Source organism: Nonomuraea mangrovi, assembly GCF_042681425.1.
GTDB classification, from domain to species: domain Bacteria; phylum Actinomycetota; class Actinomycetes; order Streptosporangiales; family Streptosporangiaceae; genus Nonomuraea; species Nonomuraea mangrovi.
Window position 1 is genome coordinate 220541 of the sequence record NZ_JBHUFV010000047.1, and the last position, 112256, is coordinate 332796.

The 112256-nt window shown below is 70.5% G+C and carries 105 protein-coding genes, 3 tRNA genes, 1 pseudogene and 1 riboswitch (2 of these 110 running past the window's edge); of the genes and pseudogenes, 42 read left to right on the forward strand and 67 right to left on the reverse strand.

From position 1 onward, the window contains the following. On the forward strand, positions 1 to 53 hold the final stretch of the coding sequence (locus ACFSKW_RS31115; protein ID WP_379576041.1) for a FecCD family ABC transporter permease. The gene continues 991 nt to the left of window position 1, outside the view; only the last 53 of its 1044 coding nucleotides appear in the window; the start codon falls outside the window, past its left edge; the stop codon is at positions 51 to 53. 50 nt (positions 54 to 103) lie between these two features. Here the strand turns inward: ACFSKW_RS31115 and ACFSKW_RS31120 are convergent. Further along, positions 104 to 1288: pseudogene (locus tag ACFSKW_RS31120) on the reverse strand (RNA-guided endonuclease InsQ/TnpB family protein); the annotation flags it as partial. Between the two features lie 113 nt (positions 1289 to 1401). Here ACFSKW_RS31120 and ACFSKW_RS31125 point away from each other — a divergent pair. Next, a complete protein-coding gene (locus ACFSKW_RS31125) occupies positions 1402 to 2220 on the forward strand; it encodes an ABC transporter ATP-binding protein (RefSeq protein WP_379576042.1) in 819 nt (272 codons plus the stop codon). Here the strand turns inward: ACFSKW_RS31125 and ACFSKW_RS31130 are convergent. The 7 genes from ACFSKW_RS31130 to ACFSKW_RS31160 all read right to left on the reverse strand — a co-directional run bounded on the left by ACFSKW_RS31130 (position 2186) and on the right by ACFSKW_RS31160 (position 12032). After that, the gene (locus ACFSKW_RS31130; protein WP_379576043.1) at positions 2186 to 3385 is read right to left on the reverse strand and encodes an MFS transporter; all 1200 of its coding nucleotides are present in this window, start codon (positions 3383 to 3385) and stop codon (positions 2186 to 2188) included. The genes ACFSKW_RS31125 and ACFSKW_RS31130 overlap by 35 nt on opposite strands. Before the next feature lie 3 nt (positions 3386 to 3388). Then, positions 3389 to 5041, reverse strand: coding sequence for a tetratricopeptide repeat protein (locus tag ACFSKW_RS31135; protein ID WP_379576044.1), 1653 nt, complete (start codon positions 5039 to 5041; stop codon positions 3389 to 3391). Positions 5042 to 5401: 360 nt separating this feature from the next. After that, a complete protein-coding gene (gene ftsY, locus ACFSKW_RS31140) occupies positions 5402 to 6574 on the reverse strand; it encodes a signal recognition particle-docking protein FtsY (RefSeq protein WP_379576045.1) in 1173 nt (390 codons plus the stop codon). A gap of 64 nt (positions 6575 to 6638) precedes the next feature. Next, positions 6639 to 10319: a chromosome segregation protein SMC gene (smc, locus tag ACFSKW_RS31145; protein ID WP_379576046.1), complete on the reverse strand. Its 3681-nt coding sequence runs from the start codon at positions 10317 to 10319 to the stop codon at positions 6639 to 6641. Between the two features lie 177 nt (positions 10320 to 10496). Further along, a complete protein-coding gene (locus ACFSKW_RS31150) occupies positions 10497 to 10691 on the reverse strand; it encodes a hypothetical protein (protein WP_183656443.1) in 195 nt (64 codons plus the stop codon). A gap of 191 nt (positions 10692 to 10882) precedes the next feature. Then, complete coding sequence (locus ACFSKW_RS31155) at positions 10883 to 11161, reverse strand: acylphosphatase (protein WP_379576047.1); 279 nt, start codon at positions 11159 to 11161, stop codon at positions 10883 to 10885. Then, a complete protein-coding gene (locus ACFSKW_RS31160; RefSeq protein WP_379576048.1) occupies positions 11154 to 12032 on the reverse strand; it encodes a LysR family transcriptional regulator in 879 nt (292 codons plus the stop codon). Before ACFSKW_RS31160 ends, ACFSKW_RS31155 begins: the two co-directional genes overlap by 8 nt. Before the next feature lie 79 nt (positions 12033 to 12111). On the opposite strand from ACFSKW_RS31160, the gene ACFSKW_RS31165 reads away from it, so the two are divergent. After that, positions 12112 to 13272, forward strand: coding sequence for an MFS transporter (locus ACFSKW_RS31165; protein WP_379576049.1), 1161 nt, complete (start codon positions 12112 to 12114; stop codon positions 13270 to 13272). On the opposite strand, the gene mutM is transcribed toward ACFSKW_RS31165, so the two are convergent. The 8 genes from mutM to ACFSKW_RS31205 form a co-directional block, all read right to left on the reverse strand. Beyond that, positions 13220 to 14047, reverse strand: coding sequence for a bifunctional DNA-formamidopyrimidine glycosylase/DNA-(apurinic or apyrimidinic site) lyase (gene mutM, locus ACFSKW_RS31170; protein WP_379576050.1), 828 nt, complete (start codon positions 14045 to 14047; stop codon positions 13220 to 13222). The two genes, ACFSKW_RS31165 and mutM, sit on opposite strands and share 53 nt — an antisense overlap. Before the next feature lies 1 nt (position 14048). Beyond that, complete coding sequence (gene rnc / locus ACFSKW_RS31175; protein ID WP_379576328.1) at positions 14049 to 14768, reverse strand: ribonuclease III; 720 nt, start codon at positions 14766 to 14768, stop codon at positions 14049 to 14051. A gap of 254 nt (positions 14769 to 15022) precedes the next feature. Further along, positions 15023 to 15202 carry a 50S ribosomal protein L32 gene (rpmF, locus tag ACFSKW_RS31180; RefSeq protein WP_183656428.1) on the reverse strand — a complete coding sequence of 60 codons (180 nt, stop codon included), beginning with the start codon at positions 15200 to 15202 and terminating at the stop codon, positions 15023 to 15025. Position 15203: 1 nt separating this feature from the next. Continuing rightward, positions 15204 to 15773: a YceD family protein gene (locus tag ACFSKW_RS31185; RefSeq protein ID WP_379576329.1), complete on the reverse strand. Its 570-nt coding sequence runs from the start codon at positions 15771 to 15773 to the stop codon at positions 15204 to 15206. A gap of 53 nt (positions 15774 to 15826) precedes the next feature. After that, positions 15827 to 16303, reverse strand: a complete 477-nt coding sequence (coaD, locus tag ACFSKW_RS31190) for a pantetheine-phosphate adenylyltransferase (protein ID WP_379576051.1) — start codon at positions 16301 to 16303, stop codon at positions 15827 to 15829. Positions 16304 to 16317: 14 nt separating this feature from the next. Next, positions 16318 to 16881: a 16S rRNA (guanine(966)-N(2))-methyltransferase RsmD gene (gene rsmD / locus ACFSKW_RS31195; RefSeq protein WP_379576052.1), complete on the reverse strand. Its 564-nt coding sequence runs from the start codon at positions 16879 to 16881 to the stop codon at positions 16318 to 16320. Between the two features lie 424 nt (positions 16882 to 17305). Beyond that, the gene (gene recG / locus ACFSKW_RS31200) at positions 17306 to 19480 is read right to left on the reverse strand and encodes an ATP-dependent DNA helicase RecG (RefSeq protein WP_379576053.1); all 2175 of its coding nucleotides are present in this window, start codon (positions 19478 to 19480) and stop codon (positions 17306 to 17308) included. Between the two features lie 34 nt (positions 19481 to 19514). Beyond that, a complete protein-coding gene (locus tag ACFSKW_RS31205) occupies positions 19515 to 21071 on the reverse strand; it encodes a DAK2 domain-containing protein (RefSeq protein WP_379576054.1) in 1557 nt (518 codons plus the stop codon). A 194-nt stretch (positions 21072 to 21265) separates the two neighbouring features. On the opposite strand from ACFSKW_RS31205, the gene rpmB reads away from it, so the two are divergent. Then, positions 21266 to 21451 carry a 50S ribosomal protein L28 gene (rpmB, locus tag ACFSKW_RS31210; RefSeq protein WP_354909561.1) on the forward strand — a complete coding sequence of 62 codons (186 nt, stop codon included), beginning with the start codon at positions 21266 to 21268 and terminating at the stop codon, positions 21449 to 21451. Between the two features lie 269 nt (positions 21452 to 21720). On the opposite strand, the gene thiD is transcribed toward rpmB, so the two are convergent. From thiD to ACFSKW_RS31225, 3 genes are all read right to left on the reverse strand, one after another. After that, complete coding sequence (gene thiD, locus ACFSKW_RS31215; protein WP_379576055.1) at positions 21721 to 22509, reverse strand: bifunctional hydroxymethylpyrimidine kinase/phosphomethylpyrimidine kinase; 789 nt, start codon at positions 22507 to 22509, stop codon at positions 21721 to 21723. A 17-nt stretch (positions 22510 to 22526) separates the two neighbouring features. Beyond that, positions 22527 to 24335 (reverse strand): hypothetical protein, encoded by a 1809-nt coding sequence (locus ACFSKW_RS31220; protein WP_379576056.1) that lies wholly within the window; start codon positions 24333 to 24335, stop codon positions 22527 to 22529. Positions 24336 to 24436: 101 nt separating this feature from the next. Continuing rightward, on the reverse strand, positions 24437 to 25405 hold the full coding sequence (locus tag ACFSKW_RS31225) for a thiamine-phosphate kinase (protein WP_379576057.1): 969 nt from the start codon (positions 25403 to 25405) through the stop codon (positions 24437 to 24439). A 122-nt stretch (positions 25406 to 25527) separates the two neighbouring features. On the opposite strand from ACFSKW_RS31225, the gene ACFSKW_RS31230 reads away from it, so the two are divergent. Both ACFSKW_RS31230 and ACFSKW_RS31235 read left to right on the forward strand, forming a co-directional pair. Beyond that, a complete protein-coding gene (locus tag ACFSKW_RS31230; RefSeq protein WP_354909576.1) occupies positions 25528 to 25761 on the forward strand; it encodes an Lrp/AsnC family transcriptional regulator in 234 nt (77 codons plus the stop codon). Continuing rightward, positions 25758 to 26180 (forward strand): DUF3515 family protein, encoded by a 423-nt coding sequence (locus tag ACFSKW_RS31235; RefSeq protein ID WP_379576058.1) that lies wholly within the window; start codon positions 25758 to 25760, stop codon positions 26178 to 26180. Before ACFSKW_RS31230 ends, ACFSKW_RS31235 begins: the two co-directional genes overlap by 4 nt. Positions 26181 to 26241: 61 nt before the next feature. Here the strand turns inward: ACFSKW_RS31235 and ACFSKW_RS31240 are convergent, their stop codons facing one another. Genes ACFSKW_RS31240 through ACFSKW_RS31255 form a run of 4 tightly spaced genes read right to left on the reverse strand, consistent with a single transcriptional unit; the run spans position 26242 to position 30036 of the window. Next, the gene (locus tag ACFSKW_RS31240; RefSeq protein WP_379576059.1) at positions 26242 to 27336 is read right to left on the reverse strand and encodes a D-alanine--D-alanine ligase family protein; all 1095 of its coding nucleotides are present in this window, start codon (positions 27334 to 27336) and stop codon (positions 26242 to 26244) included. Between the two features lie 11 nt (positions 27337 to 27347). Next, entirely contained in the window at positions 27348 to 28289 is a 942-nt protein-coding gene (locus tag ACFSKW_RS31245) for a PLP-dependent transferase (RefSeq protein ID WP_379576060.1), read from the reverse strand. Further along, entirely contained in the window at positions 28286 to 29296 is a 1011-nt protein-coding gene (locus ACFSKW_RS31250; protein WP_379576061.1) for an NAD(P)H-dependent glycerol-3-phosphate dehydrogenase, read from the reverse strand. Before ACFSKW_RS31250 ends, ACFSKW_RS31245 begins: the two co-directional genes overlap by 4 nt. Before the next feature lie 5 nt (positions 29297 to 29301). After that, positions 29302 to 30036 (reverse strand): lysophospholipid acyltransferase family protein, encoded by a 735-nt coding sequence (locus tag ACFSKW_RS31255; RefSeq protein WP_379576062.1) that lies wholly within the window; start codon positions 30034 to 30036, stop codon positions 29302 to 29304. Between the two features lie 56 nt (positions 30037 to 30092). On the opposite strand from ACFSKW_RS31255, the gene cofC reads away from it, so the two are divergent. Further along, complete coding sequence (gene cofC, locus ACFSKW_RS31260; protein WP_379576063.1) at positions 30093 to 30731, forward strand: 2-phospho-L-lactate guanylyltransferase; 639 nt, start codon at positions 30093 to 30095, stop codon at positions 30729 to 30731. On the opposite strand, the gene ACFSKW_RS31265 is transcribed toward cofC, so the two are convergent. Then, positions 30703 to 31935: an MFS transporter gene (locus tag ACFSKW_RS31265; protein ID WP_379576064.1), complete on the reverse strand. Its 1233-nt coding sequence runs from the start codon at positions 31933 to 31935 to the stop codon at positions 30703 to 30705. The two genes, cofC and ACFSKW_RS31265, sit on opposite strands and share 29 nt — an antisense overlap. A gap of 56 nt (positions 31936 to 31991) precedes the next feature. On the opposite strand from ACFSKW_RS31265, the gene ACFSKW_RS31270 reads away from it, so the two are divergent. After that, entirely contained in the window at positions 31992 to 32195 is a 204-nt protein-coding gene (locus ACFSKW_RS31270) for a hypothetical protein (RefSeq protein ID WP_379576065.1), read from the forward strand. 86 nt (positions 32196 to 32281) lie between these two features. Here ACFSKW_RS31270 and ACFSKW_RS31275 read toward each other — a convergent pair whose 3' ends face one another. The 4 genes from ACFSKW_RS31275 to leuC all read right to left on the reverse strand — a co-directional run bounded on the left by ACFSKW_RS31275 (position 32282) and on the right by leuC (position 34988). Continuing rightward, positions 32282 to 32581, reverse strand: a complete 300-nt coding sequence (locus ACFSKW_RS31275; protein ID WP_358126422.1) for an HU family DNA-binding protein — start codon at positions 32579 to 32581, stop codon at positions 32282 to 32284. A 102-nt stretch (positions 32582 to 32683) separates the two neighbouring features. Then, positions 32684 to 32923, reverse strand: a complete 240-nt coding sequence (locus tag ACFSKW_RS31280) for an SCO5555 family protein (RefSeq protein ID WP_379576066.1) — start codon at positions 32921 to 32923, stop codon at positions 32684 to 32686. Continuing rightward, entirely contained in the window at positions 32902 to 33489 is a 588-nt protein-coding gene (gene leuD / locus ACFSKW_RS31285; protein ID WP_379576067.1) for a 3-isopropylmalate dehydratase small subunit, read from the reverse strand. The genes ACFSKW_RS31280 and leuD overlap by 22 nt, the downstream gene beginning before the upstream one ends. A 113-nt stretch (positions 33490 to 33602) precedes the next feature. Beyond that, entirely contained in the window at positions 33603 to 34988 is a 1386-nt protein-coding gene (leuC, locus tag ACFSKW_RS31290; RefSeq protein ID WP_379576068.1) for a 3-isopropylmalate dehydratase large subunit, read from the reverse strand. A 65-nt stretch (positions 34989 to 35053) separates the two neighbouring features. On the opposite strand from leuC, the gene ACFSKW_RS31295 reads away from it, so the two are divergent. From ACFSKW_RS31295 to ACFSKW_RS31305, 3 genes are all read left to right on the forward strand, one after another. After that, the gene (locus ACFSKW_RS31295; RefSeq protein WP_379576069.1) at positions 35054 to 35770 is read left to right on the forward strand and encodes an IclR family transcriptional regulator; all 717 of its coding nucleotides are present in this window, start codon (positions 35054 to 35056) and stop codon (positions 35768 to 35770) included. 191 nt (positions 35771 to 35961) lie between these two features. After that, the gene (locus tag ACFSKW_RS31300) at positions 35962 to 37683 is read left to right on the forward strand and encodes a hypothetical protein (RefSeq protein ID WP_379576070.1); all 1722 of its coding nucleotides are present in this window, start codon (positions 35962 to 35964) and stop codon (positions 37681 to 37683) included. Positions 37684 to 37841: 158 nt separating this feature from the next. Beyond that, positions 37842 to 38354 carry a hypothetical protein gene (locus ACFSKW_RS31305; protein WP_379576071.1) on the forward strand — a complete coding sequence of 171 codons (513 nt, stop codon included), beginning with the start codon at positions 37842 to 37844 and terminating at the stop codon, positions 38352 to 38354. A 70-nt stretch (positions 38355 to 38424) separates the two neighbouring features. Here the strand turns inward: ACFSKW_RS31305 and ACFSKW_RS31310 are convergent, their stop codons facing one another. The 3 genes from ACFSKW_RS31310 to ACFSKW_RS31320 are packed head-to-tail and all read right to left on the reverse strand — an operon-like array spanning position 38425 to position 39760. Further along, positions 38425 to 38787, reverse strand: a complete 363-nt coding sequence (locus tag ACFSKW_RS31310; protein ID WP_379576072.1) for a hypothetical protein — start codon at positions 38785 to 38787, stop codon at positions 38425 to 38427. Continuing rightward, a complete protein-coding gene (locus ACFSKW_RS31315; protein WP_379576073.1) occupies positions 38784 to 39329 on the reverse strand; it encodes a MarR family winged helix-turn-helix transcriptional regulator in 546 nt (181 codons plus the stop codon). Before ACFSKW_RS31315 ends, ACFSKW_RS31310 begins: the two co-directional genes overlap by 4 nt. A gap of 50 nt (positions 39330 to 39379) precedes the next feature. Beyond that, positions 39380 to 39760: a hypothetical protein gene (locus ACFSKW_RS31320; protein ID WP_379576074.1), complete on the reverse strand. Its 381-nt coding sequence runs from the start codon at positions 39758 to 39760 to the stop codon at positions 39380 to 39382. Positions 39761 to 40057: 297 nt separating this feature from the next. Between ACFSKW_RS31320 and ACFSKW_RS31325 the strand changes: the two genes are divergently transcribed. Next, positions 40058 to 41461, forward strand: coding sequence for a serine hydrolase domain-containing protein (locus ACFSKW_RS31325; RefSeq protein ID WP_379576075.1), 1404 nt, complete (start codon positions 40058 to 40060; stop codon positions 41459 to 41461). Here ACFSKW_RS31325 and ACFSKW_RS31330 read toward each other — a convergent pair. The 5 genes from ACFSKW_RS31330 to ACFSKW_RS31350 all read right to left on the reverse strand — a co-directional run bounded on the left by ACFSKW_RS31330 (position 41451) and on the right by ACFSKW_RS31350 (position 43661). Continuing rightward, positions 41451 to 42083 (reverse strand): response regulator transcription factor, encoded by a 633-nt coding sequence (locus ACFSKW_RS31330; RefSeq protein WP_379576076.1) that lies wholly within the window; start codon positions 42081 to 42083, stop codon positions 41451 to 41453. The two genes, ACFSKW_RS31325 and ACFSKW_RS31330, sit on opposite strands and share 11 nt — an antisense overlap. Further along, the gene (locus ACFSKW_RS31335; protein WP_379576077.1) at positions 42074 to 43189 is read right to left on the reverse strand and encodes a sensor histidine kinase; all 1116 of its coding nucleotides are present in this window, start codon (positions 43187 to 43189) and stop codon (positions 42074 to 42076) included. Before ACFSKW_RS31335 ends, ACFSKW_RS31330 begins: the two co-directional genes overlap by 10 nt. A gap of 83 nt (positions 43190 to 43272) precedes the next feature. Further along, a tRNA-Glu gene (locus ACFSKW_RS31340) sits at positions 43273 to 43345 on the reverse strand. Positions 43346 to 43362: 17 nt separating this feature from the next. Then, positions 43363 to 43438, reverse strand: a tRNA-Glu gene (locus ACFSKW_RS31345). A 151-nt stretch (positions 43439 to 43589) separates the two neighbouring features. Continuing rightward, a tRNA-Gln gene (locus ACFSKW_RS31350) sits at positions 43590 to 43661 on the reverse strand. Positions 43662 to 43819: 158 nt separating this feature from the next. Here ACFSKW_RS31350 and ACFSKW_RS31355 point away from each other — a divergent pair. Then, entirely contained in the window at positions 43820 to 45790 is a 1971-nt protein-coding gene (locus ACFSKW_RS31355; protein ID WP_379576078.1) for a M3 family metallopeptidase, read from the forward strand. On the opposite strand, the gene ACFSKW_RS31360 is transcribed toward ACFSKW_RS31355, so the two are convergent. Then, positions 45787 to 46329, reverse strand: a complete 543-nt coding sequence (locus ACFSKW_RS31360; protein WP_379576079.1) for a PadR family transcriptional regulator — start codon at positions 46327 to 46329, stop codon at positions 45787 to 45789. The genes ACFSKW_RS31355 and ACFSKW_RS31360 overlap by 4 nt on opposite strands. A gap of 54 nt (positions 46330 to 46383) precedes the next feature. Between ACFSKW_RS31360 and ACFSKW_RS31365 the strand changes: the two genes are divergently transcribed. Continuing rightward, positions 46384 to 47646, forward strand: coding sequence for an MATE family efflux transporter (locus tag ACFSKW_RS31365; protein WP_379576080.1), 1263 nt, complete (start codon positions 46384 to 46386; stop codon positions 47644 to 47646). Here ACFSKW_RS31365 and gltX read toward each other — a convergent pair. Next, positions 47540 to 48916, reverse strand: coding sequence for a glutamate--tRNA ligase (gltX, locus tag ACFSKW_RS31370; RefSeq protein WP_379576081.1), 1377 nt, complete (start codon positions 48914 to 48916; stop codon positions 47540 to 47542). The two genes, ACFSKW_RS31365 and gltX, sit on opposite strands and share 107 nt — an antisense overlap. Continuing rightward, positions 48909 to 49673 carry a fumarylacetoacetate hydrolase family protein gene (locus ACFSKW_RS31375; protein ID WP_379576082.1) on the reverse strand — a complete coding sequence of 255 codons (765 nt, stop codon included), beginning with the start codon at positions 49671 to 49673 and terminating at the stop codon, positions 48909 to 48911. The genes gltX and ACFSKW_RS31375 overlap by 8 nt, the downstream gene beginning before the upstream one ends. Positions 49674 to 49809: 136 nt before the next feature. Between ACFSKW_RS31375 and ACFSKW_RS31380 the strand changes: the two genes are divergently transcribed. The 6 genes from ACFSKW_RS31380 to ACFSKW_RS31405 are packed head-to-tail and all read left to right on the forward strand — an operon-like array spanning position 49810 to position 52300. Next, positions 49810 to 50286 (forward strand): Asp23/Gls24 family envelope stress response protein, encoded by a 477-nt coding sequence (locus ACFSKW_RS31380; RefSeq protein WP_379576083.1) that lies wholly within the window; start codon positions 49810 to 49812, stop codon positions 50284 to 50286. After that, a complete protein-coding gene (locus ACFSKW_RS31385; RefSeq protein WP_379576084.1) occupies positions 50283 to 50561 on the forward strand; it encodes a hypothetical protein in 279 nt (92 codons plus the stop codon). The genes ACFSKW_RS31380 and ACFSKW_RS31385 overlap by 4 nt, the downstream gene beginning before the upstream one ends. Further along, complete coding sequence (locus tag ACFSKW_RS31390) at positions 50558 to 50746, forward strand: DUF2273 domain-containing protein (protein WP_379576085.1); 189 nt, start codon at positions 50558 to 50560, stop codon at positions 50744 to 50746. Before ACFSKW_RS31385 ends, ACFSKW_RS31390 begins: the two co-directional genes overlap by 4 nt. Then, positions 50743 to 51078 carry an Asp23/Gls24 family envelope stress response protein gene (locus ACFSKW_RS31395; protein ID WP_379576086.1) on the forward strand — a complete coding sequence of 112 codons (336 nt, stop codon included), beginning with the start codon at positions 50743 to 50745 and terminating at the stop codon, positions 51076 to 51078. The genes ACFSKW_RS31390 and ACFSKW_RS31395 overlap by 4 nt, the downstream gene beginning before the upstream one ends. Continuing rightward, on the forward strand, positions 51075 to 51722 hold the full coding sequence (locus ACFSKW_RS31400; protein WP_379576087.1) for a DUF6286 domain-containing protein: 648 nt from the start codon (positions 51075 to 51077) through the stop codon (positions 51720 to 51722). The genes ACFSKW_RS31395 and ACFSKW_RS31400 overlap by 4 nt, the downstream gene beginning before the upstream one ends. Then, positions 51719 to 52300: a hypothetical protein gene (locus ACFSKW_RS31405; RefSeq protein ID WP_379576088.1), complete on the forward strand. Its 582-nt coding sequence runs from the start codon at positions 51719 to 51721 to the stop codon at positions 52298 to 52300. The genes ACFSKW_RS31400 and ACFSKW_RS31405 overlap by 4 nt, the downstream gene beginning before the upstream one ends. A gap of 38 nt (positions 52301 to 52338) precedes the next feature. Here ACFSKW_RS31405 and ACFSKW_RS31410 read toward each other — a convergent pair whose 3' ends face one another. Continuing rightward, positions 52339 to 52542 carry a cold-shock protein gene (locus ACFSKW_RS31410; RefSeq protein ID WP_358126354.1) on the reverse strand — a complete coding sequence of 68 codons (204 nt, stop codon included), beginning with the start codon at positions 52540 to 52542 and terminating at the stop codon, positions 52339 to 52341. Positions 52543 to 52683: 141 nt separating this feature from the next. Between ACFSKW_RS31410 and ACFSKW_RS31415 the strand changes: the two genes are divergently transcribed. Next, positions 52684 to 53067, forward strand: coding sequence for an antibiotic biosynthesis monooxygenase family protein (locus tag ACFSKW_RS31415; RefSeq protein WP_379576089.1), 384 nt, complete (start codon positions 52684 to 52686; stop codon positions 53065 to 53067). On the opposite strand, the gene ACFSKW_RS31420 is transcribed toward ACFSKW_RS31415, so the two are convergent. Further along, on the reverse strand, positions 53064 to 53651 hold the full coding sequence (locus ACFSKW_RS31420) for an HD domain-containing protein (protein ID WP_379576090.1): 588 nt from the start codon (positions 53649 to 53651) through the stop codon (positions 53064 to 53066). The two genes, ACFSKW_RS31415 and ACFSKW_RS31420, sit on opposite strands and share 4 nt — an antisense overlap. A 96-nt stretch (positions 53652 to 53747) precedes the next feature. Between ACFSKW_RS31420 and ACFSKW_RS31425 the strand changes: the two genes are divergently transcribed. After that, entirely contained in the window at positions 53748 to 55379 is a 1632-nt protein-coding gene (locus ACFSKW_RS31425; RefSeq protein WP_379576091.1) for a heparinase II/III domain-containing protein, read from the forward strand. A 173-nt stretch (positions 55380 to 55552) separates the two neighbouring features. Here the strand turns inward: ACFSKW_RS31425 and cimA are convergent, their stop codons facing one another. Continuing rightward, positions 55553 to 57127 carry a citramalate synthase gene (gene cimA / locus ACFSKW_RS31430; protein ID WP_379576092.1) on the reverse strand — a complete coding sequence of 525 codons (1575 nt, stop codon included), beginning with the start codon at positions 57125 to 57127 and terminating at the stop codon, positions 55553 to 55555. Between the two features lie 175 nt (positions 57128 to 57302). Continuing rightward, positions 57303 to 57914 carry a DsbA family protein gene (locus tag ACFSKW_RS31435; protein ID WP_379576093.1) on the reverse strand — a complete coding sequence of 204 codons (612 nt, stop codon included), beginning with the start codon at positions 57912 to 57914 and terminating at the stop codon, positions 57303 to 57305. Positions 57915 to 58021: 107 nt separating this feature from the next. Between ACFSKW_RS31435 and ACFSKW_RS31440 the strand changes: the two genes are divergently transcribed. The 5 genes from ACFSKW_RS31440 (at position 58022) to ACFSKW_RS31460 (ending at position 61697) form a co-directional block, all read left to right on the forward strand. Continuing rightward, positions 58022 to 58666 carry an O-methyltransferase gene (locus ACFSKW_RS31440; RefSeq protein ID WP_379576094.1) on the forward strand — a complete coding sequence of 215 codons (645 nt, stop codon included), beginning with the start codon at positions 58022 to 58024 and terminating at the stop codon, positions 58664 to 58666. Positions 58667 to 58692: 26 nt separating this feature from the next. After that, complete coding sequence (locus ACFSKW_RS31445) at positions 58693 to 59349, forward strand: Uma2 family endonuclease (RefSeq protein ID WP_379576095.1); 657 nt, start codon at positions 58693 to 58695, stop codon at positions 59347 to 59349. Further along, complete coding sequence (locus ACFSKW_RS31450) at positions 59310 to 59891, forward strand: GNAT family N-acetyltransferase (protein WP_379576096.1); 582 nt, start codon at positions 59310 to 59312, stop codon at positions 59889 to 59891. The genes ACFSKW_RS31445 and ACFSKW_RS31450 overlap by 40 nt, the downstream gene beginning before the upstream one ends. Before the next feature lie 125 nt (positions 59892 to 60016). After that, on the forward strand, positions 60017 to 60799 hold the full coding sequence (locus tag ACFSKW_RS31455) for a dienelactone hydrolase family protein (protein ID WP_379576097.1): 783 nt from the start codon (positions 60017 to 60019) through the stop codon (positions 60797 to 60799). A 94-nt stretch (positions 60800 to 60893) separates the two neighbouring features. After that, a complete protein-coding gene (locus tag ACFSKW_RS31460) occupies positions 60894 to 61697 on the forward strand; it encodes an MOSC domain-containing protein (RefSeq protein WP_379576098.1) in 804 nt (267 codons plus the stop codon). A 104-nt stretch (positions 61698 to 61801) separates the two neighbouring features. On the opposite strand, the gene ACFSKW_RS31465 is transcribed toward ACFSKW_RS31460, so the two are convergent. Then, positions 61802 to 62899: a branched-chain amino acid aminotransferase gene (locus ACFSKW_RS31465; protein ID WP_379576099.1), complete on the reverse strand. Its 1098-nt coding sequence runs from the start codon at positions 62897 to 62899 to the stop codon at positions 61802 to 61804. A 208-nt stretch (positions 62900 to 63107) separates the two neighbouring features. Beyond that, positions 63108 to 64160 carry a 3-isopropylmalate dehydrogenase gene (locus ACFSKW_RS31470; protein WP_379576100.1) on the reverse strand — a complete coding sequence of 351 codons (1053 nt, stop codon included), beginning with the start codon at positions 64158 to 64160 and terminating at the stop codon, positions 63108 to 63110. A gap of 100 nt (positions 64161 to 64260) precedes the next feature. After that, a riboswitch (cyclic di-AMP (ydaO/yuaA leader) is annotated at positions 64261 to 64405 on the forward strand. 168 nt (positions 64406 to 64573) lie between these two features. Between ACFSKW_RS31470 and ACFSKW_RS31475 the strand changes: the two genes are divergently transcribed. Next, positions 64574 to 65062, forward strand: a complete 489-nt coding sequence (locus ACFSKW_RS31475) for a C40 family peptidase (protein WP_379576101.1) — start codon at positions 64574 to 64576, stop codon at positions 65060 to 65062. A 300-nt stretch (positions 65063 to 65362) separates the two neighbouring features. On the opposite strand, the gene ACFSKW_RS31480 is transcribed toward ACFSKW_RS31475, so the two are convergent. Further along, positions 65363 to 65485, reverse strand: a complete 123-nt coding sequence (locus tag ACFSKW_RS31480; protein ID WP_379576102.1) for a hypothetical protein — start codon at positions 65483 to 65485, stop codon at positions 65363 to 65365. 439 nt (positions 65486 to 65924) lie between these two features. Beyond that, on the reverse strand, positions 65925 to 67514 hold the full coding sequence (gene serA, locus ACFSKW_RS31485; protein ID WP_379576103.1) for a phosphoglycerate dehydrogenase: 1590 nt from the start codon (positions 67512 to 67514) through the stop codon (positions 65925 to 65927). Between the two features lie 227 nt (positions 67515 to 67741). Here serA and ACFSKW_RS31490 point away from each other — a divergent pair, with 227 nt between their 5' ends. From ACFSKW_RS31490 to ACFSKW_RS31500, 3 genes are read left to right on the forward strand one after another with little or no spacing between them, the layout of a single operon-like run. Beyond that, positions 67742 to 68599, forward strand: a complete 858-nt coding sequence (locus tag ACFSKW_RS31490) for a hypothetical protein (protein WP_379576104.1) — start codon at positions 67742 to 67744, stop codon at positions 68597 to 68599. A 42-nt stretch (positions 68600 to 68641) separates the two neighbouring features. Continuing rightward, complete coding sequence (locus tag ACFSKW_RS31495) at positions 68642 to 70012, forward strand: MFS transporter (RefSeq protein ID WP_379576105.1); 1371 nt, start codon at positions 68642 to 68644, stop codon at positions 70010 to 70012. Beyond that, complete coding sequence (locus ACFSKW_RS31500; RefSeq protein WP_379576106.1) at positions 69960 to 70718, forward strand: class I SAM-dependent methyltransferase; 759 nt, start codon at positions 69960 to 69962, stop codon at positions 70716 to 70718. Before ACFSKW_RS31495 ends, ACFSKW_RS31500 begins: the two co-directional genes overlap by 53 nt. On the opposite strand, the gene ACFSKW_RS31505 is transcribed toward ACFSKW_RS31500, so the two are convergent. Genes ACFSKW_RS31505 through ACFSKW_RS31515 form a run of 3 tightly spaced genes read right to left on the reverse strand, consistent with a single transcriptional unit; the run spans position 70711 to position 74449 of the window. Next, complete coding sequence (locus ACFSKW_RS31505; protein WP_379576107.1) at positions 70711 to 73248, reverse strand: ABC transporter permease; 2538 nt, start codon at positions 73246 to 73248, stop codon at positions 70711 to 70713. The two genes, ACFSKW_RS31500 and ACFSKW_RS31505, sit on opposite strands and share 8 nt — an antisense overlap. Continuing rightward, a complete protein-coding gene (locus tag ACFSKW_RS31510) occupies positions 73245 to 73940 on the reverse strand; it encodes an ABC transporter ATP-binding protein (protein WP_379576108.1) in 696 nt (231 codons plus the stop codon). The genes ACFSKW_RS31505 and ACFSKW_RS31510 overlap by 4 nt, the downstream gene beginning before the upstream one ends. Further along, positions 73937 to 74449: a PadR family transcriptional regulator gene (locus ACFSKW_RS31515; protein WP_379576109.1), complete on the reverse strand. Its 513-nt coding sequence runs from the start codon at positions 74447 to 74449 to the stop codon at positions 73937 to 73939. The genes ACFSKW_RS31510 and ACFSKW_RS31515 overlap by 4 nt, the downstream gene beginning before the upstream one ends. Positions 74450 to 74529: 80 nt before the next feature. Between ACFSKW_RS31515 and ACFSKW_RS31520 the strand changes: the two genes are divergently transcribed. Then, a complete protein-coding gene (locus tag ACFSKW_RS31520) occupies positions 74530 to 75081 on the forward strand; it encodes an FHA domain-containing protein (RefSeq protein ID WP_379576110.1) in 552 nt (183 codons plus the stop codon). Next, positions 75038 to 75220, forward strand: a complete 183-nt coding sequence (locus tag ACFSKW_RS31525) for a hypothetical protein (RefSeq protein WP_379576111.1) — start codon at positions 75038 to 75040, stop codon at positions 75218 to 75220. The genes ACFSKW_RS31520 and ACFSKW_RS31525 overlap by 44 nt, the downstream gene beginning before the upstream one ends. 216 nt (positions 75221 to 75436) lie before the next feature. Here ACFSKW_RS31525 and ACFSKW_RS31530 read toward each other — a convergent pair whose 3' ends face one another. Together ACFSKW_RS31530 and ACFSKW_RS31535 are read right to left on the reverse strand one after the other, a co-directional pair. Further along, on the reverse strand, positions 75437 to 76222 hold the full coding sequence (locus ACFSKW_RS31530) for a MerR family transcriptional regulator (RefSeq protein ID WP_379576112.1): 786 nt from the start codon (positions 76220 to 76222) through the stop codon (positions 75437 to 75439). A gap of 497 nt (positions 76223 to 76719) precedes the next feature. Next, complete coding sequence (locus tag ACFSKW_RS31535) at positions 76720 to 78279, reverse strand: serine hydrolase domain-containing protein (RefSeq protein WP_379576113.1); 1560 nt, start codon at positions 78277 to 78279, stop codon at positions 76720 to 76722. A gap of 579 nt (positions 78280 to 78858) precedes the next feature. On the opposite strand from ACFSKW_RS31535, the gene dacB reads away from it, so the two are divergent. Beyond that, on the forward strand, positions 78859 to 80406 hold the full coding sequence (dacB, locus tag ACFSKW_RS31540) for a D-alanyl-D-alanine carboxypeptidase/D-alanyl-D-alanine endopeptidase (protein WP_379576114.1): 1548 nt from the start codon (positions 78859 to 78861) through the stop codon (positions 80404 to 80406). Between the two features lie 285 nt (positions 80407 to 80691). On the opposite strand, the gene ACFSKW_RS31545 is transcribed toward dacB, so the two are convergent. Then, complete coding sequence (locus ACFSKW_RS31545) at positions 80692 to 81030, reverse strand: transposase (RefSeq protein WP_379576115.1); 339 nt, start codon at positions 81028 to 81030, stop codon at positions 80692 to 80694. Positions 81031 to 81144: 114 nt separating this feature from the next. Here ACFSKW_RS31545 and ACFSKW_RS31550 point away from each other — a divergent pair, with 114 nt between their 5' ends. Continuing rightward, positions 81145 to 81999 carry an NAD(P)H-binding protein gene (locus ACFSKW_RS31550; RefSeq protein WP_379576116.1) on the forward strand — a complete coding sequence of 285 codons (855 nt, stop codon included), beginning with the start codon at positions 81145 to 81147 and terminating at the stop codon, positions 81997 to 81999. Between the two features lie 1046 nt (positions 82000 to 83045). Continuing rightward, on the forward strand, positions 83046 to 83903 hold the full coding sequence (locus ACFSKW_RS31555) for a CAP domain-containing protein (RefSeq protein WP_379576117.1): 858 nt from the start codon (positions 83046 to 83048) through the stop codon (positions 83901 to 83903). A 461-nt stretch (positions 83904 to 84364) separates the two neighbouring features. Here ACFSKW_RS31555 and ACFSKW_RS31560 read toward each other — a convergent pair whose 3' ends face one another. Further along, entirely contained in the window at positions 84365 to 87820 is a 3456-nt protein-coding gene (locus ACFSKW_RS31560) for a BTAD domain-containing putative transcriptional regulator (RefSeq protein ID WP_379576118.1), read from the reverse strand. A gap of 93 nt (positions 87821 to 87913) precedes the next feature. Here ACFSKW_RS31560 and ACFSKW_RS31565 point away from each other — a divergent pair, with 93 nt between their 5' ends. After that, positions 87914 to 88663 carry an SDR family oxidoreductase gene (locus ACFSKW_RS31565; protein ID WP_379576119.1) on the forward strand — a complete coding sequence of 250 codons (750 nt, stop codon included), beginning with the start codon at positions 87914 to 87916 and terminating at the stop codon, positions 88661 to 88663. 1 nt (position 88664) lies between these two features. After that, on the forward strand, positions 88665 to 90293 hold the full coding sequence (locus tag ACFSKW_RS31570) for an MFS transporter (RefSeq protein WP_379576120.1): 1629 nt from the start codon (positions 88665 to 88667) through the stop codon (positions 90291 to 90293). A 118-nt stretch (positions 90294 to 90411) separates the two neighbouring features. Here ACFSKW_RS31570 and ilvC read toward each other — a convergent pair whose 3' ends face one another. The 5 genes from ilvC to ACFSKW_RS31595 form a co-directional block, all read right to left on the reverse strand. Further along, the gene (gene ilvC, locus ACFSKW_RS31575) at positions 90412 to 91401 is read right to left on the reverse strand and encodes a ketol-acid reductoisomerase (RefSeq protein ID WP_379576330.1); all 990 of its coding nucleotides are present in this window, start codon (positions 91399 to 91401) and stop codon (positions 90412 to 90414) included. 22 nt (positions 91402 to 91423) lie between these two features. Continuing rightward, positions 91424 to 91948: an acetolactate synthase small subunit gene (ilvN, locus tag ACFSKW_RS31580; protein WP_354909714.1), complete on the reverse strand. Its 525-nt coding sequence runs from the start codon at positions 91946 to 91948 to the stop codon at positions 91424 to 91426. Beyond that, positions 91941 to 93680 (reverse strand): acetolactate synthase large subunit, encoded by a 1740-nt coding sequence (locus ACFSKW_RS31585; RefSeq protein WP_379576121.1) that lies wholly within the window; start codon positions 93678 to 93680, stop codon positions 91941 to 91943. Before ACFSKW_RS31585 ends, ilvN begins: the two co-directional genes overlap by 8 nt. A gap of 206 nt (positions 93681 to 93886) precedes the next feature. Then, positions 93887 to 96532, reverse strand: a complete 2646-nt coding sequence (locus tag ACFSKW_RS31590; RefSeq protein ID WP_379576331.1) for a putative bifunctional diguanylate cyclase/phosphodiesterase — start codon at positions 96530 to 96532, stop codon at positions 93887 to 93889. A gap of 271 nt (positions 96533 to 96803) precedes the next feature. After that, on the reverse strand, positions 96804 to 97712 hold the full coding sequence (locus ACFSKW_RS31595; protein WP_379576122.1) for a 2-hydroxyacid dehydrogenase: 909 nt from the start codon (positions 97710 to 97712) through the stop codon (positions 96804 to 96806). 38 nt (positions 97713 to 97750) lie between these two features. Here ACFSKW_RS31595 and ACFSKW_RS31600 point away from each other — a divergent pair, with 38 nt between their 5' ends. Further along, positions 97751 to 98815: a PQQ-dependent sugar dehydrogenase gene (locus ACFSKW_RS31600; RefSeq protein WP_379576123.1), complete on the forward strand. Its 1065-nt coding sequence runs from the start codon at positions 97751 to 97753 to the stop codon at positions 98813 to 98815. A 27-nt stretch (positions 98816 to 98842) separates the two neighbouring features. Here ACFSKW_RS31600 and ACFSKW_RS31605 read toward each other — a convergent pair whose 3' ends face one another. The 3 genes from ACFSKW_RS31605 to ACFSKW_RS31615 form a co-directional block, all read right to left on the reverse strand. Beyond that, positions 98843 to 100843, reverse strand: a complete 2001-nt coding sequence (locus ACFSKW_RS31605; protein ID WP_379576124.1) for a VanW family protein — start codon at positions 100841 to 100843, stop codon at positions 98843 to 98845. A 75-nt stretch (positions 100844 to 100918) separates the two neighbouring features. Further along, the gene (locus ACFSKW_RS31610; RefSeq protein ID WP_379576125.1) at positions 100919 to 101572 is read right to left on the reverse strand and encodes a response regulator; all 654 of its coding nucleotides are present in this window, start codon (positions 101570 to 101572) and stop codon (positions 100919 to 100921) included. Then, positions 101569 to 103101: an ATP-binding protein gene (locus ACFSKW_RS31615; RefSeq protein ID WP_379576126.1), complete on the reverse strand. Its 1533-nt coding sequence runs from the start codon at positions 103099 to 103101 to the stop codon at positions 101569 to 101571. The genes ACFSKW_RS31610 and ACFSKW_RS31615 overlap by 4 nt, the downstream gene beginning before the upstream one ends. Before the next feature lie 146 nt (positions 103102 to 103247). On the opposite strand from ACFSKW_RS31615, the gene ACFSKW_RS31620 reads away from it, so the two are divergent. The 3 genes from ACFSKW_RS31620 to ACFSKW_RS31630 all read left to right on the forward strand — a co-directional run bounded on the left by ACFSKW_RS31620 (position 103248) and on the right by ACFSKW_RS31630 (position 106396). Next, complete coding sequence (locus ACFSKW_RS31620) at positions 103248 to 104216, forward strand: Bug family tripartite tricarboxylate transporter substrate binding protein (RefSeq protein ID WP_379576127.1); 969 nt, start codon at positions 103248 to 103250, stop codon at positions 104214 to 104216. 191 nt (positions 104217 to 104407) lie between these two features. Continuing rightward, the gene (locus ACFSKW_RS31625; RefSeq protein ID WP_379576128.1) at positions 104408 to 104869 is read left to right on the forward strand and encodes a tripartite tricarboxylate transporter TctB family protein; all 462 of its coding nucleotides are present in this window, start codon (positions 104408 to 104410) and stop codon (positions 104867 to 104869) included. Then, a complete protein-coding gene (locus ACFSKW_RS31630; protein WP_379576129.1) occupies positions 104870 to 106396 on the forward strand; it encodes a tripartite tricarboxylate transporter permease in 1527 nt (508 codons plus the stop codon). A 149-nt stretch (positions 106397 to 106545) separates the two neighbouring features. Here ACFSKW_RS31630 and ACFSKW_RS31635 read toward each other — a convergent pair whose 3' ends face one another. From ACFSKW_RS31635 to gatB, 5 genes are all read right to left on the reverse strand, one after another. Beyond that, positions 106546 to 108153, reverse strand: coding sequence for a heparinase II/III domain-containing protein (locus tag ACFSKW_RS31635; RefSeq protein WP_379576130.1), 1608 nt, complete (start codon positions 108151 to 108153; stop codon positions 106546 to 106548). Next, positions 108150 to 108920: a hypothetical protein gene (locus tag ACFSKW_RS31640; RefSeq protein ID WP_379576131.1), complete on the reverse strand. Its 771-nt coding sequence runs from the start codon at positions 108918 to 108920 to the stop codon at positions 108150 to 108152. Before ACFSKW_RS31640 ends, ACFSKW_RS31635 begins: the two co-directional genes overlap by 4 nt. Beyond that, the gene (locus ACFSKW_RS31645) at positions 108913 to 109473 is read right to left on the reverse strand and encodes an RNA polymerase sigma factor (protein ID WP_379576132.1); all 561 of its coding nucleotides are present in this window, start codon (positions 109471 to 109473) and stop codon (positions 108913 to 108915) included. Before ACFSKW_RS31645 ends, ACFSKW_RS31640 begins: the two co-directional genes overlap by 8 nt. Positions 109474 to 109642: 169 nt before the next feature. After that, entirely contained in the window at positions 109643 to 110971 is a 1329-nt protein-coding gene (locus ACFSKW_RS31650) for an MFS transporter (RefSeq protein ID WP_379576133.1), read from the reverse strand. A 139-nt stretch (positions 110972 to 111110) separates the two neighbouring features. Then, positions 111111 to 112256, reverse strand: the 3' portion of a protein-coding gene (gene gatB, locus ACFSKW_RS31655) for an Asp-tRNA(Asn)/Glu-tRNA(Gln) amidotransferase subunit GatB (protein ID WP_379576332.1). The gene runs 339 nt beyond the window's last position; the window shows 1146 of its 1485 coding nt (coding positions 340-1485); the start codon falls outside the window, past its right edge; it ends in the stop codon at positions 111111 to 111113.

A 112256-nucleotide genomic window follows, 5' to 3' on the forward strand; every position in this document is an offset into this window, starting at 1 on the left:
CGGTGCTGGGCGCGCCGTATCTGATCCACCTCATCTGGAGGGCACGCAATTGACCTCCTCCCCACGGCTGAAGCCGGGGGACTCCAACCCTCGCGGGTCGGGTTTCCTGCTTCACCGCCGGCCGCCCGCCCAGCTTGCGCTGCTCGGGTCTCACGCCGGCTCCACAGGCGTTTCACCTCTCGGCCAGCCCGGCCGCGAGGATGTTCTTGGCCGCGTTCACATCCCGGTCATGGGACTCGCCGCACACGCATTCCCAGCTCCGGACGTTCAGCGGCATCGTGTCTTGAAGGGCTCCGCACGCCGAGCACAGCTTGGAGGAGGGAAACCAGCGGTCGATCACGACCAACTTCCGCCCGTACCAGCTTGTCTTGTACTCCAGCATGCCGCGCAGTTCCCGCCAAGATGCGTCCGAGACGGCGCGCGCGAGGCGGTGGTTCTTGACCATGTTGCGCACGGCAAGATCCTCGATCACGACCGTTTGGTTCTCACGGACGAGTCGAGTAGTCACTTTGTGCAGGTGATCACGGCGCCTGTCGGCGATCCGGGCATACACCCGCGCCACCTTGAGCTTCGCCTTCCGCCGGTTGAGCGAGCCGTTCTCCTTGCGGGCCGGCTCCCGTTGCGCCCTGGCCGGCTTGCGCCGGTCGGCCCGCTCATGCTTCGGGTTGACGACCTTCTCTCCGGTCGACAGCGTCACCAGGGCGGTGATACCCGCGTCCACCCCGACCGACCGCGCCACCGGATCAAGCGGCCGGATCGCGTCTTCGCAGAGGATGGACACGAACCAGCGGCCCGCCGCGTCCTTCGACGCCGTCACCGTGGACGGCTCGACGCCCTCGGGAAGCGGACGCGACCACACGATGTCCAGCGGCCCGTCCATCTTGGCCAGGGTGAGCCGCCCATCGCGGAAGGTGAACGCAGAGCGGGTGTACTCCGCCGACAGCCGCGACTTCTTGCGGGACTTGAACGCCGGGTACCTGGCCCGCTTGGCGAAGAAGTCGGCGAAGGCGGCCTGCAGGTGACGCAGCGCCTGCTGGAGCGGGACCGAGGACACCGCGTTCAGGAACGCGAGCTCGTCGGTGCGTTTCCACTCGGTCAGCGCGGCCGACGACTCCACGTAGGAGATGCGGCGCCCTTGCTGGGTGTAGGCGCGGGTGCGCTCCTCCAGCGCCTTGGTGTAGACGAGGCGGGCGCAGCCGAACGTCCGGGCAAGCTCAGAGGCTTGCTCGGGCGTCGGGTAGAAGCGGTACTTGAACGCCCGCTTCACGCTCTGCGCCACGTCTCGCATTCTACCGAACGATCAGCTAAGTATCGCGTGTTTGTTCGAACGGAAGGTGTGGCACCGTGCCGCGTTTCCTCCCCAGGGCTGAAGCCCGGGGTCTCCACGCTTCAGGAGTTCCGATGAGGCTCCAGGCCGTCAACGTCAGGCTCGCGTACGGCGAGCGCGTCATCGTGGACGGACTCGACCTGGGCGTCGAGGCGGGCACCGTGACCACGATCATCGGGCCGAACGGCTGCGGCAAGTCCACGCTGCTGCGCGCCCTCGGCCGGCTGCTGAAGCCATCGGGCGGCGAGGTGCTGCTCGACGGCAAGCGCATCGACAGGATGCCCACCCGCGAGGTCGCCAAGGTCCTCGGCATGCTGCCCCAGTCGCCCACGGCGCCCGAGGGGCTGACCGTCTCCGATCTGGTGTCCAGGGGCAGGCATCCGCACCAGACCTGGTATCGCCAGTGGTCGTCCGACGACGAGTCGTCGGTCGTGCGGGCGCTGGCCATGACCGGCCTGGCCGACCTGGCAGAACGGCCGCTGGACGAGCTGTCGGGCGGGCAGCGGCAGCGCGCCTGGATCTCCATGGCCCTGGCCCAGGGCACCGACCTGCTCCTGCTGGACGAGCCGACGACCTTTCTCGACCTGGCCCACCAGGTGGAGGTCCTCGAGCTGGTGCGGCATCTGCACGCCGAGGCGGGCAGGACCATCGTCATGGTGCTGCACGACCTCAACCTCGCAGCCCGCTACGCCGACCGCCTGGTCGCCATGCGCGAGGGCAGGGTCGTCGCGGCGGGCACACCGCACGAGGTGCTGACGGAGGATCTCCTGAGCGAGGTGTTCGACCTGGACGCCATGGTCATCGCCGACCCGGTGGCGGGCACCCCGCTCGTCGTCCCCATCGGCACCAGGACGCCGGTCAGGGAGCGGCTGGCTCCAGAACCACGTTCCTGAGCGACGAGCGCCCCGCCGCCACGGCGATCGTGAGGCCGGCCACGCCCGCGAACGCCATGAGCGCGTAGGCGTTGTGCACGACGGACTCGAACGCCCCCGCGGCCAGCGCCGCCATCGGGATGGCCAGGAAAGCGATCATGCGGGCCGTGCCCAGCACCCTGCCAAGCAGGTGGTCGGGGATGAGACGCTGCCGGACGGTCATGATCGCCACGATCCCGACGCCCGCCGCGGCGAACTGCCCCATCCAGGCCAGCCCGATCAGCAGCGGCCCTCGGGCGGGGATCATCGCCAGGATGGACACGCCCTCCATCAGCATGCTCGCGCTGATCAGCGTGACGGGTCTCACCTTCGGCAGCAGGCGTGAACCGAGCAGGCCGCCGACCACCGCGCCCGCGCCCTGGAAGGCGTAGACGAGGCCGATCTGGTCAGGGGTGAAGTGATGGTAGGAGGTCAGGTAGAACACCATGTTGGCCAGCAGCAGCCAGACCCCGAAGTTGCCCGCGAAGGCGTAGCAGGCGAGCGTCAGAACCGTCCGCTCCTGCCTGAACAGGAACCTGAGCCCCTCCCGCAGATCGGCGAGCACCGGCCTGCTCGCCCTCGCCGCGGCGGGCACGGTCCTGATCAACCCGATCAGCGCCGCCGACACCACGAACGTGCCCGCGTCGACGTAGATCGCCACCTGGTGGCCGAAGGCGACGACCAGCGCGCCGCCGAGCACGGGCCCCACCATGTTCACCGCGTGCTCGCCGATGTGGATGCGGGCGTTCGCCGGGGCCAGCCGGTCGACGGGCACGAGCGAAGGCATGATCGCCCGGAACGCGGGCTGGTAGAGCGGGTCGACGCAGGCCAGCAGGAAGGCCATCACATAGATCAGCCAGAGCGGTGGCGCGCCCAGCGTCACCGTCACGGCGAGCACGAGGGCGAGCGCGCCCGCTGCCAGGTCGCCCGTCACGAGGATCAGCTTGCGGCTGTGCCGGTCGGCCAGCACGCCGCCGACCATCGCCAGGGCGAGATAGGGCAGGTACTCCAGCACGTAGACCAGCCCGGTGCCGAGCGCGGAGCCGGTCAGCTCCAGGACCATGAGCGGCAGGGCGAGCCGATAGATCCACGTCCCGAGCGAGGAGACCAGGAATCCGCCCAGCAGCAGCCAGAACCTCGTCCCCACCGCTCACTCCCCCGACAGCGCGGCTCTGACATCCTCGTCGCCCGGCGCGAGTTCGGCCGCCCTGCGCAGATCCGCCATGGCCTGCTCGGTACGGCCGGCGGCCCGCAGCGCCATCGCCCTGTTGAACAGCAGCTCGGGACTCTCCTTCAGCTCGACCGCCCGGGAGAGGTCGGCGACGGCCTCGCCGTACCGGCCGAGCTCGAACGACAGCGCTCCCCTGCTCGCCCACGCCTCCACCAGCGCGGGCTCCGTCTTCAGCGCGGCGTCGAAGGCGGCCCGCGCCTCGGCGGGCCTTCCCTCGGCCGCCTCGACCTGGCCCAGCACGCACAGCAGGTGCGGGTTGCCGGGATCGAGTCCGAGTCCGAGCTCCACGTCGCTCCTGGCCAGGCCGTACTCCCCTGTCGCGGCTCTGAGCCCGGCCCTGTTCACGTAGGCGGGAGCGAACTCGGGATCGAGCTCCAGCGCGTAGTCGAGGTCCTCGAGCGCGCCCGCCAGATCGCCCGCCTCGTAACGCAGTTCGGCTCTGTTGTAGTGCGGCTCGGGCCACGGCGGGCTCAGCCGCATGGCGTTCTCGAAGTCGGCCAGCGCCTGTCCCGTCCGGCCCAGCCTGCGCAGCAGGTCGCCCCTGTCGAGGTAGTAGTCGGGGTAGCCGGGGTCGGCCTCGATGGCCCGCGTGTAGTCGGCCAGGGCCGCATCGGGCTCGCCCGACATGGCCCTGAGCTGGGCTCTGTTGGCGTAGAGCACGAGCCGATGGATCGGGTGGACGTCGGCGAGGTCGCGCTCGGCCAGGTCGATGGCCTCCTGGACCAGGCGGGCCGACTCGCCGAACCGCCGCCTGCGCACCTCGACCAGCGCCTTGGCGTTGAGGTCGAAGCCCAGGTGGAAGGCGCGCTCGCGCGGCTCCCTCAGCAGCGAGGTGATGGTGATCGCCTCGTTGATCCAGGCCACGGCCGCCTCGGGGTCGCGCCGTACCGGGTCGTGGTGGCGCACCAGCAGGGTCGCCAGCGAGCAGGCCACCGAGGCCCGGTGCCTCGGGTCGACGGTGTGCCGCCTGGCCAGCTCGTAGAGGGCCAGCGCCTCGTCCTCCCGCTCGATCGCCTCCAGCGCTCCGGCCGTCCGGTGGACGAGCGTCATCCAGCGCTCGGGGTCGTCGTCGTGCCGCAGGCCGTCGAGCGCCGCCAGCCCCGCCTCCGCCATCGCGTGGTGGAACCCCTCGTCGCGGTAGCGATCGAAGTCGGCGGGCACGGGCCCCCCTGGCCGCGACTCCCCGGGGACGACGGTCAGGTCAGGTACCCGCCTGCGCAGCACCTCGACGAGCTCGGCGTCGGTCTGGTCGGCCGCTTCGAGGTTGTCGACCGTCACCGTGCGCGGCTCGCCGTCCAGGCACGAGCGGACGAACTCGGCCAGCCCGTTGGCGATCCGCAGCGTACGGCGGGCCCCGGGGATGAGGATGCGCTCGGCCTGCGGCAGGGCGTCGGCCAGCGAGAGCCTGCTCCTCGGGATCTTCAGGTGCGGCGCCGCGACGGCGATCTCGATGTCGTGCCCGGCCACCAGGTCGGGCCGGCGCTCGAGCGCCTCAGGGACGAAAATGTCGAGGAGGGCGGAGGCGAGCGTGTACGGCCCGCGAACACGCCGGTCGGCGTCGATGACGGTCACGTGTACCTGATCCCCCGGGGGCTTCCTGCGCGGTTTCGTCGTCCGGACAGCAGCATGGCCGGCACCCCGTCAGGGGGCACCGGCCACGCGCCGATCAGCCCTTGTGCCGCGGAGCGGCGGAGCCTGCCGGCTTGACTGAGCCGCTCTTGTACACGACAACCTTTTTCATGTCCACCTTCTTCATCGGACCATGCGAGGAGACCGCGGACGTTTGCGCAGCCGCCCGCGATCTCCAATGACCGACCCATGTGAACACGGATGACTATCGAGATCAAGAGAAAGTCCGATAAGGAACATTTCCCTAGTTATACGGACAGGCCCCACGCTGTTGCGCAGAGCGTCCGAAAACGTGTTTGAACGTCAGTCGCCCAGAATCGCGTCGACGAACACCTCGGGGTCGAACGGCGCGAGATCGTCAGGACCCTCGCCGAGGCCCACGAGTTTCACCGGCACGCCCAGCTCACGCTGCACCGAGATGACGATGCCGCCCTTGGCCGTGCCGTCCAGCTTGGTCAGCGCGATGCCCGTGATGTTGACCACCTCGGCGAACACCTGCGCCTGCCGCATGCCGTTCTGGCCGGTGGTGGCGTCCAGGACGAGCAGGACCTCGTCCACGGTGCCCTTCTTCTCGATGACCCGCTTCACCTTGCCCAGCTCGTCCATCAGGCCGGTCTTGGTGTGCAGGCGGCCCGCCGTGTCGACGATGACCACGTCCACCTTGTCCTCGATGCCCTTGGCCGCGGCGTCGAAGGCCACGGAGGCGGGGTCGCCCCCCTCGGGGCCGCGCACCACCTCGGCGCCGACCCTCTCACCCCAGGTCTGCAGCTGGTCGGCCGCGGCCGCGCGGAAGGTGTCCGCCGCGCCGAGCACGACCTTCTTGCCGTCGCCGACGAGGGATCGGGCCAGCTTGCCCGTGGTGGTGGTCTTACCGGTGCCGTTGACGCCGACGACCAGCACGATGGCAGGACGCTCGCCGTGCTTGCCCACCTGGAGGGTGCGGTCGAGCTCGGGGTCGATCTGCTTGAGCAGCTCCTCGCGCAGCAGGCCGCGCACCTCGTCGGGGGTGCGGGTGCCGAGCACCTTGACCTTGGTGCGCAGTTCCTCGACCATCGTCTGGGTCGGCGAGATGCCGACGTCGGCGGTGATGAGGCTCTCCTCGATCTCGTCCCATACCTCGTCGTCGAGCCTGTCGCGGGACAGCAGCTCCAGCAGTCCCTTGCCGAGGGCGCTCTGCGAGCGGGCGAGGCGTGAGCGCAGCCGCACCATACGGCCCGCGGACGGCGGAGGAATCTCCACCTCGGGCTTCTTGATGATGGTCTCGGCCGGTTTGACCGGGGGCGGCACCGTGGTCGTGGTGCCCTCTTCCTCCGGCTGGGCCCGTTCGGCCTCGGGCTCGGGGGCGGGCTTGACCTCGGGCGCCTCGACCGGCGGCGGCACGGCCTTGCGCCCCGGCCTGTACAGGAAGAACATGCCGCCGATCGCCAGCAGGGCGACGACGATCACGATCACGATGATGCCGAGGTATTCGCTCACAGCAACCCAGTTTTCCAGATCGTCCAGGATGGTCACGCCCCGCAATGCCGCGTGCCGTACAAAATCAGACGTTCTCCCTTAGACGCTGGGAGACCACCTGGGTGACGCCGTCGCCGCGCATCGAGACGCCGTAGAGCGCGTCGGCGATCTCCATCGTCCGCTTGTTGTGCGTGATGACGATGAGCTGGGAACTCTCCCTCAGCTCCTCGAACAACGTCAGCAGCCGCTGGGTGTTGGTGTCGTCGAGGGCCGCCTCGACCTCGTCCATCACGTAGAAGGGCGAGGGCCGCGCCTTGAAGATGGAGATCAGGAAGGCGACCGCCGTCAGCGACCGCTCGCCGCCCGACAGCAGCGAGAGCCGCTTGACCTTCTTGCCCGGCGGCCTGGCCTCCACCTCGATGCCCGTGGTCAGCATGTCGCTGGGGTCGGTCAGGATCAGCCGCCCCTCCCCGCCGGGGAAGACACGCGTGAAGATCTGCTCGAACTCCCTGGCCACGTCCTCGTAGGCGGAGGAGAACATCGCCTCCACCCGGTTGTCGACCTCCTGGACGACGGTCATCAGCTCGCGCCGCGTCTTCTTGAGGTCCTCGAGCTGGGAGGTCAGGAACGCGTGGCGCTCCTCCAGCGCCGCGAACTCCTCCAGGGCCAGCGGGTTGACCTTGCCGAGCTGCGTCATCTGCCGCTCGGCGGCCCTCATCCGCTTCTCCTGCTCCTCCCGCACATACGGCACGGGCGGGTCGCCGGGAACGGCCGCCGTCGGGCCGTACTCGGAGATCAGCGCGTCGGACGAGACGCCGAACTCCTCCAGCGCCCGCTCCTCCATCTGCTCGAGCCGCATCCGCTGCTCGGTGCGGGCCATCTCGCTGCCGTGCACCCTGTTGACCAGCTTGTCGAGCTCCTGGCCCAGCTCCCTGACCCGCAGCCGCACCTGCTTCAGCTCGGCGTCGACGGCGACCCTCGCCAGGTCGGCCTCGTCGCGCTCGCGCGCGGCCAGCTCGATCGAGGCGGCCAGGGCGCGCAGCACCTGCTTGACCCCCCGCACCACCGACTCGGCCACCGCCGCCTGCCGCCTGCGCCGCTCGCGCTGCGCGGCGGCCGTCAGCCGCTCCTGGCGCTCGCGCTCGGCGGCCCGCACGAGGCCGTCCGCCCTGCCCGCGATGCCCTTGACCCGCTCCTCCGACGTGCGGACCTGCAGGCGGGTCTCCATCTCGGCCTGCCTGGTCAGCTGGCACGCCGTGGCCAGCTCGTCGCGCGCCTCCGTGGTCGGCTCGGTCTCCAGCTCCTGCGCGTACTCGGCCTCGGCGAGCTCGATCTCCAGCTCGGACAGCTCGGCCAGGCCCTCCTCGCGCGCCTCCTGCGCCGCCCGCACGCTGCCTGCCAGGCGCTCGGACTCGTCGGCCGCCGCCTTGGCCGCGGCGCCCAGCTGGGCCAGCCGCCTGGCCGCCGCGGCACTGGCCTGGTCGGCCTCTCGCTGCCGCGCCCTGACCTGGTCGAGCACGCCCTGCGCGGCGCTCACCCCCGCCTGCGCGCTGCCGGCCGCGCTCTGCGCCTCGTTGACGTGGGACTGCGCGGCCTCCAGCGCCGCCTGTGCGGCCGTCTCGGCCGCCGCGGACTCCTCCATGACGACCACGGTGCTCCCGGCGCGCTCCTTCGCCTCCTCCAGGTCGGCGATCGCGTCGTCGAGCGCGGCCCGCACCTGCAGCACGGAGGTGCCGCCCTCGGAGCCGCCGCTGGCCAGGTGCGCGCCCACGAGGTCACCTCCGCGTGTGACGGCCCGCACCTCCGGGTGCCGCTCGACGAGGCCGCGCGCCTGGTCGAGATCGGCCACGACGGCCACGTCCGCGAGGAGGCGGTCGACCGCCGCCCTGAGGTGGCCGGGGACGCCGACCAGCTCGGCCGCCCACCGCCCCTCGGCGGGCAGTACGGCGCGCGCCCCGCTGTCCGCCCCGCCGGGCGCGCCCGCCACCAGCAGCGTCGCCTGGCCCGCCTCCTTGGCCCGCAGATGCTCCAGCGCCTCCACCGCCGCGCCGAGCGACTCGACGGCGACCGCCTCGGCGACCTGCCCGAGCACGGCCGCGATGGCGACCTCGAACCCCGGCGTGACGGTCATCGAGGCGGCCAGCGGCCCGAGGACTCCCGGCAGACCGGCCGCCACCAGCGCGGCGCCTCCGTCAGCGCCCTTGGCCAGGCCGAGCTCCAGCGCCTCACGACGGGCCTGGAGCGCGGCGACCGACCGCTGCGCCTCCTGGTCGGCGGCGCGTGCCGTACCGACCGCGGCCTTGGCGGCCCGCAGCGCGGCCTGCGGTGCGGCCAGCGCCTCCTTGGCCTGTTCGACGGCCTCGCGCGCGGCGTCGGCGACAGATCTGGCCTCCTCGACCGCCGCCTGGGCGGTGAGCAGTTCCTCGGCCAAGGCGGGATCGACCGCCGGCTCGTCGACCTCCTGGGCCCGCAGCTCCTCGCCGGCCCGCGCGGCCCGCTCGTCGGCCTCCGCGACGGCCCTGCTCAGCCTGCCGATCTCCTCCTCGGCGGCGCGAGCCCTGCTGCGCGCGGAGTCGACTCGTCCACGCAGTCTGGCCAGCCCCTCACGCCGATCGGCTGCCGCCCTCGCGGCCATCGCCAGGCGCTGCTCCTCCGCCTTGAGCGCGGTCTCGGCCTCCTCGCGCCTGCCCACGGCCGCCTCCAGCAGCTCCTGGGCCTGCTCCAGCGCCGCGGCCAGCTCCAGCTCCTGCTCGCGGACCTCGGCCGCCTCCCGCTCCAGCTCCTCGGGATCGCGCCCGCGCCGCTCGATCGAGGCGGCGTCGAGGGCGTGGCGGTGCCGCTCGGCCGCCAGATGCTCCAGGCCCGTGAACCGTTCCCTGAGCGAGGCGAGGCGGAAGTAGGTCTCCTGGGCGGCCGTGAGCCTGGGCTGCGCCTCGGCCTCCGCCGCCTCCAGCGCCTCCTCGCGGCGCTGCCCCTCGGCCAGCTCGGCCTCCACCTGCGCCCTGCGCGACAGGATCGCCGCCTCGTCGGCGGCCTCCCGCTGGAGGGTCTCCCTCAGGATGCAGACGTCGTCGGCCAGCAGCCGCAGCCGCGCGTCGCGCAGGTCGGCCTGGATGACCGCGGCCTTGCGGGCGATCTCCGCCTGCCTGCCCAGCGGCTTCAGCTGGCGGCGCAGCTCGGTGGCGAGGTCCTGGGCGCGCGTGAGGTTGGCCTGCATCGCGTCGAGCTTCCGCAGCGCCTTCTCCTTGCGCTTGCGGTGCTTGAGAACTCCGGCGGCCTCCTCGATGAAGGCCCGTCGGTCCTCGGGGCCCGCGTGGAGCACCGCGTCGAGCTGCCCCTGCCCGACGATGACGTGCATCTCACGGCCGATGCCCGAGTCGGACAGCAGCTCCTGGATGTCGAGCAGGCGGCAGGTGTCGCCGTTGATCGCGTACTCGCTCTGTCCCGACCTGAACATCAGGCGGCTGATCGTCACCTCGGTGTAGTCGATCGGGAGCGCGCCGTCGGTGTTGTCGATCGTGAGCGTGACCTCGGCCCTGCCCAGCGGAGGGCGGCTGGAGGTGCCGGCGAAGATGACGTCCTCCATCTTGCCGCCGCGCAGCGACTTGGCGCTGTGCTCGCCCATGACCCAGGCCAGGGCGTCGACGACGTTGGACTTGCCCGAGCCGTTGGGGCCGACCACACAGGTGATGCCGGGTTCGAGACGGAGGGCGGTGGCGGAGGCGAAGGACTTGAAGCCGCGCAGCGTGAGGGTCTTCAGATACACCGAACGCTGCCCTCCCTGAACCGACTTCCGGAAAGCCTACTGGGCCGCGGAGCCCGCCGCTGGTCACCGCGCTTCTGCCACCGTGAGGACAGTAAAAACGCCTCCAAGAAAAGGAGGCGGAGAAAATAGCAAGGGACGCCTCTCCGAGACGTCCCTGAATGTGGCGCTCCCGATCTCTCAGGTGAGAGCCGGCTCGCGCTCCTGCAGACGGCTGAACGCCTCATCGCGTGTCTGCGCCGCAAGAGCGTCATTTTGTGCCTGGAGCCGGGTGAGTTCTGCCTCCAGGTCGCGGATCCGCTGCTGCAAGCGGCGCATCTCCGAGACCATCCGAGGGTCAGGACCGCCGACGTGGCCGAGTAGAGCCTTCGCCATGGTAAAGGGTCCTCCACGCTGAGTGACCAGACTGGTTCGCGCACTTCTTGTTCTGCGGGAGGGGTGCGCGTGGTACCTAACAAGAGTCGCATCGGCAGTGTGGGCGGTCAAGTCGAACGCACCGCATGGGCCTACCGATGGGCACTCCCGACATACAAATATACCCTATTTGGGGCGTTTGAAGGAAGGCGCTACCGCTCTACAAACCCGCTCAAACTACCTCGTGCTTCACTCCAGCGCTCCACAACTCCATCCACTCTGCCCGGTGTGTCGCAACCCCTGAGCAGCTCGACCAGCTTGACGCCGGCCGCCTTCGGCCCCTCGGCGACCACTTCCACCCGCCCGTCGGCAGTGTTACGGGCCCAGCCGACCAGCCCGAGCTCCAGCGCCCGCGCCCGGGTCCACCAGCGGAACCCGACGCCCTGCACACGGCCGCGCACCCATGCCGTCAGCCGCACGTTCTCACTCATGACTCACTCCTGCCCGTTGGAAGGCGCGCACCGCCGCCGTCTCCGCCTCCTTGCGCCAGACCAGCCCGAGCACCGAGTCGGGCAACCCCACGACCGGCACGAACGTGACATCGTCACGTCCGTGGTAGGCGGCCGTCGGGGTGCAGAACAGCATGGCGCCCCTGTTCAGCGCGACCTGCGTGAGGCCTTCCTGGCTCGTGGAGACCGTACCCGCCGAGGGAATCGGCCGCCCGAGCGGCGTGGTCTCGGGCGCGGTGAGCTCGCGCCACCGGCGAGGGGCCGGGCCGTCGAGCCCCACCAGCGGCAGCTCCGCCAGCTCCTCCGCCTCGATGCGCGCCCTGCGGGACAGCGGATGGCGCGGCGAGAGCGCCACCTGCAGGGGGACCTTGTTCAGTCCCGCGCCCGTCTCCAGGTCGGGCTCGTCCACGGGCAGCAGCGTGAAGCTCACGTCCACCTTGCCCTCGCGCAGCTTGCCGAACGGGTCGGCCATCGGCACCTCCACCAGCTCCACCTCGCACGCGGGATGGAGCCGCTCGAACTCCCTGACCGTGCCGGTGACGACGTCCGTCGGCGTGCCCAGGAAACCCACGCGCAGCACGCCCTCGACCATCCTGGCGGCCGACCTGGCCCTGCCGACCGCGGCCGCCAGGCCGTCGTAGGCGGGGCGCAGGTCGACCAGGAAGCGCTCGCCCAGCGGCGTCAGCCGTACGCGCCTGCTGGTGCGCTCGAACAGCCTGGCCCCGATCCTGGTCTCCAGCGCGCGCACGAGCTGGCTGACCCTGCCGGGCGACAGGTAGAGGCGCTCCGCGGCCCTGGCGAAGTGCAGCTCCTCGCTGAGCACGACGAAGCACTCCAGTTCCCTGAACTCCATCACGACTCCTTAGCCTGACTAAACCAAGGCTTCGATCTTCGTCATTGTTCCCGCAGGTGGGGGCCAGAAGGCTCGGAGCATGACGACTATCGACACCGCCACCGACACCTCCCGGGTGCCCTGGCTCGCCGTATCCGCCGTCGCGGTCGGCACCTTCACCATCGTGACCAGCGAGATGCTCCCCGTCGGCCTGCTGACGCCCATGGGGACGGCGCTCGGCGTCTCCCCGGGCGTGGCGGGGTTGACCATGTCCGCGCCTGGACTCGTGGCCGCCCTTTCCGCGCCCCTGCTGACGGTGGTCGCGGGACGGCTCGACCGGCGGGTCGTGCTGGTCGCGCTCATGGCTCTGCTCGCGGGCGCCAACCTGCTGGCCGCCCTCTCCCCCTCCTACGCGGTCATGTTGACGGCCAGGGTGCTGGTAGGGGTGAGCATCGGCGGGTTCTGGGCCTTCGCCGCCAGCCTCGCCGGACGGCTGGTCCCCGAACGGCACATCGGCAGGGCGGCCGCGATGATCGCCGGCGGCGTCTCCGTGGCCTCGGTGCTCGGCGTGCCCGCCGGCACGCTGATCCTGTCCATGGCGGGGTGGCGGGCGGCCTTCGTGGCGGTGGCCGTCCTCGCCGTCGCGGTCATGGCCGGGCTCGCCCTCCTGCTGCCGCCACTACCGGCCACCCGCGCGGTACGGCCCGCCGAACTGCTCGGCGTGTGGCGCGACGGCCCGCTCAGGACCGTCCTCGTCGCCACGGCCCTCATGGTGACCGGTCACTTCGCCGCCTACACCTACATCCGCCCGTTCCTGGAGCAGGTCTCCGGCGCGGGCCCCGGCCTGATCAGCCTCCTCCTCCTCGCGTACGGCATCGCGGGCGTCGCAGGCAACTTCGGCGCCGGCGCGAAGGCCGCCCACCGGCCGAGGGAGGTCATGGCGGTGCTCGCCATCCTGATCGCGGTGTCGACGGCCGGACTACCGCTCGCCGGCGCCTTCATGCTCCTGCTGTGGGGCGTCTCCTACGGAGGCGTGTCGGTGACCGGTCAGCTCTGGGTCGCCAGGGCCGGAGGAGGCGAGGCGGGCATGGCCATGCTGTCGTCGGTCTTCAACGCGGCCATCGCGCTGGGCGCGCTGCTCGGCGGCAGGATCGTGGACGCCGCCTCACCGAGCGCGACGATGTGGTTCGGGGCCGTCCTCGCCCTGCTCACCGCGGCTTACGCTGGCATCTGGGGCAGGAGAACGACGATCGGTTCATGAACGCGTCCCGCCTGATCGGCGTGCCGCACCGCGAGCACGGCAGGTCGCGCCTGCCGTAGGCCTCCAGCGAGCGGTCGAAGTAGCCGCTCTCGCCGTTGACGTTCACGTACAGGCTGTCGAACGAGGTGCCGCCCTGCACCAGGGCGGCACTCATGACCTGGCGCACGGCCGCCAGAAGCTCAGCGATCTTGGCCTTGGTGAGGGTCTCCGTGGGGCGCGCCCAGTGGAGCCTGGCCAGCCAGAGCGCCTCGTCGGCGTAAATGTTGCCGACACCGCTGATCAGCGACTGGTCGAGCAACGCCCGCTTGATCTCGGTGCGCTTGGCCCGCAGCCTCCTGGTGAACAGCTCCTCGTCGAAGGCGGCCTCGAACGGGTCGGGCGCGATGTGCGCGATCGGCTCGGGCACCCCGTCGACGAGCGCGGTGAGCATCACGTGGCCGAACGTGCGCTGGTCGACGAAGCGCAGGTCGTTGCCGCCATCGGCGAACGACAGCCGCACCCTGAGATGCTTCTCCAGCGCGGACTCTGGAGAGACGACGAGCAGCTGCCCGCTCATCCCGAGGTGGGCGAGGATCGCCTCGTCGCCGTCGAGCGGCAGCCACAGGTACTTGCCGCGCCGCTCGGCCGAGACGATCACGCGGTGGGCGACGTCGAAGACACCGAGCTGCCGCCGCACGGCACGCGGATGCAGGACCTCACTCGCCGCGATCGTCCGCCCCGTGACCCACTCCGCCAGGCCACGGCGGACGACCTCGACCTCCGGTAGCTCAGGCACGTCAGCCCGCCGGCTGGCTCTCGCGCTGTTCCCTGCGTGCCCTGATGCGGGTCCACGCAGCCTCGGCCGCCTGCTGCTCGGCCTCCTTCTTGCTGCGGCCCTTGCCCGAGCCGTAGGACTCGCCGCCCACCCGCACCTCGGCGGTGAAGGACTTGGCGTGGTCGGGGCCGCTCTCCTCGACGTGGTACTCGGGCACGCCGAGCGCCTCGGAGGCGGTGAGCTCCTGCAGCGAGGTCTTCCAGTCGAGACCGGCGCCGAGCGAGGCCGAACGGGTGATCAGCGGGTCGAACAGCACGTGGACGACCCTGAAGGCCTCGTCGAGGCCCTGGTTCACGTAGATCGCGCCGATCAGCGCCTCGAGGGTGTCGGCGAGGATCGACGACTTGTCGCGCCCGCCCGTGCCCTCCTCGCCCCTGCCCAGGCGCATGAACCTGCCCAGGCCGAGATGCCTGGCCACGTCGGCCAGGGCGCGCATGTTGACCACGGCCGCCCTGAGCTTGGCCAGCTGGCCTTCCGGCAGGTCGGGGTGGTTGCGATAGAGGGTGTCGGTGACCACGAGGCCGAGCACCGAGTCGCCGAGGAACTCCAGGCGCTCGTTGGTGGGCAGGCCACCGTTCTCGTACGCGTAGGAGCGGTGCGTCAGCGCCCGCTCGAGGATGTCGGCGTCGAGCCTGACGGAAAGAACCCGCTCAAGCTCGTCTCTGGCGACCTCGACAGCCACTGGCTTGGGACCTGTGCCCACGTTTTCTCCTCCTCAGAGCATCTCTCCAGAACGCGTGGGCGATGGAACTGAGAGATGCCCGAAAACGTGGTGGGCGTCGGGGACCAGCCCCGGCGTCCACCACGACCGCGGGCGAACCGCCGCCGCACGCACCTGAGACGGTGACGCCGACCGGGCGCCATCGCATCCGGTCGGCACTCCGTCAACAGCCGTTGGGAAGCGCGATCGCTCGCGCTCCTTGCTGGAATGTGCGATCAGGCAGACGGCTCGATGACCTGACGGCGGTTGTAGGTGCCGCAGGTCGGGCACGCGATGTGCGGCTGCTTGGGCGAACGGCACTGCGGGCAGCTCACCAGCGCGACAGCAGACGTCTTCCACTGGGCGCGGCGGGAGCGGGTGTTGCTCCGCGACATCTTCCGCTTCGGGACGGCCACGTCACTTCTCCTGATCGTTATCGTTCTCGGAAAACAGACCCTGCAACGACGCCCAGCGAGCGTCGATCATCTCATGCCCGTGGTCAGGGCCGGCCTCGGCCAGCTTGACCCCACACTCCGTGCACAGCCCCCGGCAGTCTTCACCGCAGACGGGACTGAGCGGCAGTGCGAGCACCACCGCGTCACGGAACGTCGGCTCGAGGTCGAGAAGTTCACCGTCGAGCAGTGAGTCCTCCTCCGAGGCGTCCTCGTCGGAGTAGAAGAACAGCTCCTGCAGGTTGACCCCGATCTCCGAGGTCAACGGGTCGAGACACCGAGCACACTCCCCCACGAGCGGAGCGTGTGCGGTGCCCGAGACGAGCACGCCTTCCATCACTGCTTCGAGCCGGATGTCCAGCTCGACTTCGGCGTCCTTGGGGACACCGATCATGTCGACGCCGAGATCTGCCGGTGCCGGGAGGGACAGAGTCATCTGCCGCATCGAGCCCGGCCGCCTGCCCAGGTCATGAGTGGAGATCACCCACGGGGCGCGGGGGTCGAGGTGCTGAGTCATCCTGCTCTCGCTAGGCATGGCGAAATCGTCGCCGTCGTACAAGGCCAGATAGCAACGATACCAGGCACCGGTCAGCCCCTGAGCCGTTCGATCAAGAGCTTGTGCACGAGATCCGGGACGAGTCCCGACACATCGCCGCCGTAGCGGGCGATCTCCTTCACTCGGGACGAGGACAGGAACGAGTATTCCGGATTGGTCGGCATGAAGAGCGTCTCGACACCGGACAGCCGGTAGTTGAGCTGCGCCATCTGCAGCTCGTAGTCGAAGTCGCTGACCACGCGGATGCCCTTGACGATCGCGGGGATGTCGTTCTGGCGGCAGAAGTCCACGAGCAGCCCGTGGAACTTCTCGACCCTGACGTTGGGGTACTCCTTCGTCACCGTCTGGAGGATGTCGATGCGCTCCTCGACCGTGAACAGGCTCTTCTTCTCGACGTTGATCAGAACGGCGACCGTCACCTCGTCATACAGCCGGGCTGACCGGCCGATGATGTCGAGGTGTCCGTTGGTGATGGGGTCGAACGACCCCGGGCACACTACGCGGCGCACATCGCCTCCCACGTTTACGGGTTCCCGGCGGCGCGACCGTACCAAACGGCCGCTTCGCCGTAACGACGGACCCTCTCCTCTTCGTAGCCCGGGGGCCACACCAGGTCCTTCCCCCTGCTCTCGCGTTCCACCGCGACGAGCGCGTCGGGCGCGAGCCACCCGTTGTCGCGCAGCGACTCCAGGACCCTCGTGACGTCCTCGTCGGTCACCGCGTAGGGCGGATCGGCGAACACGATGTCGTACGGCTCTCCCGGTTTGGCCAGCAGCCGTTCCACCCTGTCGGCCACCACCGTGGCCGTCTCGAAACCCAGGTCCTTGACGTTGGCCTTGATCGTCCTGACCGCCCGCGCGTCCGCCTCGACCAGCAGCGCGTGGGCCGCGCCCCTCGACAGCGCCTCGAGCCCGACCGCACCCGAACCGGCGTACAGGTCGATCACGCGCGCGCCCTCGATGCCATGCAGGGAGTCGAGGGTCGAGAAAACCCCTTCTCTCGCCCTGTCGCTGGTAGGCCGCGTCGTCCGGCCCGGCGGCACCGCCAATCGCCTGCCACCCACGCTTCCCGCGATGATCCGCGTCATGCCGCCCATTCTTCCGCATGTCCACGCAGGTCAAGAGTGGACAAGTGTCTGCCTCGATCACGCAAGGGTCGTAGCCATGCCCTCCGGTGCCCAGCATGATGATGACTGCGACCTTCGAGGTGACCCACATGAAGGTCGACCGGCGTGATCGTGAGCCCTTCCGCACGCCGGTTCCCTCGGCACCTGACCCGAGGGTGGGCCCAGCCGGGGACGGCATTCGGGGGGAGGCCGTCCCCGGCGCTGGGCGACTTTGGGGGTCATCGTGTACGGCGACGCCGGGCCACGGCCACCGTGGTCACCGGTCACCGTCCTTCCTTCACGCCACTCCGGCTCACCGGCGCGCCGCCGCGCTCGCCGACCGCCTTCCTTCGGCTCCCGCCTTCGAGCGGCTCGGCCCGCCTCCCCTGGATCTCGTGCTCGGTCGTCAGGTCTTCTCCAGGTAGTCGGCCTTCTCGTCGCCCAGCAGCCGGTCGATCTCCGCGCGCAGCCCCTCGTGGGACGACAGCGAAGGGTCGGCCGCCAGCAGCGCGGCCGCCTCCTCCCTGGCCGAGACGATCACGTCCTCGTCCCTGAGCAGCTGCAGCATCTTCAGCGACGACCGCTTGCCCGACTGCGCCGCGCCCAGCACGTCGCCCTCCCGCCGCTGCTCCAGGTCGACGCGCGACAGCTCGAACCCGTCGAGCGTCGAGGCCACCGCCTCGAGGCGCTCCCGCGCGGGCGTGCCCGCCGCGAACTCCGTCACGAGCAGGCACAGCCCCGGCAGCCCGCCTCGCCCGACGCGGCCCCTGAGCTGGTGGAGCTGGGAGACTCCGAACCTGTCGGCGTCCATGATGATCATGACGGAGGAGTTGGGGACGTCGACGCCGACCTCGATCACCGTCGTCGCCACCAGGACGTCGACCTCGCCGCGCGAGAAGGCCCGCATGATCGCGTCCTTCTCCTCGGGCGGGAGCTTGCCGTGCAGCACCTCGACCCGCAGGCCGCGGAGCGGCCCCGAGGCGAGCATCTCGGCCACCTCCAGCACCGCGAGCGGCGGACGCTTGTCGTCGTCGGAGGCGGTCAGGTCGCCCTCGTCGCCCTCCAGCTCGCCGATGCGCGGGCACACGATGTAGGCCTGGCGGCCCAGGCCCACCTCCTCGCGCACGCGCTCCCACGTGCGCTCCAGGTAGTGGGGCTTCTCGGCGGCGGGAACGACGTGGGAGGTGATCGGCGCGCGGCCGGACGGCAGCTGCGAGAGCGTCGAGACCTCCAGGTCGCCGAAGACCGTCATGGCGACCGTGCGCGGGATCGGGGTGGCCGTCATGACCAGCACGTGGGGCCTGCCGCCCGCGACCTTCTCGCGCAGCGCGTCACGCTGCTCGACGCCGAACCTGTGCTGCTCGTCGACGACGACCAGGCCGAGGTCGGCGAACTGCACGTGCTCCTGGAGCAGGGCGTGGGTGCCGACCACGATGCCGGCCGTACCCGAGGCGGCGTCGAGGAGGGCGGCGCGGCGCGCGGCCGTGCCCATGGAGCCGGTGAGCAGCCCCACGGCGGTGCCGCCGAACATGCCGCCCGCCGCCAGGTCGCCCAGCATCGCGGTGATCGATCGGTGGTGCTGCTGGGCCAGGACCTCGGTGGGCGCGAGCAGCACCGCCTGGCCGCCCGCGTCGACGACCTGCAGCATCGCGCGCAGCGCCACGACCGTCTTGCCCGCACCGACCTCGCCCTGCAGCAGCCGATGCATCGGGTGCGCCAGGGACAGGTCGGCGGCGATCTCCTCGCCGACCGCCGCCTGCCCCTCCGTCAGCGAGAACGGCAGCCGCTCGTCGAAGGCCGCCAGCAGGCCGTCCGCCATCGGAGGACGGGCCTTGGCCGGCCACGCGACCGCCGCCTGCCTGCGCTGGAGCAGGACGGACTGCAGCACGAACGCCTCGTCGAACTTCAGCCGCTTCTGGGCCCGCACCACGTCGCCGAAGTCCTTCGGCCGGTGGATCGAAACCAGCGCGTCGGCCAGGTCGGGCAGCTTGTGCCTGCGGCGCAGCTCCAGCGGCAGCGGGTCGTCGAGCGGGCCCAGCGTGTCGAGGATGACTCCCACCGCCCTGCGGATCGCCCACGGGGTGACGTCCTTGCCCGCTGGATAGATCGGCACAGGCGCGGCGGCGAACTCCTCCGCGCCCTCCTCGCCCTCGTCCTCGAACAGCTCGAACTCGGGGTGGCTGAGCTGCCAGCGCGGGGTGCCGCGGGCGCCGAACAGGCCGACCTTGCCGGCGAACATGCCGCGCCGCCCCGTCTTCAGCCGCGACTCGGCCACGTGGGAGCCCTTGCCGAAGAACGACAGGTAGATCTTCTTGCCGGTGCCGTCGACGACCTCGACCTCGAGCCAGGTGCCGCCCCTGTTGCGCATCGGCTTGCGCATCAGCCGCGTGACCTCGCCGACCACGGTGACGTGCTCGTCGACCTCCAGCGCGTCGAGCGAGGTGAGCTCGCCCCGCTCGGCGTAACGGCGCGGGTAGTGGCGCAGCAGGTCGCCGACCGTCTCCAGCTCCAGGACGCTCTGCAGCAGCTTGGCGGTCTTGGGATCGAGCGCCTTGGACAGCGGCTCGTCGAATCGACTCACGTCAACCAGTTCTACCGCCTGCGACCGACAGGAATCACTCGACACCGATGAGCAGCGGGTAACCGCCCTGCTCTCCCTCGTAGACGACGACCTCCACGTCGGGCCTCGTCCGCGCCAGGAACTCCGTCACGGCCTGCGCGAGCCCTTCGGGCGCGCCGGTCCCCGTGACCAGCGTGACCAGCTCGCCGCCGCCCGCCACCATCCTGTCGACGATCAGCACCGCGACCTCGGGCAGCGTGTCGCCGATGACGGCGACGTCGCCGTCGATCATGCCGAGCACATCACCCGGCCTGCTCAGTCCCGCGCTGGTGAGCACCTGCCTGTCGGCGACGGTCACGTGCCCGTAGCGGGTGTGCCCCGCCGCGTCCGTCATGGCCACCACGTCGTCGTCGAAACGGCGCAGCGGATCGTGGACGGCCAGCGCCGCGAGACCCTGCACGGTCGCCTTGGTCGGCAGCACGCTGACGACCACGCCGTCCTCGCGCGCGATCTCCGCCGCCGCGACGGCGACCGCGCGGACGCCCTCGTCGTTCGGCAGGACAGCCACCTCGCTGCCCGACTCGCGGATCGCCGCCAGCATCGCGGGCAGGGAGGGGGTCGAGCCGGGCTCCCGCCGTACGACGACGGCCCCGCACTCCTCGAACAGCGCCGCGATCCCGTCGCCCGCGGCCACCGCCACCACTCCCCTGCCGCCTGCCGCCCGGTGCGTGCGGGCGGGCGCGGCCAGGTAGGTGACCCTGATCCGGTGCGGCCTGCCCACGCGCAGCGCCGCCTCGATCGCCTGACCCGCCTCGTCGACGTGGACGTGCACGTTCCAGAGCCCGTCGCCGCCGACCACCACCAGCGAGTCGCCGAGCGTGTCCAGCTCGGCGCGCAGCTTGCCGACCGCCTCGTCCTCGGCGTCGAGCAGGTACATCACCTCGTAGCCGGCGCCCGACTCGGTCATCGGCGCGACCCGCCTGCTCGGCGCAGGAACGTCGTAACGCTGGGTGTAGGAGTCGGTGACGACCTCGGCGAGCGCCTCCATGATGATCGCCACGCCCGCGCCGCCCGCGTCGACCACCCCGCTGCGGGCCAGCACGTCCAGCTGGTCGGGAGTACGGCGGAGCGCCGCCCTCGCCTCCGCGGCCGCCTCGCGCGCGGTCGCGTCGAGATCGCCTTCGCCGGCGCCCGCGGCGACCGCCTCCAGCACGCTCAGCACGGTCCCCTCGACCGGCCTGGCCACCGCGCCCCTGGCCAGCAGGGCGGCCTTCGCGAGCCCCTCCCTCAGGTCGGTGGCGGTGCCTTCGCGCTCCTTCAGCACCTCGGCCATGCCCCTGAGCGCCTGGCTGACGATCACGCCCGAGTTGCCCCTCGCGCCGACCAGCGCGCCGTACGCCAGGGTCTGCCACACCACGGCCGCCCCCACGTCCTCCGGCAGCGCCTCGACCGCCTCGGCCGCCGAGATCATGGTGAGGTGCAGGTTGGTGCCCGTGTCGCCGTCGGCCACAGGGAAGACGTTGAGCGCGTCGATGTCCGCCCTCGCCGTCCCCAGCGCGTCGGCGGCCAGCCTGACCCAGCGGCGTACCGCGGGCGGGTCGAGAACCTCCATATGTGCTCCCTCGCGGCCCCGATGCGCTAGCGTTTCTTGCGGAGAATATCCCCAACATCCACTTGCCGCCGCGCGAGTTCGCGGTCAGGGGTGCGGATCGGATATCCTCGTCTGGCTGGCCGGTTGTCCCCGGCATGCCCTCCGCCCGAAACACCAATGCGGATTGGGCTTATCGACTGAAAAGGAGCGATACCGTGGCTTCCGTCTGCGATGTCTGCCGCAAGGGCCCGACCTTTGGTAACAACGTGTCCCACTCCCACCGTCGCACCCGTCGTCGTTGGAACCCCAACATCCAGACGGTTCGCGCGGTCGTGGGCGGTACGCCGAAGAAGCTGAACGTGTGCACCTCGTGCATCAAGGCCGGCAAGGTCGCCCGCTAGTCTTCACGACTTTCCGAAAGCCCGGCGCTCGGTTGAGCGCCGGGCTTTCGGCGTTCCCGGGATCATCGGGCTACGTTCCGGTGTCCGTCGGAGTCCATCCGCTGGCGCCCGATCGCGTCGCCGAGCCAAGGCCGGGCTGGTCGTCACCGCACGACTACTGGAGGAGCCCGGTGAGTACTGGAGGAGCCCGGCGAGGGGCGGAAGCGGCAGCACGCCTGCCTCCCGGCCCGCGAGAGCGGCTGAGCCGAGGTCCGGAGGGGCCAGAAGGCTCAGGAGCGCCACATCCACGCGTGGTCGACGGGGCCGATGCCGTCGCCCAGAGGGAAGCCGCGGCCGATCGCGCCCGTGACGTACTCCTTGGCCCTGCCCACAGCCGTCGGCACGTCGTCGCCGTACGCGAGGCGGGAGGCGATGGCCGAGGCGAGCGTGCAGCCCGTGCCGTGGGTGTGCCTGTTGTCCAGCCGCCGCGCGGTGAAACGGTACTCCTCGGTGCCGTCGGTCAGCAGGTCGACGGGTTCGCCAGGCAGGTGTCCGCCCTTGATGAGCGCCCACGTGGGGCCGAGCTCCAGGATGGAGTCGGCGGCGCGGCGCAGGCCGCTCTCGTCCTCCACCTTGACCGAGGTGAGCTGCTCGACCTCCCACAGGTTCGGCGTGACCACCGTGGCGATCGGCAGCAGCCGCGTCTTGAGCGTGCCGACCGCCTCAGGAGCGAGCAGCGAGTCGCCGTGCTTGGAGACCCCGACGGGGTCGACGACGACGGGCGCCCCCGCAGCGGCGAGCGCCTCGGACACCGTCTCGACCAGGATCGGCGATGCGAGCATGCCGGTCTTGATGGCCTGCGCGCCGATGTCGCTCAGCACCGAGTCGAGCTGGGCGCGCACCGCCTCGGGCGGCAGCTCCCAGTACCCCTGGACGCCCATGGAGTTCTGGGCGGTCACGGCGGCGATGACGCTCATGCCGTGGACGCCGAGCGCCAGCATCGTCTTGAGATCCGCCTGGATGCCGGCGCCGCCGCCGGAGTCGGATCCGGCGACGGTGAGTACGCGAGGAGGGGTCATGCCGTCCATCCAACCACTCAGCCGACCGTGCACTCCCCGCCGACCAGGCCACAGGACTCGGGGTTGTCAGGGCGGCCCAGCGCGGTGAAGGTGACCTGCACGGACTCGCCCGCCGCCAGCGTCGTGCCGGGCTGGATGACCAGCAGGCCGCCGTCCTGCATCCACTGCGCGCCCTGCACCGCGGAGACGGTGCCGACCACGGGGACGCTGACGGTCCAGTCGGTCAGCGCTCGGGCCGACTCGTTCACGACCTGCAGCTCGGCGGTGTAACCGGCCAGGCGCTGCCTGACGACGTCGAAGGTGACGTTCACCGCGGCGCCGCCGCTGCCGGTCGAGCCTGAGCCGGATCCGGTGCCGGAGGTGGAGCTGGTGACGGGGTCGGGGACACCCGGCTGGCCGGTGGCGTCCGCCTCCTGCATGTTGGAGGGGTCGGCCGACGGCGTGGGCTCCTCGGTGGGATCGCCGTCCTCGATGACCGGCGGCTTGGTGGGCCGGGTCGTCGGCCGCGGCGTGGTGGTACGGCGGGGCTCCCGCTCGGCGGCGGTGGCCGTCGGTCGGGGCCGGGAGACGACCTTGGTGGCCGACGGCTCCTCGGACGGCTCCTCGGTGGGCTCCGCGACGGCGCCGTCGTCGGTGGCCGGCTCGCTCACCTCGACGCCCGGTTCGGGTTCGGCGGTCTCGGAGACGGATGGAGCGGGCTTGCTGGACGACACCGCGCCGGCCTTGGGCGCCTCGCCGGAAGAGCTCACCATCCGCACGCCGACGACGGTGCCGCCGAGCACGATGGCGACGGCCGCGACCGACAGCAGCGCGATCTTGCCGCGCCCCTTCTGCCCCGGCTCGCGGGTCTCGGCGTCGGGACGGCGCCTGCCGCGTCGCCTGCGCGACGACTTGTCCTCGGGATCGTCGTCCCAGCCGGCGTTGTCGTCCCCCCATCCGGCCGAGCCGAGGAAGGCCGTCTCGTTGGGTTCTGGGGCCTCTTCCCATGCGGCTACGGGCTGCCTGGGCGGCCCTGTGGCCACGAGCCGGTCGTTGGGCGAGCTGTGGACAGCCGTCGGCGCCATCGCGGGCCCGGCCGCGTCGTCGAAGCCCTGCCCGCCGTACGGCGTCCCGCCGGAGGGTGGCTCGCCTGTCCCTGACCCGCCGAAGGCGGCGTCGCCGTAGCCCTGATGTCCTGGGCCGCGCCCCGCGGCGGGCTCTCCGAAGCCGGGATCGCCGAACGCCGCGCCACCGTGACCCGGATCGCCGAACGCCGCGCCACCGTGACCCGGATCGCCGAACGCCGCGCCGCCGTGACCCGGATCGCCGAACGCCGAGCCGTGGCCGGGATCGCCGAGCGCCGGGCCACCGTGGCCGGAGCCGGCGAAGGCCGAGCCGCTGTGGCCAGGGTCGCGAAAGCCGTGGTCGCCGAACGCGGCGTCGTCATAGTCCCCGTCGTCGAAACCGCGACGCCCCTCGAAGCCCCGGCCACCGGTGCCCCGGTCGTCGAAGGGCGAGGGTCCGCCGGCCGAAGGGCCGCCGCCGAAGGCGGACACGGGACCGCCGAAAGCGTCATGAGCCGACATGGGTCCCGTGGCCGGTCCGCCAGGGACGTCGGGCTGCTGCGGCGGCATGGCCCACTCCCCCGTCGAGGGGCCCGCCTGGAACTGCTGGTCGATCTGGTCGGGCGGCGCGGGCCACCCTGCCTGATCGGCCACAGGCGCCATGAAGGCCCCCGTGGCGATGGGGTCGTCGAAGGAGCGAAAGTCCGCCTCCCGGGGGTCTTCCGAGTCGCGTCCCCCCTGGTTCCACGCGTTCTCTGGTTCGCCGGTGCCGTGGCGGGCCATGTCTGCCCTTCCTGCCGGATACATGGGCCGCCCATCTTAATAACATCTTTAATACGCGTTTGTCACAACTTTCCCGGGGGTATCTTCTCGGAACGGCTCTTTCACGCTCTGAAGTGGTCCCATCCACCGGGCCCTGTCGCGCGCCCGCTGACCTTGACATTCGCCCCGTCGCTCACCCGCCCGACGACGGTCCAGTGGGGCGGCAGCCGTACCTCTGGCGGGTAGATCGCCGCCAGAGCGTGATCTTCGCCACCCGTGAGAATCCAGTCGAGCGGATCGGTCCCGAGCTCCTTCGCGGCGGCCGCCACCGGTTCTCCGACGGGGAAGGCGGCGGGATCCAGCGAGATGCCCACTCCGCTCGCCTCGGCCACGTGCCCGAGGTCCTGAAGCAGCCCGTCGCTGACGTCCAGCATCGCCGTGGCGCCCAGGCGCGCCGCCTCAGGCCCCTGCCCGTACGGCGGCCGCGGCCTCCTGTGCGCCTCGACGGCCTCCAGGAGCGGCCCGTCGGCTGGAACGATCCCGGCACCCAGGAGGGCGAGCCCGGCCGCCGCGTAGCCCAGCCGTCCCGCGTAGGCGACCACGTGGCCGGGACGCGCCCCCGAACGGGTGACGGGCGCGTGCCCAGCGAGATCGCCGAGGGCCGTCACACCGATCACCACGAGCTCGGAGCCGGCGATGTCACCGCCGGCCACGCTTGCCCCGACCAGCGCGCACTCGTCCCTGAATCCGTCGGCGAGCCCGTCGACCCACTCCACGGGAACGTCAGCCGGCATGCCGAGCCCCACCACGAGCGTGGTCGGAATCGCCCCCATCGCGGCGATATCGGAAAGATTCTGTGCTGCAGCCTTCCTACCTACGTCATAGGCGCTGGACCAATCGCGACGAAAGTGCCTACCCTCGATCAACAAGTCCGTTGTCACCACGACGCGCCCGTCGGGCGCTTTCACCACTGCGGCGTCGTCACCGGGACCGAGGAGCACACTCTCGCCCTGTGGCAGGCGCCGCGCAATGCGCGCTACAACTCCGAACTCGCCGAGATCTCCGACTGTGATGACGCACCTCCTGCTCATGAGAGACATTCCCGCCAAACCGCCAGCCACCGTATGGCATGAATACAACCCACATTTCTCATGAGGTGGCACACAGGGTACGGTGGCCCTTCGGCGCTGATCCAATCGCCCGGGAGGACGTAATGGTGCAGGCGTACATCCTTATCCAGACCGAGGTCGGCAAGGCCGCCGCGGTGGCCCGTGAGATCTCCGGCATCACCGGGGTCACCCAGGCCGAGGACGTGACGGGGCCCTACGACGTGATCGTGCGCGCCGAGGCCCGCAACGTGGACGAACTCGGCAAGCTGGTCGTCGCGCAGATCCAGGCCGTGGAAGGCATAACGCGTACGCTGACGTGCCCTATTGTCCATATATGAAACGAGGCGTTGCCATCCTGGCGCTGTTCCTCCTCGCCGGGTGCGGCGGCGCCGTGCAGGTCGAACCGCCCGTCCCCGAGGGGGAGGCCGTCGCGGCGTGCACGAAGCTCTCGGGCCTGCTGCCGCAGAAGGTCGACGGCGCGGGCCGCATGGCGTCCACGCCCGAATCGCCGTACGTCGCGGTGTGGGGGTCGGCGGAGATCGCGCTGCGGTGCGGGGTGCCCCGGCCCGCGAGGATGGCGGCCACCGACCAGCTGGCTGAGCTCGACGGGGTCGGCTGGTTCGCCGACCCCTCTGCGCCGACCCTGTTCACGGCGGTGACGGACACGGCCTACGTCGAGGTGACGATCGCGAAGACGCACGAGGCGACCAGCGTGCTGATCGACCTGGCCGAGCCGATCAAGAAGGCCACCGGCTGACTCGTCAGTCCTCGGGGACCGGCCGGCGGTCGTACGACGCGCGGGTGACGCGCCGTACGGCTCAGCGGAGGCCGGCGCGGCGACTGAGCGCGAGCTGGATGAGGCGCTCCACCAGCTGCGCGTAGCTGAGCCCCGTGGCCGCCCACAGCTGCGGCGCCACCGACAGCGACGTGAAGCCCGGCATCGTGTTGATCTCGTTGAGGATCAGCCGCCCGTCGGGCGTGTAGAAGAAGTCGACCCGCGACAGCCCCTCGCAGCCCAGCGCCTCGAAGGCCCGCACCGCCATCGCGCGCAGTTCCTCGGTCTTGTCGGCAGGGATGTCGGCCGGCACGGCCAGCGACATCTGGTCCGGATAGTACTTCGCCTCGAAGTCGAAGAACTCCTGGCCGCCCTCCACGAGTACCTCGCCCGGCACGGAGGCGGCAGGCGGCTCGTCGCCGAGCGACTCCAGCACCGCGCACTCGATCTCGCGCCCCACGATCGCCGCCTCGACCAGGATCTTCGGGTCGTGCGCCTGGGCGACCTCGATGGCCGCCTCCAGCGACGCCAGGTCGTGCGCCTTGGAGATGCCCTGACTCGACCCCGCTCGAGCCGGCTTGACGAACACGGGCCAGCCGAGCTCCTCGACCTCCTTGACCACGCGGTCCCTGTCGAGTCGCCAGTCGCGCTCGCGCACCACCACGTAGCGGCCGATGGGCAGCCCGGCGGAGGCGAGGATGGTCTTCATGTAGCCCTTGTCCATGCCGACCGCGCTGGCCAGCACGCCGGAGCCGACGTAACGCACTCCCGCCATCTCCAGCAGCCCCTGGATCGTGCCGTCCTCGGCGAAGGGGCCGTGCATGACGGGGAAGACCACGTCGACCGAGCCCAGCTCGACGGGGATGCTGCCCTGCTCGTAGGCGACCAGCGCCGCCTCGCCGGACGGCAGGGCGAGCTCGGCGCCCGAGGTGTCGACGACGGGCAGCTTGCCGTCCTCGATCGCGAACTGCTGGTCGCTCGCCGCGAGCACCCACCGGCCGTCCTGGGCGATCCCGATGGGGATCACCTCGTACTTGGACCTGTCGATCACCTCGAGCACGCTGCCCGCCCCCATGAGGGAGACGGCGTGCTCAGAGTTGCGACCACCGAAAACGACCGCGACGCGTGGCTTGCTCATGTCGCCCGAATCTACCCTGCTTGGGAGTCAAGGGCTCGTGTCACGTCCGCGACCAGATCCTCGACGTCCTCGAGCCCGATCGTGAAGCGGACCGCGGCCCCTCGCCTGACGGCCGTCGTGCTGTTGCCGATCAGCCTCAGCGACTTGACGAGGTCGTCGGCGTCTCCGCGTGGCGTGATGCTCACGCGCGAACCGAATCGCGTGCCCTCGGGGCCGGAGTCGAACAGCAGGCGTCCCAGCCGGTGTCCCGGATGGTGGGGAAGGCCCGGGTAGCCGACGGCCGCGACGGCGGGATGCTTGGCCACGGCGGCGACGAACTCCATGGCGGTCGCGCACCTGCGCCTTACCCGCAGCGTGAGCGTCTCCAGCGCCCCGAGCAACGCGCGCTCGTCGGCGGCAGAGAGCGGCGCGCCGAGGTCGTCGGTGAGCCTGTGCATGAGGTCGTGCCGGCCGACGACGACACCGCCGTCACGATCGCCGAGGAGCGGGGCGGTCGAGTGGAGGACCAAATCGGCGCCGTGTTCGAGCGGGCGGCAGACGACGGGTGTGGCCAGCGTGGAGTCGACCACGAGCATCGCCCCCGCCTCCCTGGCCAGGCGGTACAGCCCGCGCAGGTCGGCCACGGCGGTGTCCGACAGCGTCTCCACGTAGATGATCTTCGTGTTGCCCCGGATCGCCTGCCGTACGGAGGACAGCTCGCCTGTGTCGACGAAGTCGGCGCTCACGCCGAACCTGCCGAGCACGTTGGCGATCACGCCGGCCCCCGGAGCGGGGGCGATCACGTGCGCGCCGCCGCGCAGGAACGTCAGCAGGACGGCGGCCAGGGCCGCGTCGCCCGTGGCGAAGGCCCTGCCCGCCACGTTCTCTGGTGCGGCCGCGCCCTCGAGGGCCGCCACCGCCGCGGCGTATCCTCCCTCGGCGGGCGCGCGGACGCACCGGGTGTTCTCTCTCACACGCCGTATCTCTCCGGCTTGGGGGTGCGCGACATGAGCAGCACCCCTGCTTCCTCGGGGGTCATGCCGTCGTGGACGACGCCCACCACCACCTCGGTGATCGGCATCTCCACGTCGTGCTTTCTGGCCAGCTCGAGCACCGACTCGCAGGACTTGACGCCCTCGGCCGTCTGCTTGGTGACCGCGACGACCTCGGCCAGCGTCATGCCCTTGCCCAGGTTCTCGCCGAAGGTGCGGTTGCGCGACAGCGGCGAGGTGCAGGTGGCGACCAGGTCGCCCATCCCGGCCAGGCCCGCGAAGGTGTGCGGGTCGGCGCCGAGCGCCGCGCCCAGACGGGAGATCTCGGCGAGGCCGCGGGTCATCAGCATGGCGCCGACGTTGTCGCCCATGCCCATGCCCGCCGCCACCCCCACCGCCAGCGCGATCACGTTCTTGACCGCGCCGCCCAGCTCGACACCCACGACGTCGGGGTTGGTGTAGGGACGGAACCACGGCGGCACGTGGCAGGCCTCCTGCAGGCGTTCGAGGGTCCGCTCGTCCGGGCAGGCCACGACCGTCGCCGCGGGCTGACCCCTGACGATCTCACCGACCAGGTTGGGACCTGACACGACCGCGACCCGCTCCTGCGGCACCTCGGCCACCTCGCAGATGACCTCGCTCATCCGCTTGGTCGTGCCGAGTTCGATGCCCTTCATGAGGCTGACCAGCACGGCCTCTTCGGGCAGGTACGGCTTCCACAGGGTGAGGTTCTGCCTGAGCGTCTGCGAAGGGACGCCGAGGACCACGAAGTCCGCGCCGTCGAGCGCCTTCGCCGGGTCGGTCGTCGCGCGCAGCGTCTCCGGCAGCAGGATGCCGGGCAGGTAGTCGGGGTTCTCGTGGCGGCTGTCGATCGCCTCGACGATCTCGGCCCTGCGGCCCCACAGCGTGGTGCGCACCCCGGCCCGCGCCAGGATCATGGCGAACGTGGTGCCCCACGAACCGGTGCCGAACACGGCGGCCTTGGTCATCCGCTTCACCGCCTCGCCGGGTCGTAAGGGGTCTCAGGAGCTTTCTCTCCCCTGATTTCCGCGAGCTGAACGGTGATCGCGGCCATGATGTCGGCGGTCGCCTCGTGCAGCACCGACCCTCGCAACGGCTGCCCCTTGTATTTCGACAGGTCGACGGGTGGTCCGACCCTCACGGAGAACGTCTTGCGAGGAAAGAGTCTCGGCTTCTTTTCCCCGTAGGGCAACAGTTCGTGCGCGCCCCAGTGCGCCACGGGGATCACCGTCGCGCCCGTCTGCAGCGCCAGCCGGGCCGCGCCCGTCTTGCCGACCATGGGCCACAGGCCGGGATCGCGCGTGACGGTGCCCTCGGGATAGAACAGGATCACGCCTCCGTCGCGGAGCCGCTGCTCGGAGATCTCCAGCGACCTGGCCGCCTCACTGGTGCCCCTGTCCACGGGGATCGCCAGCAGCGAGCGCACCGCGACCTTCAGCAGTGGCACCCTGAACAGGGCGGCCTTGGCGAGAATGATCGGCCAGCGGCCGTTGTTGTAGAGGAAGTGCGACAGCAGGACAGGATCGGTCCATGACAGATGGTTGGTCGCGATGATGATGCCGCCGGTCTTGGGGATCAGCTCGCCCTTGCGCCAGTCCTTCTTGACAAGCAGCCACGAGAGCGGCTTCACGATCACGACGGCGAACGTCTCCCAGAAGCGCGATGGTCGGCCGGGGCGGCTCATGAACTCCTCCAAGAGAGACGGCATGCGCCCCAAGTCTCCCGGTTGGCCGCGCGGGATGTCGAGACGAGATGCTTAAGCCTATGAGCATCCGCTGGTCACTCGTCATCCCGGTGAAGACGCTGGTAGCGGCCAAGACCCGGCTGGCCGCGGCGACGGGACCGCACAGGACCGCCCTGGCGGTCGCGGTGGCCGGTGACACGCTCTCCGCGGCGCTGGCGAGCGCCCCTGTGGCCCGGGTCATCGTGGTCACGGCCGACCCCGCGGCCGCGGGACCCCTCGCCGAGCTGGGAGCCGTGGTCGTCCCCGATCCTGACCGGGGTCTCAACACCGCGCTCCGCGCGGGGGCCGCCCATGCCGTACGGCTGGCTCCCGGCGACGCGATCGGCGCGCTCCAGGCCGACCTGCCCGCGCTGCGCGCCGCCGAGCTGGCCACGGTGCTGGAGGCGGCGGCCGAGTTCGACCAGTCGTTCGTCCCCGACGCGCTCGACATCGGCACGACCTTCTACGGCGTACGGCCCGGCCTGCCGTTCACCCCTCGGTTCGGCGGCGAGTCGAGGGCGAGACATCTGGCCGGCGGCGCCAAGGAGCTGACCCTGGAGGGGATCGAGTCGGTCAGGCGCGACGTGGACACCCCTGACGACCTGCGGGCGGCCATCGCGCTGGGGCTCGGCCCGCGCACCGCCGAGGTGGTCAGGCGGCTTCGACTCTCAGACGCCTGATCCACGGCGACACGACGACCGGCAGGTGGGCCGCGGCCGAGCCGAGGCAGGCCACCCAGAGGAGCGGGCCCACGCTCACCTGCTCGGCCAGCAGTCCGCCGAGGACGCCGCCTACAGGCATCGCGCTCCACATGAGGAAGCGCATGCTGGCGTTCATCCTGCCGCGCAGGTGGTCGGGGGTGACGGCCTGGCGGTAGCTGCCCTGGGCGACGTTGAAGACGACCGAGGCGGCCGTCAAAAGGCACAGGCCGAGCGGGTAGAGCAGCACGCGCCACCCCTCGGCGGCGAACCCGCCGATCAGCGGGAACAGCCCGGCCAGGAGCGCGCCGCCGTACATGGCGCCGCCGTTGCCGTACCTGTCGACGATCTTCGGGGCGATCGCGCCGCCCAGCACACCGCCCACACCCATGGCCGAGACGATCAGGCCGTAGACCCCCGCGCCCAGGCCGAGCTCCCGTACCAGGAACAGCGGCTGGACGATGGCCCACAGGCCGTTGGTCAGCATGTTCAGCGCGCCCACCAGGGCGACGCGGCGCAGCACGCGGTGCCCGAGCACGTACCTCAGCCCCTCGGCGACCTCGGTCCTGAGACTCCCTCGCCGTTCCTGGGGTGCCGCGCTCTCCTCGGCCCCGATCGTCGACAGGATCAGTGCCGAGCAGGCGTAGGAGATCGCGTCGGCCAGCAGCGCCAAGGGCGCGGTGAGCACCTGCACCAGCCATCCGCCGAGCCCTGGGCCGGCCAGCCACGCGCTGCTGCGCAGCGTCTCCAGCGTGCCGATCCCTCTGGACAGGTCGTCCGTGCGCACGATCGACGGCAGGAGGCTCATGTGCGCGACGTCGAAGAAGACCGTTCCGATCCCGATGACCAGCGCGACCACGTACAGCTGGACGAGCGTCAGCACGCCCGCGAAGGCGGCCAGCGGAACGCTGAGCAGCGCCAGCGCCCGTACGGCGTCGGCCGCGACCAGGATCGGGCGGCGGCGCATCCGGTCGGCCCACACCCCGGCGGGCAGGCCGATGACCAGGAAGGCCGCCATCTCCGCCGCGGTGAGCAGGCCGAGCTGGAACGGGCCCGCGTTCAGCACGAGCAGGGCGGTGAGCGGTAACGCCACCAGCGTCACCTGGGTGCCGAACTGGCTGAGGACGTCAGCGCCTACCAAGCGCTGGAAGGCGGAGTTACGCCACACGTTTTGCTCGACGGGCACGAATCGTGATCCTGACCGGATCCCTTCACGAGGGTCAAACCATTTACTCTGGGCTCGTGCAGGCGACCGTGCGGAGTTTCGATCCGGCGACCCGTTCGGGGTCGGTGTTCCTCGACGACGGAAGCGTGCTGGAGTTCGGCACCAGGGCGTTCGACGCGGGGCCGCTCCGGCTGCTGCGTTCGGGGCAGCGGGTCAATCTCGTCGTTTCCGGAGGCGAGATCACCTACGTGACGCTGTCGACATTCCCCGTGCCCGGCTGAGCCGGCCGCCGTGCCCAATACGACCCGCCGTCCCAATGAAAAACGCCCGGACCCCCTCATCGGGTGTCCGGGCGCTCCACACTGACTTACTTCTTCTTGGCGGCCTTCTTGCCCCCGGCGTTGACCAGCTCCTTGAAGTCCGAGCCTGGACGGAACTTCGGCCCCCAGCTTTCGGCGACCTTGATCTCCGCGCCGGTCGACGGGTTCCTGGCCGTGCGCTGCGGCTTGTGGACCATCTCGAACGCGCCGAAGCCCGTGATCGAGACCTTGTCGCCGCTGGCGACGGCCTTCTGAATGGCTTCGAGAATCGCGTTCACGGCCTCCGTGGCCGTCTTCTTGTCGCCCACCCGGTCCGCGATGGCGTCGACGAGTTCCCGCTTGTTCATGTAGGTTTCGCTCCCCCTGTTACGGCTCGGGGTTCCAGCAGACGAGTCCAACGGTCGAGAAACCCCTTACGGGTTGAATCTAAAGGGGGATTGCGAAGGAACTCAATCACCGGACGCGTTTTTTTGGGCACCCGGCGTGTCGGATTCGCTGTTCAGGTCGGCCAAGAAGGCCTCCATCCGGATCGCCGCACGGTCCGGATCACGCTTTGCGAGATCACAGATCGCCAGATATCGGCGCGCGAACCGCTCCCTGTCGGCGGCGGGAAGCATGCGGACGCGGCGGTGCGCTTCGCGCAACCGCCGCGCCAGTTCGTCGTCTTCTAGACGGTCGTCGGCAGCCATGGCTGCCGACCATTCTCGTACGAGGTGATGTCGTCGGCGTGACGCAGGGTCAGGCCGATGTCGTCGAGGCCCTCCATCAGACGCCAGCGGGTGTAGTCGTCGATCTCGAAGGAGACGACCTCGTCGGCCCAGCGGACCTGGCGCTCGGCCAGGTCGACGGTGACCGCCAGCCGGGGGTCGGCCTCGACGGCCGCCTGCAGCGCCTCCACCTTCTCGCCCGGCAGGACGACGGGGAGCAGGCCCATCTTGGTGGAGTTGTTGCGGAAGATGTCTCCGAACCTGGCGGCGATCACGGCGCGGAAGCCGTACTGCTGCAGTGCCCAGACGGCGTGCTCGCGCGAGGAGCCGGTGCCGAAGTCGGGGCCGGACACCAGGACGCTGGCGCCCTCGTAGGCCGGGTCGTTCAGCACGAAGGCGGGGTCCTCGCGCCAGGCGGAGAACAGGCCCTGCTCGAATCCCGTGCGGCTGACCTGCTTGAGCCAGACGGCGGGGATGATCTGGTCGGTGTCGACGTTGCTGCGGCGCAGCGGCACCGCCGTACCGGTGTGGGTGGTGAATGCGTCCATCGTGGATGTCCTTTGAGTCGTGTGGTGAAGCTCGCCCAGGCCCCGGAGCGGCCGGCTCGTGGAGGCTCGCGGTCCTTGCGTCCTCTCCCGGCCGAACGGCCTGGTCGCAGGGGTTACAGGTCCGCGGGGGCCGTCAGCCTGCCCGTCACCGCGGTGGCGGCCGCGACGGCCGGCGAGACCAGGTGGGTCCGGCCGCCCTTGCCCTGCCGCCCCTCGAAGTTGCGGTTGGAGGTCGAGGCGCTGCGCTCACCGGGAGCGAGGGTGTCGGGGTTCATGCCCAGGCACATCGAGCACCCCGCCTGCCTCCACTCCGCGCCCGCGGCCTTGAACACCTCGTCCAGGCCCTCCTTCTCGGCCTGCAGCTTCACCAGCATCGACCCCGGCACGATCAGCGTGCGGGTGGTGACCTGACGTCCACGCAGGATGTCGGCCGCCGCCCGCAGGTCCTCGATGCGCCCGTTGGTGCACGAGCCGACGAAGACGGTGTCGACCTCGATCTCGCGCAGCAGGGTGCCGGCCGTCAGACCCATGTACTCCAGCGCCCGCTCGGCCGCGGCCCGCTCCACCGGGTCGGTGAAGGACTCGGGCGACGGTACGGCGGCGCCCAGCGGCAGCCCCTGCCCAGGGTTGGTCCCCCAGGTGACGAAGGGCGTCAGCGTCGTGGCGTCGATCTCGACGACCTTGTCGAAGGCGGCGTCGTCGTCGGTCCTGAGCGACTTCCAGTACTCGACGGCCTGGTCCCACGCCTCACCCTTCGGGGCGTGCTCGCGGCCCTCCAGGTAGGCGAAGGTCGTCTCGTCGGGCGCGATCATGCCGGCGCGGGCGCCCGCCTCGATGGACATGTTGCAGATCGTCATCCTGCCCTCCATGGAGAGCTTGCGGATGGCCTCGCCGCGGTACTCGACGATGTAGCCCTGGCCGCCGCCGGTGCCGATCTTCGCGATGATCGCCAGGATCAGGTCCTTGGCCGTGACGCCCACCGGCAGCTCGCCGGAGACCTCGATGGCCATCGTCTTCGGGCGGTAGGCGGGCAGCGTCTGGGTGGCCAGCACGTGCTCGACCTCGGAGGTGCCGATGCCGAAGGCGATGCCGCCGAACGCCCCGTGCGTGGAGGTGTGAGAATCGCCACACACGATCGTCATGCCCGGCTGCGTCAGCCCGAACTGGGGGCCGATGATGTGCACGACGCCCTGGCCCGCGTCGCCCATGGGATGCAGCCTGACGCCGAACTCTGCGGCGTTCTTGCGCAGGGTCTCGACCTGCGTCTTCGAGACGGGGTCGGAGATCGGGCCCAGCACGGTCGGGACGTTGTGGTCTTCGGTGGCGATGGTGAGATCGGGCCTGCGCACCTTGCGCCCTGTCATCCGCAGGCCGTCGAAGGCCTGCGGACTGGTGACCTCGTGAATGAGGTGCAGGTCGATGAAGAGCAGGTCGGGTTCGCCCTCGGCGCGGCGCACGACGTGCTGCTCCCAGACCTTCTCCGCGAGTGTGCGGCCCATTGATCTCCTCCTTGAGACTTTGCCCCGACTTGCCTTCTCATATGTCGAGACGGCAGTATCGGTGTATGGACAACTCTAGCGGAGTCGGCGTACTGGACAAGGCCGTTCTCGTGCTCAATGCCCTCGAAGCGGGTCCGGCATCGCTCGCCCAGTTGGTTCAGGCGACCGGACTGGCCCGCCCGACGGCCCACCGGCTCGCCGTCGCGCTGGAACACCACAGGATCGTCACGCGCGACACGCAGGGCCGCTTCGTCCTCGGCCCCCGGTTGTCGGAGTTGTCCACCGCGGCGGGCGAGGACCGGCTCCTCGCGGTCGCCGCGCCGGTGTTGACCCAGCTCAGGGATCTGACCGGGGAGAGCGCGCAACTGTACCGGCGCCAGGGCGACGAGCGGGTCTGCGTCGCGGCGGCCGAGCGCGCCAGCGGCCTGCGCGACACCGTTCCCGTGGGCTCGGCGCTGCCGATGTCCGCGGGTTCCGCCGCGCAGATACTGCTCGCGTGGGAGGAGCCCGACCGGCTGCACAGGGGCCTGCGCGGGGCCAAGTTCACGGCCGCGACCCTGGCCTCCGTACGGCGGCGCGGCTGGGCCCACAGCGTGGGCGAGCGCGAGCAGGGCGTGGCCAGCGTCTCGGCGGCCATCAGGGGGAACGGCGGCAAGGTGGTCGCGGCCGTCTCGGTATCCGGACCGATCGAGCGCCTGACCCGCACGCCAGGCAGGCTGCACGCGGTGCCGGTCATGGCCGCGGCCGAACGCATCACCGAAGCCATGCGCCGGGCCAACTGATCTCCGATCCCCGTGCCGGATCGCGCCACGGGGCCCGACCTCGGAACGCACCTGCGTGAGCAGAGCGGGAGCGCGGTGGGAGCGGCTGGACGCGCTCCCACGAGCGCTGTCTCGCATTTCATGACTTTTCGTGATCGGCGCTACGTGGATTTCATGGGCCGACCGCGGCCAGGGCGCACTAGCCTGAGTGGGTGACAGATCGCATCGAGGTAGCCGCCGATGAGCTGCGTCCCCTGCTCGAAGAGTTCATCGTGTGGGCCCGGGAACACGCCCCTGGCAGCGACCCCGACCTGGTCGGCCCTGCCGCGCTGTGGCACCGGCTCTCCGCCTCCGACGACGTCGGCCGGTGGCGCCGCGCCGACCTCAGGACCGTGCTGCTCGACCGCATGCCGAAGGTCGTCGAGGACCCCGACGACGCGGCCGACGGGATGATCGGCGCGGTGCGCGCCTACCTGACCTTCCTGTCGGACACCGACAAGCTGGCCAAGCGCTCCGACTCCCTCGACGATCTGCTCGACGAGCTCGACGACCTGGAGGACGACTTCGTCGAGGCCATGGAGGAGCTCATCGACGACACCGACGAGGACGTGCACGAGGAGACCGGCGACCTCGGCGACTTCGAACCCTTCGCCGACGAGCTGGCCGACCTGCCGACGATCCGGCTGCGCCCCGACGGGGAGCTGGCCGCGGCGGCGCGTGCGGTACCGCTGATCGCCAAGGCTCGTGACCTGGCGGTCTGGGTCGGCGTGGCGCGCGAGGTGGGCGAGGAGAACCTGCTGTCCGACTCCGAGGTGGAGGAGGCGCTGGCCATCGTCGGCCTGCCGCGGCCGCAGACCGAGGGATCGCTCGCCGGCGCCGTCCCGCAGCTGTGGAACATCTGGAACCTCGCGGTCGACCTGGAGTTCCTCGAGCCCGACGGCGACGACACCGTCAGTGTCGACGGCGACACCGCCGAATGGCCCTTCGACGACGACGAGGACGTGCTCGACGCCTGGATGCTCGGCCTCCACTCGATCGACTACGGCGACCCCGAGCTTGAGGACGAGGACCTCACCATGGCGCTCGGCGGCCTCAGCCGCGGGCTGCTGGTCCGCCTGCTGCTGGGCGGCGGCTCCCGCGGGCTGGCCGAGCTGCGCGACGAACTCGCCGAGTCGGCCGCCGACATCGACGAGCTCGGCGCCGACGCGTGGGCCGCCGCCCGCGACCACTACGGAGACCCGCTGGCGCCGGTGCTCGACTGGCTCGTCGGCTACGGCATGCTCACCGTCACCGGCGACGAGGTCGCGCTCACCCCGCTCGGCACCGAAGGCGTCGTCCACCTGGTCGACGACTCCGACATCGAGCTCGACGCCCGCCCCGCGATCGACGCGATGACCGCCCTCGAGCTGCTGGCCTTCAGCGCCGAACTGCCCGAGGACGAGGCCGACGCGGAGTTCGCCGCCTGGATGGAGCTGCGCGAGCCGGGCGAGGCCGCCCGCGAGCTGCTGGAGGCGGCCGCCGAGGACGACACCGACGCGCTGATCAGGGTCCAGGCGGCCAGCGTGGTCGGCACGCTGGGCGAGGACGCCATCCCCGCGTGGCAGGCGGCGCTGAAGGAGCCTTCGCTGCGTCCCTACGCGGCGACGCACCTGACGCAGCTGGAGGTGGAGGGCGCCCCCGAGCCCACCCAGGACGACACCCACTGGCTCATCCTCGACATGTGGACGATCTCCGCGGGTCTCGGACGGGCCGAGTTCGTGAGCAGCCTGCGCGACATCGGGCCCGACCTGCTCAACAACCTGCTCGAGGTGATCTGGAAGATCCCCCACGCGCACGTCGAGGAGCTGCTGGACCTGATCTCGCAGGTCCACCCGGACAAGCATGTGGCCAAGGCGGCGAAGAGAGCGCTTTTCAAGGCACGCTCGGCGTCCTGACCCGCACGGGCCTCCGCCCCCTCGTAGGCGCGGCGGAGGCCCCTGGCCAGGCCAGTGGCTCCCCCGGGAGGGGGAGGTGAATCCCTCGACGAGGGGAGCCGTCGGGCCAGGGGTGCTCAGCAGCATGGAGTCAGTTCCGACACAGAGAGGTTCTGACCATGCGCAAACATCTGGCCTTCGCCGGATTCGCCACCGCTCTCCTGATGCTCGCTCCCCCGGCCGTGGCGAGCGCGGACAAGCCGGAACCCCGGGTGTCCGGGAGCATGAGCGGCACGCTCCCCAAGGAGTTCGGACCGTGGGCAGGCGAGCCGGTGAAGTTCACGATCGACGCCCACGGCCGGCCGGCCGGCGTGAAGGGCACGTTCAAGGTCTTCCACGACCGGATCGACGGGAGCAAGCCGGTCGGAGACTTCGAAGGGAAGATCACCTGCCTGGCGGTCGCCGGTGAGGTGGCGGTGGCCACCGGCGTCATCACCAAGGGGTACGTCAACATCCTCGACAAGCCGACCGAGGACGTGACAGGTAAGAAGGTGTCGTTCACCGTGCATGACAACGGGCGCGACGACCGCATCTTCTGGATCTGGGAGTTCATGGGCGCCCCGGTCAACGACTGCCAGGGCACGGCCCCCGCCTTCAAGCCCGCGCGCGGCGACTTCACGATCCGCGGGTGAGAACGCCTGACACGGGCACCGCGGGGGCTGCCTCCACACCGCGCGCGGGGTGAAGGCGGCCCCTGCGGCGTCAGGTCATCAAAGCCGCCATGGACTGCCACGGGGACGCGTCGAAGATCAGCGTGATCGAGGTGATCCTGCCGTCCCCGTCGAGGCGGAAGTGCTCGGCCGTGTGCTGGGTGCCGGCGGGGGTCGCCGTGTGGACGTCGTAGACGAGCGTGGCCTCCGACTCGCCGTACAGCTCGCTGATCAGGTCGACGCCTGTCACGATCCGGACGAACTCCGGCAGGCCCGACAGGTGCCCGGTCCGGTCGGTGGAGCTGATGAACGGGCTGCGGAAGCTGAACGGCTCAGCCAGGTGGACGGCGGCCGCGGCGACGTCGCTCCTGAACCTGGCCTCGTGGTAGGCGCGAACCGTCTGCGCGGCGCTCATCGGGCTCCCTCCAGGTGCTGGGCGAGTGCGGTCTGGTTGTCGGCGAGACGCAGGCACAGGTGGCGCAACCGGGCCAGGTCGTCGTCGGTGAAGCCCCTGAAGATCGCGGCCATGGCGGCCTGGGTCGGGCGCCGGAAGTTCTCGATCCACTCCTGTCCGGCGGGCGTGATGCCGACCAGCACGGAGCGGCGGTCATGAGGGGCGGGGGCGCGCCGGGCGAGCCCGTCGCGTTCAAGGGTGTCGATCAGTCCTGTGACGTTGCGGGAGCTCACCCCCGCCGCGAGGGCGAGGTCGCCGATGCTGATCCCGTCGGTCTCGGCGCCGAGGCGCAGCAGGATGTCCATGGCTCCCGAGCTCAGCCCCCGGCCCTCGGCGCCGTGGGCGCGCATGCGCTCGATCGCGTTGAAGGCGGTGCGGACGGCGGCGGCGGCCTCCAGGGCGAGGGTGTCGTCACTCCCGGCGAACCGGGTCATGGCGGCCCTGGCCGCCGGATCGAAGAGCCTGCCTTCGTGGTCGGATGTGAAGTTATGTACGTCCTTCATAATGAAGCACGACTTTAGTACGTACTTCGATAAATAAGAACCCCGGGGAATCACACGTCCTTCAGGCGGGTGTGGGCCTCGTCCCATCCCGCGGGGCCGTCTGCGGTCCAGAATTCGAAGGTGGAGCCCGCCATCCGCGTGCGGTACGCCCCGATGATCCCGCGGTGCGGCTGGCTGCGGGCGAAGGTGGACAGCGCCTCGTCCGACGTCCAGGCCGACAGGGTCCAGAACGTGCGGCGCAGGGGCGCGGCCTTCAGGGTGGCACCGACCGCGCCGGGGCTGCGCCTGGCCTGGAGCAGGATGCGCATCGCCTGGACGAGGAAGCCCGGGACGTGAAGGATGCTGCGCAGTTCGAAGCGGGAGGCCATGACCTTCACGGGCTGCTCGTGGTTCGCGTCGGGACCGGGGACCCAGGGGGTGGTGATCGCCATTTCGCACCTCGTTCTCATTGGATAGCGACGCACTCCAGTATTGGATAGTTCAGCTATCCAGTCAACTGCGCGGCGAGGTCAGGCATTCCCGTTCGGTGCACGGGCGCATCGAGAGAGGCATCGCGCACGTCAACGGCATGGCCCTCCGCTACGAGGAGCGCGGGGCATGCGGCACAAGTCCCGCGCGGACGCGGCGGGCCGCGCCGCGCGCGGAGGCCGGGAGTGGCGGTTTTCCGTAGGAAACGGGGAGGAATCTCGCCATGGTCCGGGGGACGCCCGCGTCACTAGCGTCGGCGCATGCTCACCACGACCCTTGCCGCGCTCTTCCTTGCCGTCCTGCCACCCGCGGCCGTCCTACCGGCCGCGGCCGTCCCGCCGGCCGCGGCGGACATCAGCCCCGCGGCCGTCGACGCCTACGTCGAGGACTACCGCGAGAAGACCGGCCTGCCCGGAGTGGCGGTCGCGATCATCAAGGGAACGAAGGTGGTCCACGCCGCGGGATACGGGAAGACCGCCTCGGGCGCGCCCGTGACCGTGGACACGCCGATGGCGGTCGCCTCGGTCAGCAAGTCCTTCACCTCGCTCGCCGTGATGCAGCTGGTGGAGAAGGGCGCGGTCGAACTCGACCGTCCGGTGCGCGGCTACCTGCCCGAGTTCGAGATGGCCGATCCGAGAGCCGCCGTGATCACCGTCCGCCAACTGCTCCATCAGACCTCGGGCATGGCCGACTCCGCCTTCCACGAGAGGAGCCTCCCCCAGCCCGACTCCCTCAAGGGCGCGGTGGCGCGGCTCGAACACGCTCGGCTCGCCGCCGCCCCCGGCACCACCTTCAGTTACCACAACACGAACTACCAGGTCGCCGCCCGGCTGGTGGAGGTGGTGAGCGGCGAGCCGTTCGCCGCCTACCTCAAGAGGCACGTGTTCGACCCTCTCGGCATGCGTCACAGCAGCACGGTCGACACCGAGCGCGACCTGCCGGACAGCGCGCGCGGCCACCTGACCGTCCTCGGACAGGCGTTCGCCATGCCTGAGCCGTCCGGCTTCGGCAACGGGTCGGGCGGCGTGCTCAGCAGCGCAGGCGACATGGCCAGGTGGCTGATCGCGCAGGACGACGGGTTCGTGCCCGTCGAGAGCCTCAAGGAGCTCCGCACGCCGTCCCAGCAGAACGACTCCTACGCCCTCGGCTGGGAGATCGGCGCGACCGAGCGCGGGACACCGGTGATCGGCCACGGCGGCGACCTGTTCACCTCGACCGCCGAGCAGCTCCTGCTACCGGGGTCCGGGTACGGCGTCGCCGTGATGGCCAACACCGGCATGGCTTTCGCCGACAGCTCCGCCCTGCTGGACGGGCTCGTCGCCATCATCGAGGGCGGAAAGCCGAAGCCGCCCTCCTCCCCCTACCTCGTGACCGACGTGGTGTTCGCGCTGATGACGCTGGCGACGTTCGGGCTGGCGGCGCGGGGAGTGGCCAGGTCGCGGCGGTGGGCGGCCCGCCGTAGGGGATGGGGGCGGTTGTGGGTGCTGCCCTGCCTCGCGCCACTGGCGCTGTGCGCGGCTGTCACGCCGATCTTCAGGGTGCTGGCCCGCGGAAGCGACATCATGTGGATCCAGGTCGGCTACCTCTACCCGGCCTTCATGCTCTGGCTCGTGACGGCCGCCGCCGCGGGCGTGGTCGTGACGGTCGTGCGGCTCATCCGTTGAGGTAGCGGAGGATCGCCAGCACCCTACGGCTGTAGCCGGGCGTGTGGGCGAGGCCGAGTTTGTCGAAGATGGCGTTGACGTGCTTCTCCACCGTGCTCTGCGAGATGTGCAGCCGTTCGGCGATCGCGGTGTTGACCATGCCGGCGGCCAGGTGTCCGAGCACGGCCCGCTCTCGCTCGGACAGCGTGTTCAGCGGGGCGCGGGCCAGCAGCCGCCTGACCACATCGGGGTCGAACACCGTGCCGCCCGCGCCGATCCGCTCGAGCGCGTCGAGGAACTCGGCCACCTCCGACACCCGGTCCTTGAGCAGGTAGCCGAGCCCTTCGGACGGTCCGGCCAGCAGCTTGGCGGCCGAGGTCTGCTCCACGTACTGCGACAGCACGAGCACGCCGACGCCGGGCCACCGCTCGCGGATCTCCAGCGCCGCCCGCAGTCCCTCGTCGGTGTGCGAGGGCGGCATGCGCACGTCGATGACCGCCACGTCCGGCCGGTGCTCGGCCACGGCGGCCATGAGCGCGTCCGCGTCGCCCACCGCGGCCGTCACCTCGTGTCCCGCGTCCTGGAGCAGCCTGGCCAGCCCTTCGCGCAGCAGCACGGCGTCGTCGGCGAGGATCAGCCGCACGGCAGCCTCGCCGTCACCGTGGTCGGGCCGCCCTCCGGGCTTTCCACGGTGAGGCTGCCGTCGAGCGCCCGCACTCGCCGCTCCAGACCCGACAGCCCGCCGCTCCCCCGTACGGCGCCGCCCCTGCCGTCATCGGAGATCGTCACGGCCACCTCCCCTTCCTTCTCGCGCACCTCGACCACGATCATGCCTGCCGCGGCGTGCTTGTTCGCATTGGTGATGGCCTCCCTGGCGACGAAGTAGACGGCGGTCTCGATCTCCCGCGCCGGCCGCCAGGCGAGCGCGTACTCGACTCGCACCGGCACCGCGGAGCGGTCGGCCACCTCCTCCAGCGCCGCCCGCAGCCCCAGCGTGTCGAGCGCGGTGGGGTAGATCTGCCACGCCACCCCCCGCAGCTCGTCGAGCAGCAGCCTGGACTCGGCGTAGGCCTCGTCGACCAGGGCCGGATCGGCCGTGTGCCGCGCGCGGCCCAGCAGCATCGCCAGCGCCACGCCGCGCTGCTGGACCCCGTCGTGCAGGTCGCGCTCGATCCGCCTGCGCTCGTCGTCGACGGCGCGGACGATGCCGGTGCGGGAGGCGGTCAGCTCGGCGATCCTGCGCGCCATCGCCTCGCTGGGGTCGGGGCCGAGGAAGCGGTCGGCGAGGCGGCGTTCCATGCCGACCAGCACGGCGCACCAGCCGGCCGACAGCGCCAGCGCGATCACCCCGAGGACGAGGCCGTAGGCCCAGCTGCTGCCGGTCAGCCGCACGCCGGGGAACTCCAGCGGGACCTGGTCGGCGTCGCCGGCGAGGAGCTGCTGTGCCCCGCCGTACAGGAGGAGGCCGGCGACGAACAGTCCTGTGGCGGCGAGGTATCCGCCCGTGAGGCCGACCAGGCCGCGCAGCACGAGGTAGGCGCGTCCGCCGCGCCCACCGCCGGGGTGGTGGTCGTACCAGGCGTCCAGGCGCGCCCGCTCGATCCGCACGAGCGAGGCGGTGACCCTTCGGGCGCGCTCCTCGCCGACCGCCCACGCGACGCAGGACCATCCGAGCCCGACCAGCCCGGTCAGCATCCCGGCGAGCAGGCCGGTCGCCCGCCGCAGGGGCGTCGTGGCCGCTCGTCGCATGATGCGGAGTCTAGCCAGGCTCCGTGACCGGCCTCGAACAGCAGAAAACCCGGATGCCTGTGGGCATCCGGGTTCTGTCGGTGTAGTCCCGACCGGATTCGAACCGGCGCTACCGCCTTGAGAGGGCGGCGTCCTGGGCCACTAGACGACGGGACCGAAGCAGCTTGTGACAGTGGTAGTCCCGACCGGATTCGAACCGGCGCTACCGCCTTGAGAGGGCGGCGTCCTGGGCCACTAGACGACGGGACCCTGTCCACAAGCGATGTGCCGGGGGCCTCCCCGGCAACGGATGTAACTCTACCGCACCTCGCGGAGCACAACCAAACCAACGTGCTTACCCATCCGCGAGCCCGCAGAAACGCGAAAACGGATGCCCGTGTGCGGACATCCGTTCCAAAAGCTGGGGTACCAGGACTCGAACCTAGAATAACTGAACCAGAATCAGTCGTGTTGCCAATTACACCATACCCCACCGCGCTCTCGTTTCCCTTGCGGGCTCCGATCGCTGGCGACTCCGAAAGAATAGCCCAGGTTTGGGGACAAGGCCAAAACGATTGCTCAACCAGCGCGCCCTCGCCCCTCTCATGCCAAGCTGAAGGGGACAAAACACCACGTGGAGGAGCCCTAGCGTTGGCTGAGAACCCGTTCTTCGCACCCAGCAGCCTGCCCTACCAGCTGCCCCCGTTCGAGGAGATCCGCGAGGAGCACTACCTGCCCGCGTTCGAGCGAGGCATGGCCGAGCACCTGGCCGAGGTCGACGCGATCGCGAACAGCGCGGAAGAACCCACCTTCGACAACACGATCGCGGCGCTCGAGCGCTCGGGACAGATCCTGAACAGGACCGCGACCGTCTTCTTCAGCATCGCGGCGTCCGACTCGACCGACGGCATCATGGCGATCGAGACCGAGGTGTCCCCCAAGCTGACCAAGCACAGCGACGAGGTCAGGCTCAACCGCGCCCTGTGGGAGCGGGTCAAACGGGTCGCGTCCGAGGACGCCGAAGAGGCGTGGCTGCTGGAGAAGTACCGTGACGACTTCATCCGCGCCGGCGCCGACCTCGGCGAGCAGGAGCAGGCCAGGCTGAGGGAGCTCAACGAGGAGCTGTCGAAGCTCTCCACCGAGTTCTCGCAGAACCTGCTCAAGGCCTCCACCGAGGAGGCCATGGTCGTGAAGGACGCCAAGGAGCTCGACGGCTTCGACGAGGCCAAGATCGAGTCGATTCGCAAGGACGACGGCACGTACGTCCTGCCGCTGCTCAACTTCACCAACCAGCCCGGCCTGGCCCAGCTCACCAACAGGGAGACCAGGCGCAGGCTCTACACGCTGAGCGTGGAGCGGGCGCGGCCCAACCTGGAGCCGGCGGTCAGGATGGCGACGCTGCGGGCCGAGCGCGCCGCGCTGCTCGGCTTCCCCAACCACGCCGCCTACACCGTGGCCGACCAGACGGCCAAGACGGTCGACGCGGTCGAGGAGATGCTCGGCCAGCTCGTCGGGCCTGCCGTACGCAACGCCAAGAAGGAGGCGGAGGCGCTCGCCGAGCAGGCCGGTTTCGACATCGAGCCGTGGGACTGGTCGTTCTACGCCGAGAAGGTGCGCGCTGCCCGCTACGACTTCGACGCCGACGCGATGCGGCCCTACTTCGAGCTGAACAGGGTCTTCAGGGACGGCGTCTTCCACGCCGCGACCGAGCTGTACGGCGTGACCTTCACCGAGCGGCCCGACCTCAACGGCTACCACCCCGACGTGACGGTCTTCGAGGTGTTCAACGAGGACGGCTCGGCGCTCGGGCTCTTCCTGCTGGACCCCTACGCCAGGCCGACCAAGCGCGGCGGCGCGTGGATGAACAACCTCGTCGACCAGTCCTACCTGTTCGGCGACAAGCCCGTGGTGATGAACAACCTCAACATCACCAAGCCGGCCGGCGGCCCGACGCTGCTCACCTACGACGAGGTCAACACCGCCTTCCACGAGTTCGGCCACGCGCTGCACGGCCTGTTCTCCGAGGCCCGCTACCCGCGGGTGTCCGGCACCAACGTGCCGCGCGACTTCGTGGAGTACCCCTCGCAGGTCAACGAGATGTGGACGACCTGGCCCGAGATCCTGTCCAACTACGCCAAGCACCACGAGACGGGCGAGCCCATGCCCGCCGAACTGGTGGAGAAGATGAAGGCCGCCGAGAAGTTCAACCAGGGCTTCATGACGGTGGAGTACCTCGCGGCGACACTGCTCGACTGGGCGTGGCACAAGCTGGCCGCGGGCGAGGAGGTCGAGGACGCCGAGGCCTTCGAGGCGGCGGCCCTGGAGGCGGCCCGGATCGCCTTCCCGCTGGTCAGGCCGCGCTACAGGACCAACTACTTCGCCCACATCTTCTCGGGGGGCTACAGCGCCGGCTACTACTCCTACATCTGGAGCGAGGTGCTCGACGCCGAGAGCGTGGAGTGGTTCAAGGAGAACGGCGGGCTCAAGCGCGAGAACGGCGACCACTTCCGCAAGGAACTGCTGTCGCGCGGCGGCGGGATGGACCCGCTGACCGCCTTCCGCAACTTCCGCGGGCGCGACCCGCGCATCGAGCCCCTGCTCAAGCGCCGCGGCCTCGACTAGACCGCGGACAGTTCCGCGATGGTGTCCTCGAGCCACCGGCGCTCCGCCGCGCCGGTGGCCCGGGCGATCAGCAGCATGCCGCGGCGGAACACGTCGGGGGCGTCCTCGGCCCGCATCGGCCTGCCGCCCTCGTAGAAGAAGCTCGTGGGCGCCTCCAGGAAGTCCAGGCGCCTGCGCAGCACCTTGGCCTGGAGCGACGGATCCTCCAGCGCCGACAGGAACGTCAGCAGCGCGAAGAAGCGCGTCTGGTCGCTTATGTCCAGCTCGGACGGCTCCCGCAGCCGCCGTAGCAGTTCCTCCCGCCCCTGGGCGGTGATGGTGAGCACCTGCCTGCGCGCCGCGGCCGCGCCCTCCTCCTCGTGGCGCTCCAGCAGTCCCTTGGCCTCCATCCGCGCGATGGCCGGATAGAGCGCGCCGTCGCTGACGGGGCGCAGGTGCCCGCTCAGCTCGGCCAGTCGCGCCTTGAGCTCGTAGCCGTGCATCGGCCGCTGGTTGAGGAAACCCAGGATCATCAGCGTCAGATCCCCGCCACTTGCCATGGGCGCATCTTATCGCTATACCTCTAATCGAGCTATAGCGAATCGAGGCATACCGTGATCCGTCTCGCCCTCCCCATCTACGTGGAACTGCTCACCGCCGTCGTCGCGGTGAGTGTCATCGACCTGCTCTGGGTCTCGGGCCTCGGCGACGCGGCCATCGCGGCCGTGACCGTGGCCACCACCACGGAGTACTTCGCCTACGGGCTGATCCTGGCCCCCGTCACCGGCGTCACCGTCCTGGTCGGCCGCAGGGACGGGAAGGCTCCCATCGCCCCGCTGATCAGGTCCGGCTGGCGGCTGTGGCTGGTGGGCTCCGCGGCGATCGCGATCCCCGGCCTGCTCCTGCGCGAGCCGCTGGCGGAGCTCCTCACCGCCGACGCCGCGTCGGCCACGCTGACCGCCGACTTCTTCCTGATCTCGATGGCGGGCCTGCCGATCTACTTCGCGCAGTCACTGGCCGACGGCGTGGTCAAGGGCCTGGGCAACACCAAGGTCCCGATGCGCAACGCTCTCATCTGCAACGCCCTGGTCATCGTGCTGGACCCGGTGTTCATCTACGGCCTGGGCATGGGGGTGCGGGGCGCCGCGCTGGCCACGGTGCTCGCGCGCGCCGCGACGCTTGCCGTCTCCCTGCGGACGCTGTCGCGGCTGACGCCGCGCGACGGCGACGGCCGCGAAGGCGTGGGCGAGATCGTCAGGACCGGCCTGCCGATGTCCGGGGACTTCCTGGCCCGTGCCCTGGTCGGCCTGCTGCTCATCGAGATCGTCGCCAGGTACGGCGTGGCCGCGCAGGCCGGCTACGGCATCGGCATGAAGATCATGCTGGCGGGCGTGATGGTGTTCTACGCGCTCAGGCAGGCAGCCATGATCCGCACGGCCCGCTCGGAGGACACGGGATCGCCGCTCAGGACGGGCCTGGCGGCCGGCGCGCTGGTGGCGCTGGCGCTCAACGTCGTCGCCGAACCCGCCGCGGCCCTGTTCACCGACGATCCGGCCGCGGCCGTGAGCTTCCTACGGTGGATGACGCTCTACCTGGTCCCCTTCGGCGGCCTCATCGCGGCGGGCGGGGTGGCCCAGGCAAGCGGAAGGGGCAGCCGACTGCTCGCCGCCACGCTGGCGGGCTTCGCCGTACAGCTGCCCCTTGCCTATCTGCTGAGCTCGTGGCTCGGTGTCACGGGAGTCTGGCTCGCCATGGCGGCCGGGACCACGCTCAGCCTCGCAGTCGCTCCAGTGCGGAGCGCAGGCGCTCGCGCGAACGCTCCCTGCCCAGCACCTCGATCGACTCGAACAGCGGCAGACCCACCGTCCGGCCGGTGACGGCCACCCGCACCGGGGCCTGGGTCTTGCTGAGCTTGAGGCCGCCGAGGGCGGCGCCGACGTCCTCCAGCGCCTCCTTGAGCGACTCAGGGTCCCAGCTGACCGTCTCCAGCCGCTCCAGGTAGCCCTCGAGGACCTCGGGGGCGTTCGCCTTCATGGCCTTGTCCCACGAGGCCTGGTCGAAGACCGGCTCGTCGACGAACAGGAAGTCGACGTTCTGCATGATCTCCGACAGCACGGCGACGCGGGTCTGGGCCAGCACGGCGACCTTGCTGAACAGCTCGGCGTCCCACGCCGGGTCGAGGTACGGCAGGCAGCGCTCCTCGAAGGTCTCCAGCGGCAGGGCCCTGATGTACTCGCCGTTGAAGGCGCGCAGCTTCTTCTCGTCGAAGAAGGCGCTGGCGGAGTTGACGTCCTCCAGGCGGAACCTGGGCACCATGTCCGACCACGGCATGATCTCGCGGTCCTCGCCGGTGCCCCAGCCGAGCAGCATGAGGTAGTTGACCATCGCCTCGGCCAGGTAGCCCTCGTCGCGGTAGGACTCCAGGGCCACCTTGTCGCGGCGCTTGGACAGCTTCTTGCGCTGCTCGTTGACGATCACGGGCAGGTGCGCCCACACCGGCGGCCTGGCCCCGAGCGCGGGCCACAGCAGCATCTGCTTGGCCGCGTTGCCCAGGTGCTCCTCGCCCCGCACGACGTGGGTGATGTTCTGGGTGATGTCGTCGACCGCGTTGGCGATCACGTACAGCGGCGAGCCGTCGGTGCGCGCGATGACGAAGTCCTCCTGCGCGCTGTTGGGGAACTCCACGCGGCCGCGGATGACGTCGTCGACGACGGTGACGCCCTCGTCGGGCGTGCGGAACCGGACCGCGCCCGAGGTCAGGCCGCGCGCGCGGCAGAAGCCGTCGTAGCCCTTGTGCTCCGAGCCCGTACGCGCGACCAGGTCGTCGCGGGTGCAGTCGCAGTAGTAGGCCTTGCCGTCGGCCAGCAGCTTGGCGACGGCCTCCCTGTGCTGCGGCTCGAACGCCGACTGGAAGTAGGGGCCCTCGAAGACCGGGTTGGTGCCGTTGATACCGATCCAGTCGAGCGCCGAGATGATGCCCTCGGTCCACTCCGGGCGGTTGCGCGTGGCGTCGGTGTCCTCGATGCGCAGGACGAACCTGCCGCCGGACTGTTCGGCCAGCGCCCAGTTGAACAGCGCCGTGCGCGCGCCGCCGACGTGGAACATGCCAGTCGGAGACGGGGCGAAGCGCACCCGTACGTCAGTCACGAGAGACCACCTTGTTCGTCAGTGTGCCGATGCCCTCGATGCCGACGCTGACCTCGTCACCGATCTCCAGCGGGCCCACGCCCGCGGGGGTGCCGGTCAGGATGACATCGCCGGGGATCAGCGTCATGACCGCGCTGACGTAGGCCACCAGCGCGGGGATGTCGTTGATGAGCTGGGAGGTGCGACCACTCTGCCTGATCTCGCCGTTGACCGTGGTGGTCAGCGCCAGATCGGATGCGTCGAGGTCGGTCTGGATCCACGGCCCGATGGGGCAGAAGGTGTCGAATCCCTTCGCCCTGGTGAACTGCACGTCCTTCTTCTGCAGGTCGCGAGCGGTGACGTCGTTGGCGCAGGTGTAGCCGAAGATGACGTCGTTGACCCGTTCGACCGGCACCTCGCGGCAGAGCCTGCCGATCACCACGGCCAGTTCGCCCTCGAAGTCGACGCGTTGCGACTGGGCGGTCGGGTAGGCGATCGCGTCGCCGTCGCCGATGACGGAGGTGGACGGCTTCATGAAGATGAGCGGCTCTTCGGGCACCTCGTTGCCGAGCTCCTTGGCGTGCTCGGCGTAGTTCCTGCCGATGGCGATGACCTTGCTGGGCAGCATCGGGGCCAGCAGTCGCACCTCGGCCAGCGGGTAGCGCTCGCCGGTGAACTGGATCTGGTTGAACGGATGCCCGGCGATCGCCGAGACGACGTCGCCTTCGACCACGCCGAAGACGACCTCGTCGCCTGTGGAGAACCTCGCTATACGCACATGACAAGGCTAGTGCCGTCCACCCGATGCCTCGTCGGCTCCATTAATCGCCAAAACCCGCTTTAAGCCGCGAATGGCCAACAATCGCACGGCAACAGGAGAACTGAGTCGTTTCGACTCCGGGGGTGAGTTGATCATGTCGGACACGATGCCAAGAGGCGGCACCAGCACGTCCACCACCGTTCCGAGAGCGCGGCCGCAGGAAGGCTCCCTCGTCACCGAACAGGGCAGGACGACCATCGCCGACGGCGTGGTCGCGAAGATCGCCGGGCTCGCCGCCCGCGAGGTGGCAGGCGTGTTCGACATGGGCGGCGGCACCGCGCGCGCACTCGGCGCCGTGCGCGGCATGGTGGGCGGGGACCGGAACGCGACCCAGGGCGTGCAGGTCGAGGTGGGCGAGCGCCAGGCCGCCATCGACCTCGACCTCGTCGTGGAGTACGGCGCGGCCATCCCCGACCTGGCGGGCGCGGTGCGCAGGAACGTTATAGCCGCCATCGAGCGCATGACCGGCCTCGAGGTGACCGAGGTGAACGTCACCGTCAACGACGTGCACCTGCCGGAACAACCCAGAGGCCCCGACGGCTCCGGCCAGAGGGAGTCGAGAGTCCAGTGACACACGACGGGCTGGCCCTGGCCATCGCCGAGCGGGTGCGCAGCTGCCCGGGCGTGGCGGCGCTCTCGGGCGGCCCGTACGGCACCGTGGCGACCTACCTTCCAGGCGAGCGGCTCCCTGGGGTGTCCGTTCGCGACGGCGAGGTGGAGATCGCGATCATCGCCCGTGGTGGCCGCCCCGTCTACATCACCGCCGACGAGGTGCGCGCGGCCGTCGCCCCGATGGTCGAGGGCCGTCTCGTCAACGTGGCGATCGACGATCTGGAGGACTCATGAACACCAGCTCCTGGCTGCCGATCATCGGCATGACCGTCGGCATCATCCTCGGCCTGACCGCCGCCTTCGGCGGGCTGAGCGCGTTCTTGCTGGTCCTCGTCCTGGGCGCGCTCGGCCTGCTGGTCGGACGCATCGCCGAGACCGGTGAGATCGACCTGTCGGCCTTCACGTCGAGGCGACGATGACGGCGACGGCCACCGTCGTGATCCCCACCCAGCGCGTTCCCGCGGAGCAGAGAGGCCGCACCCGCATCTGCGACAAGGTCGTCTCAGGCATCGCCCTGCAGGCCGCGGGCGAGGTCGGCAGGGTGCGGGCGGTGGCGGGGCACCCGCCCGTGGCCAGGGTCGACGGCGACCTGGCGACGATCAGGCTCGACGTCGCGCTCGACTACCCCTCGCCCCTCCACTCCGTAGCCGCGGAGATCAGAGGACACGTCGCGCGCAGGGTGCTCGAGCTGACCGGCCTCGAGGTGGCCCAGGTGGACGTGCACGTCACGAGCCTGGAGGTGAGGTCATGACACTGCGGGCAGCGTCGGGGAAGGCGGCGAGCCCTGTGCCGCCCCGCCAGTCGGCTGCACCGGCGGCCGTACCGGTCGCCCCGCCCTACCCCACCGCCGACAGGGCCGCGCGCCGGGAGTTCAGGCCGCGCAGGGTGGTCTCCGCGTCGCTGGCCGCCCTGGCGCTCGTGGGGATCGGGTTCGTGGCGGCCGTCGAGATCGTCTCGATGCTCGCGGGGCGGCCGGCGCGCTGGCTTCCCCAGGACCGGCTGCTGGCGTGGGCCACGACGACGCCGTGGAACCACCCCACGGTGCTCGCCGGGGCAGGCGTGCTCGTCCTCGCCGGGCTCACGCTGCTGGCGCTGGCCCTGCGCGGCGGGCGTGGTCACACGGTGCCCGTGCGGACGGGCGACCCCGACCTGATCATCGGGCTGCGGCCGAAGGGCTTCGCCACGGCGCTCGCACACGCGGCGCAGGACGTGCCAGGCGTCCACTCCGCCAAGGCCACGGTACGGCGGGGCAGGGTCACCGTGCTCGCCCGAGCCTCCGGCTGGGACGACGAGAGGCTCTGCGAAGCGGTACGGCACGCGGTGGACGCCAGACTCGCCGCGCTCTGCCCCATCACCGACTATCAGGTGTCGGTCTCGATCAAGGAACGGCGATGAGGAAGGGAAGGGCCAACCGCGCGGGACTGGCCGTCCTCGGACTGCTGCTGGTCGTCACCGGCGGGCTCGTGCTGGCCAGAGGGCTGGGCGCCTTCCCGCAGGACTGGGCGCCCGCGGGCGAGCCACTGGTCGACCAGCCCGTCATCGACTTCTTCGCCAGGTTCTCACCGTGGATCTGGTGGGCGTTCGCGGTCCTCGCGGTGCTCGTGGCGCTGACGGGGCTGCGCTGGCTGGTGGAGCAGGGCGGTACGGAGGCGGCGAAGGACATCAGCGTGGGCGGCGGGCCGGACGGGCAGACCACGGTCGTCTCGCAGGCGGTGGCGAGCGCCGCCTCGGCCGAGCTGTCCGCGCTGTCGCTGGTGCGGACGGCGAACGCGACGCTGGCGCAGGACAAGGAGCTGTTCCGGTTGCGGCTTCGGGTGGCGGCCGACGACAGGGTGCCGATCAGCGTGCTGCGGCACGAGCTGACCACGGTGACCGTGCCGCACCTGCAGGAGGCGCTGGGCGCCGACAGGCTGCCGACGGTCGCGCGGGTGGACCTGGAGCGGGCCGCGCCGCAGAAGAGGGTGCTGCAATGATGAAGCGGGGCCCTGGAGGGACCCCGCTTCATCGTTGGTTACAGCGGGACGACCTGCTCAGCCTGCAGGCCCTTCGGACCACGGGTGGTCTCGAAGGAGACCCGCTGGTTCTCCTCGAGCGAACGGTAGCCGTTGGTGGCGATAGCCGAGTAGTGCACGAACACGTCCGCGCTACCGTCGTCGGGCGCGATGAACCCGAAGCCCTTCTCGGCGTTGAACCACTTAACGGTGCCTTCAGACAACTGCTTCTCCTTCTGACTGCCTCGCCACTGACGCGAGGCTGCGTTGCGGACCCTACCCCGCATTCCGCGATGTGGCGGACCAAAGCGTGAAGCCGAGCGCCAATGGCGGGCAAAAAGATGTCATATGGGAGGCTGGAAGCCATGTCCGTAGTGAAGATCAACGTCCTGTCCGTCCCCGCCGAGATGCGCGAGGAGCTCGAACGGCGCTTCTCCGGGCGCGCGGGGATGGTCGAGGCCTCCGACGGTTTCGAGTGGTTCGAGCTGCTGCGCCCGGTCGAGGGCACCGACAGCTACCTCGTCTACACGCGCTGGCGCAGCGAGGAGGACTTCCAGAACTGGCAGTCCAGCAGGGCGTTCCAGGCCGGGCACGCGCAGGCGGCGGGCCAGGGCCAGGGACACGGCCAGGAGCCCGGCCAGGGACACGGCCAGCCGGGCCAGGGCCACGGTCACGGGCAGGGCCCGGCCGCCACGGGCTCGGAGCTCTGGTCCTTCGAGGTCGTGGAGAGCGCGGGGCCGAAGGCCTAGGCGTCCAGCGGGTTGGCCGCCATGCGGGCGGCCAACCCGCCGCGGACGAACGTCCCCGCCAGGCTGTCCGGCTTGCGCTCGGCCTGGCTCTCGAAGCAGGCGACGAACTCCTTGGCGAGGCCGAGGCGGGGATAGCGGGCCAGCACCTCCGCCCGAAGGGCGGCGGGGATGGCCTCGGTGTTGCGCCCCGAGATGTCCATGCCGGTGGACAGTTCGAGCAGGTGCCCCTCCGGGTCCTGCTCGACGTCCACCTCGTCCCACATGTGACGCACGATCACCTCGGCCGCGCGCTGCCGCCGCTCCACCGGCCAGCCCGCGCCCGCGCCGAACACCCACGCCACGTGCCCTCCCGCCTCCTCGAACGGGACGGAGTGGTTGTCGAAGGCCGTCGCGAGCCCCAGATCGTGCAACATGGCCGACACGTAGAGCAGCTCGGCGTCGAAGGAGATGCCGCGTTCCTGGGCGTACGCGGCGGCCCAGAGGTAGGCCCTGACGGAGTGGTTGAGCAGCGCGGGCGTGTGGAAGGCGGTCGCCACTTCGAGCGAGGTCCTGCAGGCCGTTGTGTCGGGAATCACGAGGTTCATGCCGTCACGATAACGATGTCCCATACCGGCTTGACCAGGTGATCTTATTCCGGACAGCATGTTCCGCCCCCTCGGTTCTGCCCGGAAGGATCTGGCGTGCGCCGCCTCGCTATCCCCCTTGCCCTCCTGCTCGCCCTCGGAGGGCTGATCCACCCGGCGAGCGCGGCGGTGAAACGCACGCCCGAGTGCCAGGGCGACTGGTTGCCCGCCACTCCGACGGCCGGCGAGGTGATGAAGGGCGAGATCTCCTTCCTGGACCTGCCGCCCGTCAAGGTCGGCCAGGACGTCAACTGGCGCGCCAACCCCTACAACAACCGCTCGTGGGCCATGGTGTTCCACTCGCTGCGCTGGATGGGCCGGCTGGTCGCCGAGTACGAGGGCAACGGCGAGGAGCGCTACCTCGCCAGGGCCACCGAGATCGCCAAGGACTGGGTCAAGGACAATCCGCGCCGCGGCGCCGCCAGCCCCTACGCGTGGGCCGAGCACCCGATCGCGCTGCGCGCCCCCGCGCTGGTGTGCCTGAGCAAGCACGTCGACGCCCCCTGGCTCAAGGCGAGCCTGGCCGAGCACGCCAGGGTGCTCGGCGACGACCGCCTGTACGAGTGGGGCCACAACCACGGCATCGACCAGGACATCGCGCTGCTCGGCATCGGCTGCCGCCTGGGCGACAGGCGCTGGCAGGACCACGCGATCAAGCGGCTCACCAAGACCGTGCGGCTCGACATCGACTCGCAGGGAGCGCTCATGGAGCAGGCTCCCCGCTACGCGATCTACGTCCACGACCGGCTCAAGGTCGCGATGGACAACCTCAAGGACTGCGGCCGCAAGGTGCCGGGCGAGATCTCCGACCGTTGGGGCAGGCTCGGTGGCTTCATCATGCACTCCACCAGGCCCAACGGCTACATGGTGCCCATCGGCGACGGCGGCGCCGACCACGAGCCCACCGGCTTCGCCAGCCCCTCCGAGAAGACCAAGGTCTTCAGGGCCGGCTACGTGTACGGCAGGACGTCCTGGAACAAGCCCGAGTCGGCCTTCTACTCCATCAGGTTCGGCCCGGGCACCAAGTTCCACGGCCACGAGGACCACCTCGGCGTCACCTACTACGCCCACGGCAGGGACGTGCTCGTCGACACCGGCTTCCACTCCTACGAGTCCACCCGCTACAGGTACTGGACCATGTCCCCCGAGGCGCACAACGTGCCGACCGTGGCCGGCGCCCGCTTCAGGCCCAGGACCGCCACCAAGCTGACCAGGACCTCCTACGACAAGGACCGCCAGCGCTACCGGCTCACCGACAAGGCGTACGGCGTGAGCCGTACCAGGTCGGTGCTCGTCAACCACGACCAGGACGTCATGGCCGTCCTGGACACGGCGGGCGGCGGCAAGAAGGTCGGCAACATCTGGCGCTTCGACTCCGCGCTCAAGGAGGTCTCGAACGGCGGCGGCAAGGTCGTGCTGGGCGACGGGAAGTTCAAGGTCAGCCTGGTGCAGCTGGACGGCTGCGCGCCGCTGGGCGGGCAGAAGGTGGAGCGGGGCGGGAAGCTCGGCTGGGTGTCACCCACGTACATGGCCAAGAACCCGGCCACCGTGGTCGTCTCGCCTGCCGGTCGTTCGATCCTGACGGTGATCGTGCCGGGGACCGACCAGCCCAAGGTGTCGTGCGGTGGCGGGAAGGTGACCGTACAGACGGCTGACGGCCCGGTCACCTTCAAGGCCTCGATCTTCTAGCCGCCGCGCGCGGAACCCCGGGGCGGACCGGTGCCGCTCCGGGGCAGGCGACGCGGCGGCCCGGGGCGGGGTCGTCACACCCCGGGACAGGCGACGCGGCGGCCCTGGGCGGTCACACCCTGGGTAGGCGACGCGCGGCGGCTCTGGGGGCGTGCCGCCGCGGGGACCGCGTGTTACAGCTCCCGGCCCGAGCGCAGGAGACCGAACGTGACGGCCTGCTCCAGCGCCTGCCAGCTGGCCTCGATGATGTTCTCGTCGACCCCGACGGTCGCCCACTCGCCGCTCTCGTCGCTCGAGGTGATGAGGACGCGGGTGATGGCGCCCGTGCCGTGCGAGCCCTCCAGGATGCGGACCTTGTAGTCGACCAGCTCCAGCTTGGCCAGCTCGGGGTAGAGCTTCTCCAGCGCGAACCTGACCGCCTTGTCGAGCGCGTTGACGGGGCCGTTGCCCTCGCCGGTGGCGACGATGCGCTCCCCCTTGGCGTGGACCTTGACCGTGGCCTCGCTGACCACCTCGCCGCCCTTCGTGCGCTCCACGATCACCCGCCACGACTCGACCTCGAAGTGGCGCTTGCGCGCGCCGTGGACGGTGTCGCGCAGGAGCAGTTCGAAGGAGGCGTCGGCGGCCTCGAACGTGTAGCCCTTGGCCTCCAGGTCCTTCACCCTGCCCACCAGCGTCTTGGTGGACTCTGGGGTCAGCTCGTAGCCCAGCTCCCTGCCCTTGAGCTCGACCGAGGCGCGCCCGGCCATGTCGGAGACCAGCATGCGCATGTCGTTGCCGACCTTCGCGGGATCGATGTGCTGGTAGAGGTTGGGGTCGACCTTGATGGCGCTGGCGTGCAGGCCCGCCTTGTGCGCGAAGGCGGAGGTGCCCACGTAGGGCGCGTGGGAGTTGGGCGTGACGTTGGTGACCTCGGTGATCGCGTGCGCGATGCGGGTCATGTCGGCCAGCGCCTCCGGCGGCACGAGGTCGAAGCCGCGCTTGAGCTGGAGGTTGGCGACGACGCTGAAGAGGTTGGCGTTGCCGGAGCGCTCGCCGTAACCGTTGGCGCAGCCCTGCACGTGCGTGGCGCCCGCCTTGACGGCGGCGAGCGTGTTGGCGACCGCGCAGCCGGTGTCGTCGTGGCAGTGGATGCCGACGCGGGCGCTGGTCTGCACGGCCGCGTGGACGACCTCGGCGAGCTCGTCGGGCAGCATGCCGCCGTTGGTGTCGCACAGGGCGATGACGTCGGCCCCCGCCTCGGCGGCGGTCGTGAGCACCTCCAGCGCGTACGCTGGGTTGGAGATGTAGCCGTCGAAGAAGTGCTCGGCGTCGAGGAAGACACGCTGTCCCCCCGCACGAAGGTGAGAAACCGTATCGCGGATCATCGCGAGGTTCTCCTTGAGGCTCGTGCGGAGGGCCAGCTCCACGTGCCGGTCGTGACTCTTGGCGACAAGGGTCACGACCGGCGCGCCGGATTCGCGCAGAGCGGCCACCAATGGGTCGTCGGCTGCCTTCACACCGGCCCGGCGGGTCGCGCCGAACGCGGCTAGCTGCGCGTGCTTCAGGTCGAGCTCTGTTCGAGCGCGCCTGAAGAACTCTGTGTCCTTGGGGTTGGCGCCGGGCCAGCCCCCCTCGATGAAGCCGACGCCCAGGCCGTCCAGGTGCCGCGCGACAGCGAGCTTGTCGGCGACGCTGAGGTTCAAGCCCTCCTGCTGTGCGCCGTCTCGCAGCGTGGTGTCGTAGACGTGGAAACGGTCGTCGGCCATCGAGATCTCCTGAGGAAAAGAAAAAGACCCCTCACGGACGTGAGAGGTCTGCGCGCTGGCTCTGTCCTTTGTCAGCCAGCGCGCCTGCCGATAATGAGCAGACCGAAGTACATGGTGCTTGTGAGTCTGCCATACGGATTCACCATTTGGCACATCGATCTCATATGCCGGGACGTCATACCGAGGTGCCCTGCTGGTCGAGAACCGACAGGTCCCGGATGGGCTGCCCGTCGAGCAGCAACGTGGGGGTGCCGTCGATCCTGATCCTGGAGTTGTCCTCGAGGTGGCGCTCGGCGTGGCGCTGGGAGGTCACGCACTCCGCGAACGCCGAGTCCGTCACGCCCGCCTTTTCGCCCGCGGCGACGAGCTCCGCCACCGTGTAGCCCGACGCCTCGCCGTGCGGCGCCGGCTGGATGCCGTACAGCTGGGAGCGGAAGGCCAGCCAGTTGGCCGAGGGGACACAGCGCGCGGCGGCCGCGGCCCTGATGGAGTTCGAGCGCGACGGCTCCTCCGTGAAGATCGTCACGGTGTGGAAGACGACCATGAGCCTGCCCTCGTCGACCATCTGCTCGAGACGGGATTGCGAGGTGTCGTGCAGCTGCTTGCAGTAGGGGCAGTCGAAGTCCTCGAACACGTCGAGCACCGGGGCGCTGACACCCGGCCTGGCCAGCAGCATCGACCCGTCGGCCTGCCGGACGAGCCTCACCTCCTGCGCGGCGCTCCCCTTCGGGAGACCGGCGATGATCAGCATTCCCGCGAGTACGGCCAGCGCCACGAAAGCGCCCACCAGTCGGGAACGACCCCGCCTCTCAACCGTCAACTCCACGTATGGCTCCGCCCATAAGATCCACTTTTGACCGCGTGTCAGCCTATCTCGGCGGGAGAATGGGACCCATGAAGGCGTCCTACCTCTCGCCCGCCGTCGGGCAGTACATCATGGCCCACGCCACTCCGGCCGACGACCTGCTGGACGAGCTGGCCGCCGAGACGCGCGAGGTCACCGGCGCCCACGCGGGCATGCAGATCACGCCCGACCAGGGCCGCTTCCTCACCATGATCACCCAGCTCGTCCGCCCCGCCCTCGCCGTGGAGGTCGGCACCTTCACCGGCTACTCCTCGCTCTGCATCGCCCGCGGCCTGTCCGGCGGGCGGTTGCGCTGCTTCGACGTCAGCGAGGAATGGACCTCGATCGCCAAGCGGTACTGGGAGAAGGCGGGGGTCTCCTCGCGGATCACGCTCACCATCGGGCCGGCGGCCGACGCCCTGCGCGCGCTGGACGAGGAGATCGACCTGGCCTTCATCGACGCGGACAAGGCGCAGTACCCGACCTACTACGAGCTGGTGATGGACCGGCTGCGGCACGGCGGGCTGATCATGGTGGACAACACGCTGTGGAGCGGCTACGTCGCCGACCCCTCCTACGAGGACGCGACGACGCGGGGGATCCGCGAGTTCAACGACCTGGTGAAGAACGACCCGCGCGTGACGTCGGTGATCCTTCCCATGGCGGACGGGCTGACGATGATTCGAAAGAACTAGCGAACCGTCCTGCTACCATCGGTGACGTGTCGACCACCCACCGCTCCCCCAGCACAGACCGCGGACGAGCGGTCACGATGTGGGATCGCGCCCGCTCACTCCTCCCCGGCCACCGCGTGGAGCTCATCGACGGCAGGATCGTGGTGAACGACGCGCCGACCCGCCGCCAGACCGAGCTCGTCGCCACCCTGCTCAAGCTGCTCGCCGACAAGGTCGTCGAGCAAGGCTGGACGGTCCACACCGACATCACGGTCTTTCTCGGCGCGCGGGCCGATCGCTACGTTCCCGACCTGGTCGTCGTCCCCCGCGGGCCGCGTATGCGGGGAGCCGGCGAGGTTCACGGCGAGGACACGCACCTCGTCGTCGATGTCGTCGCGGCCTGCAGCGTTCACGACGACCGCGTCACCAAGCCGCGCGAGCACGCCAGAGCGGGCGTCCCCCTCCACCTGGTCGTCGATCCTGAAGCGGGCACCGCCACTCTCCACAGCCTGCCGGCGGACGAGGGATACCGCAGGCACGTCCGGGCGGACCTCGGCACGCCTGTCCAGCTGCCGGAGCCGTGGGCGCTCACCCTGGACACCCGCTCGCTCATCGGCTCCGGCGAGCCGAAACCGATTCACCCGGCTAGTTTCGTCGGGGCAGAATGCGTGGCGTGCACATCACGCTGGAGACCGAGCGGCTGACCCTGCGCCGACTCACCGAGGACGATCTGGACAACCTGTTCGCGCTGAACAACGACCCTGAGGTCATGCGCTTCCTCAACGGCGGCAAGCCCGTGCCTCGCGAGGAGATCAGGGATGTCGGGCTGCCCGCGCTCCTGGCCTACTACGACCGTCCGGGCGGGTTCGGCTTCTGGGCCGCCGAGGAGAAGGCCACAGGGGAGTTCATCGGCTGGTTCCATTTCAGGCCGGGGAAGGACGCCCCTCCGGGGGAGCTCGAGCTCGGCTACCGGCTGCGGAGGTCGGCCTGGGGCAAGGGCTACGGCACCGAGGGATCGCGCGCGCTGATCGATCGAGGGTTCACCGAGCAGGGCGTGGAGCGCGTGACCGCCTACACGATGGCGGTGAACACCGGGTCCAGAAGGGTGATGGAGAAGTCGGGGCTGACGTTCGTGCGCACGTTCTTCGAGGACTGGCCCGAGGCCATCGAAGGGTCGGAGCACGGCGAGGTCGAATACGCGTTGACGAAATCCGAATGGGCGGCGGCCCGTGAGCAGCGCCATTAAGAGTGACCAAATCTCTATCGACAAGAACTGTTGAATATTACTTTTACCTGATATGATGAACGTCATATCCTGAATTCCTTGTTAGCCTTTCGTGCGGTTATTCGGACCCACGACAAGGAATCCCCATGTGCTACGACGCCGACGCCGTCCCACCCGTCCACGCCCCCGCTGTCACCAGGGTCGCGGCGGCCGGGCCGGTGACGCTCACCTCCGCCGACGGCACCCTTTTCGCGGCTTTTCTCGCCCGCCCCGAACAGCCGTCCGGGGCGGGCGTGCTCGTCCTGCCGGACAACAACGGCCTCTCCCCTTTCTACGAGACCCTCACCACCCGCCTGGCAGAACAGGGGCATCCGGCGATCGCCATCGACTATTTCGGCCGGACCGCGGGCACCGATTACGCACATCGCGACGCCGAATTCACCTCGATGGGAAATCTCATGCGGCATCTCGGAGAACTCACTCCCGCCGGTCTCGACGCCGACATCACCGCGGCCACCGACCGGCTGCGCTCGATCGGCGCCCTGGACCTGTTCTCCCTGGGCTTCTGCTTCGGCGGCCGCCAGGCCTTCCGGTCCGCCGCCACCCGGTTCGGCCTGGCGGGCTCGGTCGGCTTCTACGGCTTCCCCGGTCCGATCAACGGCGCGCCAGGGCCCATCCAGCTCGCCGCCGATCTGTCCACGCCGATCCTGGCCCTGTGGGGCGGAGCGGACGACGGCATCCCGGCCGCCATGGTCGGCGCCTTCGACGAGGCGCTGACCGAAGCGGGATGCCCGCATGAGTTCGTCACCTACCCTGGCGCGCCGCACGGCTTCTTCGAGCTCACCGCGCAGGATTTCGTGGAGGCCTGCGCCGACGCCTGGCGGCGGGTGCTCGACTTCGTCGCCACGCATCGAAGCCCTCAAATGTGACGAACTTCTGTCAGATAACCGCGCCTTCTCTGGCCTCGTGCGGACACCCGGCCGTAGCCTTCCGGCGCGTACCTGACAGAAACGGGGCACCTTCATGGCAACGGTAGGCGGGCTGATCTCGTACCCGGTCAAAGGCTGCGCGGGCGTGCCCGCCCGCGTGTCGCCGCTCACCCGGGCGGGACTCGCGCACGACCGCAGCTTCATGGTCACCGACCCGTCGGGCGGGTTCCGCAGCCAGCGCCGCGACCCGCGGCTGGCCGTCATCCGGCCCGCCGTCGAGGCCGACGGCACGCGACTCGCGCTGAGCGCGCCAGGCGTCGCCGACCTGCACCTCGACGTGGATCTCGACGCGGCGCGCAGGGACGTCGTCCTGTTCGGCGCCCCCTACCGGGGCATCGACCAGGGCGAGCGTGCCGCGGAATGGCTCTCCCGTGTGCTCGCCGTGCCCAGCAGGCTCGTGAGGGTCCCGCCCGACCACGACAGGGTGACCGACGGCCGGACACCGGGGACGTCCGGATACGCCGACAGCAGCCCCGTCCACGCCATCTCCCAGGCCTCGCTGGACGAGCTCAACCGGCGGCTGGGCGCTTCTTCCCTTCCGATGTCACGTTTCCGGCCCAACATCGTGATCGACGGATGGGACGAACCCCACCTGGAAGACCTGATCGGCCACGTCCGCATCGGGGACACCGAACTGGGCTTCGCCAAGCGGGCCATCAGATGCGCCGTCACGATGGTCGACCAGCGCACGGGGACGAAGGCGGGCCCCGAGCCGCTGCGCACGCTCGCCACCTACCGCAGGGCGGCCGAGGGCGGGATCGCGTTCGGCGTCAAGCTGTCCGTCCTGCGCCCCGGCAGGCTGGCCGTCGGCGACGCGCTGGTCGCGAGCGACCCCTGATCACGTCCTCGCAGGTGGGAGACCTGCAGGTCCGGGCGACGGCCACGAGCCCCGGAGCGCGAAGACGCTACGCGCCCGGGGAAGGGCTCAACGGACGAACGAGGTCAGGAGAGCTTGTGGATCCAGTGGTGGGTGTCGGGACGCGTGCCGTACTGGATGCCCAGCAGTTCCTCACGCACCTTCATGGTCACCGGACCCGGCGTGCCGTCGCCGATCGTCCAGGCGCGGTCGGCGCCCTTCACCGACCCGACCGGGGTCACGACCGCCGCCGTGCCGCACGCGAACACCTCGGTGAGCTCGCCGGACTCGCACCCGGCCTGCCACTCCTCGATCGAGATGCGGCCCTCCTCGGCCTCCAGTCCCAGGTCGGCGGCCAGGGACAGGATGGAGTCGCGGGTGATGCCGGGCAGCAGGGTGCCGGTCAGCGCGGGGGTGAAGAGCTTGTTGCCGAAGACGAAGAACAGGTTCATCCCGCCCATCTCCTCGACGTACCTGTGCTCGTTGGAGTCGAGCCAGACCACCTGGTCGCACCCGTTAGCGACAGCCTCGCGCTGGGCGACGAAGGCGCCGGCGTAGTTGCCGCCGCACTTGGCCGCGCCGGTCCCGCCGGGGGCGGCGCGGGTGTACTCGGTGGACAGCCACACCGACACCGGCTGCACGCCGCCGCTGAAGTAGGAGGCGGCGGGCGAGGCGATGACCATGTACTTGTAGGTCTTGGACGGGTAGTTGACGCCCAGCCCGACCTGGGTCGCGATGATGAAGGGCCGCAGGTAGAGGCTGTGTCCCTCGGTGGTGGGGACCCACTCGCGGTCGGTCTGGACGAGCAGGTCCAGGGACTCGACGAAGGTGTCCTCGGGCAGTTCGGGCATGGCCATCCGGACGCAGGAGGCGTTGAAGCGGGCGGCGTTCGCGTACGGCCTGAACGTGGCGATCGACCCGTTGGTCTGGCGGTAGGCCTTGAGTCCCTCGAACAGCTCCTGCGCGTAGTGGAAGACCGAGGTCGCGGGGTCGAGGACGAGCGGCCCGTACGGCATGAGCCGCGCGTCGTGCCAGCCCCTGCCCTCGGTGTAGTCGATCGAGATCATGTGATCGGTGAAGGTCTGCCCGAACCCCGGGCTCGCCAGTACCTGCTCACGCTCCGCCGCAGTGCGAGCGTGGTCGGAGAGCTGCACATCGAAGCTGAGCTTCTGAGCGGTGGTCATGACGGAAATCCTTCTCTTTTCGCGAGATTTGCCCTGAGTCCATTTTGCGATGAACCGGGTAACGGGAACTTACAGCAAACGCCTGGCGATCTCGCGAGCCGCCAGGCGCTCAATGTGGTATCCAGGCGGCTACGCGCTCGCCGGATCCAGGACAGTATGGACCCGGCCGAAGGGCGCCAGGCCGCCTGTGGTGCTGAGTGGCAGGCGGTCAGGCGCCGCCGGCTACTCGTGCGGTGATGTCGTCACCGATCTCGTGCGTCGTACGGCCGGCCCATCCCGCCAGGCGTTCCACGATGTCGTCGGCGACGGCCTGCTCGACGCGGGCCGCCTCCTCGGTCAGGCCGAGGTGGTCGAGCATCATGGCGACGGACAGGATGGTGGCGGTCGGGTCGGCCTTGCCCTGGCCCGCGATGTCGGGCGCGCTGCCGTGGACCGGCTCGAACATGCTGGGCGCGGTCCTGTCGGGGTTGATGTTGCCGCTGGCGGCCAGGCCGATGCCGCCGGCGATGGCGGCGCCGATGTCGGTGATGATGTCGCCGAACAGGTTGTCGGTGACGATCACGTCGAAGCGCTCCGGCTGGTTGACGAAGAACATCGAGGCGGCGTCGACGTGCTGGTACTCGGTGGTGACGTCGGGGAAGTCCGCGGCGACCCGGTTGAGGGTGCGCATCCAGAGGTCGCCCGCGTAGGCGAGCACGTTGGTCTTGTGGACCAGCGTGAGCTTCTTGCGGGGACGCTCGGCGGCCTTGGCGAAGGCGTAGCGGATCACACGCTCGACGCCGAAGGCGGTGTTGAGGGAGTCCTGGGTGGCGACCTCGTGCGGGGTGCCGCGACGCAGGACGCCGCCGGCGCCGGCGTAGAGGCTCTCCGTGCCCTCGCGGACGACGATCATGTCGATGTCCTCGGGGCGGGTGTCGGCCAGCGGGGTCTCCACGCCGGGGAAGAGCTTCACCGGGCGCAGGTTGACGTAGTGGTCGAGCTCGAAGCGGAGTCGGAGCAGCAGGTCGCGCTCGAGGATCCCTGGCGGGACGCTCGGGTCGCCGATCGCGCCGAGCAGGATGGCGTCGTAGCCGCGCAGTTCCTGCAGGGTTTCGTCGGTGAGGGTCTCACCGGTGGCGTTGTAACGGGTGGCACCCAGATCGTAGTGAGTGGTGTCGATCTTGGCGCCGACCGCCTCCAGGACCTTGAGCCCTTCGGCGACGACCTCGGTGCCGATCCCGTCACCGGGAATGACGGCCAGACGAATGTTGCGCGACTCCATGGCCGGTACCTTACCGGGTCGTCTCGGCTGTCGAACACCGCATCTCATTTTCCGGACACGGCGTTTTGTCGGGTTTGCGGTCTTTTGACCCTTTCGTTAGAGTCCCTGCCAGCCTAATCCGCTGCGACGTTCGCACGGAGCCGGGGACCCATTCCCCCTTGGGGCGAATCGGCACCCCCATGCCGTAGGGCGGCTTCCACGCCCGAGCCCGTCAGCTAACCCGGTCGGCCCCGTGGAAGGACATTCCCCTGTCTCGCATCGTCACGGCCGCCGTCCTCGGTGGCCTCCTCGCCGCAGGATCAGCCGCCGCCGCCTCCCCCGCGTCGGCCACCCCCATCCAGGTCGAGACCCTGAAGAGCCAGTCGGTCCAACCTGACGACACCAAGCCCGTACAGGGCGACCCCGCTCGCACGATGACCATCACCGGAGCGGACATCAAGAAGGCCCAGCTCAAGCAGATACCCAAGCCCGCATGGCAGATCGCACTGAAGTTCGCGATGTCCAAACGGGGCACCCCGTACGTCTGGGGCGGCACCAGCCCGAGCGGCTACGACTGCTCGGGACTGATGCTGAGGGCCTACGAGAAGGCGGGGATCGAGCTTCCCCGCGTGGCACGCGACCAGTACCAGGCATTCGACAAGAAGATCAAGTGGGAGAACCTGAAGCCCGGCGACCTGGTCTTCTTCAGCAACCTCGGGCACGTCGGGATGATCTCCAAGGACGGCTACATGGTGCACGCGCCGCGCAGCGGCGACGTGGTGAAGGAGGAGAAGCTCAGCCCGTGGCGCCGCCAGGCGTTCGTCGGCGCGGTACGGCCTGACCCGAAGGGCGTGGCGCAGTCCCGGCGACTGGTCGAGGTGAAGACCGAGGCGGCCCCCATGTCGCTGCGGGCCACCTTCTAGGCCCGGGCCGCCGAACTCGCGGGAGGTTCCAGCACTCCGGCCCCACGACTGGCACGGAGACACGAGGACTCCCTGGCGCTGTCGCATGACGGAGAACACCGTCAGCGGCCGCGAAAGACGTGAAGATCCGAAGGCTCCCGGAGACACCCCGTTCCGCGGAGCCTTCCGGAGGTTCAGGCGCGCGCATGAGCCCGGGAATCACAGGAGACGGTCGTCTCCTGTGATTCCCGGGCTCATGCGGTTCGAAGGCGAGTGGGTTCACCCCGGTGGAGCAGGGGGAACTCCACCGGGTGGCCCCGTTCAGCGGGGGGAGGGGGAGCCGCCGTTGTCCCTGCGGTCCAGCGCGGTCTGGACGGCCTCCGCCGCCTCCTCATCGTGATCTTCGGCGCGGTTCCATGGATACATGTCGTACACGTGACTCATCTCTTTTCGCGGACGCGAGTGGATCGGACGTCGGATCCCGGTCGCGAATCCGACCGGGCCTGGTCTCGTGCGGTCCGGATCACGGACCGGACGGAGGGGGCTTAAGGCCGACACGACGCCGCTCACCGCGACGGGTGGCCGACCTGCCCTAACAGGCCCCGTCGCGGCTGGTAAGAATGACGAGTACCCAGCGCATCCATTCCAAAGTACCTGGCACGGCCCCGGCTGTCTCGTAGGACGTCCGAATATCTCACTATTTGAGACGCCGTTGCGGTGGCGCGCGAGCGCTCCCGAGGAGCGTCCCCTGGACGGAGGGCGGCCGGTGGCCACGGAGGCGCGTGGCACGGCGTGCCGTACGGCGCAGGGAACCGGGAGATGACGGCAAGAAGAACGCCCTCCCGCGCCACAGGGCGGGAGGGCGTCGTGACGCGAGCGGCCGTCAGTCGGTGAGGTCCACCGAGCGCCCGCTGTCGGCGCCGATCTCGCCCACGATCTGGTCCACCACGTCGGCGGGGATCGCCGAGTCGACGGTCAGCGCGATCAGCGCCTTGCCGCCCTTGACGTCCCGCGCCACCTGCATGGAGGCGATGTTGATGCCCTTCTCGCCCAGCAGGTGACCCACGACGCCGACGATGCCCGGCCGGTCGGTGTAGGTGAAGAAGGCCAGATGGTCGGTCGGCTCGATCTCCATCTCGTAGCCGTTGACCTCGACGATCTTGGTGACCTGGCGCGGCCCCGAGAGCGTGCCCGACACCGAGACGGTCCGGCCGTCGGCCAGCACGCCGCGGACGCCGACGACGTTGCGCCAGTCGGGGCTCTCCGAGCTGGTGACCAGCTCGACGGTCAGCCCGCGCTCCTTGGCCAGCAGCGGCGCGTTCACGTAGGTCACCGCGTCCTCGATGACGTCGGTGAAGACGCCCTTGAGCGCGGCCAGCTCCAGCACCCGCACGTCCTGCGAGGCGATCTCGCCGCGCACCTCGATGTCGAGCTTGGTGGCGGTCTCACCGGCGAGCGCGGTGAACACGCGGCCCAGCTTCTCGGCGAGCGGCAGGCCGGGCTTGACTTCCTCGGCGACCACGCCGCCCTGGACGTTGACCGCGTCGGGAACGAACTCGCCGGCGAGGGCGAGCTTGACGCTGCGCGCGACCTGCGTGCCCGCCTTCTCCTGCGCCTCGTGCGTGGAGGCGCCGAGGTGCGGGGTGGCGACGACCTGGTCCAGCTCGAACAGCGGGCTGTCGGTGCAGGGCTCCTTGGCGAACACGTCGAGGCCCGCGCCCGCCACGCGGCCCTCCTTGATCGCGGAGTACAGCGCGGCCTCGTCGACGATGCCGCCGCGGGCCACGTTGATGATCCGCACCGACGGCTTGACCTCGTGCAGTTCCTTGTCGCCGATGAGGCCGATGGTCTCCTTCGACTTCGGCAGGTGCACGGTCAGGAAGTCGGCCGTCCTGATGACCTCGTCGAGGCCGGCCAGCCTGACGCCCATGGCCGCGGCGCGGGCCGGAGGCAGGTAGGGGTCGTAGGCGATCAGCTCGACACCGAACGGCTGCAGCCGCTGCGCGACGAGCTGGCCGATCTTGCCGAGACCGAGGATGCCGACGATCTTCTCGTCGAGCTCGACGCCGGTGTACTTGGACCGCTTCCACTCACCGTTCTTGAGCGCGGCGTGAGCCTGCGCGGTGTTGCGCGCGCTGGCCAGGATGAGCGCGATCGTCTGTTCTGCGGCACTGGTGATGTTGGAGGTGGGCGCGTTCACGACCATGACCCCGGCCTTCGTCGCCGCCTCGACGTCGACGTTGTCGAGGCCGACACCGGCCCGGGCGACGACGCGCAGCTTGGGCGCCGCGGCGATGGCCTCGGCGTCCACCTGGGTGGCGGAGCGGACGATGAGCGCGTCCACGTCGGCGAGCGCGGGTAGGAACTGCGAGCGGTCGGCGCCGTCGGTGTGACGGACTTCGAAGTCTGCGCCGAGCACGGCGAGACCCGCTTCCGACAGCTCCTCTGCGACCAGAACGACGGGCTTGTTCACTGGTGGATCCTTAGGGTCATGCGACGGGCTGAGGGACACGTCAGCGGGCCCCTCGGATCCTTCTGAGTCTATCGGGGCTTGTGAACGCATTCACGAGGGTCTCAGGATCTGGGCGCGCTACCCAGGCGCTGAGCAACTCATCCCAACCGCAGCCAACTTTGTCTTGATCGGGAGATTTCTTCGCTATTAGCCTGATAAGCCGTGGGCTACTACCTATCGTTCACCATATGAGCATCGGGAACCCCGCTCTCGCCGACGTGCTCGTCCAGCACGGCAGTCCGCACCTGCTGCTGGCCGCACTCGCCGATGGGGGAATCCTGGTCGCCGTGCGCCCTGACCGCTCCGTCGTCCTGGGCACGACCCAGGTCGGCGACCGGGTCCTGCTCGGCTACACCGGGCCGGACACCTACGCACGGCACCGGGGTGGCCATTCGTTGTCGGCCTGCGACGCCGACACCATCCTCGACATCCAGCGTGTCACCGGCGTGCGGGAGATCGTGATCGACGCCGCAGGCCCCGCCGCGGCAGCCGTACCGATCGAGGATCTCCAGCGCTTCCTGCTGTCGACGCGGACGGGACCGCAGCCGGTGCTGTCCGGGGCGATGCCCACGGCGTACGCGACGGGCGCCATGGCCGCGGTCTCGCGCGGCGGCTCGGTGCTGCAGAGCGCGCCGCCCGTACAGGTCGCCCCCGCGCCGCAGTCGTGGATCCCCGCACCGCGCCCCCACCTGTCGGGGCCGATGCAGCAGGTGGATCCCGGCTACCGCCGCTGCACCCACCCCATCCTGCCCGCGCTGCGGGGCGCGATCGCCCTGCTGCTCGTCGACTACCCGCTGGTCCACCACGTGTGGATCTCCGAGGCGCGCACGGCGTCGGGCGCTCCCGGGATCATGCTGCACGTCAAGGTCCACATGTCGGCCGCCGAGGACGTCGTACGCGACCTGCACCGCGGGGTGCGCGCGAAGCTGCCCCAACTGGCGGCCAGCGAGGCGCCGATCCTGATGGCGCGGGTGGCGGACGCGCGCAGCGAGCGCAGGATGGTGGAGTTGGGCGCGCATGTGGTGTGCGCCGACGTCACGGACTGATTGGGCCTACCGACCAAGAGCTCGCTCGGTTTGAATGAGCCCGTGATCGTCTCCACCCGGGTGCGGCTCGGTTACGGCGTGGGCTCCTTCTGCACGGCCACCTTCGGCGCCGTGCCGGGGCTGCTCCTGCTGTTCTACATGACCAACTTCCTCGCCGTGCCCGCGTGGCTCGCGGGGCTGGTCGTGGCCGCGCCCAAGGTGTGGGACCTGGTCGTGAACCCGCTGGTGGGCCGGTGGTCCGACCGGACGGTGTCCCGGATGGGCCCGCGCAGGCCCTGGATGCTGGCGGGCGCCTGCACGCTGCCGCCGGCCTTCGCCGCGCTGTTCGCCGGCCCCCCGCTCACCGGCACACCCGCCGCGATCTACGTCGCGGCGGTGTTCCTGATCGCCGCCACCGCGTACGCGCTGTTCGAGGTGCCGTACAAGGCGATGCCCGCCGAGATGACCGGCGACTACCACGAGCGGACCGCGTTGCTGCAGTGGCGGATGGTCTTCATCGGCGCGGCCACCGTGGTCAGCGGCATCGTCGCCCCGGCGATCGTCAACAGCCAGGGCGACGGAGGCACCCTGGCCAGCTACCGGCTGATGGGCCTGACCGTCGCGTTCGTGATGCTGGCCGCCATGCTCGGCTCCTTCTTCGGCACGGCCCGCGCCCCCATGACCGGCGCCCCCGAACCCGACGGCGGCTCGCTGTGGTCACAGTTCGCCGTCGTGCGCGGCAACCCCTCGTACGTGTGGCTGCTGGCGCTGAGCTGCACGCAGTTCCTGGCCGTCGGGGTGATGCTGGCGGCGGGACCGTACTTCGCCACGTACGTTCTCGGCGACCCCAAGGCCACCAGCACGCTCTTCGCCGCGCTGATCGGGCCGATCCTGCTCACGATGCCGCTGTGGGTCAAGCTGTCCAAGCGCTACGACAAGCGCGGGGCGATGCTCATCGCCGGCCTGATCTTCGCCGGCGGTACGGCGGCGGCCACCGCCACACCGCTGTTCGGCGGCCTGTTCGCGCACCTCATGCTGCTGGTCGTGGGCATCGGGTTCGCGGGCGCCCAGCTCCTGCAGTTCTCGATGCTGGCCGACGTGATCGCCTTCGACGCCGCCACGACCGGCAAGCGGAGGGCGGGGGTCTTCACCGGGTTGTGGACGGCGATCGAGAGCGCCGTGAGCGCGTGCGGCGCGTTGATCTTCGGCGGGGTGCTGACCTTGGGGGGATTCGTGTCATCTGATCCGGGAAGGCCGGTGGCGCAGTCCGATTCCGCCATCACCGCCGTGCTCCTCGGTCAAACAGCCGTGCCAGCCTCCATTATTTTTCTTGCCGTTCTCATGACGTTCCGTTACCGATTGACAGCGGAGCATGTTCTCCATGACCCGCTCGAGTCTTCTACATCAGGCGAGATACGCCCTTCGGCACCCTGACAGAGTCATCCCCCACGCGCGGCGGCTCACCAGGGACCTGTGGCTCAGGCTCCAGAGCCGCGACCACGTCGACTACTACAGGGCGGTGATGCGCTCGGACACCGAACGCAATCCCGACCGCGCCGTCGGCTCCAAGAGCCGGGAGAAGTGGCTGAAGATCGGAAAGGCGCAGTTCGACTACCTCGTCCAGCACGGCCTGAGCCCCGAGCACCGCATGCTGGAGATCGGCTGCGGCAACCTGCGGGCCGGGCGGCTGTTCATCGACTACCTCTCGCCCGGCCACTACTACGGGATCGACATCTCGCCCGACATCCTGTTCGCCGCCCAGCAGACGCTGGCCGACTACGGCCTGCAGGACAAGCTCCCCCGTCTGACCCCTGTTCACGACCTGCGTTTCAGCTTCCTCCCCAGCGAGCACTTCGATGTCATCCACGCCCACAGCGTCTTCTCCCACTCCCCGCTGCACGTGATCGAGGAGTGCTTCGCGAACGTGGGACGAATCATGAAGCCCGGCGGCTGGTTCGACTTCACCTTCGACAGGACGCAGGGCAAGGAGCACCACGTCCTGCGCGAAGACTTCTACTACCGCACCGAGACGCTCGTGGAGCTGGCCGGACGGTACGGCCTGACGGCGACGTTCATGGAGGACTGGGAGCTGCTGCCGTACAAGCAGTCCAAGATCCGCGTGCGCCGCGCCGTCAGGTGAGGCGGCGGGTCAGGGTCAGCGTCCCTGTCCGCGCGAACGCTCCGGCGACCAGCGCGGCCAGCAGCGGCAACCCGATCACCACGACGCCGACCAGCGACCACGGCACGGCGATCGTCGCCGGGCCGGGGTCCTGCCGGACCATGAACGGGCCGAAGCCCAGGGCGGTGCCGCCTGCGGTGGTCATCACCCAGGCCAGCGCCACACCGGGGACGACGCCTGCGACGGCGCCCACCAGCGCGCCGAGGCCCGCGATGTAACCGGCCTGCCCCGCGACCACCAGCCGGCCCGTCTTGGCGGGCGCGCCCACCGCCGAGACGGTCGCGAGATCGGGTCGCATGTCCGCGGCGGCCAGAGCCGTCGCCACGAACGTGCCGCCGAGCACCAGGATGAGCGCGCCGCCCATCAGCACGAGCAGCGTGCCGTCGATGTCGCTCTGGAAGCCGCTCGCCACGCCGGCGCCCGCGTACGGACTGACCACCGAGAGCTCCCTGTGGAGCCGCTCGATGTCCGGTACCGGATGCCGCGTGAAGAGCTCACGCTCCTGGAGCTTCCAGCCCTGCGCCGTCACCGCCGCCGGCGGCAGCAGGGCACCGCCCAGCCGCGGATCGGAGGCCTTGACCACGACGGCGGGCACGACGAAGCCCTTGTCGTCGACGGATCTGCGGTAGCCGCTGGCGTTGAGGGAGAGCATCCCGTTACGCGCCAACGCGGGGTCGAAGACCACCGCCTTTCCCGCGGCGAGCGCGGCGCCCGCCGCCGGGTCGTGCCTGCCCAACATCACGTCGAGCACCCCCTGATCACCGATCTGCAGGTTGAAGAAGACGCCCCTGGTGCACTCTCGGCACGTGATCGGCACCCTCGGGAGCAGGGCGACCGACTCCCCTGCGGCCGTGGTCGCCTGGTAGCCACTCGCCAGCGTGACACCGGGAAGCAACCTCGCCGCGGTGGTACGGATCTTCGCCCATTCGGCGTCGTCCGCGTTGGCCGCGGTGATCGACAGCGTGCCGACCGGCGTGGGGGCGCGGTAGGAATCGCGCTGGTCGACGTACTGGCTGTTGACCCCGATGCCCGCGGCGACCGCCCCGGCCGTCGCCGTCATCACGGCCGCCACCGCCGATGCCGTACGCACCCGGTGGCGGACGGCGTCACGGACGCTCAGCCGCAGCGTGAGCGGTAGCCGTACGGCGAGCCGCCCGGTGAACCTGACCAGCCACGGCATCACCGCGACCATCCCGAGCTGCCCGAGCACGGCGGCCGCGAAGATCCACACCTCCTCCGTCCTGGACGCCGCCACGCTCGCCACGACGCCCGCCGCCAGCAGGACCAGTCCGAGTACGGGCTTGCCCGTCCTGTCGCGGGCGGCACCCGAGCGTCCGGACAGCACGGCCGCGGTGTCCTGCCGCGCCGCCTGCAGCGCGGGGACCAGGGCCGCCACCATCCCGCTGAGCGACCCGAGCGCCGCGACGCCCAGCACCTGCCACCAGGGCACCTCCGCCGGGCCCACCGAATCCGACAGCAGCGGGACGAGCAGCAACCCGGTCGCGCTACCGACGACGGCGGCCGGCACCGCGGCGGTTCCGCCCAGCAGCAGGCCGTCGGCCAGCACGATCGCCCGCAGGTGCGCCTTCGAACCGCCCTGGGCGGCGATCATGGCAAGCTCGGTCCTGCGCCGCCGCAGCCCGATCGCGAAGGCGGGTCCCGCCAGCAGAGCCGTCTCCGCCACCACCATGAACACCACGAGAGCGACCGCGAGCACCTGCGTGGACGTCATCATCGACATCAGTGGATCGTCGTCGGCGGTGAGGGAAGAGAGTCCGACGAGACCGACCTCGTTCAGGCGCCTCGTGTCCGACAGCGTCGCGGGAGACGGAGTGTCGGCGAGCCAGCCGGTGCCCTGGCCGTCGCGCTTGTCCAGCAGCAGCACACCCCGGCTGCCGACGACCTCCATGTGCTCGGTGTTGAACGGGTAGGACACCACGCCCACCACCCGCACGGGACGGTTCGCGCGGGTGACCTTGATCGTGTCACCGGGACGGAACGGCATGGCCCGCGTCACCACGACCTCGTCGGGGCCGGCCGGGTAGCGCCCCTCGACCAGTGGCCGCACGCCCCTGGCCAGGGGATCGCGCAGGTCGATCTCCACGGCGGCGACATGCTCGTACTGGTCGGCACGCCAGACGTCGACACTGCCCTCGTCGAAGCCGATCAGTCTGGTGCCCGGCTGGAGCCTCGCCGCGACCTCCGCCGTGGTCGTGGGCTGGGCGCGTTTCGGCTTCGAGTCCTCGGGACCGGGGAGGCCGCTGTCGCCGTACTGCTCCGTGATCTCGCTGTAGGGGGTCGTCTTGATCCGCAGGTCGGCCGCGCCCAGATCTCTGACCAGCCCCTCCTTGACCGTCACGTCGGCCGTCGCGGCGAACGTGAGCAACCCCGTGATCACCAGCACCGGCAGGCCGATCATGACCATGATCAGTGCGGTGCGCCCCTTGGCTCTGACGGCGTCCCGGCGCGAGATGCGCAGTGCGACCCTCATCGCGCGCTCACCGCCGGCGCGGTCGTCTCGTCGGCGATGCGCCCGTCGCGCAGGAACACCACCCTGTCCGCCCATCCCGCGTAACGCGACTCGTGGGTGACCAGCAGCACCGCCGCGCCCGCCTCGCAGCGGCTGCGCAGCAGTTCGAGGATCTCGTCGCCGGTCGGCGTGTCCAGCGCGCCCGTCGGCTCGTCGGCCAGGATCAGCCGCCGCTCGCCGACCAGTGACCTGGCGATCGCGATGCGCTGGCGCTGCCCGCCCGAGATCTCGTCGGGGAACCTGTCGGCCAGATGCGGCAGGCCGACCTCGCCCAGCACCGCCAGCGCCTCCTGCCTGGCGTCGCGGGCCCGCACGCCGTCGAGCTCGCGGGGGAGCATGACGTTCTCCACCGCGGTCAGCGACGGGATGAGGTTGAGGTCCTGGAAGACGTAGCCGACGCTCCTGCGCCGCAACGCCGCCAGGTCCTTGACCGTCGACAGGTCGACCCCGTCGACCACGACCGTGCCGCCGGTGGGGCGGTCCAGGCCGCCCGCGAGGTTGAGCAGCGTCGACTTGCCCGACCCCGAGGGCCCCATGACCGCCACCAGTTCCCCCACGCCGACCTCCAGGCTGACGCCCTTCAGCGCGTGAACCGCGGCTTCTCCTTCTCCGTGCACGCGCGCCACGTCCTTCAGCGCCACCACACGCTTCATACCCCTGCCTCCTTGAGTACGGCCTCGCAGTGGTCGAGCCATCGCTGCTCGGCCTCGGCCTGAAAGATCATCGAATCCAGCACGAGACGCTGGGCGGGGCCGGCAGAGCTGGCGCGCTTCGCTCTGGTCAGCTCCTGCAGGGTGCGCATCGTGGCGGTTCGCTGGCGTTGGACGACCTTGGCGACGTCCACGTCCTTGGCTGTGACGGCCATCGCGAGTTTGATGACCAGCTCGTCCCTCGGCCGGTCGGACTGGGCGACGGGGGTGCCGAACCATCGCTCCATCTCCGCCCGACCGGCCTCGGTGACCGTGTAGACGACCCGGCCCTGCTCGTCCTCTTCCCCTGAGGCGACCAGGCCGTCTCGCTCCATGCGGGAAAGCGTCGTGTAGACCTGGCCGATGTTGAGCGGCCAGGTCGCCCCCGTCGACGCCTCGAACTCCGCACGTAGTTGATAGCCATATCTGGGGCCCTGGCTGAGCAACGCCAGGAGCCCGTGTCGGATCGACATGAATACTGAGTATGCATACTCAGTATGCCCCCTTCAAGGTTTTCTGGACAGGAAACGCGGTTCGGGCCGATACTCGGGGCATGAGCTCGACGCAACCCCCATTTCGCGCATCCGATGGGGAACGTGATCGCGCCATCGACGAGCTCCGCGACCGCGCCGTCGAGGGGCGTCTGAGCCACGACACGTTCGTGGGCCGAGTCGATCAGGCGCTGCGGGCGCGCAGCCGCCACGAGCTCGACGACCTCGTCGCCGACCTCCCCCCGCGCAACACCTTCAGACAGCGGCTGACCGACGTGGTCGCCTCGGTCTCGGAGCTCACCACCCGCCTGCAGTCCGCCTGGCGCAAGCCGCGGCTGCCGCGGCTCGCGCTACCCGAGGACAGCAGGCTCCGGTACGTGGTGGGCCGCGGCTCCGCCTGCGACCTGGTACTGGCCGACCTGACCGTGTCCAGGGTGCACGCGGAGCTGCGCAAGGGCGACGACGGGTCGTGGATGCTCGTCGACCTGGGGTCACTGAACGGCACCCGCCTCAACGGGTGGCGGCTGGTCGGCCCGGCGCGGGTCCGCTCGGGCGACGAGATCTCGTTCGGTGACGTGGGGTTCCTGGTGTCCAGTACGGCAGGCACCCGATAGGCCACCGCCCGTCATCTCGCCCGCGCACGGCGAGAACATCGACTTCTTCGGCGCGATCGAGGTCGACACCGACGCCGAACTCGCCCGGCTCGGCCTGACCGGCTACCGGCCCCTGCGGGTCCGCGACACGCTGTTCTGATCCGCGCCCCGACCCGGACACGGTACTGATCGTGGGCGGCACCCCCGGCGTGAGGCCGTGCAGTCGCCCCAGCGGTGTCTGTGGGCAGACCTCCGGCCGGTCGCCGGTCCGAAGGACCGGAGCACGGCGCGGTCAGCGGGCGCCCGGTCTGGGGATGCGGTCAGCGGGCGCCAGGTCTGGGGATGCGGTCAGCGGGCGCCAGGTCTGGGGATGCGGTCAGTGGGCGTCCAGTCTGGGGATGCGGATGCCGGCGGCGCGGAGCTTGGCCTCGAAAAGCGCGGCCAGCCGCGCCGCGGCCGGAGTCTGCTCTTCGCCGTGGTGGGCGATCAGCGTGTACCGGGCCGCGGCCTCGGTGCGGGCTTGCAGGCCGGTCACGGTCTTCAGCAGTGCGGGGTTGGCGAGGTAGTGGTCGGCCACGGCGGTGGCGAGCTCGGCGATGCGGGGGTCGTCCGGTTCCCAGGCTCCGGCTTCGGCTGCGCGCCTGGTCAAGGCGACGAGCCGGGTGTCTTCGAGGGCGTGCTCGAAATGGGTGAGGTAGTCGTCGAAGCCTTCGGGGACCAGGGCCTTGGCCAGCACCCAGCCCTCCCTGGTGGCCGCCACCTCGTCCGCGGGGAATCCGAGGCCGAGCATCCGCTCCAGCAGCGCCACAGCGCGGTCGGGCAGCAGAGCCCGGTTACCATCGGCGAGCCGATGCAGCGTGTCACGCCGCGCGATCAACTCCTCGATCCGTTCGGTGAGCTGGCGCTCGACGTCGGCGAGCGCGGCGGCGAACAGCGTGGCATCGGCGTCGAGCAGGGGCCCGATCTCGGCCAGCGGCACCCCGGCGGCGGCCAGCGTCCGTACCTGCACCAGCCGCAACAGATCGTCCGATCCGTACCGCCGGTAGCCGGAGCTGTCGCGTTCCGGCTCCTCGACCAGGCCGAGCTTGTGGTAATGCCGCACCGTCTTCACCGTGACGCCGACGAATGCCGCCGCCTGCCCGATCGTGACTTCGTTCCTCATCTGCACAGCCTGCCTTGTGCTCGAGCTCGGCGACCACACACCACGGCCGAGCATATGGACGGGCCACGCCGAGCCCGTAGAGCTCGGCGTGGCCCCGTTCGCGTTGTCCCTGATGTACGACCGGAAGGGCTCGGCGTGACCCCGGCCCGCGCTCTCCCTCACACACGACCGGAAGAGCTCGGCACGACCCCGGCTCGCGTCCTCCCTCACACACGACCCGAAGAGCTCCACGCGACCCCGGCCCGCGCTCTCCCTCACACACGACCGGAAGAGCTCCACGCGACCCCGGCCCGCGTCCTCCCTCACACACGACCCGAAGAGCTCGGCGTGGCCCCGGCCCGCGCTCTCCCTCACACACGACCCGAAGAGCTCCACGCGACCCCGGCCCGCGTCCTCCCTCACACACGACCCGAAGAGCTCCACGCGACCCCGGCCCGCGTCCTCCCTCACACACGACCGGAAGGGCTCGCCCCTCAAGGCGTACAGGTCGCAGGTGCTCAGTCCGTCGGCTGAGCCGGATCGGCCTGCCCACCGCAGAACACCTCGTTGACGAGCCTTTGCTGGGCGTTCTGGAATGCTGTCGCGATGGACAGGTCGGCGTCGTCCACGCAGTTCAGCGCGGCGGTCAGGGTCTTGCTGCCGTCGGGGGTGCTGTACATCAGCGCCGCGTGGCCCACGGCGGCGCCGTTGTGGGAGATGACGGTGCCGCCGCCGTCCGTCTTCACCACGAACACTCCCAGGCCGTAGTCCATGTTCGGGATGCCCGTCGGGTGTGGGGTGCACATCTCGGCCAGCAGCGGGGCCGGCAGGAGCCTGCCGCCCAGCAGCGCGGAGATGAACGTGTGGAGGTCCTGGGTGGTCGAGATCATGTCGCCGCCGCTGGAGATCCATGAAGGGTTCTGGCGGGTGATGTCGATCGTCTTCTGCTCGCCGGCGTCCTCGTACCGGTAGTAGGCGTGGGCGTGCGGCTCGGAGATCTCCGCCGAGGCGTCCGGCACCACGGTGCCCGACAGCCCGAGCGGCCCCAGGATCAGCCGCCGCATCTCCTCGGCGACCGAACGGCCGGTGACCTTCTCGATCAGCAGCCTGGCCAGCACGTAGTTGGTGTTGGAATAGCTCCAGCCCGTCCCCGGCTCGAACCGCGCAGGCTTGGACAACGCCAGCTCCACCAGTTCCTGCGGCCGGTAGGTCGTGAACCGGTTGTCCATCCACTCTTTGCCCGTGGTGCCGTAGGGGATGGGGATCCCCGGCGCGATCGTCCCGTCGTCGTAGACCTCGCCGCTGAAGTTGAACACCCCGCTGGTGTGCTGCAACAACATCCGCACCGTGATCCGCTCGTCCAGCCCGAACTCGGGCAGGTAGTCCGCCACCGGGGTGTCCAGCCCGACCTTGCCCTCGGCCACCAGCTGCAGCACCAGGGTCGCGATGAAGGTCTTGGTGTTGCTGCCGATCCGGACGTGCCCGTTCGTCGGCGGCTTCGCGGCCCCGCCCAGCTCGGCCGCCCCGGCGCTGCCGACCCACTCGCCCCGCTCATCGTGCACGCGCAGCGACACCCCGACGAAACCGGAATCGACGATCTCCTCGATCGCCTTCTGCAGCTCCGGACGGTCCTGCCCGGCAGCAGCCGCCGGCGCAGCCCCGCTGTCCGCAGTGGCCACCCCGGCGGCGTCGAGGGCGGCGGTGATCTTGCGGGCCATCTCGGTCGTGGTGGCGCTGGGCTGGTCCGGGTAGCCCTGGGCGGCTTCGATGGCGAGGAGGATGGTCATGCGGAAGTTGTCGGCTTCTGCCGGAGCTTGCTTGCCGAGCAGCTTCATGGCTGCGGTCAGGGCCGGCAATACCCGGTCGGCGAGTTCGGCGACGGTCTTGCCCTTTAGTTCGATGTCCTTGGCCTTCGCGGCGAGCACGTGCCCGACCAGACCGGTCGCTGAGGTCAGGGCGATGGAGGCGTTCGTGGCGGCCTTGTGGGGCGAGCCGGTGGCGGCGGCCATCAGCGACACGGCGCCGTACGCGGCGGTCCGCAGGGTGCTCTTGTCCTGGCCGGAAAGGGGGAGGGACATGGTGGTTTGCTCCTTCAAATCTGTTATGTCCGGTCGGCGTCGTGCCGCTGCGAGGAGCTTCCACCCTGACCCAAGGTCAACCTCAACCATGATCTAGCTCACAGCGAATCTTGGGGTTCGGGACAACTTCTGGAGCAGGACGCCGTCCCCGTCGAGTGACAGTCGCATCTCGCACGAGTCCGGGGCGTTCCGTAAGCGATCCAGTCGGCCACCCCTGGCCTCGTAGACCAGCCCGCAGCATGTATGCAGTCCACCGTCTGCAGCCTTCCGGACACCGGCATCCCACGAGCGCACCGTTCAGTCCGGCACCCCTGGCCTCCCGAGACCGGCCTGCAGTATGTATTCAGTCCACCGTCTGCGGTCTTCTGCAGACCGTCTCCCGAAGCCTGTACGCAGTCTCGGTCGCCCGCAGAAACGATGCCCATCGTCGGACTGAACACGGCAGAATCCCGACCGCGGAAGTGGACGGACCGGTGGGACACCTGCAGCGGGCCAAAGATACGGAAATTTGCGGATTGCGGGGAGAGAGCGGCGCTCCCATGATCCCTGCGAGACCTAGTACGCACCCTGGAGACCTCCATGCGTCGCACCCCAGCCTCACTCGTCGCCGGCGCGCTCGTCGCCGCCCTCGCGTGGGCGTCCAGCCCTGTCTCTCCCGCCACCGCCGCCGACCCCTCCCCCGGCGTCGCCGACCTCACCCAGGATCTCAACCAGATCCTCAGCGACTCCCGCCTGGACATCGGCCGGGCCGGCGTCGTCGTCAAGAGCGCCAGCACCGGCGAGGAGCTCTACTCGACCGACGCGGGCAAGCTCATGACCCCCGCCTCCAACACCAAGCTGTTCACCTCCGCGGCAGCGGCGGAGGTGCTCGGGCTCGACTACCGCTTCACCACCAGCGCGCTGGCCGCCGGCCGTACCATCGGGTCGGTTCTCAAGGGCGACCTGGTGCTGCGCGGCACCGGCGACCCGACCATGCTTGCCACCGACTACGACGCGCTCGCCGCCGCCGTCGCCGCGAAGGGCATCAAGCTCGTCACCGGCAAGCTGGTCACCGACGACACCTGGTTCGACGCGGTACGGCTCGGCCAGGACTGGGCGTGGGACGACGAGACCGCCTACTACGCCGCCCAGATCTCCGCGCTGACCGCCTCGCCCGACAGGGACTACGACGCGGGCTCGGTGATCGTCTCCGTCGCGCCCGACGGCGACAAGGTCAAGGTCAGCACCACCCCCGAGACCGACTACGTGAAGATCGTCAACAACGCCACGGTCGGCGCCTCGACGGACGTGCTCATCGAACGCCAGCACGCCACCAACACGATCGTCATCACCGGCACCGTCGCCGGGCCGTACGACGAGTGGGTGGCCGTCGACAGCCCGACCGGCTACGCCGCCTCCCTGTTCCGCAAGGCGCTCAACGCCCACGGCGTCAAAATCCTCGGCTCCACGGTCAACAGAGCCCCCGAGGGCGCGACCGAGCTGGCCAAACACGAGTCGATGCCGCTGAGCGAGCTGCTGGTGCCGTTCATGAAGCTCAGCAACAACATGCACGCCGAGATCCTCACCAAGGCCATGGGCCGCAAGGTCGCGAACCAGGGGACCTGGTCCGCGGGACTCAAGGCCACCTCGGACTTCGCCAAGGCGAACGGGGTCCAGATCCTGAACCTGCGCGACGGCTCGGGCCTCTCCCGCCGCGACGGCGTCACCGCGACGTCGATCACCCAGCTGCTGCTGTCGGTGCGGGGCAAGCCGTGGTTCAAGACCTGGTACGACGCGCTGCCCATCGCGGGCAACGCCGACCGCTTCACCGGCGGCACCCTGCGCAGCCGGATGCGGGGCACGCCTGCCGCGAACAACGTCCACGCCAAGACGGGATCGCTGACGAGCGTCACGTCGCTGTCCGGGTACGTCACGAGCGCCGAGGGCGAGCCGCTGGTGTTCTCGATCATGCTGAACCAGTACCTGTCCGGGTCGCCCAAGGACATCGAGGACAAGATCGCGGTACGGCTGGCGAAGTTCAGCCGCACTACGCCCGACACCGCCGCCCAGCTCCGCACCGACGACAGTCCCGCCTCCTCGGAGGGCGGCGACCTGGAGTGCTCGTGGCTGAAGCCCGTCCAGTGCTGACCCGCTGACCACGCGCTTCCACCGCGTCAACGGCCCGCCTGGTTCGCCCAGGCGGGCCTTCCGCTTTCTCGGGACCCACCCCGGCACCCCGGCACCCCGGCACCCCGGCACCCCGGCACCCCGGCACCCCGGCACCCCGGCACCCCGGCACCCCGGCACCCCGGCACCCCGGCACCCCGGCACCCCGGCACCCCGGCACCGGAGTGTCCGTCCGCCCGGCGGCGTTGTCACGTGGACGAATGGGCGGATTGCCCCGATTTGGCGAATGTCTCGTTTAGTGATTTCTCAGGTGTGATCACGGAGCGACGCACAGTCACGGATCGCCCGCGTCCAGTCGGCGAGCACCGGGTCGGACGCCGTCGCCTCGTGCAGGTTCCCCCACAACCCGGCCCGCGTCCACCGAGCGAACCACCGATGCGCCGTGGGCACCGTCACCCCGAACGAACGTGGCAGATGCTGCCACGCGCACCCGCTCGTGACCACGTACACGACCGCCACCATCACCCTGCGCGCGTCGGTCGCCGCCCTGCCACCACCCTGGGGGCGCACCCGCTGCCCCGGCATGAGCGTGCTGGCAACCGCCCACATCTCGTCCGGGACCAGCCGCTGAGCGAGCGCCTCCATGCCGGTGATCCTCTCGCATGGGCTCTGACCTGCCAAATGAGACATAGGCCCATGTGCGGACCAGGGCTTTCCGGGGTTACCTTCACCGCCTCACCGACGAAAGGAAGAAGATCCATGAGGATCCTCGTGACGGGCGCGACGGGCGCGGTCGGCCGGATCGTGGTCGACAGGCTGCTCGCGGCAGGGCACCAGGTGCGGGCCCTGACCAGGAACCCGTCGGCCGCCGCACTGCCTCGCGCGGCCGAGGTCGTGGCGGGCGACCTCACCGACGCCTCCGCGTTCTCCGCCGCGTTCGAAGGGGCGGACAGGACCTACTACCTGCCTGGCGTCCTCGACGCCGACCTCGCGACCAAGCAGGCCGCCGCCTTCGTGACACAGGCGGCCAGGGCGGGGGTGACCCGCGTCGTCGACATGACGAGCGCGGCCGTGACGATCCGGCGGCCGGGCAGTTTCGAGATGCTGCGCGACGTGGAGCGCGTCATCGAGGGGTCCGGGCTGGAGTGGACTCATGTACGGCCGGGCGAGTTCGCCATGAACAAGCTCGACATGTGGGGCGAGTCGATCCGCAGCGAGGGCGTGGTGCGCAGCGCCTTCCCTGACGCGCTCGGCGTTCCCATCCACGAAGCCGACATCGCGGACGTGATCGTCGCCGCTCTTCTCGAGGACGGCCACGCCGGGAACGCGTACACGCTGAGCGGACCCCTGGCGCAGACCCACCGCGAGCAGGCGGCGGCGGTGGGCGAGGGCCTGGGCAGGCCGCTCCGCTTCGAGCCGCTGACGTACGGGCAGGCCCGCGCCGCCTACATCATGGCGGGGTTCCCGATGGACATCGCCGAGTACATCCTGGGCTACCAGGCCGAGTACGCGGAGGAACCGCCCGAGGTCTCGCCGGACGTCGAACGAGTCCTCGGCCGACCCGCCCGCCCCCTGTCCCGGTGGGCATCCGACCACATGGCCGACCTGACCTGACCTGACCCAGCCGCCCGAGGCTACGCGGGGGCGGTGATCGCGTTCGGAAGAAGCCTGGCTTTTCCGTAACGGCGCCCGGCCACGGACGCTCGGTGATGCGTATCCCTGGATGGAGGCCGGCCACGCGCCCAGGGTGGCGCGTGGCACGGCCTGCCGTAACGGATGGATGTCCAGCCGCGAACAGCCCGGGCCCGTACGGGCCACAGAGGCCGCACAAGGAGCGGTCCGGCACGAACCGATGGAAACCCCCGAACGGCGGCGCAGAGCATGCGAACCGATCGACGTCCACTCATGGAGGGACGGAAACCAACCGATGGAAACCCACTGAACGCCGACGAAGGCTCACTCAAGGAGGGGCCGACACGAACCGGCGGAAAACCACCGAACAGCTGTGCAGAGCATGCCAGCCGAGCGACACCCGGCAGACACGAAGCGATGGAAACCCCGAAGGACAGCGGCGGGGAGCGTGCGAGCCGACGGAGGCGCCTGGAGGGGCCCGGCACGAGCCGATGGACGCCGCCGGACGGGGCGGGGCGCGGCCGAACCGACGGACGCCGCCGAAGGACGAGGCGGGGCCCGGCACGAGCCGATGGACGCCGCCGAAGGACGGGGCGGGGCGCGGTCGAACCGACGGAGGACGGCCTGAGGATCGTGTGGGTCGCCGTCGCCGGTGGAGAACGTTCCAGGGGAACGCGACCTGAGCGAACCGGTGAAGAGCCTACCGGAGAACGTCTGACCTGCAGCGACTTGTGGAACCGTCCAAGCGCTCGCGGCCTGCCGAGGTCCGGGAGTCCTCCGCACGATACCCGCTCAAGAACCACTGCCGACGGTGGAACGGGATGGAGTCGGGGTGCGTCGGATGGAACAGAGATCGAAGAGCCTTAGACGCGCAGGTAGGGCACATGGTTCACGCGCGACTGGAGAGATCTTTGTTACGAAAGGGACACATGGAGCCCCAGATTTTCGTGGTTTTTTCGTGACATTTGGGTTCTGTGCACACCAGAATGCCTCTTCGACCCAGTGTCTAACCCCCAACGGAGGACAACGTGCGCAGACAGCTCCAGGCACTCGCCTGCCTCGGAAGTCTGGCGGCATTGAGCACTCCGGTCACCGCCGCACATGCGGAGACCCAGCCGAACTCCTGCCGCGTTGTCGCGGCCAAGCCATACCTCGACACCAACGGCGTCGTCAGGGGCGGCGCCGCCCGGACGGGCTGCGACGACCAGGCGCGGCTGCGCGTCCGCATCGTCGAGGTGCGGCCGGGGCCCGACCGGCTGCTCAAGAGCGGTTCGCAGCTCGTCACCAACGGCCGGGTCGTGGCCGGTGTCCGCTGCAGTGACGTGCCCCGCCGCCTCTATGTGACCGCGACCGACTACCGGGGCAACGCGCGTCGCTCCGGCGTGGCCGTGCTGTCCTGCGACAGCGTCCCCACGCCCACGCCCACGCCGACCACCTCCCCCACGGCGACCCCCACCACCACGGCGACGCCGACCCCGACCCCGACGAGCACGCCCACCGGTGGCGGCTCCACCGTCGAGGACGAGGTCGTCAAGCTGACCAACGCGGAGCGCGCCTCCGGCGGCTGCAAGCCGCTCACCCACGACCCGAAGCTGCATGCCGCGGCCGAGGGCCACTCGGCGGACATGGCAGCCAAGGGCTACTTCGACCACACTTCCCCCGACGGTCGCAACCCCGGCGACCGCATCAAGGCGTCGGGCTTCTCGCCCGTCACCGCTTGGGGCGAGAACATCGCCAAGGGCCAGCGCACCGCCGCCGACGTGGTTCGGGGCTGGATGAACAGCCCTGGGCACCGCGCGAACATCATGAACTGCAACTACACCCACATCGGCGTCGGCCACGACTCGAAGGGCCCGCACTGGACCCAGGTCTTCGCCCGCCACTGACGCCACTCCCCCGCGTCGGGTCAACCCACCGCCCCACCCGACGCCAGCGGGCCCGCCGCGCCTCCCCCTCCGCACGAGGGAGCCGCAGGCGGGCCCGCGCCTTTTCCCGCACACCGCACGCCAGGGACCGAGACCAGGGGGACCTGGGAAACACCGACCCAGGTTCCGAGAGCCGCAAACCCGGGAGTGCGAGGACCCACCGCCCCCGGGTGCCGAGGACCACCAACCCCTAACAACCCGGGAGCCCGAGGACCTACGGGCCCGGATTCCGAAACCACCGACGCCCAACAACCCCGGGGGCTCCGAGAGCCGGAAACCCGGGAGCCCGAAGACCCACGACCCGGATCCCGAGGACCACCGGCTTCCGACAACCCTCGAGTTCCGAGGATCCGACGACTTGGGAGTGCGGGGACGCGACGCCTGCCCCGGTCAGCCAGCCCCCCAGACGTGCGGGCGTGGCCTCACACGGCGGCCGGTTCCCGGGCGCCTGTCCTGAATTCGGCCAGGAAGTTCTCCTCGTCGAGCGCCTCGACGCACCGGGCCGTGATCCGCTCGACGTCGCCCCGCTCGGCCGCGGGCAGCGGCCTGCCCACCGATTCTCTCGCCGCCGCGGCCGACCCGAGCAGCCTGGCCGCTTGCCGATGGTCGCCCGCCAGCGACGCCGCCCCCGCCATCCCCTCCAGCGCCAGCGCGATCGCCCGAGGGTCGGAGGTGGCGCCGGCGTGGGCGTGGCCCTCGCGGTGGAGGGACATGGCCAGCTCGGCATCACCTCGCAGCTCGGCGATGAACCCCAGTTCGGCCAGCAGCAGGGCGGCCCCCGACTCGCCCTCCACCTTCGTGATCCAGTCGAGCCAGGTGCGCAGGTGCTTCTCCGCCGCGTCGAGCCTGCCCTGCCGCCTGGCGCTCAGCGCGAGACCGACCTCGGCGAACTGCTGGGCGTACGGGTGCGCGTGCGTCGCCGCCAGCCGCCTTGCCCGCTCGTGCAGGTCGTCGGCCCTGGCGTAGTCGCCCTTCAACAACGCGATACGGCCAAGCCCCGACATGCTCCTGGACACCTCGAACCACAACTCCAGCTCCTCGGCCATCGCCAGACCCTGGGAGTGGAGCGCCGCCGCCCCGTCGTAGTCGCCACCGATCTCCGCGAGCATCGCCAGCGGCTCGACCGCCTGCAGGACGCCCCAGTGGTCGTCGAGCTCCTCGAACAGTGCCGCGCTCCGCTTGCCGTCCCGCTCGGCGGCGGCGAAATCGCCCCTGATCATGCCGTGGACCGCACGGGCGGCCAGCGCGGCCGCCGTGCCCCACCGGTCGTCTAGTGTCTCGAACGTCTCCAGCGACCTGCCGACCAGCTTCTCGCTGCAGGCCAGGTCGCCATGGCCCCAGGTGGTGAACCCGAGGAACCACTGTGCCCTCGCCAGGGCCTCGGCGTCTCCGGCCGCTTCGAGTACGGCGAGCGCGGACTCGGCCCGCTGCCCGACGTCGACGGCGATGCCCAGCCGCATCGTCAGCCCCATCTCCCAGATCTCGGCCTGCGCCCTGAGCGCCGCGTGCCCCTCGCTCAGAACGCCCCGATCCGACGAGCCACGAATCGTCCCGCCATGACCCGCCCCACTGGAAACCGCCCCACCCGAAACCGGCCCGTCAACGGCCCACCCGCCGTCATCCGGCCCGCCCCCGCCCGGCCCACCGTGGATCGCCCCACCCCCGATCGGCACACCACCGGCCGAGACACCTCCGGCCGAAACACCACCGGCCGAGACACCTCCGGCCGAAACACCACCGGTCGACACACCACCGGCCGAGACACCACCGATCGGCACACCGCCGGTCGTGACACCGTGAGCCGGCTGCGGCTCGTCTCTGACGGACAGCGCCAGAGCCAGCGCCCTGCGGCCCTCGTCGAAGCGGCAGCGCAGCAGGAAGTACCTGGCCATCGCGTTGGCCAGGCGCAGCGCGGTCTCCGCCGAGCCCTGCTCCGCCGCGGTCTCGAGCGCGGTGCGGAGGTTGGCGCTCTCGGTGTCGAGTGTCGCCAGCCGGCGCGCCTGCCCCTCCGCCCGCCGCTCGCTCCCCTCCGCGAGAGCGAGGTAATGGCGGGCGTGGCGACGCCGTACACAGTCGAGCTCCCGCTCCTCCTCCATCCGCTCCAGGCAGTAGGCGGCCACCGACTCCAGCAGGCGGTAGCGGATTCCCTGCGCTCCTGACACGGTGACGACCAACGAGCGGTCGACGAGCCTGGCCAGCAGGTCGAGCACGTCGGCGGGGCGCACACCCTCTCCCGAGCACACCGCCTCGGCCGCCTCAAGCGTGCAGCCGTCGGCGTGGACGGCCAGGCGGCGCAGTACGACCCGCTCGGCCCCGGTGAGCAGCTCCCAGCTCCAGTCGATCATCGCGCGCAGCGTCTGCTGCCTGGCGGGCGCGTCGCGCCTGCCCGCCCCGAGCAGGCGGAACCTGTCGTCGAGCCGCTCGGCGAGCTGGGCGGGGCTGAGCACCCTCATGCGCGAGGCGGCGAGCTCCAGCGCGAGCGGCAGCCCGTCGAGGCGGCGGCAGACGGCCGCGACCGCCTCCGCGTTGTGCTCGTCGAGGGCGAACCCCGGCGCGGCCGCGGCCGCCCGCGCCGCGAACAGTCGCACGGCGCTGGAGGCGGCCGGGTCGCCCGTGCCCGAGGGCAGGTCGAGTGGCCGCACGGCCCACAGCCGCTCGCCGTCGATGGCCAGCGCCTCCTGGCTGGTGGCCAGGATCCGAAGCGAGGGCGCCGACCTCAGCAACGTCTCGGCCACGGCGGCGACCTGGTCGACGACGTGCTCGCAGTTGTCGAGCACGAGCAGGGCGCGCTTGGCGCGCAGTACGTCGACGAGCCGCTCGGTCGCGTCGGCGCCACGCTTGCCCGCGGCCCTGTCGTCGCGGACGCCCATCACCGCGGCGATCGCGTCGACGACGCCGACGGTGGCGGGCCGAGCGCCCAGCTCGACCAGCCAGACCCCGTCGGGATGCGCTCCTTCGAGCCGCGCCGCCACCTCCAGCGCGAGCCGGGTCTTGCCGACCCCTCCTGGGCCGGTCAGCGTGACGAGCCTGTGGGCTTCGACCAGCGAACGCACCTCGGCCGTCGCGCTCTCCCTGCCGATCAGGCCGGTCATGGGCACGGGCAGGTTGGTGCGCGTGGTGGGCGCGGCGTCGAGCGCGGGATCCTGTTCCAGGATCGCCTGGTGGAGCGCCACCAGTTCGGGCCCCGGATCGAGGCCGAGCTCCTCGGCCAGCAGGGCGCGCAGGCGGGCATAGCTGTCGAGCGCCTCGCTCTGCCTGCCCGCGCGGTAGAGGGCGCGCAGGTGGACGGCCCGCAGCCGCTCGCGGAGCGGATGCTCGCCCACCAGGTCGGCGAGCTCGGCAGCGAGCAGGGCGTGTTCGCCGAGCGCGAGCCTCGCCTCGGCCTGCTCCTCGATCGCCACCAGGCGCCGCTCGGCCAGGCGGGCCCGTGCCGGCCCGACGAACGCCTCGTCCGCGACGTCGGCGAACGGCTCGCCCCGCCACAACGCCAGCGCGTCGGCCAGCAGCGCCACCTTGGTGGCCGGGTCGTCGCTGGCGTGGGCCCGCTCGGCGAGCGTCTCGAACCGGTCGGCGTCGAGCGCACCCGGCTCCACCCGCAGCGCGTAGCCGGCGGGGGCGAAGGCAAGCCGCTGCCTGCCGTCCTGCTCCGCCTCCTCCAGCACCCTGCGCAGCTGGGACACCTTGACCCGCAGCGCCGCCGCCGGCTTGCCCGGCGGGCTGTCCCCCCACAGGTCCTCGATCAGGCGGTCGGCGGAGACCGGCCGCCCGGCGTGCGCGAGCAGGTCTGCCAGCAGCGCGCGGACCTTCGCCTCGGGTATGCGCAGCGCACGCCCCTCCGTCGACCAGACCGCCAGCGGGCCGAGCACCCCGAATCGCATGTCGCTCAAGCTAACAAAGGCCACCGACGATTTCGGAACGGCTACGGGATCGCCATAAGCCACTCATAACTGCCCCTCTCCAGGCTCATCTCCATGAATCCCAGCAAGCGAGCAGTGGTCACCGGCGGCACCCACGGCATCGGCCTCGCCGTGGTGAAGGCGCTCCTGGCCGAAGGCGCCGAGGTGGTGCTCACCGGCAACAACGAGAAGAACGTCGAGGCCGCGAGGAGCGAGCTCGCCTCCGGCAGGGCGCACGTCCTGCGCTCGGACGCCGGCAGCATGGCCGACATCGAGGCCCTCGGCCGCTACGTCGAGAGCACGCTCGGCCGGGTCGACTTCGTCTTCGTCAACGTCGGATACGCCGAGACGGGCCCCATCGAGGGGGTCACCGAGGCCGCCTACGACAAGATGTTCGCGATCAAGACCAAGGGCGCGTTCTTCACCACGCAGCGCCTGCTGCCCCTGGTGAGCAAGGGCGGCTCGTTCGTGTTCACCACCGCGGTCCTCGACGGCCTCGGCTACGCGGACACCAGCGTCGCCACCGGGACGGTGACCGCCGTCAGAGGGTTCGCCAAGTCGTTCGCCGCCGAGTTCCTCCCGCGCGGCATCCGCGTGAACGTCATCAGTCCCGGCTTCACCCAGACCCCCAGCATGGGCTTCGCGACGATGACCGAGGAGGAGAAGGCGGCCAACCAGCGGCTCGGCGAGGACCTCACGCCGATGAGCAGGCACGCCTCGCCCGAGGAGATCGCGGCGGCCGTGATGTATCTCGCCTTCGACGCCACCTTCACCACCGGCACCGTCCTGCACGCCGACGGCGGCCTCGGCCAGGTCATGGCCTGACATGACCAGCAGCCGTTGGAGGGCGCTGCCCATCCTGCTCGTCGCCGCGTTCGTCACCACGCTCGACTTCTTCATCGCCAACGTCGCGCTGCCCGCCATCCGCGCCGACCTCGGCGCGGGCGAGTCAGCGACCCAGCTGGTGATCGCGGGCTACGGCCTGGCCTACGCGGCCGGTGTGATCATCGCGGGACGGCTCGGCGACATCCACGGCGCGCGCCGGGTCTTCCTCACGGGCCTCGCCCTGTTCACGCTGGCCTCGGCCGCGTGCGGGGCGGCGCAGGGCCCGGCGTTCCTGGTGTCGGCGCGGATCCTGCAGGGCTGCGCGGCGGCCCTGATGGCACCGCAGGTGCTGACGCTGATGAGGGCGCTCTACCAGGGCGCCGACGGGGCGAAGGCCTTCGGCTGGTACGGCACGGCCGTCGGCCTCGCGGGCGTCGGCGGTCAGGTCATCGGCGGCACGCTGGTCGCGACGGACCTGGCAGGGCTGGGGTGGCGCACGTGCTTCCTGATCAACGTCCCGATCGGCGTCCTCGCCCTCGCCTGCGCCCACCGCCTCCTCCCCGGCCCTCTCGCCGGCCCGGGCAGCCCTGCCCTCGAAAGCGCCGGCACGCGACCCCGCGCACCGCACGAAGCAGGCCCCAAGGCGGCCGGGAGGCTCGCCGACCTCTCGGGATGCCCGGCGCGCGCGGCCCGCGAGCCGGTTCGCCGCAGGCTCGACCTGGTGGGCGCGGCCATGATCGCCACAGGCCTGGTGGCTGTCGTCTTCCCGCTCGCGCACGGCAGGGAAGCCGGATGGCCCGCCTGGTCATGGGCCTGCCTGGCCGCCGCGCTCCCCCTGATGGCCGCGTTCGTCGCCAGGCAGAGGCGCCTCGACGATCCCCTGCTCGATCTGGGCGTGTTCAGGAACCGCGGGTTCGTGCTGGGGCTGGCCGCCGTGGCGCTCCTGTTCGGGACCTCGTCGGGCCTGTCGTTCCTGCTGGCCCTCTACCTTCAGGACGGCAGAGGGCTGGCCCCGGTGGCCTCGGGCGCGGTGTTCACGGCGGTCAACGCCGGATTCTTCGCCGCCTCGCTCGTCACCAGGCGCGGCACCGGCTCCCGGACGGGCCGAAGGCTTCCCGTGGCGGGCGCCCTCGCACTCACCGCGGGGCTGCTGTGGAACTTCCAGGCGGCCGGCGGACCGCCGGCCGCGCTGCTCCCCGGGCTCTTCACGGCCGGGGCAGGGATGGGCCTGGTGATGTCACCGCTGCTGTCGATGACCCTGTCCTCGGTACGGCAGGCGCACGCGGGCGCGGCGGCCGGCGTGCTGGGAACCGTGCAGGAGGTGGGCGGCGTCCTCGGCGTCACCGTGGTCGGCGCGGTGTTCTTCGGCGGGCTCGACGCCGCCGGCTGGACGGACGCGGCCAGGGCGGGACTCGCGGTGCTGGTGGTGGCGGCGCTGGGGGCCTCGGTGCTGATCTGGCGACTGGTGGAGACGGGCGCCGCGGTCCGTGACGGCGAGCGGCCACACGCTCCCGAGGAGCGTCCCCTGGACGGAGGCCCGCCGGTGACCGCGGAGGCGCCGGAGCCGGCTTGCCGTCAAGACGAAAGAAGGGAGAGCGGCGCGGACCTGGTCGGCGCCTCCCACCGATGACCGGACAGTGAGCCGCACCTCGCCGGCGCCGCCTACCGATGACCGGGCAGTGGGCCGCACCTGGTCGGCGCCACGCGCCGGTGGCCGGGCGCCCCGAGAAGGGACGCCCGGACGCGGATCAGCCCTCGGCCTTGAGCCAGCTCATCATCGGCCGCAGCTTGGCGCCGGTCTTCTCGATCGGGTGCTCGGCCAGCTCCTCGCGGTAGCGCGTGAACTCCTTCTGCCCGCCCTCGAACTCCTCGACCAGCTGGCGCGCGAAGGTGCCGTCCTGAACCTCGGCCAGGATGCGCTTCATCTCCTTCTTGGTCTCCTCGGTGACCACGCGCGGGCCGCGCGTGTAGCCGCCGTACTCGGCGGTGTCGGACACCGACCAGTACATCTTGGAGATGCCGCCCTCGTACATGAGGTCCACGATCAGCTTCATCTCGTGGAGGCACTCGAAGTAGGCGACCTCGGGCTGGTACCCGGCCTCGATCAGCGTCTCGAAGCCCGCCTTGATCAGCTCGGACACGCCACCGCAGAGGACGGCCTGCTCGCCGAACAGGTCGGTCTCGGTCTCCTCGGTGAAGGTCGTCTTGAGGGCGCCCGCGCGGGTGCCGCCGATGCCCTTGGCGTAGGACAGGGCCAGGTCGAAGGCCTTGCCGGAGGCGTCCTTCTCGACCGCGACGAGGCACGGCACGCCGCGTCCCGCCTGGTACTGGCGGCGGACGAGGTGGCCGGGGCCCTTGGGGGCGACCATGGCGACGTCGACGCCCTCGGGCGCCTCGATGAGGCCGTAGCGGATGTTGAGGCCGTGGCCGAAGAAGAGCGCGTCGCCCTCCTGCAGGTTCGGCTTGATGTCGTTCTCGTAGATGCCGCGCTGAAGGTGGTCGGGCGCGAGGATCATGATGAGGTCGGCCTCGGCGGCCGCCTCGGCGGGGGTGACCACGCGCAGGCCCTCGGCCGCGGCCAGGTCCCTGCTCTTGGAGGTCTCGGGCAGGCCCACGCGGACGTCCACACCGGAGTCACGCAGGGAGAGGGCGTGGGCGTGGCCCTGGCTGCCGTATCCGATGACGGCCACGACCCGCCCCTGGATGATCGACAGGTCGGCCTGGTCGTCATAGAAGATCTCGGTCACGTGCATATACCTTTCAGGCGGTACGGTCCAGTGCCCTGAGGGACCGGTCGGTGATGGAACGGGCGCCGCGGCCGATGGCCACCATGCCCGACTGGACAAGTTCCTTGATGCCGAACGGCTCCAGCACCTTGATGAAGGCCTCGAGCTTGTCCGGGGTGCCGGTGACCTCGATGGTCACCGCGTCGGACGCGACGTCGACGCAGCGGGCCCTGAACAGCTGGACCAGTTCGAGGACGTGCGACCTGGTCTCGGCGTCCGCCTTCACCTTGATCAGCATGAGCTCGCGCTGCACCGACTGGGAGCTGTCGAGCTCGACGATCTTGAGGATGTTCACGAGCTTGTTGAGCTGCTTGGTGACCTGCTCCAGCGGGAGCTCCTCGACGCTGACCACGATCGTCATGCGCGAGATGTCGGAGTGCTCGGTCGGCCCGACCGCCAGCGAGTCGATGTTGAAGCCGCGCCTGCTGAACAGGGAGGACACGCGGGCCAGGACGCCCGGCTTGTTCTCCACGAGCACGGACAGAGTGTGCCTACTCATCTTCGCTCTCCCACGTCGGCGCCATGTCCCGCGCGATCTTGATGTCGTCGTTGCTCGTGCCGGCGGCGACCATCGGCCACACCATGGCGTCCTGGTGGACCACGAAGTCGACGACCACAGGGCGGTCGTTGATCTCCATGGCCTCCTTGATGACGGAGTCGACGTCTTCGGGTCGCTCGCAACGCAGGCCCACACAACCATAGGCCTCGGCCAGCTTGACGAAGTCGGGGATCCGGAGTTTCGCCTGCAGGTCGGTGTTGGAGTAGCGCTGGTCGTAGAACAGCGTCTGCCACTGCCTGACCATGCCGAGGTTACCGTTGTTGATGATCGCGATCTTGACGGGCACGCCCTCGATCGCGCAGGTCGCCAGCTCCTGGTTGGTCATCTGGAAGCAGCCGTCGCCGTCGATCGCCCACACGGTCGCGCCAGGCCTGCCCATCTTGGCGCCCATCGCGGCGGGGACGGCGAAGCCCATCGTGCCGAGGCCGCCCGAGTTGATGAACCTGCCCGGGTTCTCGTAGTCGATGAACTGCGCGGCCCACATCTGGTGCTGTCCGACGCCGGCGACGAAGTAGGTCTCCGGGCCCGAGATCGCGCTCAGCCGCTCCATGACGTACTGCGGAGCCAGCGAGCCGTCGGCGAACTCCTCGTAGCCGAGCGGGTAGGTCTCCTTGTAGCCGTTGAGCGTCTTCCACCACTCGGTGTAGTCGCCCTTGCGTCCCTCGGCCTCGACGGCGCCGATCATCTCGGTGATGACCTCGCGGCAGTCGCCGACGATCGGCACGTCCGCGTGGCGGTTCTTGGAGATCTCCGCGGGGTCGATGTCGGCGTGGACGACCTTGGCGTGGGGCGCGAAGGTGGACAGCTGTCCCGTGACGCGGTCGTCGAACCGCACGCCCAAGCCGATGATCAGGTCGGACTGCTGGAGCGCGCCGACCGCCGAGACGCTGCCGTGCATGCCGGGCATGCCCATGTGCTGCGGGTGGCTGTCGGGGAAGGTGCCGCGCGCCATCAGCGTGGTGACGACGGGAATGCCGGTCAGCTCGGCCAGGCGCAGCAGCTCGGCCGACGCGCGCGCCTTGTGGACGCCGCCGCCGACGTAGAGGACGGGCCGCTTGGACTCGGCGATGAGCTTGGCCGCCTCGCGGATCTGCTTGGAGTGCGGCCTGGTGACCGGCCGGTAGCCGGGCAGCTGCATGACGGGCGGCCAGACGAAGGTCGTGTCGGCCTGCAACGCGTCCTTGGCGATGTCGACGAGGACGGGGCCAGGGCGGCCCGTGGAGGCGATGTGGAACGCTTCCATGATCGTGCGCGGGATGTCGGCCGCGTCGGTGACCAGGAAGCTGTGCTTGGTGATCGGCATGGTGATGCCGGAGATGTCCGCCTCCTGGAAGGCGTCCGTGCCGATCATGCTGCTGGCCACCTGGCCGGTGATGGCCACCATGGGCACCGAGTCCATGTAGGCGTCGGCGATGGGCGTCACCAGGTTCGTGGCGCCGGGACCGCTGGTCGCCATGCACACCCCGACCTTGCCCGTGGCCTGGGCGTAGCCCTCGGCCGCGTGGCCGGCGCCCTGCTCGTGCCTTACAAGCACGTGACGGACCTTGGTCGAGTCGTAGAGAGGATCGTAGGCGGGGAGAATCGCGCCGCCAGGGATCCCGAACACGGTGTCGACTCCAACGTGCTCCAGCGCCCTCACGAGGGCTTGTGCACCTGTCATCCGTTCGGTCATCGCTCGTTCCTTGCGTGGCGTTGAGCACTGAGGACATAAAAAATGCCCCGCCCGCACGGAGGTGCGGGGCTGGGGCGGCGCGCAGGTCGAAGTGCTTCGCTAACGGCCTGCGCGCCGGCGAAGTACTACGAGAATCTCACTGCGAAGCATGAGACACACCATAGCCGCTCCTAGGGCGGCTGTGTCAATTTGGTGGAACACGAGTCTCACGATCCGAGACTGGTGAGGTTGGTGCGCATGAGCGAGTCGACGCCGCGCGCCGCCATGGGCCTGGCCACGAGGTAGCCCTGACCGCGGGTGCAGCCCATCTCCCTCAACAGTTCCAGCTGCTCGGGCCGCTCGATGCCCTCGGCCACGACGATCAGCCCGAGGTCGTGGCCGAGCCTGACGATCGTGCGGGTGAGCAGCGTCAGCGTCTCGTCACGGCCGAGACCCGAGACGAACGAGGGGTCGATCTTGATCATGTCGACGGGCAGCTGGCGCAGGAACGCGAGCGAGGCGTAGCCGGTGCCGAAGTCGTCGATGGCCAGCCGCACGCCGAGGGCGCGCAGCTCCGACAACCTGCTGATCGTCTCCTCGGCGTCCTCGACCAGCATCTCCTCGATCACCTCGAGGGTGAGCGCGGAGGCGGGCAGGCCGCTCTCCTGCAGCGCCTCGGAGATGGTCTCGACGAAGCGCGGCGCCGTGATCTGCCTGGCCGACAGGTTGAGCGACAGCCCGATGTCCCACGACGACGCCCGCCACGCGGCCACCTCGCGGCAGGCCTCGCGCAGGATCCACTCGCTCAGCGGCACGATGAGCCCGGTGTCCTCGGCAGGGCCGAGGAACTGCTCAGGCGGCACGAACACCGACCCCCGCCACCACCGCACCAGCGCCTCGACCGCGGTCACCCGCGAGGTGGCAAGGTCGACGACCGGCTGGTACTCGATCGCGAACTGCTCCTCCACCAGCGCCCGGTGCAGGTCGGCGGCCAGCTCGAGCCTGCGCACCACATCGGCGTGCATGTGCGCGGCGAACACCTCGACCCTACGCCCGCCGAGCTCCTTGGCTCGTGCCATCGCCACGTCGGCGTTGCGGATCAGGTCGCCCGCGGGCACGCCGTCCTCGGCGAAGGCCACGCCCACGCTCGCGGTCAGCGCGACGTCGCGGTCGGCCACCCTGAACGGGTCCTGCGAGACCGCCCTGACGAGCCGCTCGGCCACGTCGACCGCGACCTGCGCGGCCTCGGGGCCCGTCTCCACCAGCACGGCGAACTCGTCGCCGCCCCAGCGCGCCAGGGTGTCGTCGGGCCGTACGGCGCCGCGAAGGCGACGCGCGGCCTGCCCGAGGAGGTAGTCGCCGCTGGCGTGGCCCACCGAGTCGTTGACCGAGGTGAACCCGTCGAGGTCGAGGAAGATCACCGCGGTGCGCCCCGCCTGTCTGCCCTCCAGGACCTCCCGCGTGCGCTCCTCGAAGTAGGAGCGGTTGGGCAGGCCCGTGACGCCGTCGTGGAAGGTCAGGTGGGCGACCTGGTTGCGCAGCGCCTCCTCGTCGCTCACGTCGCGGGTGGTGACCAGCAGCAGTTCCTCGCCGTGCACGTGGCGGGTGGCCACGGACTCGGTGGGCCGCCACGTGCCGTCGGCCGCCCGCACCCTGCAGGCGATCAGGCAGGCGCCGGGCGCCACCGGGTCCTCGTCCAGGCCCATCTGGCGCAGCGCCAGCTGGATGCCCGGCACGTCCTCGGGGTGGATGTAGTCGAAGATCGACCCGCCGACCAGGTCCTCGGGGCGGTAGCCGTAGGTCACCTCGACGCCCGCGCCCATCTCGCGGACGACGCCTTCGTAGTCGCACAGCAGGACCACGTCGCCGGTGCTCTCGGCCAGCTCGCGCAGCTGGCGGTCGCCGAGCGCGACCAGGTGGCGCATGCGGGCGGTGGTGGTGATCAGCACGAACACGCGGACGACGAGGATCACCACCACGGAGGCGGCGACCAGGGCGACGCCCGTGACGGGCGGGCCTTTCAGGTTGAGCAGCATCGCGCCGGCGGCGATCACGACCAGGCACAGCGGCACGGCCGCGATCAGGGTGGCGGCGACCTGGCCGGTGGGCGCCTTCGACTCCTCGCCGCCCGCGTCGATGATCCTCGACGACCTGCCGCTCCAGGGCAGTGCCGCCAGCAGCAGGAAGGCGACTGGCGCGAGCAGGAGGCTCCACCTGGGCGGGTCGACACCGCCGAGCCTGGCGACCGCGCCGGAGAGCTCGCCGATCGTCGCGGTGGCGAGGACGGCCAGGCCCGCGAGGCCGAGCGGCCACAGCGGCGACCGCGCGGTGACGACCACGGGCCCCACGGCGCAGGTCACCAGCAGGCTGACCAGCGCGGGCAACAGCGTGATCATGAACGTCGAGGAGACGCCCACCTCGACGTAGAGCGGCTTGAGCGCGATCACCCAGCTGATCAGGAAGAGGGCGGCCGCGCACAGATAGGCGTCGGTCACCTGTCTCAGCACGACACGGGCGTGCATGGGCCGTCCCGCGGCCAGCACGCACCCCCCGGCGAACAGCACGGTGGCGACGAGGACGAGCAGGTCGGAGAAGTTGACCGCCAGGATGGAGCCCGCCGCGACGGGGCGCAGCGCCACACCGAAGAGCCAGACCACCGAGGCCGAGCCGAGCCAGCGCGCGGCGGGCCGGTGCTGGGGCGCCATCCGCACGGAGGCGACCAGCAGCGAGACGGCCGCCAGCAGCGCGGCCAGCCCTCCGGCGACCGCGGCGGTCGCCAGGGCCGGTGCGCCCGCGAGAAGGGCGGCGGCCAACCCCACCACACCCGTCGCGGCCGCGCCGGCGAGCGGCGCCCGTGGATCACGCCAGCGGATCAATGTCGTTGCCCATCCCGTGTCAAGTCAGCTCACGTGACTGCCGGAGTTCGGCAGTCGCACATCGCCAGTGTGTGCTCTTCCGGGTGCGCGGGGGACGACAACCGGGGAGTCGTCACCGATCTGATAACCATGAGGACCACTTTGCTCCGAAGATCGCCTTGACAACGGGTCATGGATAGCTGTCGTGGAATCGTCGATGTCGCCCACCGTACGCACCGAAGGTCACGGGGCAGACACGTTCGGGAATCCCTTTGTCAGTACGACACCGTCAGTACGACTCGGTGATGACGTTCTTCAGCGGCTCGCCCGCGAGGTATCGCAGCAGCTGGGAGCGGATCAGGCGCAGCACGCGGCGTGTCGAGGCGGGCGTGCTGCCCGCCACGTGCGGTGTGATGAACACCCCTGGCGCGTTCCAGAGCGGGTGCCCGCCGGGCAGCGGCTCGGGGTCGGTGACGTCGAGGGCGGCCCGCAGCCGCCCGGAGACGAGCTCGGCGACCAGGGCGTCGGTGTCGACCACCGCGCCTCTTGCGGCGTTGACGAGCAGCGCCCCGTCCTTCATGCGCGCGAGGAAGCCGGCGTCGACCATGCCGGCCGTGTGGGCGGTCGCGGGCACGAGCAGCACCACGACGTCGGCGTCGGGAAGGAGCGTGTCCAGTTCCTCCATGGGGTGGACGCCCTCGCGGGCCGTCCTGGCCACCCTCACCACCTCGACCTCGAACCCGTCGAGCCTGCGTTCGAGCGCCGCGCCGATGGATCCGTACCCGACGATCAGCACACGGGCGTCGGCCAGCACGTCGGTGTAGTGGTAGGCCCACTCGCCCCTGCGCTGCGCGTCCACGAAGGCGGGGAAGTCCCTCAGCACCGCGATCATCGCGCCGACCGCCCACTCGGCGGTGCCCGCGTCGTGCACGCCGCGCGCGTTGCACAGCGTGACCCCTTGGGGCAGGTGCGGCCGGTAGGGCTCCACGCCCGCCGTCACGGTCTGCACCAGCCGCAGCCTTTTCATCCGCGCCATGAGTTCGGGCGTGTCCTGCACGGGGATCAGCGGCGGGATCCACACCTCGGCCTCCTCGGCCCCCTTGGGGGCCGGGCCGCGGCCGTCGAAGACGACGCACTCCACATCGGGCAGGTCGGCGAGCACTTCAGCGGCGGCCTCGGACGGCACCCAGATCTTCATACGCGGAACTTTATGGGGAAGAGGCGAGTATGGGGCACATGAGGTCCATCTTTACGATCATGATCGCCGCGACACTGGCCGCGGGGTGCGCCGCGGCGCCGGCGGAGGTCGGGAGCGGTGTGCGCCCGGCCGGTACGGCGAAGCCGTCGGCGACGCCCGGCGAGCCCAGGACGGTCGCGGAGGGGCTGCGGGTGCCGTGGTCGATCGCGTTCCTGGACGGCGGCGACGCGCTGGTCACCGAGCGGGACCGCGCCAGGCTGCTGCGCGTGACGTCCACGGGCCTGGTCACCTCGCTGGGCAGGATCGCGGGGGCCGAGCCCGACGGGGAGGGCGGGCTCATGGGCGTGGCGGTGAAGGGCGAGCAGGTCTTCCTGTACTACACCGCGGCGGCGGACAACAGGGTCGTCCGCTACCGCCTCGCCGATGACCGGCTCTCGGACGCCAAGGTGATCGTGAAGGGCATCCCGAAGGGCGGCATCCACGACGGAGGACGGCTCGCGTTCGGACCCGACGGCTTCCTGTACGCGACCACGGGCGAGACCGGCGACAGGCCGCTGGCCCAGGACCGCGACTCGCTCGGCGGCAAGATCCTGCGGATGACCGTGGACGGCACGCCTGCACCGGGCAACCCGTTCGGCACCCTGGTCTACAGCTACGGGCACCGCAACGTGCAGGGCCTGGCGTGGGACCCGGCAGGGCGGCTGTACGCCTCGGAGTTCGGCTCCAGTTCCTACGACGAGGTCAACCTGATCAAGCCGGGCGGCAACTACGGCTGGCCCGAGGTGGAGGGCGTCGGCTCCGACCCCGACTTCATCGATCCGATCGTCACCTGGAGCACCTCGGAGGCCTCCCCTTCGGGCATGGCCTACGCGAAGGGCTCGCTGTGGGTCGGCGCGCTGCAGGGCAGGCGGCTGTGGCAGGTGCCGCTGGGCGCGGACGGCTCGGCCGGCAAGCCCGTGGCCCGCTTCGACGGCACGTACGGCAGGCTGCGGGCCGTCACCGCGGCGCCCGACGGCAGCCTGTGGGTGGGCACGAGCAATCACGACGGCAGGGGCGACCCCCGCGACGGCGACGACAGGATCCTGTCGGTGCCGCTGAGCTGAGGCCGCAGGTGAGCACGGCCCCGGCCGCTACTCCAGGTCGTCGGTCGGCGGCTTCACGCAGGTGACCTGTGGGCCCATGCGGTAGGTGGTGGTCTTCCTCTCCCGCTTGACCTCGACCCCGTCCTTGGTGATCACTCGCGTCACGTCGATCGTGAACCCGTCGTGCGCCTCCTGCGGCTTGCAGCCGGGGCTGTCGTCCTCCTTCCGCGTGAAGGCGACGTGGTTCCGCTTCGGCGAGGTGACCGACTCGACCTTGTCGTACCGCTTGGTGCTCCAGAGCGTGACCGTGATCGAGGTGCCCGTGTAGGAGGTCTTCACCAGCACGCCGTACGGGGAGTCGTTCTTCCACTTCAGGTCCACGGTCGGCCAGAAGACCGTCGCCTCCCGCCCTGGCGGGTACCTGGAGATCCAGTACATGTGCGCCATGTGCTCGACGTCCTCGAACCCGCCGAAGTAGGCCGCGTTGTACATCGTGGTGGCGAACTGTGAGACGCCGCCGCCGACGCCGTCCTCCATCTTGCCCGCGACGATCTGTCCCGCGGGCACGTAGCCCTTGGCCGTGGTCCGCTCGCCGACGATGCCGTTGATGGAGAACGTCTCCCCCGGCTTGACGATGTAGCCGTCGAGGGTCCTGGCCATCAGCTGGATGTTGGTCACGCGCGCCGCGCAGCAGGGGTGCTGGGTGGCGAAGGAGCCGACCTTCTCCTTGATGCCCATCCCGCGCAGTTCGCTGTCGGTCATGCGTGGCGCGACGACCGCCAGATCCACCGGGATGGTACGGCTGCCGCCCGTCTTGAGCGCCTCGGCCACGTCGACGGCCAGTTTCTTGTCGTCGACGCCCTTGCCCTTGCGCGCGGAGACGAGCTTGAGCCTGCCGTCGACGACGTCGTAGGTGGCATCGCGTGGCGCCTGGGCGGCGTCGATCAGCTGACCCTCGATCCCGGCGATCGCCTGACGCGCGTCGAAGCGGGGTTCGAGCCCGCCTTCGCCGTCGGAGACGAAGGTGAGGTTGGCGGCGATGGCGGCGACGGGGATCTGCGCCTGCTTGCCGTCCCTGGTCAGGGTGATCGGCCCGGACAGCGCGCTGGTCGCGGTGGCGGCGGCGGCCTTGACCGCGGCGGGCTTGGTCGTGGGCTCGTCGATCTTGACGGGCAGGGTCACGGTCCCGTGCGAGCCGAGGAAGGCCTCACTGATCAGCTTGGCCGCGGCCGCCTGGTCCAGGACGCGCCCCTCGCGCGGGGCGACGGTGACGGGTTGGAGTCCCTTGAAGGCGACCCTGCCCTCGCGCGCCTTCTGGTCGTATTTCGCGGCCAGCCCTTCGACCGTCCTGGCGAGCTGGGCGGACTCGATGGTGACCTTCGGCTCGATCGTCGTGGTGCCGGTCAGCGCCCGCCACACCTCGATGGGGCTGGGGAAGCCGCTCGGCGCCTGCTCGATCGTGCCGACGACGTTGAGCTCGACGCCTGCCTCGTCGGACTCGACGGTCTCCTTGCGGCCGTTCACCTCGACCTGGAGGGGCCGCTCGATCTTCGGCGCCAGCTCGTCACGGAGCCTGTCGGCGGCCTCGGTCACGGTCAACCCGCCGATGTCGACGCCGTCCACCCTGGTGCCGGGCAGCACCGAGTCCGACATGATCACCGCAGGCACCACGTACGCCAGGACGAGCAGCACCGCGATCACGACGGCGATCGCGGGCAGCAGGCGTCCGCGCCTGGGCGGAGCGGGCGGCGGCGGGGGCTCGGCGAAGGAGCGGCGTTCCTGCAGGCCGAACACGGGCGGCGGCGGAGGCGCGGGCTCGTAGTCCTGCTGGCCCTCGGCCATCGGCCACGGCTGCGGCGGCGGGGCGACGGGAGGCAGGGCGGTGGGCCCGACGGGCCGTTGGTCCTGCCGGCCTGTGGGGCCGTAGATGTCGGGCGAGACGCCGGGAGGCAGCCCACCGACGCGCGGCTTCCTGCCTTTCCCCGGTTTGGGGGTGGGCACCGAGGCGAACGGGTCGGTCGGTGGGTCCATCGGTCGGGCGTTCGCCACGCCTCAAGCTCCTCCCAATCCGCTGCCTTTCCTCAGGAAACACTAAGGCACAGGTGATGCGATATGTACCTTGAATCAGGACATCCAGCGGTAGCGATGCTCCGGGCGGCCTGTCGTGCCGTACCTGGGGCGCAGCTCCGCCTTGCCCGCCGCGCAAAGGTATTCCAGGTAGCGGCGCGCGCTGACCCGCGACAACCCGGTCAGCGTGGCGGCCTCGCTGGCCGAAAGATCGCCCCCGGCCTCGCGCAGCGCGTCGGCGACGAGTGCACAGGTCGCCGAGGACAGGCCCTTGGGCAGGGGCGCCCTCGTGACGCCGAACAGACGGTCGATGTCGTCCTGCCTGACCTCGGGGCCGATGGAGGTGAGCTGCTTGCGTGTGTCGGCGTAGCTGGAGAGCCGCTCGGCCAGCGCGGCCGAGGTGAAGGGCTTGATCAGATAGCTGACCGCGCCGCCGCGCATCGCCGCTCTGACCGTCGGCAGGTCGCGGGCCGCGCTGATCATGAGAACGTCGACGCCACGCAGCCTGTTCAGCACTTCCAGACCAGACATGTCGGGCAGGTAGATGTCCAGCAGAACCAGGTCGGGATGATGCTCGGCCACCGCGTCCAGCGCCGCGGCACCGGTGTGGGCGGTGCCGACGACCTCGAAGCCCTGCAGCTTCGCCACGTAACCGCTGTGGATGCGGGCCACCATGAAGTCGTCGTCGACGACGAGCACCCTCACGGTCATGGCAGCAACGCCGTGAACACGGCGCCTCCCGAGTTGTGGACGCGCACCCAGCCACCCCTGCGCATGCACGCCTGCCGCGTCAGTGCGAGGCCGAGCCCGCGGGGGCCGGAGTGCGCCGCCTTGGTCGTGAACCCTTCCCTGAAGACCTCTTCCACCAGGTCAGGGGTGATGCCGGGGCCCGAGTCGCCGACCCGCACCCGTAGCCCCTCCCCCGTGGCCACGACGGCGACCTCGATCGTCCCCGGCGCGCCGTCGAGCGCGTCGAGCGCGTTGGCCACCAGGTTGCCGACGACGAGCACGGCGTCCTGAGGATCGTCGATCGCGCCCTTCGGCACGCGGGTGTCGTCGGCCAGCACGAGCGTGGCGCCGCGTTCGGCCGCCTCCGCCGACTTGGCCAGCAGCAGCGCGGCCAGCGTGGGGTCGGCGACGCGCTCGCGGATGCCCGTCGCGTAGGTACTGCGCGTGGTCCTGGTGATGAAGCTGATCGCCGCGTCGTGCTCGCCCAGCTCCAGCAGGCCCACGACGGTGTGCATGCGGTTGGCGAACTCGTGGGCCTGGGCCCGCAGCGCCTCCGTCGTGGAGCTGGCCGAGTCGAGCTCCTGGGCCAGCCGTACGAGCTCGGTCCTGTCGCGCAGGGTGATCACCCAGCCGCGCTGCTGGCCGCGCACGGACACGGGAGTGCGGTTGAGGACCAGCACCCGCTCGCCGTGCAGCACGATCTTGTCCTCGCCCGGGTCCGCGCCACCGAGCACGTCGCGCATGCGCTCGGAGACCGGCATGTCGGTGAGGTCGCCGCCCACCTCGCCGAGCAGCTCGCGGGCGGCGTCGTTGACCAGCGTCACCCTGCCCTTCATGTCGAGCGCGAGCACGCCTTCCTTCACCCCGTGCAGCACACCCTCGCGCTGCTCCAGGAGCTTGGCGATCTCGGCGGGTTCGAGGCCGAAGATCTGCCTGCGGACCCTGCGGGCGATGAGCGCCGCCAGTGCCGAGCCCGCCACCAGGACGGCGAGCCCCGTCCACAGCAGCGGCGCCAGCACCGAGGCGACCTGCGCGTCCACCTTCTCCACGAGCACCCCGACCGAGGCGAGCCCGATGATCGTGCCGTACTCGTCGAAGATCGGGGCCTTGCCGCGCACCGTGGTGCCGATCGTCCCCGTCTCCACGCCGACCCACTTCTCGCCCGTCTTCAGGACGGTCGAGCCGTCCGTGGACAGCCGCTTGCCGATGAGCGCGGTGTTCGGGTGGGCGTAGCGTCTCTGCTCCCTATTGGCGATCACGACGTAGTCGGCGCCGGTCTCCAGCTGGACGCCGGCCGCGATCGGCTGCAGGAGCGTGGAGGGATCCTGCGCGGCGAAGGCCTCGCGCACCTGCGGCATCCCCGCCACCGCTTCGGCGATCGCCAGCGCCCGCTGCTGGTACTGCGAGTCGAGCTGCCGCCGGGTGTGCTGAGCCCATACGACAGCCGTGCCGCTGACGGCGAGCACGACGATCACCATCTGCAGCACGAAGAGTTGCGTGCCGAGTCTCACAGGGCCATGGAAGCACCAGCAGGTCACGCACGGGTCGCGACCAATATGACCTTTACGACGGCAACCGCGTAAAGGGTCGACGAGAGGGGATGTCCGTTTCACCATCCAGTATTCGAGATTGTGACACCCCCCGTTTTGGAGTGATCATGCGACTCCGCATACTCGCCACCATCGCCGCCCTCTCCGTCGCGGCCCTCACCGGCTGCGGCCAGCAGGGCGGGGGCGGCGGCACCGGCACACTGCGCATCATGGCGCCCGCCGCCGTCGGCGGCGGCTGGGACCAGACCTCCCGTACGGCCGAGCAGGCGATCAAGTCCGTCGACCCCCAGCGCAAGACCGAGGTCTTCAACGTGCCCGGCGCGGGAGGCACGATCGGCCTGGCCCAGCTCGCGGGCGAGAAGGGCGACGGCAACCTGCTCATGACCATGGGCCTGGTCATGGTCGGCGCGATCGAGCAGAACAAGTCCAAGGTCACGCTGGCCGAGACCACGCCGATCGCCAAGCTGACCGAGGAGTACGAGATCGTCGTCGTGCCCGCTGACTCGCCGCTGAAGACGCTGGCCGACCTGGTGGCCGCGTGGAAGGCCGACCCCGCGAAGGTGTCCGTCGCGGGCGGCTCGGCGGGCGGCACCGACCACATCCTGGCGGGCCTGATGGCCAAGGCGGGCGGAGTCGACCCCAAGCAGGTCAACTACATCGCCCACTCGGGCGGCGGCGAGGCGCTCAACGCGCTGCTCGGCGGCAAGGTCACGATCGGTGTGTCCGGCGTCGGCGAGTTCGCCGAGCACGTGAAGTCCGGCAAGCTGCGCGCGCTGGCCGTCTCCGCGCCCAGCCGCATCGACTCCGTCGACGCGCCCACGCTGAAGGAGGGCGGCCTCGACGTCGAGCTGGCCAACTGGCGAGGGTTCGTCGCGCCCGCGGGACTGAGCGACGCCGACAAGAAGGCGCTCACCGACCTGGTGACCAAGATGCACGACTCGCAGGCGTGGAAGGACGCGGTGGCCAAGAACGGCTGGATCGACGCCTTCCAGACCGGGCAGCAGTTCGCCGACTACCTGAACGCCGAGCAGACCCGCGTCAAGGCCGTCATCGCCGAGATGGGGCTCGTCTCCTGATGTCCTCCCCGCACGAGCAGGACGGCGCCACCCCCCGTGGCGCCGTCCCCGCGCACCCGGATCCCGGTACGGCAGGCCGTACCGGGGTCCCGAGCCCCCCGCCCGCCGGCGGCGGCGCCTCTGCCGGGCCGCCCCCAGCCGGTGACCGGGGAGAGGACCACGGCAAGAGGCACGGATGGTGGCGCCCGGAGATGGGGTTGTCCCTCGTCGTCCTCGTCCTCGGCGTGTTCGTCATCGTCGGCACCCTCGATGTCACCGCCGCCAGCTCCGCCCTCGGTCTGGGCCCCAGGTTCTTCCCCATCCTCGTCGGCGGCGCCCTGATCGTCATCGGCGCCTTCTACACCCTCGACGTCCTGCGCGGCGGCCGGGGCGATCCCGAGGAGAGCGAGGACATCGACGCCGACGCCCCCGCCGACTGGAAGAGCGTCGGACTGGTCAGCGGCATCTTCCTGGCCTTCACCGCCGTCCTCACCACCCTCGGCTGGGTCATCTCCGCTTCGCTGCTGTTCTTCGGCCTCTCCGTCGCCCTGGGTGCCGAGAGCAAGGTCAAGACCGCGATCATCGCCGTCGTCCTCGGCGTCGTCTCCTATCTGGCCTTCGTCAGGGGCCTGGGCGTCACCCTCCCTGACGGCCTGCTCCAGGGGGTGATGTGAGTGGATTCGCTCCAGCTTCTCCTGGAGGGCTTCGCCACCGCCCTCACCCCGGTCAACCTGCTGTACGCGCTCGTCGGCGTCACCCTCGGCACGCTCGTCGGTGTCCTGCCCGGCATCGGCCCCGCCATGACGGTCGCGCTCCTGCTGCCGATCACCTTCACCGTGCCCCCGGCCAGCGCGTTCATCATGTTCGCCGGCATCTACTACGGCGGCATGTACGGCGGGTCCACCACGTCCATCCTGCTCAACACGCCAGGCGAGTCGTCCTCCATGATCACCGCGCTGGAGGGCAACAAGATGGCCAGGCGGGGCAGGGCCGCGCAGGCGCTGGCCACTGCCGCCATCGGCTCGTTCGTGGCGGGCACGATCGCCACGGCCCTGCTCGTCGTCGCCGCTCCCGCGGTGGTCGACTTCGCGATCTCCTTCGGCCCCGAGGACTACTTCGCCCTCGCCGTGCTGGCCTTCACCGCGGTCTCCTCGGTGCTGTCGCGCTCGATGGTGCGCGGCCTGGCCTCGCTCGGTCTCGGGCTGGTCATCGGACTGGTCGGCATCGACGAGCAGACTGGGCAGGCCCGCCTCACCCTCGGCATCCCGCAGTTGCTCGACGGCATCGACGTGGTGATCGTCGCCGTCGGCCTGTTCGCGCTGGGCGAGGCGCTGTACGTCGCCTCCAGGCTGCGGCACGCCAGCCCCGAGGTGGTTCCCGTGGGCCGCGCGTGGATGGGCCGCTCGGACTGGGGCCGCTCCTGGAAGCCGTGGCTGCGCGGCACCGCGCTCGGCTTCCCGTTCGGCGCGCTGCCGGGCGGCGGCGCGGAGATCCCGACGTTCCTGTCCTACGCCGCGGAGAAGAAGCTGGCCCGCGGCGTGGCCAAGGAGGAGTACGGCAAGGGCGCGATCGAGGGCGTCGCAGGACCCGAGGCGGCCAACAACGCCTCGGCGGCGGGCACGCTCGTCCCGCTGCTCACGCTCGGCCTGCCCACGTCGGCGACGGCGGCGATCCTGCTGGCCGCCTTCCAGCAGTACGGCCTGCAGCCTGGCCCGCAACTGTTCGACCACAACCCGGCCCTGGTGTGGGGCATGATCGCCTCGCTGTTCATCGGCAACGCGATGCTGCTGGTGCTGAACCTGCCGCTGGCCCCCCTGTGGGCCCGCGTGCTGCGCATCCCGCGCCCCTACCTCTACTCGGGCATCGTGCTGTTCGCGGCCCTGGGCGTCTACGCGCTGAACTCGTCGGCCGTCGACCTCGTGGTGCTGTTCGTGCTCGGCCTTCTCGGCTACGCCATGCGCCGCTTCGGGCTGCCGGTCGCCCCCGCGGTGATCGGCATGATCCTCGGTCCGATGGCGGAGAAGCAGCTGCGCAGGGCGCTGGCCATCAGCGCGGGCGACGTGACCGCGCTGGTCAGAAGCCCGATCGCGGCCGTCCTGCTGGGTCTGGCCGCGCTGGCCCTCCTGACGCCCCTGTTCAGGCGGCTGTGGGCGCGGCGCCATCCCGGCGCGGTCATCACACCTGGGTCTCAGATGGAGTGAGCCGCGGGCTTCCTGGGCATCACCCAGGTGGTTCTTGGGACATGAGCGTCGAGGCCCCGCCGGCCCGTCCACCCGGCGGGGCCCCCGTCATGTCATGGGCGCCCGGCCTGCCTCCGTCACGTCATGCGCGTCCGGCCTCGTCCGCCTCGTCATGGACGGCCGGTTCGCGCGCCGCTGCGCTGCTGGGAGGCGGTCAGGGCCGCGGGAAAGGTGACGGGGCCCTCCTCCGTGCGCACGGTCACGGTCGTGCCGTCGCACGTCACCCGTGCCCTGCCCGGAACGGCGACGGTCAGCAGCGACCGGGCAGCGGGCGAGGTGATCGTGACCGAGGGAACGCGCTTGAGGTAGCCCGGCGAGATCTCGCCCTTGCCCTCCCGCTGTCCGCCGACCTCCTCGCACGCGGGCATCTCCAGCTGCACCAGCGTCGGCCTGCGGCCCGGAGCGAGGTGCCACAGGTTGCGCAGCGTGTTCCCTTCGGGCACCTCGTCCAGGACCGCGAGCACGTCGCGCCCGTGGTTGACCAATACCTTCCTGGTACGGCTCACGCCGTACGCGTCGTCGGTGAACTCGAAGCTCTGCCTGGTACGGGTGATGGACGAACCCACCAGGCGCGTCGCCGTACCCGGGCGGAACGGCCTGCCCTCGACCACGGGCACGTTGTGGGCCTCGGGGGTGACGGTCCATCTCGGGTAGTCGCCCTTCTCGTAGGAGTGGAAGCCCGCCTCGACCAGGACGTCGTGTCCCTCGGCCTGGTAGGTGACGCTCATGTGGTCCTCGTGACCGTGGTAGCGGCGCGGAGGGCCGAACCTGATCGAGTAGAACGCCGAGTCGCGCGACCAGCCGGTCCTGCCGAAGACGTAGCCGCCGTCGAAGACGCCGACGGTGTCACCCGGGCGCCGGAAGCCGGTGGGCCGCATGTCGGCGGGGCCGTCCCCGATGGCGGTGAGCCTGCCGTCTGGCTGGATGGCGTGCGCGACGTAGGACTCCAGGGCCGCTCGCCTGGCGGCCAGCGCGGACGGCACGCCGACGCCGCACTCCCTGATGCTGTTGAAGGCGACGCCGAGGCGCTGGTGGACGTAGACGCCGTAGCGAGGAGCCTGCTCTTGGAGCGTTCCCTGCCCGTCGATGGCGCGCTCGGCCGACTCGGTCATCCTGCGCAGGGCCAGGTCGCGCCACTCGGGGACGCCGAGCCTGCAGCCGATGCCCAGCAGCGCGATGTCCTGGTCGAGGCCGTGGTTGTGGCCGCCCTTGTACAGCGCGGCGTCGGCCAGGACCTCGGCGTGCTCGACGAGCGAGTCGGACAGCCAGTCGGCCTTCACGTAGGTGCTCAGGCAGACCAGCGCGGGCGCGCGCAACGCGACGGCGTGCTCGGCCCACGCCCACGCGCTGACGTCCGCGCCGCCGCGTGGGTTGTCCTTCACCCAGTCGTGGGCCGTGCGCTCGGCCCGCCGCAGGGGCGCGGCGTCGCCCTTGCTCTCGTAGGCGACGACGAGGCGGCCGATCCAGCGCAGCGAATGCAGGTTGAGGGCCCACGAGCGGTTGCGGTACGGATCCATCCGCCAGTCGAGGTCGGTGCCGAGTTCCACGGCCGGGAGACCGACGAACGAGATCGGGCCCTTCATGACGTCGGCGGCGGCGAACTGGCTCCTGTCGCACATCGGCCTGCCCCTGGCGTCGGCCAGGCTCGGGTCACCCGGCCTGACCAGGCAGGCGGCCGTGAGCAGCGTGAGCAGCACCAAGACGATCGGACGCTTCACTGCTTCTCGTCAGTCCATTCCGCTTCGAGCACGATCTCTGTCGCGACGCCCGTGATGGCCTTGACCACCTGGCTGTCGCGCGGGTCGATGACCAGCTCGCGCTTCACGCCGCGCACGTCGTAGGCGAAGGTCGACCTGCCCAGGTAGCGCACGTCGGGCAGCTCGGCCAGCGCCCGGTAGGCGGCGGCCCGCACGTCAGGCGGGGCGGGCTTGCTCCACAGCAGGCCGCTGAGCGCGTCGGCGACCACGCCTCCGCGCTCCCGCTCGGGCACGTCGCGAAGGATGCCGTTCACGTGGGCGCGCAGCGCGACGGGGTCGCCGGGGAGAGCCTCGATCTCGGCGATCGTCATGGGGTGCCCGTCCATCGTGAAGGGCTCCTTGGTGGGGGCGCTGACGGTGGTCGTGCCGCTGCGCGTCGTCGTCCACGCGCGCCCGTCCCTCGCCACCCACAGCTCCCTGACCTCGGAGTCGTTGATCAGGCGCTTGACGTGCCAGTAGGCCCCCTTCGTCGGCGGGAGGACCTCCGCCACGCCTGCCGCCGCGCGCAGGACGCTCACCTTGTCCTCGGCCGGGTGGGCGGTCATCAGCCTGGGCACGGCGAAGGCCACCGCGGCGACGGCCGCGACCGCGAGGCTCGCCAGCATGGGCGTCCAGCGCGGCCGCCGCCTGCCGCCGCCGGCCTCGATCCTGGCCCTGACCCTGTTCCTGACGCCGGGGCCCTCCTCGGGCTCGCCATAGAGCTCCCGGATCTTCCGCAGGTCATCCACGGTCGCCCTCCATCGGGTTGGTGCCGCCAAGGGCCTTGCGGAGCTTCTTCCTCGCGCGGTTCAACCGGGAGCCGACCGTGCCGTACGGGATGCCGAGCGCGGTGGCGATCTCCTCGTGAGACAGTCCGGCGAGCGCGACGAGCAGCAGGACGTCGCGGTCGCCCTTGCCGAGCCGGGCGATCGCGCCGGCCAGGCTGGGTCCGAGACTCTGCGCGCTGACCCGCACCGCCACGACGTCGGCGAGGCCGGGCACGTCGCGGTCGGGGGACACGCGTTCCATCGCGCGCAACGCCCTGATCTCCGTGCGCCTGTGCTTGCCGACCAGGTTGGTGGCGATGCCGTACAGCCAGGACCGGACGCTCGCCCTGCCGGGGTCGTAGCGGTCGCGTTTGCGGAAGGCGGTGAGGAAGGTCTCGGCGACCACGTCCTCGGCGTCGTCGGGGCCGAGCCGCTGGGCGACGTACCTGTGGATCTCCCCGAAGTAGGCGTCGAAGATCTCGCTGAACCCCTCGGGTTCGGCGAGATCAGGGTCGCGCACCGCGGCTGCGGTCATGGGTGGCCTTCCGTGGGCGAAGCTGTCGACAGGTATCACCCGATCGACGGATTCACTTTCACGGTCGTCTTTCAGCGGGCCCGCTCCCCCTGGGCGCTCACATGATCGGCGGCCTGGTCATGACGCCGCAAAGCGGGGAACGGTGACCGTTCCCCGCACGTGGCGCACATCATGACAGACGTGCGAGCGCCGGAGCCTTGGAACCCGGCGAGAGCGGCTGGAAGCGGGGCGCGACCCAGAGGCCCACCAGCGCCATGACGAGCGTGGCAGCGTAGACCGCCCAGTACCCCTGGCCCGCCGCGGCGAACAGCGCGCTGGTCACCGCCACCGACACCACGGAGAACACCGACTCGCCGACCTGGAGTGCCGAGCTGTTGACGCCCTGCTCGCCCGGCTTCGACAGCTCCAGCGTCAGCACCGACAGCGTCGGATAGATCAGGCCCATCCCGAACCCCGTGATGATCCACGCCGGGTAGGCGAACGCGACGGGCACGGCCTCGAAGGTGACCACGCCCATGGCGAGGATGCCGAGCGCGAGCGCGGCGGTGCCGCCGACCAGGTTCGCCGTCCTGCCGAACACCTCACGTCCCTGCAGCCAGGAGGCGAACGACCAGGTCAGCGCGCCACCGGTGAGGGCGAACCCTGCCATCAGCGGCGACATGCCGCGCTCGCTGATCAGCATGAGCGGGACGATCACCTCGGCGGCGAAGAACGCGCCCGCGGAAAGACCGCGCAGGGCCACGACGGCGGGCAGCCCCCTGGCCGCGCGCAGCGTCCCCGCGGGCAGCAGCTTCGGCAGCGCCACCAGCAGCACCACGAGACCCACGACGAGCAGCGGGAGCCTGCCGTCGCTGCCGTACTGCATGAGGCCCGCGCCCACGGCCGTCAGCGCCGCCCACGCGACCTTCCTGCCTAGACCGGGAGCGGGCTCGGCCTGCCCACCCGTGACCGGCTGCCCCGACAGGCCGCGCACCAGGATCAGCGCACCGATGACGGTCAGCACGGGGACGGACAGGAACACCCATCGCCAGCCCAGCGAGTCGACCACCAGCCCGACGATCGCGGGACCGACCATCGAGGGCACGACCCACGCCGTGGCGAACAACGAGAAGATCTTCGGGTGCAGTTCCTCCGGATAGACCCTGGCCACCACCACGTAGAGGGCGACGCTGACCAGCGCGCCGCCGAAGCCCTGCACGAGCCTGCCGGCGATCAGCATCTCCATGCTGGAGGCCAGCCCCGCCAGCAGCAGGCCGCCGATGAACCCGGCCACTCCCGTCCACAGGGGCGCGACCGGGCCCTTCAGGTCGGCCCATCGGCCGCCGAGGACCGTACCGACCACCGCGGCGGCCATCGCGCCGCTGAACGCCAAGCCGTACAAGTGGAGGCCGCCGAGCTCGCGAGCCACGACGGGCATGGCGATCGCCACCGCGATGTACTCGAAGGCCACCAGCGAGACCAACGCCACCAGACCGGCTGTCAGTGATTTGTGCGTCATGACGCCGACGCTACGGACGCACCCCCGCGCGCACATCGTGCGCTGGTCCTAGGCCCTCTCCGTACATCGCCCTAGGCTACGGGACGGCCCCGGCGCGAGGTTCCGCGCCGGGGCCGTCCGGTTCGAACAGCGGGATCGTCTACTCGGAGACGCCGAGCTTCTCCAGGATCAGCTCGCGGGCCCGGGCCGCGTCGGCCTTGCCGCGGCTGGCCTTCATGACACCGCCGACCAGCGCGCCCACCGCCGCGATCTTGCCGGAGCGGACCTTCTCGACCGCGTCGGCGTTGCCGGCGAGGACACCGTCGATGATCGACGCCAGCTCGCCCTCGTCGGCGATCTGCAGGCCGCGCGCCGCGACGACCTCGTCGGGGCCGCCCTCGCCTGAGAGGACGCCGTCGAACGCCTCACGGGCCAGCTTGTCGTTCAGCGCGCCCGAGGCGACCAGTTCGGTCACCCTGGCGACCTGCGCCGGGGTGATGGGCAGCTCGGCCAGCGACGTACCGGCCTCGTTCGCCCTGCGGGCCAGCTCGCCCATCCACCACTTGCGGGCGTCGGCCGCGGGTGCGCCCGCGGCGATCGTGGCCTCCACGATCTCGATGGCGTCGGCGTTGTGCATCGACTCCATGTCGTGGTCGGTCACCCCCCACTCGGCCTGCAGGCGCTTGCGGCGCACCGACGGCAGCTCGGGCAGCTCGGCCTTGAGCTTGGACACCCAGGCGGGGTCGGGGGCGATCGGCACCAGGTCGGGCTCGGGGAAGTAGCGGTAGTCCTGCGCCTCCTCCTTGGACCTGCCGGACGTGGTCGTGCCGGTGTCCTCGTGGAAGTGGCGGGTCTCCTGGGTGATCCTGCCGCCCTCGGCGAGGATCGCCGCCTGCCGCTGGATCTCCCCGCGGACCGACCGCTCGACGCTGCGCAGCGAGTTGACGTTCTTGGTCTCCGTACGGGTGCCCCACTCGGAGGAACCGCGCGGCATGAGCGAGACGTTGACGTCGAACCGCATGGAGCCCTCCTCCATGCGCACGTCGGAGACGCCCAGTGAGCGCATGAGCTCCCGCAGCTCGACGCCGTACGCGCGGGCCACCTCGGGTGCGAGCTTGTCCGTGCCGGGGATCGGCTTGGTGACGATCTCCACCAGCGGGATGCCCGCGCGGTTGTAGTCGACGATGGAGTAGTCGGCGCCGTGGATGCGGCCGGTCGCGCCGCCCACATGGGTGGACTTGCCGGTGTCCTCCTCCAGGTGGACCCGCTCGATCTCGATGCGCACGACCTTGCCCTCGACCTCGAC

Bases quoted from the DNA above. Each gene is read 5' to 3' on its own strand.
- ACFSKW_RS31230 (WP_354909576.1), top strand. From the start codon at position 25,528: ATGGTGCAGGCGTACATCCTTATCCAGACCGAGGTCGGCAAGGCCGCC.
- leuD (WP_379576067.1), bottom strand. From the start codon at position 33,489: ATGGACGCATTCACCACCCACACCGGTACGGCGGTGCCGCTGCGCCGC.
- ACFSKW_RS31155 (WP_379576047.1), bottom strand. From the start codon at position 11,161: ATGAGTGAGAACGTGCGGCTGACGGCATGGGTGCGCGGCCGTGTGCAG.
- ACFSKW_RS31255 (WP_379576062.1), bottom strand. From the start codon at position 30,036: ATGCCGTCTCTCTTGGAGGAGTTCATGAGCCGCCCCGGCCGACCATCG.
- ACFSKW_RS31500 (WP_379576106.1), top strand. From the start codon at position 69,960: ATGACCCGCTCGAGTCTTCTACATCAGGCGAGATACGCCCTTCGGCAC.
- ACFSKW_RS31305 (WP_379576071.1), top strand. From the start codon at position 37,842: ATGCGCAAACATCTGGCCTTCGCCGGATTCGCCACCGCTCTCCTGATG.
- rsmD (WP_379576052.1), bottom strand. From the start codon at position 16,881: ATGACGCGGATCATCGCGGGAAGCGTGGGTGGCAGGCGATTGGCGGTG.
- ACFSKW_RS31460 (WP_379576098.1), top strand. From the start codon at position 60,894: ATGGCAACGGTAGGCGGGCTGATCTCGTACCCGGTCAAAGGCTGCGCG.
- ACFSKW_RS31550 (WP_379576116.1), top strand. From the start codon at position 81,145: ATGAGGATCCTCGTGACGGGCGCGACGGGCGCGGTCGGCCGGATCGTG.
- ACFSKW_RS31450 (WP_379576096.1), top strand. From the start codon at position 59,310: ATGCGTGGCGTGCACATCACGCTGGAGACCGAGCGGCTGACCCTGCGC.
- ACFSKW_RS31650 (WP_379576133.1), bottom strand. From the start codon at position 110,971: ATGACGCACAAATCACTGACAGCCGGTCTGGTGGCGTTGGTCTCGCTG.
- ACFSKW_RS31620 (WP_379576127.1), top strand. From the start codon at position 103,248: ATGCGACTCCGCATACTCGCCACCATCGCCGCCCTCTCCGTCGCGGCC.
- ACFSKW_RS31335 (WP_379576077.1), bottom strand. From the start codon at position 43,189: ATGCGACGAGCGGCCACGACGCCCCTGCGGCGGGCGACCGGCCTGCTC.
- cimA (WP_379576092.1), bottom strand. From the start codon at position 57,127: ATGGCCGACGACCGTTTCCACGTCTACGACACCACGCTGCGAGACGGC.
- ACFSKW_RS31610 (WP_379576125.1), bottom strand. From the start codon at position 101,572: ATGACCGTGAGGGTGCTCGTCGTCGACGACGACTTCATGGTGGCCCGC.
- ACFSKW_RS31535 (WP_379576113.1), bottom strand. From the start codon at position 78,279: ATGTCCCTCCCCCTTTCCGGCCAGGACAAGAGCACCCTGCGGACCGCC.
- ACFSKW_RS31585 (WP_379576121.1), bottom strand. From the start codon at position 93,680: ATGACCGAACGGATGACAGGTGCACAAGCCCTCGTGAGGGCGCTGGAG.
- ACFSKW_RS31415 (WP_379576089.1), top strand. From the start codon at position 52,684: ATGTCCGTAGTGAAGATCAACGTCCTGTCCGTCCCCGCCGAGATGCGC.
- ACFSKW_RS31600 (WP_379576123.1), top strand. From the start codon at position 97,751: ATGAGGTCCATCTTTACGATCATGATCGCCGCGACACTGGCCGCGGGG.
- ACFSKW_RS31645 (WP_379576132.1), bottom strand. From the start codon at position 109,473: ATGACCGCAGCCGCGGTGCGCGACCCTGATCTCGCCGAACCCGAGGGG.
- ACFSKW_RS31185 (WP_379576329.1), bottom strand. From the start codon at position 15,773: ATGCCTAGCGAGAGCAGGATGACTCAGCACCTCGACCCCCGCGCCCCG.
- ACFSKW_RS31165 (WP_379576049.1), top strand. From the start codon at position 12,112: ATGACGACTATCGACACCGCCACCGACACCTCCCGGGTGCCCTGGCTC.
- ACFSKW_RS31465 (WP_379576099.1), bottom strand. From the start codon at position 62,899: ATGACCACCGCTCAGAAGCTCAGCTTCGATGTGCAGCTCTCCGACCAC.
- ACFSKW_RS31205 (WP_379576054.1), bottom strand. From the start codon at position 21,071: ATGGAGGTTCTCGACCCGCCCGCGGTACGCCGCTGGGTCAGGCTGGCC.
- ACFSKW_RS31565 (WP_379576119.1), top strand. From the start codon at position 87,914: ATGAATCCCAGCAAGCGAGCAGTGGTCACCGGCGGCACCCACGGCATC.
- ACFSKW_RS31625 (WP_379576128.1), top strand. From the start codon at position 104,408: ATGGGGTTGTCCCTCGTCGTCCTCGTCCTCGGCGTGTTCGTCATCGTC.
- ACFSKW_RS31455 (WP_379576097.1), top strand. From the start codon at position 60,017: ATGTGCTACGACGCCGACGCCGTCCCACCCGTCCACGCCCCCGCTGTC.
- thiD (WP_379576055.1), bottom strand. From the start codon at position 22,509: ATGACCCCTCCTCGCGTACTCACCGTCGCCGGATCCGACTCCGGCGGC.
- ACFSKW_RS31545 (WP_379576115.1), bottom strand. From the start codon at position 81,030: ATGGAGGCGCTCGCTCAGCGGCTGGTCCCGGACGAGATGTGGGCGGTT.
- ACFSKW_RS31380 (WP_379576083.1), top strand. From the start codon at position 49,810: ATGTCGGACACGATGCCAAGAGGCGGCACCAGCACGTCCACCACCGTT.
- ACFSKW_RS31595 (WP_379576122.1), bottom strand. From the start codon at position 97,712: ATGAAGATCTGGGTGCCGTCCGAGGCCGCCGCTGAAGTGCTCGCCGAC.
- ACFSKW_RS31160 (WP_379576048.1), bottom strand. From the start codon at position 12,032: ATGGAGTTCAGGGAACTGGAGTGCTTCGTCGTGCTCAGCGAGGAGCTG.
- ACFSKW_RS31515 (WP_379576109.1), bottom strand. From the start codon at position 74,449: ATGTCGATCCGACACGGGCTCCTGGCGTTGCTCAGCCAGGGCCCCAGA.
- ACFSKW_RS31510 (WP_379576108.1), bottom strand. From the start codon at position 73,940: ATGAAGCGTGTGGTGGCGCTGAAGGACGTGGCGCGCGTGCACGGAGAA.
- ACFSKW_RS31400 (WP_379576087.1), top strand. From the start codon at position 51,075: ATGACACTGCGGGCAGCGTCGGGGAAGGCGGCGAGCCCTGTGCCGCCC.
- ACFSKW_RS31520 (WP_379576110.1), top strand. From the start codon at position 74,530: ATGAGCTCGACGCAACCCCCATTTCGCGCATCCGATGGGGAACGTGAT.
- ACFSKW_RS31220 (WP_379576056.1), bottom strand. From the start codon at position 24,335: ATGGCCCGCCACGGCACCGGCGAACCAGAGAACGCGTGGAACCAGGGG.
- ilvN (WP_354909714.1), bottom strand. From the start codon at position 91,948: ATGAGTAGGCACACTCTGTCCGTGCTCGTGGAGAACAAGCCGGGCGTC.
- ACFSKW_RS31390 (WP_379576085.1), top strand. From the start codon at position 50,558: ATGAACACCAGCTCCTGGCTGCCGATCATCGGCATGACCGTCGGCATC.
- ACFSKW_RS31315 (WP_379576073.1), bottom strand. From the start codon at position 39,329: ATGAAGGACGTACATAACTTCACATCCGACCACGAAGGCAGGCTCTTC.
- ACFSKW_RS31440 (WP_379576094.1), top strand. From the start codon at position 58,022: ATGAAGGCGTCCTACCTCTCGCCCGCCGTCGGGCAGTACATCATGGCC.
- ACFSKW_RS31360 (WP_379576079.1), bottom strand. From the start codon at position 46,329: ATGGCAAGTGGCGGGGATCTGACGCTGATGATCCTGGGTTTCCTCAAC.
- ACFSKW_RS31505 (WP_379576107.1), bottom strand. From the start codon at position 73,248: ATGAGGGTCGCACTGCGCATCTCGCGCCGGGACGCCGTCAGAGCCAAG.
- ACFSKW_RS31310 (WP_379576072.1), bottom strand. From the start codon at position 38,787: ATGAGCGCCGCGCAGACGGTTCGCGCCTACCACGAGGCCAGGTTCAGG.
- ACFSKW_RS31420 (WP_379576090.1), bottom strand. From the start codon at position 53,651: ATGAACCTCGTGATTCCCGACACAACGGCCTGCAGGACCTCGCTCGAA.
- ACFSKW_RS31280 (WP_379576066.1), bottom strand. From the start codon at position 32,923: ATGGCTGCCGACGACCGTCTAGAAGACGACGAACTGGCGCGGCGGTTG.
- ACFSKW_RS31395 (WP_379576086.1), top strand. From the start codon at position 50,743: ATGACGGCGACGGCCACCGTCGTGATCCCCACCCAGCGCGTTCCCGCG.
- ACFSKW_RS31235 (WP_379576058.1), top strand. From the start codon at position 25,758: ATGAAACGAGGCGTTGCCATCCTGGCGCTGTTCCTCCTCGCCGGGTGC.
- ACFSKW_RS31225 (WP_379576057.1), bottom strand. From the start codon at position 25,405: ATGAGCAGGAGGTGCGTCATCACAGTCGGAGATCTCGGCGAGTTCGGA.
- ACFSKW_RS31560 (WP_379576118.1), bottom strand. From the start codon at position 87,820: ATGCGATTCGGGGTGCTCGGCCCGCTGGCGGTCTGGTCGACGGAGGGG.
- ACFSKW_RS31250 (WP_379576061.1), bottom strand. From the start codon at position 29,296: ATGACCAAGGCCGCCGTGTTCGGCACCGGTTCGTGGGGCACCACGTTC.
- ACFSKW_RS31150 (WP_183656443.1), bottom strand. From the start codon at position 10,691: ATGGCGAAGGCTCTACTCGGCCACGTCGGCGGTCCTGACCCTCGGATG.
- ACFSKW_RS31530 (WP_379576112.1), bottom strand. From the start codon at position 76,222: ATGAGGAACGAAGTCACGATCGGGCAGGCGGCGGCATTCGTCGGCGTC.
- ACFSKW_RS31475 (WP_379576101.1), top strand. From the start codon at position 64,574: ATGACCATCACCGGAGCGGACATCAAGAAGGCCCAGCTCAAGCAGATA.
- ACFSKW_RS31295 (WP_379576069.1), top strand. From the start codon at position 35,054: ATGGACAACTCTAGCGGAGTCGGCGTACTGGACAAGGCCGTTCTCGTG.
- cofC (WP_379576063.1), top strand. From the start codon at position 30,093: ATGAGCATCCGCTGGTCACTCGTCATCCCGGTGAAGACGCTGGTAGCG.
- ACFSKW_RS31240 (WP_379576059.1), bottom strand. From the start codon at position 27,336: ATGAGCAAGCCACGCGTCGCGGTCGTTTTCGGTGGTCGCAACTCTGAG.
- ACFSKW_RS31490 (WP_379576104.1), top strand. From the start codon at position 67,742: ATGAGCATCGGGAACCCCGCTCTCGCCGACGTGCTCGTCCAGCACGGC.
- ACFSKW_RS31275 (WP_358126422.1), bottom strand. From the start codon at position 32,581: ATGAACAAGCGGGAACTCGTCGACGCCATCGCGGACCGGGTGGGCGAC.
- ACFSKW_RS31405 (WP_379576088.1), top strand. From the start codon at position 51,719: ATGAGGAAGGGAAGGGCCAACCGCGCGGGACTGGCCGTCCTCGGACTG.
- ACFSKW_RS31325 (WP_379576075.1), top strand. From the start codon at position 40,058: ATGCTCACCACGACCCTTGCCGCGCTCTTCCTTGCCGTCCTGCCACCC.
- leuC (WP_379576068.1), bottom strand. From the start codon at position 34,988: ATGGGCCGCACACTCGCGGAGAAGGTCTGGGAGCAGCACGTCGTGCGC.
- ACFSKW_RS31570 (WP_379576120.1), top strand. From the start codon at position 88,665: ATGACCAGCAGCCGTTGGAGGGCGCTGCCCATCCTGCTCGTCGCCGCG.
- ACFSKW_RS31320 (WP_379576074.1), bottom strand. From the start codon at position 39,760: ATGGCGATCACCACCCCCTGGGTCCCCGGTCCCGACGCGAACCACGAG.
- dacB (WP_379576114.1), top strand. From the start codon at position 78,859: ATGCGTCGCACCCCAGCCTCACTCGTCGCCGGCGCGCTCGTCGCCGCC.
- ACFSKW_RS31470 (WP_379576100.1), bottom strand. From the start codon at position 64,160: ATGGAGTCGCGCAACATTCGTCTGGCCGTCATTCCCGGTGACGGGATC.
- ACFSKW_RS31125 (WP_379576042.1), top strand. From the start codon at position 1,402: ATGAGGCTCCAGGCCGTCAACGTCAGGCTCGCGTACGGCGAGCGCGTC.
- ACFSKW_RS31480 (WP_379576102.1), bottom strand. From the start codon at position 65,485: ATGAGTCACGTGTACGACATGTATCCATGGAACCGCGCCGAAGATCAC.